The sequence below is a fragment of the Methylomicrobium agile genome, from assembly GCF_000733855.1.
GTDB lineage: Bacteria > Pseudomonadota > Gammaproteobacteria > Methylococcales > Methylomonadaceae > Methylomicrobium > Methylomicrobium agile.
This window is the reverse complement of sequence record NZ_JPOJ01000001.1, coordinates 4,220,461-4,335,803: the sequence shown is the minus strand read 5'-3', so window position 1 is coordinate 4,335,803 and position 115,343 is coordinate 4,220,461. Positions and strand designations below refer to the sequence as shown.

94 protein-coding genes and 4 pseudogenes (2 of these 98 only partly in view) are annotated in these 115,343 nt (G+C 56.1%); 45 read left to right on the top strand and 53 right to left on the bottom strand.

Annotated elements, in window-relative coordinates; all coding sequences use genetic code 11:
* Nucleotides 1–292 carry the beginning of an LPS export ABC transporter permease LptF gene (gene lptF / locus CC94_RS0120035; RefSeq protein WP_005372760.1) on the bottom strand. It extends 866 nt beyond the left edge of the window, so only the first 292 of its 1,158 coding nucleotides appear in the window; its start codon is at nt 290–292; its stop codon lies off the left edge, out of view.
* Between the two features lie 105 nt (nt 293–397).
* Here lptF and CC94_RS0120030 point away from each other — a divergent pair, with 105 nt between their 5' ends.
* The 7 genes from CC94_RS0120030 to CC94_RS0120000 all read left to right on the top strand — a co-directional run bounded on the left by CC94_RS0120030 (nt 398) and on the right by CC94_RS0120000 (nt 9,375).
* A complete protein-coding gene (locus CC94_RS0120030) occupies nt 398–1,885 on the top strand; it encodes a leucyl aminopeptidase (RefSeq protein WP_005372759.1) in 1,488 nt (495 codons plus the stop codon).
* 18 nt (nt 1,886–1,903) lie between these two features.
* Nucleotides 1,904–2,356: a DNA polymerase III subunit chi gene (locus CC94_RS0120025; protein WP_005372757.1), complete on the top strand. Its 453-nt coding sequence runs from the start codon at nt 1,904–1,906 to the stop codon at nt 2,354–2,356.
* A 270-nt stretch (nt 2,357–2,626) separates the two neighbouring features.
* On the top strand, nt 2,627–2,950 hold the full coding sequence (locus CC94_RS0120020) for a hypothetical protein (protein ID WP_425357669.1): 324 nt from the start codon (nt 2,627–2,629) through the stop codon (nt 2,948–2,950).
* A 3-nt stretch (nt 2,951–2,953) separates the two neighbouring features.
* The gene (locus CC94_RS0120015; protein ID WP_005372753.1) at nt 2,954–3,439 is read left to right on the top strand and encodes a PIN domain-containing protein; all 486 of its coding nucleotides are present in this window, start codon (nt 2,954–2,956) and stop codon (nt 3,437–3,439) included.
* Between the two features lie 90 nt (nt 3,440–3,529).
* A complete protein-coding gene (locus tag CC94_RS0120010) occupies nt 3,530–6,325 on the top strand; it encodes a valine--tRNA ligase (protein WP_005372752.1) in 2,796 nt (931 codons plus the stop codon).
* Between the two features lie 111 nt (nt 6,326–6,436).
* Nucleotides 6,437–8,149, top strand: a complete 1,713-nt coding sequence (gene pilB, locus CC94_RS0120005) for a type IV-A pilus assembly ATPase PilB (RefSeq protein ID WP_031431933.1) — start codon at nt 6,437–6,439, stop codon at nt 8,147–8,149.
* Nucleotides 8,150–8,154: 5 nt separating this feature from the next.
* The gene (locus CC94_RS0120000; protein WP_005372748.1) at nt 8,155–9,375 is read left to right on the top strand and encodes a type II secretion system F family protein; all 1,221 of its coding nucleotides are present in this window, start codon (nt 8,155–8,157) and stop codon (nt 9,373–9,375) included.
* Between the two features lie 249 nt (nt 9,376–9,624).
* Here CC94_RS0120000 and CC94_RS24170 read toward each other — a convergent pair whose 3' ends face one another.
* Nucleotides 9,625–9,837 (bottom strand): transposase, encoded by a 213-nt coding sequence (locus tag CC94_RS24170; RefSeq protein WP_051040375.1) that lies wholly within the window; start codon nt 9,835–9,837, stop codon nt 9,625–9,627.
* A gap of 88 nt (nt 9,838–9,925) precedes the next feature.
* Here CC94_RS24170 and CC94_RS0119990 point away from each other — a divergent pair, with 88 nt between their 5' ends.
* The 5 genes from CC94_RS0119990 (at nt 9,926) to yacG (ending at nt 14,749) form a co-directional block, all read left to right on the top strand.
* The gene (locus CC94_RS0119990) at nt 9,926–11,596 is read left to right on the top strand and encodes a calcium-binding protein (protein WP_005372746.1); all 1,671 of its coding nucleotides are present in this window, start codon (nt 9,926–9,928) and stop codon (nt 11,594–11,596) included.
* Between the two features lie 666 nt (nt 11,597–12,262).
* Nucleotides 12,263–13,153: a prepilin peptidase gene (locus CC94_RS0119985; RefSeq protein WP_031431931.1), complete on the top strand. Its 891-nt coding sequence runs from the start codon at nt 12,263–12,265 to the stop codon at nt 13,151–13,153.
* Between the two features lie 12 nt (nt 13,154–13,165).
* Nucleotides 13,166–13,798: a dephospho-CoA kinase gene (coaE, locus tag CC94_RS0119980; RefSeq protein WP_005372734.1), complete on the top strand. Its 633-nt coding sequence runs from the start codon at nt 13,166–13,168 to the stop codon at nt 13,796–13,798.
* Nucleotides 13,776–14,546 (top strand): cell division protein ZapD, encoded by a 771-nt coding sequence (gene zapD / locus CC94_RS0119975; RefSeq protein WP_005372732.1) that lies wholly within the window; start codon nt 13,776–13,778, stop codon nt 14,544–14,546. The genes coaE and zapD overlap by 23 nt, the downstream gene beginning before the upstream one ends.
* Nucleotides 14,546–14,749 carry a DNA gyrase inhibitor YacG gene (gene yacG / locus CC94_RS0119970; protein ID WP_005372730.1) on the top strand — a complete coding sequence of 68 codons (204 nt, stop codon included), beginning with the start codon at nt 14,546–14,548 and terminating at the stop codon, nt 14,747–14,749. Before zapD ends, yacG begins: the two co-directional genes overlap by 1 nt.
* 233 nt (nt 14,750–14,982) lie before the next feature.
* Here the strand turns inward: yacG and CC94_RS25335 are convergent.
* From CC94_RS25335 to CC94_RS0119935, 6 genes and pseudogenes are all read right to left on the bottom strand, one after another.
* A pseudogene (locus CC94_RS25335) lies at nt 14,983–15,381 on the bottom strand (IS5 family transposase); the annotation flags it as partial.
* Nucleotides 15,273–15,749, bottom strand: coding sequence for an IS5 family transposase (locus CC94_RS25330; protein WP_031429487.1), 477 nt, complete (start codon nt 15,747–15,749; stop codon nt 15,273–15,275). The gene CC94_RS25330 and the pseudogene CC94_RS25335, both read right to left, overlap by 109 nt.
* Before the next feature lie 73 nt (nt 15,750–15,822).
* The gene (locus CC94_RS0119955; RefSeq protein WP_005372728.1) at nt 15,823–16,773 is read right to left on the bottom strand and encodes a Nudix family hydrolase; all 951 of its coding nucleotides are present in this window, start codon (nt 16,771–16,773) and stop codon (nt 15,823–15,825) included.
* An 18-nt stretch (nt 16,774–16,791) separates the two neighbouring features.
* Complete coding sequence (gene argJ, locus CC94_RS0119950; RefSeq protein WP_031431929.1) at nt 16,792–18,006, bottom strand: bifunctional glutamate N-acetyltransferase/amino-acid acetyltransferase ArgJ; 1,215 nt, start codon at nt 18,004–18,006, stop codon at nt 16,792–16,794.
* Between the two features lie 431 nt (nt 18,007–18,437).
* Nucleotides 18,438–18,671, bottom strand: coding sequence for a sulfurtransferase TusA family protein (locus CC94_RS0119940; RefSeq protein WP_005372724.1), 234 nt, complete (start codon nt 18,669–18,671; stop codon nt 18,438–18,440).
* Complete coding sequence (locus CC94_RS0119935; RefSeq protein WP_031431928.1) at nt 18,668–19,708, bottom strand: tRNA (5-methylaminomethyl-2-thiouridylate)-methyltransferase; 1,041 nt, start codon at nt 19,706–19,708, stop codon at nt 18,668–18,670. Before CC94_RS0119935 ends, CC94_RS0119940 begins: the two co-directional genes overlap by 4 nt.
* Nucleotides 19,709–19,828: 120 nt before the next feature.
* Here CC94_RS0119935 and CC94_RS21905 point away from each other — a divergent pair.
* Nucleotides 19,829–20,997, top strand: a pseudogene (locus CC94_RS21905) (PilT/PilU family type 4a pilus ATPase).
* Here the strand turns inward: CC94_RS21905 and putA are convergent.
* Nucleotides 20,994–24,074 carry a bifunctional proline dehydrogenase/L-glutamate gamma-semialdehyde dehydrogenase PutA gene (putA, locus tag CC94_RS0119925; RefSeq protein ID WP_031431927.1) on the bottom strand — a complete coding sequence of 1,027 codons (3,081 nt, stop codon included), beginning with the start codon at nt 24,072–24,074 and terminating at the stop codon, nt 20,994–20,996. The pseudogene CC94_RS21905 and the gene putA overlap by 4 nt on opposite strands.
* 112 nt (nt 24,075–24,186) lie before the next feature.
* On the opposite strand from putA, the gene CC94_RS0119920 reads away from it, so the two are divergent.
* Nucleotides 24,187–24,522 carry an ASCH domain-containing protein gene (locus CC94_RS0119920; RefSeq protein ID WP_031431926.1) on the top strand — a complete coding sequence of 112 codons (336 nt, stop codon included), beginning with the start codon at nt 24,187–24,189 and terminating at the stop codon, nt 24,520–24,522.
* 29 nt (nt 24,523–24,551) lie between these two features.
* Here CC94_RS0119920 and CC94_RS0119915 read toward each other — a convergent pair whose 3' ends face one another.
* Both CC94_RS0119915 and hemF read right to left on the bottom strand, forming a co-directional pair.
* Nucleotides 24,552–25,604, bottom strand: a complete 1,053-nt coding sequence (locus tag CC94_RS0119915) for a GGDEF domain-containing protein (protein WP_031431925.1) — start codon at nt 25,602–25,604, stop codon at nt 24,552–24,554.
* 159 nt (nt 25,605–25,763) lie between these two features.
* Nucleotides 25,764–26,681: an oxygen-dependent coproporphyrinogen oxidase gene (gene hemF / locus CC94_RS0119905; protein WP_005372712.1), complete on the bottom strand. Its 918-nt coding sequence runs from the start codon at nt 26,679–26,681 to the stop codon at nt 25,764–25,766.
* 120 nt (nt 26,682–26,801) lie between these two features.
* Here hemF and CC94_RS0119900 point away from each other — a divergent pair, with 120 nt between their 5' ends.
* The gene (locus CC94_RS0119900; RefSeq protein ID WP_005372711.1) at nt 26,802–27,308 is read left to right on the top strand and encodes a transcriptional repressor; all 507 of its coding nucleotides are present in this window, start codon (nt 26,802–26,804) and stop codon (nt 27,306–27,308) included.
* Nucleotides 27,309–27,397: 89 nt separating this feature from the next.
* The gene (locus tag CC94_RS0119895; protein WP_157203564.1) at nt 27,398–28,066 is read left to right on the top strand and encodes an alpha/beta fold hydrolase; all 669 of its coding nucleotides are present in this window, start codon (nt 27,398–27,400) and stop codon (nt 28,064–28,066) included.
* A gap of 8 nt (nt 28,067–28,074) precedes the next feature.
* On the opposite strand, the gene CC94_RS0119890 is transcribed toward CC94_RS0119895, so the two are convergent.
* Entirely contained in the window at nt 28,075–28,737 is a 663-nt protein-coding gene (locus CC94_RS0119890) for a lytic transglycosylase domain-containing protein (protein ID WP_005372709.1), read from the bottom strand.
* Nucleotides 28,738–29,074: 337 nt separating this feature from the next.
* Nucleotides 29,075–31,390, bottom strand: a complete 2,316-nt coding sequence (locus tag CC94_RS22635) for a M20/M25/M40 family metallo-hydrolase (protein ID WP_084675403.1) — start codon at nt 31,388–31,390, stop codon at nt 29,075–29,077.
* A gap of 180 nt (nt 31,391–31,570) precedes the next feature.
* Here CC94_RS22635 and smbP point away from each other — a divergent pair, with 180 nt between their 5' ends.
* Nucleotides 31,571–31,918 (top strand): small metal-binding protein SmbP, encoded by a 348-nt coding sequence (gene smbP / locus CC94_RS0119880; RefSeq protein ID WP_005372705.1) that lies wholly within the window; start codon nt 31,571–31,573, stop codon nt 31,916–31,918.
* A 52-nt stretch (nt 31,919–31,970) separates the two neighbouring features.
* On the opposite strand, the gene CC94_RS0119875 is transcribed toward smbP, so the two are convergent.
* Together CC94_RS0119875 and argH are read right to left on the bottom strand one after the other, a co-directional pair.
* Nucleotides 31,971–34,787: a class I adenylate cyclase gene (locus CC94_RS0119875; protein WP_051911556.1), complete on the bottom strand. Its 2,817-nt coding sequence runs from the start codon at nt 34,785–34,787 to the stop codon at nt 31,971–31,973.
* A 117-nt stretch (nt 34,788–34,904) separates the two neighbouring features.
* Nucleotides 34,905–36,302: an argininosuccinate lyase gene (gene argH, locus CC94_RS0119870; RefSeq protein ID WP_031431921.1), complete on the bottom strand. Its 1,398-nt coding sequence runs from the start codon at nt 36,300–36,302 to the stop codon at nt 34,905–34,907.
* A 191-nt stretch (nt 36,303–36,493) separates the two neighbouring features.
* Here argH and CC94_RS0119860 point away from each other — a divergent pair, with 191 nt between their 5' ends.
* Nucleotides 36,494–37,012: a PepSY domain-containing protein gene (locus tag CC94_RS0119860; protein WP_031431920.1), complete on the top strand. Its 519-nt coding sequence runs from the start codon at nt 36,494–36,496 to the stop codon at nt 37,010–37,012.
* A gap of 160 nt (nt 37,013–37,172) precedes the next feature.
* Here CC94_RS0119860 and CC94_RS0119855 read toward each other — a convergent pair whose 3' ends face one another.
* The 3 genes from CC94_RS0119855 to CC94_RS0119845 form a co-directional block, all read right to left on the bottom strand.
* Nucleotides 37,173–38,129, bottom strand: coding sequence for a PQQ-dependent catabolism-associated beta-propeller protein (locus tag CC94_RS0119855; protein WP_031431919.1), 957 nt, complete (start codon nt 38,127–38,129; stop codon nt 37,173–37,175).
* 67 nt (nt 38,130–38,196) lie between these two features.
* Nucleotides 38,197–38,880: a response regulator gene (locus tag CC94_RS0119850; protein ID WP_036304167.1), complete on the bottom strand. Its 684-nt coding sequence runs from the start codon at nt 38,878–38,880 to the stop codon at nt 38,197–38,199.
* 753 nt (nt 38,881–39,633) lie between these two features.
* A complete protein-coding gene (locus CC94_RS0119845; protein WP_031431917.1) occupies nt 39,634–40,491 on the bottom strand; it encodes a hypothetical protein in 858 nt (285 codons plus the stop codon).
* A gap of 274 nt (nt 40,492–40,765) precedes the next feature.
* Here CC94_RS0119845 and CC94_RS0119840 point away from each other — a divergent pair, with 274 nt between their 5' ends.
* Nucleotides 40,766–43,843, top strand: coding sequence for a TonB-dependent receptor (locus CC94_RS0119840; protein WP_245619792.1), 3,078 nt, complete (start codon nt 40,766–40,768; stop codon nt 43,841–43,843).
* Here CC94_RS0119840 and CC94_RS0119835 read toward each other — a convergent pair.
* The 12 genes from CC94_RS0119835 to CC94_RS0119780 all read right to left on the bottom strand — a co-directional run bounded on the left by CC94_RS0119835 (nt 43,825) and on the right by CC94_RS0119780 (nt 55,599).
* Nucleotides 43,825–44,382 carry a hypothetical protein gene (locus tag CC94_RS0119835; RefSeq protein ID WP_005372690.1) on the bottom strand — a complete coding sequence of 186 codons (558 nt, stop codon included), beginning with the start codon at nt 44,380–44,382 and terminating at the stop codon, nt 43,825–43,827. The two genes, CC94_RS0119840 and CC94_RS0119835, sit on opposite strands and share 19 nt — an antisense overlap.
* A gap of 109 nt (nt 44,383–44,491) precedes the next feature.
* Complete coding sequence (locus CC94_RS0119830; protein WP_005372688.1) at nt 44,492–45,496, bottom strand: vWA domain-containing protein; 1,005 nt, start codon at nt 45,494–45,496, stop codon at nt 44,492–44,494.
* Between the two features lie 420 nt (nt 45,497–45,916).
* The gene (locus CC94_RS0119825; protein ID WP_005372686.1) at nt 45,917–46,483 is read right to left on the bottom strand and encodes a hypothetical protein; all 567 of its coding nucleotides are present in this window, start codon (nt 46,481–46,483) and stop codon (nt 45,917–45,919) included.
* A complete protein-coding gene (locus CC94_RS0119820) occupies nt 46,480–47,478 on the bottom strand; it encodes a vWA domain-containing protein (RefSeq protein WP_005372683.1) in 999 nt (332 codons plus the stop codon). The genes CC94_RS0119825 and CC94_RS0119820 overlap by 4 nt, the downstream gene beginning before the upstream one ends.
* Entirely contained in the window at nt 47,475–48,353 is an 879-nt protein-coding gene (locus CC94_RS0119815; protein WP_005372681.1) for a hypothetical protein, read from the bottom strand. The genes CC94_RS0119820 and CC94_RS0119815 overlap by 4 nt, the downstream gene beginning before the upstream one ends.
* Nucleotides 48,350–49,189, bottom strand: a complete 840-nt coding sequence (locus CC94_RS0119810) for a DUF58 domain-containing protein (RefSeq protein ID WP_005372679.1) — start codon at nt 49,187–49,189, stop codon at nt 48,350–48,352. Before CC94_RS0119810 ends, CC94_RS0119815 begins: the two co-directional genes overlap by 4 nt.
* Before the next feature lie 218 nt (nt 49,190–49,407).
* Nucleotides 49,408–50,427: an AAA family ATPase gene (locus tag CC94_RS0119805; protein ID WP_005372677.1), complete on the bottom strand. Its 1,020-nt coding sequence runs from the start codon at nt 50,425–50,427 to the stop codon at nt 49,408–49,410.
* Between the two features lie 449 nt (nt 50,428–50,876).
* Complete coding sequence (locus CC94_RS0119800; protein WP_005372675.1) at nt 50,877–51,158, bottom strand: methanol dehydrogenase [cytochrome c] subunit; 282 nt, start codon at nt 51,156–51,158, stop codon at nt 50,877–50,879.
* A gap of 14 nt (nt 51,159–51,172) precedes the next feature.
* Nucleotides 51,173–51,649 (bottom strand): cytochrome c(L), periplasmic, encoded by a 477-nt coding sequence (gene moxG, locus CC94_RS0119795; protein WP_005372673.1) that lies wholly within the window; start codon nt 51,647–51,649, stop codon nt 51,173–51,175.
* Between the two features lie 21 nt (nt 51,650–51,670).
* Nucleotides 51,671–52,504, bottom strand: a complete 834-nt coding sequence (gene moxJ / locus CC94_RS0119790; protein WP_157203503.1) for a methanol oxidation system protein MoxJ — start codon at nt 52,502–52,504, stop codon at nt 51,671–51,673.
* Between the two features lie 222 nt (nt 52,505–52,726).
* On the bottom strand, nt 52,727–54,538 hold the full coding sequence (locus CC94_RS0119785; protein ID WP_005372670.1) for a methanol/ethanol family PQQ-dependent dehydrogenase: 1,812 nt from the start codon (nt 54,536–54,538) through the stop codon (nt 52,727–52,729).
* A 530-nt stretch (nt 54,539–55,068) separates the two neighbouring features.
* On the bottom strand, nt 55,069–55,599 hold the full coding sequence (locus CC94_RS0119780; RefSeq protein WP_005372667.1) for an SRPBCC family protein: 531 nt from the start codon (nt 55,597–55,599) through the stop codon (nt 55,069–55,071).
* A gap of 197 nt (nt 55,600–55,796) precedes the next feature.
* Here CC94_RS0119780 and CC94_RS0119775 point away from each other — a divergent pair, with 197 nt between their 5' ends.
* A complete protein-coding gene (locus CC94_RS0119775; protein WP_031431913.1) occupies nt 55,797–57,125 on the top strand; it encodes a LapD/MoxY N-terminal periplasmic domain-containing protein in 1,329 nt (442 codons plus the stop codon).
* A 526-nt stretch (nt 57,126–57,651) separates the two neighbouring features.
* Here CC94_RS0119775 and CC94_RS0119765 read toward each other — a convergent pair.
* Nucleotides 57,652–58,053 carry a hypothetical protein gene (locus CC94_RS0119765; RefSeq protein ID WP_005372662.1) on the bottom strand — a complete coding sequence of 134 codons (402 nt, stop codon included), beginning with the start codon at nt 58,051–58,053 and terminating at the stop codon, nt 57,652–57,654.
* A gap of 165 nt (nt 58,054–58,218) precedes the next feature.
* On the opposite strand from CC94_RS0119765, the gene CC94_RS22630 reads away from it, so the two are divergent.
* The 9 genes from CC94_RS22630 (at nt 58,219) to CC94_RS0119720 (ending at nt 66,324) form a co-directional block, all read left to right on the top strand.
* Nucleotides 58,219–58,938 (top strand): beta-ketoacyl synthase chain length factor, encoded by a 720-nt coding sequence (locus CC94_RS22630; protein ID WP_005372660.1) that lies wholly within the window; start codon nt 58,219–58,221, stop codon nt 58,936–58,938.
* Nucleotides 58,923–59,720: a lysophospholipid acyltransferase family protein gene (locus tag CC94_RS0119755; protein WP_031431912.1), complete on the top strand. Its 798-nt coding sequence runs from the start codon at nt 58,923–58,925 to the stop codon at nt 59,718–59,720. The genes CC94_RS22630 and CC94_RS0119755 overlap by 16 nt, the downstream gene beginning before the upstream one ends.
* On the top strand, nt 59,710–59,958 hold the full coding sequence (locus tag CC94_RS0119750) for a phosphopantetheine-binding protein (protein ID WP_005372655.1): 249 nt from the start codon (nt 59,710–59,712) through the stop codon (nt 59,956–59,958). The genes CC94_RS0119755 and CC94_RS0119750 overlap by 11 nt, the downstream gene beginning before the upstream one ends.
* Nucleotides 59,959–59,965: 7 nt before the next feature.
* On the top strand, nt 59,966–60,220 hold the full coding sequence (locus CC94_RS0119745; protein ID WP_031431911.1) for an acyl carrier protein: 255 nt from the start codon (nt 59,966–59,968) through the stop codon (nt 60,218–60,220).
* A 440-nt stretch (nt 60,221–60,660) separates the two neighbouring features.
* Nucleotides 60,661–61,212, top strand: a complete 552-nt coding sequence (locus CC94_RS0119740) for a COG4648 family protein (protein ID WP_031431910.1) — start codon at nt 60,661–60,663, stop codon at nt 61,210–61,212.
* Nucleotides 61,202–62,911: an ApeI family dehydratase gene (locus tag CC94_RS21895; protein WP_005372652.1), complete on the top strand. Its 1,710-nt coding sequence runs from the start codon at nt 61,202–61,204 to the stop codon at nt 62,909–62,911. The genes CC94_RS0119740 and CC94_RS21895 overlap by 11 nt, the downstream gene beginning before the upstream one ends.
* Nucleotides 62,908–63,642, top strand: a complete 735-nt coding sequence (locus CC94_RS0119730) for a glycosyltransferase family 2 protein (protein WP_031431908.1) — start codon at nt 62,908–62,910, stop codon at nt 63,640–63,642. Before CC94_RS21895 ends, CC94_RS0119730 begins: the two co-directional genes overlap by 4 nt.
* The gene (locus tag CC94_RS0119725) at nt 63,639–64,550 is read left to right on the top strand and encodes a lysophospholipid acyltransferase family protein (RefSeq protein ID WP_031431907.1); all 912 of its coding nucleotides are present in this window, start codon (nt 63,639–63,641) and stop codon (nt 64,548–64,550) included. Before CC94_RS0119730 ends, CC94_RS0119725 begins: the two co-directional genes overlap by 4 nt.
* Before the next feature lie 232 nt (nt 64,551–64,782).
* On the top strand, nt 64,783–66,324 hold the full coding sequence (locus CC94_RS0119720; RefSeq protein WP_031431906.1) for an HAL/PAL/TAL family ammonia-lyase: 1,542 nt from the start codon (nt 64,783–64,785) through the stop codon (nt 66,322–66,324).
* 367 nt (nt 66,325–66,691) lie between these two features.
* Here the strand turns inward: CC94_RS0119720 and CC94_RS0119715 are convergent, their stop codons facing one another.
* Nucleotides 66,692–68,308, bottom strand: a complete 1,617-nt coding sequence (locus tag CC94_RS0119715; protein WP_031431905.1) for a phosphoethanolamine transferase — start codon at nt 68,306–68,308, stop codon at nt 66,692–66,694.
* 424 nt (nt 68,309–68,732) lie between these two features.
* Here CC94_RS0119715 and CC94_RS0119710 point away from each other — a divergent pair, with 424 nt between their 5' ends.
* A complete protein-coding gene (locus CC94_RS0119710) occupies nt 68,733–69,404 on the top strand; it encodes a response regulator (protein ID WP_031431904.1) in 672 nt (223 codons plus the stop codon).
* Entirely contained in the window at nt 69,401–70,735 is a 1,335-nt protein-coding gene (locus tag CC94_RS0119705; RefSeq protein ID WP_005372641.1) for an ATP-binding protein, read from the top strand. The genes CC94_RS0119710 and CC94_RS0119705 overlap by 4 nt, the downstream gene beginning before the upstream one ends.
* A 208-nt stretch (nt 70,736–70,943) precedes the next feature.
* Here CC94_RS0119705 and CC94_RS0119700 read toward each other — a convergent pair whose 3' ends face one another.
* Nucleotides 70,944–71,285, bottom strand: coding sequence for a helix-turn-helix transcriptional regulator (locus CC94_RS0119700; protein WP_005372639.1), 342 nt, complete (start codon nt 71,283–71,285; stop codon nt 70,944–70,946).
* Between CC94_RS0119700 and CC94_RS0119695 the strand changes: the two genes are divergently transcribed.
* Nucleotides 71,286–71,798 (top strand): cytochrome b/b6 domain-containing protein, encoded by a 513-nt coding sequence (locus CC94_RS0119695; RefSeq protein ID WP_051040374.1) that lies wholly within the window; start codon nt 71,286–71,288, stop codon nt 71,796–71,798.
* A 157-nt stretch (nt 71,799–71,955) separates the two neighbouring features.
* Here the strand turns inward: CC94_RS0119695 and CC94_RS0119690 are convergent, their stop codons facing one another.
* A complete protein-coding gene (locus tag CC94_RS0119690; RefSeq protein WP_005372634.1) occupies nt 71,956–73,863 on the bottom strand; it encodes a CehA/McbA family metallohydrolase in 1,908 nt (635 codons plus the stop codon).
* Nucleotides 73,864–74,383: 520 nt separating this feature from the next.
* Here CC94_RS0119690 and CC94_RS0119685 point away from each other — a divergent pair.
* Complete coding sequence (locus tag CC94_RS0119685) at nt 74,384–78,661, top strand: RHS repeat-associated core domain-containing protein (RefSeq protein WP_084675401.1); 4,278 nt, start codon at nt 74,384–74,386, stop codon at nt 78,659–78,661.
* A gap of 19 nt (nt 78,662–78,680) precedes the next feature.
* The gene (locus CC94_RS0119680) at nt 78,681–79,268 is read left to right on the top strand and encodes a hypothetical protein (RefSeq protein WP_005372620.1); all 588 of its coding nucleotides are present in this window, start codon (nt 78,681–78,683) and stop codon (nt 79,266–79,268) included.
* Between the two features lie 917 nt (nt 79,269–80,185).
* Here CC94_RS0119680 and CC94_RS0119675 read toward each other — a convergent pair.
* From CC94_RS0119675 to fae, 6 genes are all read right to left on the bottom strand, one after another.
* Nucleotides 80,186–80,653, bottom strand: a complete 468-nt coding sequence (locus CC94_RS0119675) for a hypothetical protein (RefSeq protein WP_005372619.1) — start codon at nt 80,651–80,653, stop codon at nt 80,186–80,188.
* 364 nt (nt 80,654–81,017) lie between these two features.
* Nucleotides 81,018–81,629 carry a PqiC family protein gene (locus tag CC94_RS0119670; RefSeq protein WP_157203501.1) on the bottom strand — a complete coding sequence of 204 codons (612 nt, stop codon included), beginning with the start codon at nt 81,627–81,629 and terminating at the stop codon, nt 81,018–81,020.
* A gap of 1 nt (nt 81,630) precedes the next feature.
* Complete coding sequence (locus CC94_RS0119665) at nt 81,631–83,211, bottom strand: PqiB family protein (protein ID WP_031431898.1); 1,581 nt, start codon at nt 83,209–83,211, stop codon at nt 81,631–81,633.
* On the bottom strand, nt 83,208–83,825 hold the full coding sequence (locus tag CC94_RS0119660; protein WP_031431897.1) for a paraquat-inducible protein A: 618 nt from the start codon (nt 83,823–83,825) through the stop codon (nt 83,208–83,210). The genes CC94_RS0119665 and CC94_RS0119660 overlap by 4 nt, the downstream gene beginning before the upstream one ends.
* Nucleotides 83,822–84,451 carry a paraquat-inducible protein A gene (locus tag CC94_RS0119655; RefSeq protein ID WP_031431896.1) on the bottom strand — a complete coding sequence of 210 codons (630 nt, stop codon included), beginning with the start codon at nt 84,449–84,451 and terminating at the stop codon, nt 83,822–83,824. Before CC94_RS0119655 ends, CC94_RS0119660 begins: the two co-directional genes overlap by 4 nt.
* A 15-nt stretch (nt 84,452–84,466) precedes the next feature.
* Complete coding sequence (gene fae / locus CC94_RS0119650; protein WP_031431895.1) at nt 84,467–85,018, bottom strand: formaldehyde-activating enzyme; 552 nt, start codon at nt 85,016–85,018, stop codon at nt 84,467–84,469.
* A 245-nt stretch (nt 85,019–85,263) separates the two neighbouring features.
* On the opposite strand from fae, the gene CC94_RS0119645 reads away from it, so the two are divergent.
* The 6 genes from CC94_RS0119645 to CC94_RS0119620 all read left to right on the top strand — a co-directional run bounded on the left by CC94_RS0119645 (nt 85,264) and on the right by CC94_RS0119620 (nt 97,452).
* Nucleotides 85,264–87,087 (top strand): LTA synthase family protein, encoded by a 1,824-nt coding sequence (locus tag CC94_RS0119645; RefSeq protein WP_036304157.1) that lies wholly within the window; start codon nt 85,264–85,266, stop codon nt 87,085–87,087.
* Nucleotides 87,088–87,470: 383 nt separating this feature from the next.
* On the top strand, nt 87,471–90,149 hold the full coding sequence (gene aceE, locus CC94_RS0119640; protein WP_005372609.1) for a pyruvate dehydrogenase (acetyl-transferring), homodimeric type: 2,679 nt from the start codon (nt 87,471–87,473) through the stop codon (nt 90,147–90,149).
* A 14-nt stretch (nt 90,150–90,163) separates the two neighbouring features.
* A complete protein-coding gene (aceF, locus tag CC94_RS0119635) occupies nt 90,164–91,462 on the top strand; it encodes a dihydrolipoyllysine-residue acetyltransferase (protein ID WP_031431893.1) in 1,299 nt (432 codons plus the stop codon).
* An 18-nt stretch (nt 91,463–91,480) separates the two neighbouring features.
* Nucleotides 91,481–92,899, top strand: coding sequence for a dihydrolipoyl dehydrogenase (gene lpdA, locus CC94_RS0119630; protein WP_031431892.1), 1,419 nt, complete (start codon nt 91,481–91,483; stop codon nt 92,897–92,899).
* Between the two features lie 249 nt (nt 92,900–93,148).
* A complete protein-coding gene (locus tag CC94_RS0119625) occupies nt 93,149–95,782 on the top strand; it encodes a glycosyltransferase (RefSeq protein WP_031431891.1) in 2,634 nt (877 codons plus the stop codon).
* Between the two features lie 158 nt (nt 95,783–95,940).
* Nucleotides 95,941–97,452: a fumarate hydratase gene (locus tag CC94_RS0119620; RefSeq protein WP_031431890.1), complete on the top strand. Its 1,512-nt coding sequence runs from the start codon at nt 95,941–95,943 to the stop codon at nt 97,450–97,452.
* 178 nt (nt 97,453–97,630) lie between these two features.
* Here CC94_RS0119620 and CC94_RS25585 read toward each other — a convergent pair.
* The 11 genes and pseudogenes from CC94_RS25585 to CC94_RS23360 form a co-directional block, all read right to left on the bottom strand.
* Nucleotides 97,631–98,554 (bottom strand): annotated as a pseudogene (locus tag CC94_RS25585) (IS3 family transposase); the annotation flags it as partial.
* Nucleotides 98,555–99,723: 1,169 nt separating this feature from the next.
* Nucleotides 99,724–100,182, bottom strand: a complete 459-nt coding sequence (locus CC94_RS0119610; protein WP_031431889.1) for a hypothetical protein — start codon at nt 100,180–100,182, stop codon at nt 99,724–99,726.
* A 6-nt stretch (nt 100,183–100,188) separates the two neighbouring features.
* Entirely contained in the window at nt 100,189–100,566 is a 378-nt protein-coding gene (locus CC94_RS23970; RefSeq protein WP_157203499.1) for a hypothetical protein, read from the bottom strand.
* A 178-nt stretch (nt 100,567–100,744) separates the two neighbouring features.
* Nucleotides 100,745–101,056, bottom strand: a complete 312-nt coding sequence (locus CC94_RS23965) for a hypothetical protein (RefSeq protein ID WP_157203498.1) — start codon at nt 101,054–101,056, stop codon at nt 100,745–100,747.
* 523 nt (nt 101,057–101,579) lie between these two features.
* Complete coding sequence (locus tag CC94_RS23370) at nt 101,580–102,320, bottom strand: hypothetical protein (RefSeq protein ID WP_084675399.1); 741 nt, start codon at nt 102,318–102,320, stop codon at nt 101,580–101,582.
* Nucleotides 102,320–103,141 (bottom strand): RHS repeat-associated core domain-containing protein, encoded by an 822-nt coding sequence (locus tag CC94_RS23960; RefSeq protein WP_215731692.1) that lies wholly within the window; start codon nt 103,139–103,141, stop codon nt 102,320–102,322. The genes CC94_RS23370 and CC94_RS23960 overlap by 1 nt, the downstream gene beginning before the upstream one ends.
* A gap of 424 nt (nt 103,142–103,565) precedes the next feature.
* A complete protein-coding gene (locus tag CC94_RS0119595) occupies nt 103,566–103,862 on the bottom strand; it encodes a hypothetical protein (protein ID WP_031431886.1) in 297 nt (98 codons plus the stop codon).
* 639 nt (nt 103,863–104,501) lie between these two features.
* Nucleotides 104,502–104,822, bottom strand: coding sequence for a hypothetical protein (locus tag CC94_RS23950; protein WP_157203496.1), 321 nt, complete (start codon nt 104,820–104,822; stop codon nt 104,502–104,504).
* A 290-nt stretch (nt 104,823–105,112) separates the two neighbouring features.
* Nucleotides 105,113–105,403, bottom strand: a complete 291-nt coding sequence (locus tag CC94_RS0119590; RefSeq protein WP_031431885.1) for a DUF7716 domain-containing protein — start codon at nt 105,401–105,403, stop codon at nt 105,113–105,115.
* A gap of 13 nt (nt 105,404–105,416) precedes the next feature.
* Complete coding sequence (locus CC94_RS0119585; protein WP_051911555.1) at nt 105,417–108,368, bottom strand: RHS repeat-associated core domain-containing protein; 2,952 nt, start codon at nt 108,366–108,368, stop codon at nt 105,417–105,419.
* Between the two features lie 172 nt (nt 108,369–108,540).
* A pseudogene (locus CC94_RS23360) lies at nt 108,541–109,271 on the bottom strand (IS5 family transposase).
* Nucleotides 109,272–109,536: 265 nt separating this feature from the next.
* Between CC94_RS23360 and CC94_RS0119570 the strand changes: the two are divergent.
* The 3 genes from CC94_RS0119570 to CC94_RS0119560 all read left to right on the top strand — a co-directional run bounded on the left by CC94_RS0119570 (nt 109,537) and on the right by CC94_RS0119560 (nt 112,002).
* On the top strand, nt 109,537–109,953 hold the full coding sequence (locus tag CC94_RS0119570; RefSeq protein ID WP_005372592.1) for a DUF6567 family protein: 417 nt from the start codon (nt 109,537–109,539) through the stop codon (nt 109,951–109,953).
* A 90-nt stretch (nt 109,954–110,043) separates the two neighbouring features.
* The gene (locus tag CC94_RS0119565; protein ID WP_031431883.1) at nt 110,044–111,258 is read left to right on the top strand and encodes an argininosuccinate synthase; all 1,215 of its coding nucleotides are present in this window, start codon (nt 110,044–110,046) and stop codon (nt 111,256–111,258) included.
* A gap of 144 nt (nt 111,259–111,402) precedes the next feature.
* On the top strand, nt 111,403–112,002 hold the full coding sequence (locus CC94_RS0119560; RefSeq protein ID WP_031431882.1) for a hypothetical protein: 600 nt from the start codon (nt 111,403–111,405) through the stop codon (nt 112,000–112,002).
* 161 nt (nt 112,003–112,163) lie between these two features.
* Here the strand turns inward: CC94_RS0119560 and CC94_RS0119555 are convergent, their stop codons facing one another.
* The gene (locus CC94_RS0119555; RefSeq protein ID WP_005372583.1) at nt 112,164–112,502 is read right to left on the bottom strand and encodes a c-type cytochrome; all 339 of its coding nucleotides are present in this window, start codon (nt 112,500–112,502) and stop codon (nt 112,164–112,166) included.
* Between the two features lie 258 nt (nt 112,503–112,760).
* Nucleotides 112,761–114,146, bottom strand: coding sequence for a siroheme synthase CysG (gene cysG, locus CC94_RS0119550; protein ID WP_031431881.1), 1,386 nt, complete (start codon nt 114,144–114,146; stop codon nt 112,761–112,763).
* Nucleotides 114,147–114,229: 83 nt separating this feature from the next.
* Here cysG and CC94_RS0119545 point away from each other — a divergent pair, with 83 nt between their 5' ends.
* On the top strand, nt 114,230–114,460 hold the full coding sequence (locus CC94_RS0119545; RefSeq protein WP_005372581.1) for a sulfurtransferase TusA family protein: 231 nt from the start codon (nt 114,230–114,232) through the stop codon (nt 114,458–114,460).
* A 53-nt stretch (nt 114,461–114,513) separates the two neighbouring features.
* On the top strand, nt 114,514–115,343 hold the beginning of the coding sequence (locus CC94_RS0119540; RefSeq protein WP_005372580.1) for a zeta toxin family protein. 1,342 nt of this gene lie beyond the right edge of the window; only the first 830 of its 2,172 coding nucleotides appear in the window; the start codon lies at nt 114,514–114,516; the stop codon falls past the right edge of the window.

Genomic DNA, 115,343 nt, shown 5'->3' with positions numbered 1-115,343 from the left:
CCATCAGCACTGCCATGAAAGTGGCGGCCGGTAAAAACGTGACTCCGGCGATGATCGTCCTGAGGCCGAGAATCGTCAGCAGCACATCGTTCGATATCTCTCCCGCGATGGCCTGGTCGAGCACTTTGATGAATTTGCGGCTGACGATGATCACCACGATGACCGACCAGACCGACAGCATCGTTTTGAAAAGGTCCGACGCGATCATCCTATCCAGGACGCCGAACAGCGGCCTTTTTGCCGCATAAGTGCCTTGCGGCCAGTTTGCCTCCAAGCGCGTCTCCTCAATCATATTCGTAACAAGTGGTGTATAATCGCCGCAAATTGTTCATTCGCCCGGCCTAATTTCCGGTGCGGATGAATCTACCGAGAGCGATTAGACAGAAAGTAAAAAGCAATGGATTATTTTATAGAAAGTGCGCCCATAGAAAAACTGCAATCTGATTGCATCATCGTCGGCATTTACCAGGAAGGCCCGCTGACGCCTGCCGCGGCGGCACTCGACGGGCTGACCCGGGGGCTTGTCAAGAAAATCGTCGAACGCGGCGATTTGAGCGGCAAGAACGGCGAAACGGTGCTGGTCAATGCGCTGCCCGAGGGCGGCATCGAGCGCGCGCTGCTGGTCGGGCTCGGGAAAAAGGATGCTCTGAACGCCAAAACGTACCGTAAGGCTTTGGCTGCTTCCATCAATAGCCTCAAAAAGACGATCGTGAGGTCGGCCGTCTGCTGCCTCGGCGAGGCGGAGGTCAAAGACGCCGATTCGGCCTGGAAAACTCGCCAGATCGTGGAAGTCTTCAATGATGCGGTTTACCAGTTTACTCAGTTGAAAGCGGAAAAGGAGCCCGATTCCAAACTGCAAAGCGTTGCGATCGGCGCGCCGGAAAGCGAGCGGGCAGTTGTAGAGAAGGGGCTCGCGCAGGGCAAGGCGATCGCGGCGGCGATGGCGTTGACCAAGACGCTCGGCGATTTGCCCGGCAACATCTGCACTCCTTCCTATCTGGCCGAACAGGCTTTGGAGCTGGGGCGCTTCGATAAATTGACCGTGAACATTCTCGAAGAAGCCGAAATGGCGGCGCTCGGCATGGGGTCCTTGCTGTCCGTTTCGCGCGGCAGCCGCCAGCCGGCGAAACTGATCGCACTCGACTATCAGGGCGGCGAGCGCAACGACAAGCCGATCGTACTGATCGGCAAAGGCCTGACCTTCGATGCGGGCGGCATTTCGCTGAAGCCGGCGCAGGGTATGGACGAAATGAAATACGACATGTGCGGCGGCGCGACCGTGCTGGGCGTACTGCAGGCCGTCGCCGAAATGAATTTGCCGCTGAACGTGATCGGCCTGGTGCCGTCTTCCGAAAATCTGCCCGACGGCGATGCGAACAAGCCGGGCGACATCGTGACCAGTATGTCCGGCAAGACGATCGAAATCCTCAATACCGACGCGGAAGGGCGCCTGATCCTTTGCGATACGCTGACCTATGCCGAGCGCTACAATCCCGACGTGGTGATCGACATGGCGACCCTGACCGGCGCCTGCCTGGTTGCGCTGGGCCGCGTACCGAGCGGCTTGCTCGGCAATGACGACGCCCTGTGCAACGATCTCGTCGCGGCGAGCGAAACCGCGGTCGACAGCGTCTGGCGCTTGCCGCTCTGGGAAGAGTACCAGGAGCAGCTGAAATCGCCTTTTGCGGACATGGCCAACGTCGGCGGCAAGGACGCGGGCACGATTACCGCCGCCTGCTTCCTGGCTCGCTTTGCCGAAAACTTCCGCTGGGCGCATCTGGATATCGCCGGCACCGCCTGGCGCACCGGCTCCAACAAAGGCGCGACCGGCCGCCCGGTGCCGCTGTTGTGCCAGTACCTGATCAACCGCAGCCAAAAGGCTTAAGCCGCCGTTTCAGGATCGATGCCCGAGGTTGCGTTCTATGTCCTGGCTTCCGAAGACGAACAGCAGCGGCTGCTGTTCGTCTGCAAACTCGTCGAAAAGGCTTACCGGAGCGGCAGCTTTTGCTATGTGCTGGCCGATACCGACGAGCAGGCCCGAAAGCTCGACGATTTGCTCTGGACTTTCCGGCGCGGCAGTTTCATTCCCCATCAACTCTATACGGAATCCCTTCCGCCCTTAGAGCACGTCATTTTGATCGGCGCCTCGGAGCCGCCGGAATCCTGGCGAAAGGTGATCGTAAACTTGTCCTGCCAATGCCCTTCCAATATCGAACAAGCCGAGCGTATTCTGGAAGTCTTACATGACGATGAAGCAACGCTGACAGCAGGAAGGCTTCGTTATCGCCGTTATCAGCAGTTGGGCATAGCTATTAAAAAGCATAAACTAGATCAAAAAGGTAAGCTCTTGGAATAAAATCACGGTGAACCCGTGAATTAAAGCTCAGGATTATTGCTGCTGTCATACTCAAACTAGGTAGGATTGAAAACTCGACAGAGTTGATTTTTTTACCAATGAAGAAAATCCAACTCTGTTGGACCGGTTTAAAACCACATTATCTGATACCCAGTTATTTGATGTCCTGGTCGATTGTTTTAGATCAAGCGGCTTCTATCAACTGTACCCTTCCATTGAGCCGATAGCGAAAACAAGAATAAAGGCGGCAACAGCAAAAAATTGAAATTCATGCTTATCCGTCCAGAAACATCCATGCTACTGTTCTCCGGCAAAGACCCTGTTGCCAAAATATTTTACGCAGAGAATTTTATGCAAGTACAACTTCAACCCGAATTTGACGAGATACTACAGCCCTTGGGAAGTCATGCGCTGGAATTTTTCCTGGCCGCCAGCTTGTATCACGCTCGGAAAATCAGCTTTGCGAGTGCCGCGCATATGGCGGGGTTGGACTTTGAGGCGTTTAAAACCCGTTTATCCGAACACTTTGAACAAGGGTATATCATTGCGGATGAATGCGTTTTGGAAGATTTGCGCACAATAGAAAACCTCTGAGTCGTGAAAATCGTACTCAATACCAGTCCTATCATTTTTCTCGGTAAAATTGAGAGTCTTGGCTTATTGCAAGATTGCGTTGATGATATCTTTGCGCCAAAAGCGGTGATTGACGAACTGTGCGATTACACTTTGCCATATTTTATAAAAGTACGCCCTTTGTCCGACATTGGCGCTGCGTATGTTCAAGGCGCGCTTGGGCAATTACATCAAGGGGAGTTGGAAGCAATGGTTCTAGCTAAAGAATTATCCGCCGATTTTGTGGTTCTGGATGATTTGCTGGCAAGACGAAAAGCGCAACGTTTAGCGCTTAATGTTATCGGTACGCTGGGCCTTCTGCTTCTATTTGAAAAACGCAGTTTGTTATCCGCAGACCAGGTTTGGCAAAAAATAAATCTGTTGATACAGCAACATGGCTTCTATGTGTCCTCAAATATACTCAATCAAATTCAGATAAAAATTCTGGGCGACAGAACTGAAGAGTCTTGAAACGGCGATCATTTCTTCATTGCCTCGTCCTTAAATCAAAAGTTACAACCAATAGCAATTAATAAAGAACTAGAACAAGCACATAATTTCATGGATAAAACATACGCCCCGCACGCCATCGAACAACGCTGGTACAACACCTGGGAAGAAAACGGCTATTTTGCCGCCAAAGCCGAAGGCGACTCCTACTGCATCATGATTCCGCCGCCCAACGTGACCGGCAGCCTGCACATGGGGCATGCGTTCCAGGATACGGTCATGGACGCCTTGATCCGCTATCACCGGATGCAGGGACACAGCACGTTGTGGCAGGTCGGCACCGACCATGCCGGGATCGCGACGCAGATGGTCGTCGAGCGCCTGTGCAACGCCGAAGGCAAAACCCGCCACGATTACGGGCGCGAGAAATTCGTCGAACGGGTCTGGCAATGGAAGGAAGAGTCCGGCGGGATGATCACCAAGCAACTCAGGCGAATGGGGTCGTCGGTGGACTGGAGCCGCGAACGCTTTACGATGGATAAGGGCATGTCCGACGCGGTGCAGGAAGTCTTCGTCCGCCTCTATGAAGAAGGCCTGATCTACCGCGGCAAGCGGCTGGTCAACTGGGATCCGGTGCTGCATACCGCGGTTTCCGATCTCGAAGTGCTGTCCGAGGAAGAAAACGGCTCGATGTGGCACATCCGCTATCCGCTGTCGAACGGGCAGGGGCATCTGATCGTCGCGACCACGCGGCCCGAAACCCTGCTCGGCGACGCGGCGGTCGCGATTCATTCCGGCGACGAGCGCTACAGGCACCTGCTCGGCGAGTTTCTGGAACTGCCGTTGACCGGGCGCAAAATTCCGGTGATTGCGGACGATTACGTCGATCCGGAATTCGGCACCGGCTGCGTGAAGATCACCCCGGCGCATGATTTCAACGATTACGAGGTCTGGACTCGGCACCGTGCCAATGCGGTGATTCAGGATCTGCCGCACGGCGGCTTGATCAACATCTTTACCCGCGACGCGAGCGTGGCGGACGACGAACTGATTCCGGAACAATACCGCGGGCTCGACCGCTTCGAGGCGCGCAAACGGATCGTCGCCGATCTCGAAGCGGCGGGCCTGCTCGAAAAAATCGCCGACCACAAACTGATGGTGCCGCGCGGCGACCGCACCGGCGCGGTAATCGAACCGTTCCTGACCGATCAATGGTATGTGAAGGTGGCGCCGCTGGCCAAGCCCGCGATCGAGGCGGTCGAGAACGGCGACATCAAGTTCGTGCCGGACAATTGGAAAAACACTTATTTCGAATGGATGCGCAACATCCAGGATTGGTGCATTTCCCGGCAGATCTGGTGGGGGCACCGGATTCCGGCCTGGTACGACGAGGCCGGCAATACTTATGTCGGCCGTTCGGAACAGGCGGTCCGCGAGCGTCACCACCTGCCGGCGGATTATCCGCTGCGCCAGGACGAAGACGTGCTCGACACCTGGTTTTCGTCCGCGTTGTGGCCGTTTTCGACGCTCGGCTGGCCGGACCGGACGCCGGAGCTGGCTCGCCATTATCCGACCAGCGTGCTGGTGACCGGCTTCGACATCATCTTTTTCTGGGTGGCCCGGATGATTATGATGGGGCTGAAATTCCAGGGCGACGTGCCGTTTAAAGAGGTGTACATTCACGGCCTGGTGCGCGATGCGGAAGGCCAGAAAATGTCCAAGTCGAAAGGCAACGTGCTCGATCCGATCGACATCATCGACGGGATCGACCTCGAAAGTCTGGTCGCGAAACGGATTTCGGGGATGATGCAGCCGCATCTGGCGAAAAAAATCGAACAGGCGACCCGCAAACAGTTCCCAGACGGCATACCCTCGTTCGGGACCGATGCGTTGCGCTTCACCTTTGCCTCATTAGCTTCGACTGGGCGCGACATTCGCTTCGATCTGGCGCGCACCGAAGGCTACCGGAACTTCTGCAACAAGCTCTGGAATGCGGCGCGTTATGTATTGATGAATACCGAAGGCCATGATAATGGACTGTCGGGTGAGCCTATGACTTTAACCCAGGTCGACCGCTGGATCCTGGCGCGGTTGAATCAGGTGATCGGCTCGACCCGCCAGGCCATCGACCATTACCGTTTCGATCTGGCCGCCCAGTCGATCTACGAATTCATCTGGAACGAGTTTTGCGACTGGTATCTGGAACTTGCGAAAATTTCGCTGCAGGCCGACGGCGACGCTTTGCAGCGCGGCACCCGCAATACCCTGGTGACTGTGCTCGAAACCGCGCTGCGGCTCGCGCATCCGATCATTCCGTTCATCACCGAGGAAATCTGGCAGCGGGTGGCTCCCCTAGCGGGCATTCAGGGCGAAACGATCATGCTGCAACCGTATCCGGCGGCCGATCCTGCGCTGGACGATCCGGAGGCGGTCGCCGAAACCGAGTGGGTGATGAACTTCATTCTGGGCGTGCGCCGGATACGCGGCGAGATGAATATCGCGCCGGGCAAGCCGCTGTCGATATTACTGCAGAACGGCAGCGAGAAGGATCGTGTTTATTTCGAGAGCAGCCGGATGTATTTGTACCGGCTGGGCCGTCTGGAGTCGGCTACCTGGCTGGCCGACGAAGAGGCCGCGCCGGAATCGGCGATTGCCCTGGTCGGCGCATTGAAAATCCTGATCCCGATGGCGGGCTTGATCGACAAGGATGCCGAATTGGCCCGCCTGGACAAGGAAATCCAAAAGATTCGGAAGGAACTGCCGCGCGTCGAAGGCAAATTGAACAATTCCGACTTCGTGAACAAGGCGCCGCCCGAAGTGCTGAAGAAAGAAGAGCAAAAGCTGGCCGAATTGCGTTCGTCGCTGGATAATCTCGAACAGCAGCGCCGAAAAATCCAGAGTCTGTAACGGCAGGCGAAGCATGAGATAAATCCGCTTTCTTTTGTGGATCCGTCTTGTAGTTGCCGGCCGATCATCTATATTTAGTATCGAACTCTCTATCTGATGCTCAATATAGCGATGTCTACGCCAACGACCGAATTTCTTTTTAATGGTATTGCCAAGTGCCTCATTCAGAAAGGCTTTCTTTCTGAAAACGAGGTACGGACTCATTCGCAGGAAGCGGTAAAGAAAAACGTTTCTCTGGTGAGTTATCTTGTCGCCAATAAACTGGTTAGCGCCAGAACGATCGCGTCTGTCGCTTCGGCCGAGTTCGGAGTGCCTTTTCTCGAACTCGATGCGCTCGATTTAAAGTCGCTGCCGGTCAAATTGATCAACGAAAAATTGATCGTCAAGTATCAGATCTTGCCGCTGTTCGTGCGCGGCAAGACGATCTTTGTCGCAATGGCCGACCCGACGAACCATCAGCCGTTCGACGAAATCAAGTTTCAAACCCGCCTGCATCCCGAATGCATCATTGTCGAAGAAGATAAGTTGCACAAGGCGATTGAGGCCGCTCTCGAAGCGCCGGAGGCGTCGATCGCGACCTTACTCGACGAAGATCTCGGCAACCTCGCGGTTTCCAGCGCCGAAGAGGAGGCGGCCAAGAATGAAGTCAATTCGGACGTGGACGATGCGCCGATCGTCCGCTTCGTGAATAAAATCCTGCTCGACTCGGTCAAGAAAGGCGCTTCCGATATCCATTTTGAACCTTACGAAAAAAACTTCCGTATCCGTTTTCGTACCGATGGCATGCTGCACGAGGTCGCAAGTCCCCCATCGTCGGTCGCCACCCGAGTGATTTCCCGGATCAAGGTGATGGCCCGGCTGGACATCGCCGAACGCCGGGTGCCCCAGGACGGACGGATCAAGTTGATCGTTTCCAAAAACCGTACGCTGGATTTTCGGGTCAATACCTGCCCAACCCTGTTCGGCGAAAAAGTCGTCATGCGTTTGCTCGATCCGACCAGCGCGCAATTGGGCATCGAGAAACTGGGTTTCGAGCCTGACCAACAGAAACTTTTTCTGGATGCGATCAACCGGCCCTATGGTTTGGTGTTGGTCACGGGGCCGACCGGCAGCGGTAAAACCGTATCGCTTTATACCGGACTGAATATCCTGAACACGATCGAACGCAACATCTCGACGGCCGAAGATCCGGTCGAAATCACCGTGGAAGGCATCAATCAGGTCAACATGAACGTGAAGGCCGGCCTGACCTTCGCCGGCGCCTTGCGCGCTTTTTTACGGCAGGATCCGGATGTGATCATGGTCGGTGAAATTCGCGACCTCGAAACGGCCGAAATTGCGATCAAAGCCGCCCAAACCGGCCACTTGGTGCTTTCCACCCTGCATACGAACGATGCGCCGCAGACCTTGAACCGGCTGATGCAAATGGGCATTCCGGCCTTCAACATCGTCTCGTCGATCAATCTGATCATGGCCCAGCGTCTGGCGCGCCGTTTATGCCAGCATTGCAAGGAACCCGCCGACTATCCGGATAGTGTATTGATTTCGACCGGTTTTAAACCGGAAGAATTGAAAGAGCTGCGCATTTACAAGTCTGTCGGCTGCGAACATTGTACGAACGGATACAAAGGCCGGGTCGGCATTTATCAGGTGATGACGCTGAGCGAGGATATGCGCCGGCTCATTCTTGAAGGAGGCAACGCGATGCAGTTGGCCGATCAGGCGAAAGCCGAGGGGATCAACGATCTGCGCGCCTCCGGCCTGAACAAGGTGCGCCAGGGCGTGACGAGCATTGAAGAAATTGACAGGGTGACAAAGGAATAAGCGATATGGCACAACAAGCTGAACAAATCGATTTTATCTGGGACGGAGTCGACAAGGCCGGCAATAAAATCAAGAATCGCCCTATTTCGGCGCTCAGCGAGACAATCGCCAAAGCCGACCTGAAAAGGCAGGGATTCCGCGTCATCCGAATCAAGAAAAAACCGAAACCCTTATTTAAAAAGGTCCAGAAAATCACGGCCGGCGATATCGCGGTTTTTGCACGGCAACTGGCGACCATGCTTCAGGCCGGCGTTCCTTTGGTCCAGTCTTTCGATATTATCGGCAAGGGCCACGAGAATCCGAGCATGCAGACCATGCTGTTGTCGATCAAGGCCAGTATTGAAGGCGGCAACACGCTGGCGCAGTCTTTGCGCGAACATTCGATCTATTTCGACGAATTGTTTTGCAATCTGGTCGAGGCGGGCGAACAGGCAGGGGTCTTGGAGGCTTTGCTCGACAAAATTGCGACCTATAAGGAAAAGACCGAGTCGATCAAGAAGAAGATCAAAAAAGCGCTAACCTATCCTGTGGCGGTAATCATTGTCGCCGTGATCGTGACCGTGATTCTATTGATGTTCGTCGTACCGGTGTTCGAAGAGTTGTTTCAAAGCTTCGGCGCGGATTTGCCGGCTTTTACGCAAATGTTCATCAACATGTCAAAATGGATGAGAGACTGGTGGTGGATATTGTTCGGCTCGATCGGCGGCGCTGTTTATACCTTTTCTTATTTCAAGAAACGGTCCTATGAGTTCAATCACGCACTGGACAGAATCTTGCTGAAGGTGCCGGTGGTGGGGATGATTTTGAATAAATCCTCCATCGCGCGTTTTGCCAGAACCTTATCCACCATGTCGGCGGCCGGGGTGCCGCTGGTCGAAGCGCTGGAATCGGTCGCCGGCGCATGTGGTAACATAGTCTATGCCGAAGTGGTCCTGAAGATGCGTGAAGAGGTCGCCACCGGGCAAAGGCTGCAGTTTGCGATGCAGCAGAGTAATCTGTTTCCGCATATGGTTCAGCAAATGGTCGCGATCGGCGAAGAGTCCGGTTCGATGGACGCGATGCTCGCCAAGGTCGCGGACTTTTACGAGGAAGAGGTCGACAATTTGATCGACAATTTGAGCAGCCTAATGGAACCGATGATCATGGCTATCCTCGGCATTATGGTCGGCAGCCTGTTGATCGCGATGTATCTGCCTATTTTCAAACTCGGCGCGGCCGTAGGTTGATTTGAAATGTTGACAATCAAGGTGTGGCCTTGTAATGCTGGCAAGGCGACTGTGGTTCGACCTTGTCAGGACGAGTTTGTCTCTTACGTATGATCCTGTAAGCCGCAAAAAATTACTGTTTCGGAATGTGCGTCAATAAATTTGATGCGGGAATATGGAGAGAAGGTCTTGCGATGAGAGTTTGCTTTCGCAAAAGCGATGCTCACAAGTTTTTCCAACTTGGAGTTACAGTAATTTGGATGCAAAGGATTAAGCGCCTATCAAAAAGTCGGCCTGTATAGAGCCGAACCCTTCCCCGATTTCGTCGATGACCCGTTCCGGTTCGTCCGGCGTATATAGTTTGAATTTGAGCCATTCGTATTTCATCTTGCGCCAAAGCGGTTTAATCCGGTTCAATTCGGGGCTGTAAGGCGGCAGAAAATAAAACCGTATCCCTTTTTCTTCCAGGAGGCCCCGCCCCAATACGGTTTCAGTTTTTTGGCGGTGTGAATGGAAGCATCCAAAATCGCCCCACTTTCCAACACCATCTGGCAATTTTGCAGACGAATCATTGATTCGTCCGAATAATACCCATACACATGAGACAAGTGTTAACGGCAATCTTTTTATGCAAACGGGGCCGGGACGATTTGCTTTGCCTGTCCTATGGGATGTGGTAAATGAATTTTTTAATCTTAACAGAGGAATAAAAGCTGGTAATTATACAGAACAGCAGCTTAGAACTCTATTTGGAATAGATGCCCGGAATGATGCTACACAGGTTATTCAGCAATACAATTATGACGATGGTTTGGATAATTACGCTGAGCGAACATACATCTGGAATTCCGGTTCTTACGAAATTGATGATAGTGCTGTGTCTATTGTAGATGCCAATGGTAATCGCCATATTGAACATTTTGCTGTTAAGCCACTTGGAATACTCAATGGTCCCACAGGAGCTAATGGCGGCATCCTCGACAATTTTGATTTTGAAGGTGGTGGGTTAGCCCAAACTGGTAATGCCCCACTTGAAACTTGGGTAGATCCTTCTGGCATTGGAATTAAAGTCAATATTGAAATTACCAATATTACTAACTTTAGAAGTTATACAATCGCCAATTATGCTGCCGACGTGCAAAAATATAACGATTCATTCATTAATACTGCATTGGCAGGTGTTAGGCTATCAACCGAGATGCATGAATTGGCAGAGCGAATATTTGATAATGGGGTGACAAAGTTTCTAGATGCAGACAATAAACCTATCCTGTATGGAACGGATCAGGATGATAGTATTTTTGGAACGCTTTCACGTGCAGGAATTGATAGGAATACTGGTGGCACTAAGACAATCGTTGATATCGGGCGTTTTGATAACCCTGTAAGCGGATGGATACAAAATGGGATTCATTGCATCGGTGGTCCCGGTAATGACAATCTGACAGGAACCGATAACCCTGACAAATTGGTCGGCGGCACCGACGACGACACCCTGGATGGCAACGGCGGTGATGATTACCTCGAAGGCGGCGATGGCTTTGACCTCTACTTTGCCAATGATGGCGACCGTATTTTCGATAGCGATGGCCGAGGTGTGGTGTATTTCAATGGCCAAGAGCTGAAAACAGCGACCAAGCGGCTGATGACGAACGATGATTTTTACCAGGATGCTGCCGGAAATCGCTACTACCATCAGGGGGATGACCTGTTGGTTGTCAGTGGCGATCAAAGCGCTTCCCTCGTTATTGAAAATTTCCAGAACCAGAACCTGGGTATCAAACTCAAGGTGATGGGGGGTTCCTCTCGGGTGTCTTCCTGGCGCGAGGTCACCGAGACCCCGATAACGGACGATATCGACAATGTTTTCAACGTCGCCCAACGCACTCCACCGCCCGACCTTCGTGACCCGTTAACGCTTGATCTGGATGGCGACGGCCTGGAAACGACGGCATTCAGTACCCACCCCATCTACTTCGACCATGACGTCAACGGCATCAAAGAAGGCACCGGCTGGGTATTGCCGGATGATGGTCTGCTGGTATTGGATAGAAACGGCAACGGCGTGATCGATGACGGCACGGAACTGTTCGGCGATCATACGCCTTTGGCGGGTAGCGGCTTTGCGGTCGATGGTTTTGCGGCCATAGCCCAGGAAGATAGCCCTGTAGGTCGGGCAACCGCTTTATCGTTGCCCGAAGCCCATGTGGCGATCATGCTTCGGACTATGGCGCGGGCCTGAAATCTTGTCACCTTTCAATGCATTGGAAAGGTCGGGCACAAAAAGCGCGTGCCCGACCTACACGACTACGTCTTAGCATCCTGAGGTCGGTGATCGAGAGCCAGTGGCAGTTGCTTTAGGGGGTCAAGCATCGCCGCACCGGTTTTGCCTCGTGGAGAGTCTGCCGACTCGGCCGTTTGGCCCATTGAGACTGTCGTAATGACTTGAGCGTGCAGTATTTTGCGGATCGAGCCGGGTAGCCGAGCAGCCGTTACCCCTGAGCGGGACGGGATTTATAACCCCGTTCCCCACGTTTGAAGACCTACCGCCAGCATAAAATCATCGTCTGTATTTGCGCGGTGCTAAACGTTACGGATGGGATAACTATCCCGTCCGGCACCGGTATCTTACGGGTTCAACCCCGTAGGGTACGCTGTGCGTACCTCTCGACATAGAGGGTACGCACAGCGTACCCTACGGGGGGCTGGACTTAACGATGGCACCTTTCAGAAGGTGAGGAGCTTCCCTACACGCGATATGAAAATGCTCTAGCCAGCATTCTATGAGGTTATGAGAAACTGAATAAATGTTAAGGCCAACATATGAAACTACACTTTGGCGCAGGCGTAGGTTAAAATTCGACCGGATGCGTATCATTCCCATCAATTTAAGGGTATTTTTTATTACATGACTGTTCTGAGCGATTTTTTGCCTTACATCGTTTTTGTGGTCGGGTTGATGGTCGGCAGTTTTTTAAACGTGGTGATCTATCGCCTGCCGATCATGATGTACGGAGGCTGGCGCAAGGAATGCATCGAATTTTTGGAGCTGGCGCCGGAGGCCGTGCCGCTTCCGCAAAGCGGCCGCCCTATTTCTTTAACCGAAGAAGAGCCTTTCAATCTGGCGCTTCCCTTGTCGCGCTGTCCGTCCTGTAAGGCGCCGATCAAGCCTTATCAAAATATTCCGGTATTGAGCTACCTGTTTTTAAAAGGCAAATGCGCGCACTGCGGTGCCCGGATTTCCGGGCGTTATCCCGCGATCGAACTGTTGACCGCGGTGCTCTCCGCCGCAGTCGCCTGGCATTTCGGCTATACTCTGCAAACCTTGTTTGCACTGTTGTTGACCTGGTCGCTGATCGCCTTGACTTTTATCGACATCGACCATCACCTGCTGCCCGACTCGATTACCCTACCGATGCTGTGGAGCGGGCTGATCCTGAGTTTGGGCGGGGTTTTCACCGATGCGCATTCCAGCATTGTCGGCGCGGCAGCCGGCTATGGTTCGCTTTGGCTGGTATACCACTTGTTCAAGCTGGCTACCGGCAAGGAAGGGATGGGCTTTGGGGATTTCAAGCTGCTGGCGCTGTTCGGTGCCTGGCTCGGATGGCAGAGTCTGCCGTTGATCGTTTTGCTGTCCACGCTGACCGGAGCGGTTTTGGGCGTTGCCTCGATCGTTTTCGCCAAGCGCGACCATGCCGCACCGATTCCTTTCGGCCCTTATCTGGCGTTTGCCGGCTGGATTGCGCTGATCTGGGGGGAATCGATCAACCGGCTTTATCTTGCCTCGATCGGTTTTTGAGCGTTTTAACCGATGCTGAAAGTGGGTTTGACAGGGGGGATTGGCTGCGGCAAAACGACGGTTTCCAATCTGTTTGCGGAGATGGGCGTTCCGATCCTGGATGCCGACCAGACCGCCCGCGAACTGACCGAGAAAGGGCAGCCCGCGCTGGATCGGATTCGCGAGGCATTCGGCCAGCAGGTCTTTAACCCGGACGGTTCCCTGAACCGCCTGCAATTGAAAAAACTGATTTTTTCCGATGACCGCAAAAAACGGCAGCTCGAAGCGATCCTGCATCCGATGATTCTGGCCGCCTTGGCCGCGAAAGCCGAACGGCTCGACGTCCCGTATTGCATTCTGAGCATCCCGTTGTTGTTCGAATCCAAGCTGGAACCGCTCGTCGACCGGATCCTGGTGGTCGATTGCCCGCTCGAACTCCAGATCGAACGCATCAGCCGACGGGACAAGTTAGACTTCAAAGTCATCCGTTCGATCATCGGCAGCCAGGTTTCACGGGACTATCGGCGAAAGCATGCGGACGATCTTTTGGACAACTCACAGGCCGACAATCCACTTGCAGAACAAGTCAAAAAACTGCACAATTTATACATTTCTTTAAGTCCCTGTCAGCATAAACTTACCTGTGACCAACAAAATCACTTATGAATTTCCTCTCAACGAACGCATCCGGGTTTTCATCAGGCTGGAACAACTTTTCGAACAATTCAATCATTTTCTGAACGGCGCCTCCGTTTGGGACAAACGCGCCGCACTGAACGTATTGCTCGACATCATGACGATTTTCAGCCGCAACGATTTGAAATCGGAACTGCTTAAAGAACTGGACCGCAATGGCAAGGCCCTGAACAGGATTGCCCATAGTCAGGGCGTAGACGCGGAAAAACTGAACCAACTGCTCGGCGAGGTGAGCCAAACCAGCAAGAAACTTTACGCGTCAAGCGGCAAGATCGGAATTCATGTGCTGGAGAGCGATCTGTTTCAAAGCATCGCCCAGCGCAGTTCGATCCCCGGCGGTACCTGTTCTTTCGATCTGCCGGAGTTTCATTATTGGCTTGAACAGGAGGAACCGATCCGCCTGAGAGATCTCCAGCAATGGAGCAGTCCTTTCAACGATATCAGAAACGCGATCGACCTGATCCTGAATCTGATCCGCAACAGCAGCGACGAAACCCGGGAAATCGCCAAAGCCGGTTTTTTTCAAATTTCCCTGGACCGCAGCCAGCCTTACCAGCTGATAAAAGTCAGCCTGGACAAATCGTTGCGCTATTTTGCCGAAATCAGCGGCGGCAAGCACCGCTGCACCGTGCGTTTCATGGTGCCTTCCCACGACGAAAAACGCCCCCTGCAAAGCAGCGACGACGTATCTTTCACTTTATCCTGTTGCCAATTTTAATGCCGGAGAAACAGGTTGCATTGAAAGTCAAATGCCCCGTCTGCCAGCGTCCGCTGGAATGGACGGCGGACTATCCGTTCCGGCCGTTCTGTTCCGAACGCTGCAAATTGATCGATCTCGGCGCCTGGGCGGCCGAAGAAAACCGGATTTCCGAAGAGCTTCCCGATTCGGGCGACACGGAAGACGGTCTTCCGTATCACTGATCCGTTGCCGAGCCGCTAGAGTATTCGAAGACCTACCGCCAGCATAAAATCATCGTCTGTGTTCGCTCGATGCTAAACGTTACGGACGGGATAAATATTCCGTCCGGCATCGGTATCTTACGGGTTCAGCCCGTAGGGTACGCACGGCGTACCCTACGGGGGTAACGGCAGGGCACCCTTCAGATTGGTGAGGACTTCCCTCACGCGATATAAAAATGCTCTAGATAGTGTCGTCATAAGATAGCTGTCCACAGGGTGATGCACCGGATCTGCACAGCGGCCAGGAACGATGCGGTGTTCTTGGCATAGCGTGTGGCAATACCTCGCCAGCGCTTGAGGTGCAAGAACGCGTTTTCTACTAAATGCCGCAGTTTGTACAGGTCGCGATCGTAGTCGCGGGGTTGTTTTCGATTGCGGCGTGGCGGAATGACCACCGTCATCTGATTTGCTTCGGCTTGGGCTACGATAGCATCGCTATCGTAGCCTTTGTCCGCCAATAAGTACTGAGCATCCACGCCTTCGATCAAGGCTGAAGCCTGCGAACAATCTGCTGTGGTACCTGCTGTAATAAGGATTCTGACCGGCATACCATGCGCATCCACGGCCAGATGTATCTTACTGTTGAGCCCCCTTTTGTGACCGCCATGCCCTGATTGCCGCCTTGCGCGCCGGTCGCATGCGGATGGACTTTGATGTGGCTGGCATCAATCATCAACCATTCATAGTCGGGTTCGGTGACCAACTGTTCCAACAGGGCTTCCCAGACGCCGTGATCTCGCCAACGGCAAAACCGGCGATGGGTGTTCTTCCAATCGCCATAGTCAGGTGGCAGGTCGCGCCATGGCGCACCGGTACGCAAAATCCAGAAGACCGCATTGATAAACAAGCGGTTGTCTCGCGCTTTTCCGCCCCAGGCCCCGGCACGGCCGGGCAGATGGGGTTCCAGTAAGCTCCAAACCGTATCGGAAATGTCATGGCGGCGGTGGGCAGGTTGGGACATGGCTCTTTAATCTCATCAGCAACGACAATCTCCGTATTATACCTGACAAAGACTTATCTTGTGACGACACTATCTAGCCTAGAAACGCGCTGATGCCGGCAATGCCCTGCGCGCCGGCATCGCGGGCGGCGCTTAAATCTTTTTTCGTCAAACCGCCCAGCGCATACACGGGGATATTGCTCCCTTCGGCGAGCGCGGCAAACCGCTTCCATCCCAATGCAGCCGTTTCGGGGTGGGTAAGGGTCGGCAGCACGGGGGCCAGAACCGCGAAGTCGGCGCCGATCTTTTGGGCATGTTCGAGTTCTTGCAGGTTATGGCACGAGGCGCCGATCCAGCGGTAACCGGAAGGCCGTTCGCTTAAAGCGAGCAAGTCGCGGGCGGTCAGGTGCAGGCCGTGAGTGCGATGCTGCCCGAAATCCACGGCGGAATTGATCAGCAGCGCGGCGCCATGCTTCGAGCATAGCGGAGACGCGATTGCCAGGAATTCGTCAATCCGGTCGTGCGGCGAAGTTTTCAGGCGCGCCTGGATCAGATCGATCCCTTGCGCCAGTAGTTTATGCAGATCCTCCATCGGATTGCTGCTGACCTGATCGTCGAGGATGGCATAAAAAGGCGGGAGCTGGGCGGCGGCGATGATCGGCCGGTTGGCGGCCGGAAAGGCGAACCGATTCAATTCGTTCGGTTCGACCCAGCGGATCGGCTGCTCCTGGCATCCTTTCGCCGTGCCGGAAAATCGGTCGACCAGAAACACCCGCAAGGTCACGTCCCGGTCGGGATAACGGTGATGGATCGTGATCAGCGGTGCTGCAGAAAGGGTGTCGATATCCAGTTCTTCCTTGAGTTCTCTGAATAGCGCCTGTTCCGGCGTTTCTCCGGCTTCGATCTTGCCGCCCGGAAATTCCCACAGCCCGCCCTGATGCAACGATTCGTCGCGGCGGGCGATCAATATCCTGCCGTCCGCGTTTTTGATTACGCCGGCCGCGACCTGCAGGAACTTTTGCGCTGTCGTTCGAAAATGATTCACCTGGGTTTCCGCTCCGGATCAGGTCCGATATTCCGCATTGATCTTGACGTAGTCGTAGGAAAAATCGCAGGTCAAGACTTCCTGACGGGCATCGCCCCGGCCGAGTTTGACCGTTACGCGGATTTCCTCGCGGTCCATCACTGCCTGTCCCGCTTCTTCGGTATAATCGTCGGCGCGCCCGCCTTCCCGCACGATGCAGACGTCGTTCAGGAAAATCCGGATGTTTTCCAGCACCATGTTGTCCACGCCGGCGCGCCCGACCGCCGCCAGGATGCGCCCCCAGTTCGGATCGCTCGCGAAAAAAGCGGTCTTGACCAACGGCGAATGCGCGATCGTTTTCGCAACGCGGACCGCTTCTTCGTCGCTTTGCGCTTCTTCGACCACGATCCGCATCAGTTTGGTGGCGCCTTCGCCGTCGCGGACGATCGCTTCGGCCAGACTTTTGCAGACCTCCAGCAGCGCCTCGGCGAAGCCGGTGTAATGTTCGGAGTCCGGCAGGATTTCCGGCGCCTCCGAAAGCCCGCTGGCCATCACGACCAGCGCGTCGTTGGTCGAGGTGTCGCCGTCGACGGTGATCCGGTTGAAGGACAGTTCGGCGGCGCGTGCCAGGCATTGCTGCAATAAGTCTCGGCCGATTTTCGCATCGGTCGCGATGAACGACAGCATTGTCGCCATGTTCGGCTGGATCATGCCCGCGCCTTTGGCGATACCGTTGAAAGTGATCGTCCGGCCATCGAGTTCGAGCGTTTTCGTGACGCCTTTCGGAAAGGTGTCGGTCGTCATGATCGCGCGGGCGGCCTTGTCCCAGTGGCCGGAATGCAGATTGCGCACAGCCTCGGGGAGCGCGGCGGCGATCTTGTCGATCGGCAGCGGCATGCCGATCACCCCGGTCGAAAAGGGCAGCACCCGTTCGGTCGAGCCGCCGGTCAGCCGTGCCAACTCTTCGCATGTCGCGAACGCATCCTGAAGCCCTTGTTTGCCGGTGCCCGCGTTCGCGTTGCCCGAATTGATCAGCAGCCAGCGCGGCGCGGCCGTCAAATGTTGTCTGGCGATCAGCACCGGGGCGGCGCAGAAGGCGTTCTGCGTAAAAACGGCCGCGCAGCTGCCGTGTTCGGCCATTTCGAATACCAAAAGATCGTCCCGGACGTTTTGCTTGATGCCGGCACACGCGGTGCCCAAACGAATGCCCGGAATTTCCGGCATGATCGGAAAATCGCAGCGACCTACCGCCATCGTGGATTCCTCATAAATTCAACGTGAAAAAGTGGGATAAAAAGTGAGTGTAGGGCGGTTTCGCGTCAGCAAACCGCCTAGAACATTTTCGTTTCGGGTTTACGTTCATAAGCCATGCCGCTAAGTTAAGGGAAACTCGTCATTCCGGCAAGGATTGCCGGACGACTGCAGGGATGCAGGAGATAGAGCAACGCAGGGAGCGGTTGCCGAATCCAGAAGCCAAGGATGGCGGGTTCTCATACATCCCTGTCATCTGGATCTCGGCACAAATCTGTCTGGAACAGATTTGCATTGACCCGAAGGGGGCCAGGCAGGAAAGCCTGGCATGAATCCCTGCCGAGATGACGGCTTGACTTAACGGTATTGTGCCCCTACACGCGAGATGAAAATGCTCTAGTCGGATTGGCGGATTGCCTGACGGCGAATCCGCCCTACACCGCTCCGCCGACTTCGATCACGATCACATATTCGTGATCGCCGCTGCGCGTTTCGAGCACGGTATGGCCGTGAATCCGGCACCAAGCCGGAATGTCCTGCATGACGCCGGGGTCGGTGCAGATGACTTCCAAACGGGCGCCGGGGCGCATTTCTTTGATCTTGTTCTGGGTGCGGATCACCGGCAGCGGGCATAACAGCCGCCGCGCGTTCAGGATTTCCCGAGTCATAGGTACCATTCCTGCGGCAGTTCTTTCGCAAACGGTTTGACCTGGATCGTCCGCTCCGCGCCGTCCTTGTCTGTGATCTTCACGTCGACCTGTTCGGCTTTGCGGCCCTGGCCGTAGCGTGCGGTAATGCCGGCCGCGAGATACAAATCCTCGGCGGACGGCGTGCCGTCGATCAACACCAGCGGGCCGTTATGGCTGGTGGCTGCCATGCTGACGAATTCTTTCCGGTAGCCCTGCAGGAAGCGGCCTTCGCCTTCCTCGCGCGCGACGATCAGTTTGAAATGCGGAGCAGGACGGATATGGCGGCCGACTTTCAGCAGCATCACGTCGTCGAGCTCGTAATCCTTGTGCCCGTGCGCCTGCCACAAATCGGTCAGTTTCGCCGAATAGTTCTTGTCGGTCAAAAAGCAGCAGCCGCCGGCCGGCTGCGAATACTCGCGAAAACCATAGCGTGCGGCCATTTCCATTTGCGGCTTGCGTGAGCGGCCGCTAAAGTCGTGCAGTTTTTCACGGTCGACCCAGCCTTCGCGCTCGGGCAGCGTCGGCGCCAGGTTTTTTGCGCACAGGGGCCGGAGCAGCAAATCATCGGCGCCCGATTCGCGGGCCACCACCGGCATCGTATCCTTGCGCTGCGACATTGGCCGTTGGCCGATCACTTCGCCGGTGATGATGAAGTCGAAACCGTTTTCGGCGATCCATTGCCTGGCCTTGTTGACCATGAAGATCTTGCAGTCCAGGCAGGGGTTCAGATGCGCGCCGTAGCCGTGCTTCGGGTTGATCAGCACGTTCTTGTATTCTTCGATCACGTCGACGATGTGCAGCTTGATGCCGAGCTGTTCGGCCACCCAGAGCGAATTGTTGCGCTTCGGTTTGGCGCGGTCTTTTTCGCGGATCGCATGGGTATGGCCTTCCACGCAAAAACCGGTGAAGAAATTGATGCCTTCGACATGGATGCCTTGATCCATCACCGTTTTCGCGGCCAGCATCGAATCCAGGCCGCCGGAAATCAGCGCGACGGCTTTGCGTTGTATGTTCATCTCGGGTAAATCAAAAAAGCGGCTATTATAACCGGTAATTTTTCAAGTTGGCTTCACTTCTCTACGGGTTGACCTAAACTGAATGCGAATCAGAACCCAACTTGTGATCGATAGAAGACGATGGAATTCAATGATTATTTAAGAATACTGGTGCAGCACGACGGTTCCGATCTTTACCTGACGACCGATGCGCCGCCTGCCGCGAAATTCCAGGGTGCGTTGAAGCCTCTGGAGAATATCAAACTGACCAAGGAGCGGATCAGGGAAATCGCTTACGGTTTGATGGACGAAGACCAGCAGAAAGCCTTCGAACATCAGCCCGAGCTGAATCTGGCGCTGTCGGAGCCCGGCATCGGCCGTTTCCGGGTCAATATTTTCAAGCAGCGCAACTGCTTCGCGCTGGTGATCCGCAACATCAAGGTCGACATTCCGAATGCGGATAAACTGGGGCTGCCGGAAGTCCTGAAAAAAGTGATCATGGAAAAGCGCGGCCTGATTCTGTTCGTCGGCGGCACCGGTTCCGGCAAATCGACTTCGCTGGCCGCGTTGATCGACCACCGCAACGCCAATTCGTCGGGCCATATCATCACGATCGAGGACCCGATCGAATACATCCATCCGCATAAAAAATCGCTGGTCAACCAGCGCGAGGTCGGCGTCGATACGCTGAGCTATGAAGATGCGCTGAAAAACACGCTGCGCCAGGCGCCTGACGTAATTCTGATCGGCGAAATCCGTAGCCAGGAAACGATGGAGCACGCGCTGGCTTTCGCCGAAACCGGCCATCTGTGTCTGTCCACGCTGCATGCGAACAACGCGAATCAGGCATTGGACCGGATCATCAATTTCTTCCCGAAGAACGCCGGAACCAGTTGCTGCTCGACCTGTCGCTGAATCTGAAAGCCTTCGTTTCGCAGCGCCTGGTGCCGACCGTCGACGGCAAACGCACCGCCGCGATCGAGATTCTGCTGGGGACGCAACTGGTTCGCGACCTGATTCAAAAAGGCGATATCCACAGCATCAAGGAAGCGATGGAAAAATCCGAAAATGTCGGGATGCAGACTTTCGATAGCCATTTGCTGCGCCTTTACAAATCGGGGGTGATCTCGCTGGAGGAGGCGCTGCAGAATTCCGATTCGCCTAACAATCTGAAACTGAAGATCAACCTGAGCGAAGGCAAGGGCTCGGCGACGGCCAAAACCGGCGATACGGCGAAACAAGGCGGCGGGCTTGGCTCCCTGTCGCTGCAGGAGATCAAGAAAGAGGACGAAGAGGAAGAGGGCACCTAAAACAAGGCTTCGGACAACAGCGCCGCGTTGCCCCCGATCGCCGCGCTGTTGATCGTGACCGTCTGTTCGGAAGCCAGTCGGCGCAGATAATCCGGGCCGCCGGCTTTCGGGCCGGTTCCGGACAATCCCATCCCGCCGAACGGCTGTACACCGACCACCGCGCCGATCATGTTTCGATTGATATAGATATTGCCGACCCGCGCCCTTTCGACGATGAACCGGATATGGCTCTGGATCCGGCTTTGGATGCCCAGGGTCAGGCCGTAGCCGGTTCCGTTGATTTGCTCGATGACTTCGGCTAATTTGTTCGCGCGATAGCGTACCAAATGGAGGACAGGGCCGAACACTTCCTGTTCGAGCCGGCCGATATGGTCGATTTCGATCAGCGTCGGCGGAAAGAAGCTGCCATGTTTCAATTCGGGGGATAAGGGCGTCTGATACAGAACGTTCGCCTGGCGCCGCATCTTTTCGACATGACTTGCCAGTTGATTTGCGGCCTGGGCATTGATCACCGGCCCGATGTCGGTCGCCAGAAGCCCCGGATCGCCGACGTTCAACTCTTGCATCGCGCCGGTCAAAAGCCCGATCACCCGATCCGCGATTTCTTCCTGCATATACAGGACCCGCAGCGCGGAACACCGCTGCCCCGCGCTGTTGAAGGCTGACAGGAGCGCGTCCATCACCAGTTGCTCTATATGGGCCGAACTGTCCGCTATCATCGCGTTTTGGCCGCCGGTTTCGGCGATCAGCGGCACGATCGCAGGCTGATGCTGTGCAAGCGTCCGGTTGATCGAGCGTGCGGTGGCGGTGGAGCCGGTAAAGACGACGCCGCCGAGGCCCGGAACGGTCAATAAATGGCTGCCGATCAGGCCGCCCTCGGCCGGCAGGAATTGCAGGACTTCGGCCGGGATGCCGGCCTGATGCATAAGCCGGATGCAGCGCATCGCGGTCAAGGAAGTCTGCGCGGCGGGCTTGGCGATCACCGTATTGCCGGCGGCCAGCGCCCCGGCGATCTGGCCGAGAAAAATCGCGATCGGGAAATTCCACGGACTGATGCAGACCACCGCGCCGCGCCCGGTTTGCGACAGGTAATTTTCTTCGCCGGTGGGGCCCGGCATCCGCGCCGGCTTTCCGAACAGTTGATCGGCCTCGGCCGCATAATAGCGGCAGAAATCGACCGCTTCGCGCACTTCGTCCAGCGCGTCCCGGATCGAGCGGCCGCCTTCTCGGACGCACAGCGAAACCAGTTCGAGCCGGTGCGCTTCCAATAGCCCGGCCGCTCGGTTCAGATAGGCGATCCGTTCGGCGACCGGAACCTGCCGCCATTCTGGAAAAGCCTGCAAGGCGGAGGCGCCGGCCTTGCCGATTGTTTCCGGGCCTGCGTAAGTTACTTCGCCGATTTGCAGGCGTCGATCGCAGGGATTGAATACCGGCTGTTTGGAGCCATGGCCGGGCCTGCCGTCGATCAGCGGATGCGCTTCCCATACTCGTTCGGCCAGCGCATCGAACTCGACTTGAAGCTGCTCGGCGATCCGGGAATCGCTGAGATTGATTCCGGCCGAATTCAGGCGTTCCGGTCCGAAAAGGCCGGCCGGCCGAGCTATCCGTAGGGTCGCCTCCCGCAATTTAACGAGCGGATCCTCGACGATCTGTTCCAGGCCGATGGCGGGGTTTTCGACCCGGTTCAGGAACGAGGTGTTGGCCCCGTTTTCGAGCAGGCGCCGGACCAGATACGGCAGCAGATCGTCGAAATTGCCGACCGGCGCGTAAATCCTGCAGGGTCGTGGATAATGTTTCGCCAGTTCCGCATAAAACGCTTCGCCCATCCCATGCAGCCGCTGAAATTCGAAATCCGCATCCGGTTTCGCCATCGTCAGAATCGCGGCGGCGGTCTGGGCGTTATGGGTGGCGAATTGCGGGTAAAACGCTTCGGGACGAGCGAGCATCGCTTCCGCGCAGGCCAGGTAAGAGACATCGGTCGCGCTTTTGCGGGTAAACACCGGATAGCCTTCAAGGCCGAGTTCCTGCGCGCGTTTGATTTCGCCGTCCCAGTAGGCGCCCTTGACCAGTCTGAGCGGAATCCGGCGCCGCTGCCTGCCTGCCAGCGCGGCCAGCCAGCGAATCACGGGCAGCGCGCGTTTTTGATACGCCTGCACGGCCAGCCCGAAGCCCTCCCATCCTTCAAGGCCGGGTTGGGCGAATACCCACGCGAAAATATCCAGCGACATGTCCAGCCGTTCCGATTCTTCCGCATCGACGGTCAGGCCGATATTCGCGGCGCGCGCCAGCCGGCTCAAATCGAGCAGCTTGCGGTTCAGTTCGCCGACCGCACGTTGTTCTTGTAGGGGTTCGTAGCGGGGGCAGAGCGCCGACAATTTGACCGATATGCCGGAATTTACGAGAGGATCGTTAAACGCTGCAATTTCGGCCAGCTGTTCGATCGCCTGCCGGTAGGACTCAAAGTAGCGCTCGGCATCCGCCGCCGTCAATGCCGCCTCCCCAAGCATGTCGAACGAATAGCGCGCACCGGGCTCTGCAGCCAACTTTTCCACGGCACCTTCGATCGTTTCATCGAACACGAACTGGTCTGCGAGAAACTGCATCCCTTGTTTGACCGCAGTGCGGATCAACGGCGCGCTCAGTTTTCCCAGCCAGTCGCCGCCGTCCTCCGGACTTTCGATCCTTCCGGTTATCGACAGGGCGCCATTCAGCAATTTGACCAGCAGCGTATCGTGCGTTGCCCGGTGCCGGCCCCAATCCACCGAGCTTAATTTGTCCCGCAGGAAGGTGTCCTGGGTGGCGGAATCGGGGATACGCAGCAAGGCTTCGGCAATCTCCATTAGCACGATGCCCTCTTGAGTGTTCAATTGATATTCATGCAGCAGCGTATTGACCAGGGATGGGCGGCCGCTTCTTTCGGTTCGGACCGCGGCGACGAGCTCGCCCGCCAATCGGGCGGAGACGGATGGATCATAGTTTTTTAAACTTTCGGCAAGCGACGCCGCTAGCCGCTCTTCATCGGCCAGATAAGCTTCGTCAATGGCGGCGCGCAGGGTAGGTAAAGGATCGGCGTTCATTTTGAGTTGAATCGGACGGGCATGAATTTTGGAAGCTGTGGGAATGAAAAATTTCTGATTCGGACTATCATGTACACCTTTCCCACAACTTGCAACCGTTAGAGTAAAGCTCATGGAAATGTATCCGAAAAAAACTTGTTCGATCGATCGGCTGGTGACCCATCCGAAACTTGTCGAGGCCGCTAAAACCGGCATCAAAACCCAGCAGCGGCGGGACGGCGTGTACGGCTGGCCGGGAGAAACTTTTACCCTGGACGGCCGGGAGTTCGTGATGACCGATCTGGTCCGTCAACGCCTGGGCGATCTGACCGATCAGGACGCCCGGGCGGAAGGTTTTCCGGACCTGGAAACTTATAAAGGGTTGCTCATCCGAATGCATCCCGGCATGGAGTGGAACCCGGACAGCTTGATTTGGGTACACAGTTTCGCCGCACTGGCAGACGCTTGAGGAGTGCGTATTATCAGCTTTGCTGACGATCAGGAATAACACATTACCCGGTTGCGCCCGGCCTGCTTTCCCCGATAGAGCGCAATATCCGCCAATTTGATGCTTTTCTCTATCGGGTGTTCCGTTCGATGTTCGCAAAGACCGATCGTCAGGGTCACCGAATAGTCTTTACTGTCTATCTGGAAAACGTGTTCGGCCACTGTTCCGCAGATTTTTTCGGCCAGCACCCGTGCTCCGTCGAGGTCCGTGTGCGGCAACAACAGCAGGAATTCCTCTCCGCCCCAGCGGGCAAGCGTATCGCCCTTGCGCAACTGCCGTTTGACGAATTCGGCAACTTCTCTGAGAACCTGGTCGCCCGTCCCATGCCCATAGTTATCGTTGATTTTTTTGAAATGGTCGATGTCGACGAACGCGACCGACAGCGCGGTCTGTTCTCTCTCCGCCAATTTTCCTTGTTGAAGCAGAAAATCGAGCATTCGGCGCCGATTGTACAGACCGGTCAACGGATCGGTATGAGCCTGCTTTTCGAGCTCCTGCTCCAGGTAAATCGATGCCAGGCGGAAGTAGTAGCTGATCACGCCCTGCGCGGTAAACGCAATCACGATATTGGCGCGGCCGAACAGTTTGACCAGATTGTCCGGAAGGGAGGGATTGGGCGGATGATCGGAGGTATAGATGCTGAGCAGCAGAAATTCCATGCAAAACGCGATCGAAATGAATATGATCGCTTTTCCCTCGAATCGGTTATTGAACAAGGTGAACGGGACGGCGGCGAACAGGTAATACTGAAAACCTGCTTGCCAGCCTACCGTTGGCACGACAAGCAGGGTATGCGAAATCACTTCGACCGTCATCAGCAGGATGGCCGTATTGTAACGGCCTTGGTGATTCACTGACCACGCGCCGATCCAAAGGACCGAACCGGCGATGTTCAAAAAAGCCAATCCGGGGAAGCCGAGGCAGTAAAACACCGGTATGAGGGCCAGATGAACCAGAATGCCGATATAGCCGACCGAATTGATCACCATAAAAATACGGTAATTATGCCGGCTATGGCTACCGTTTCCCGCAATCCTGTTCATGCCGCCTCTACCTTTATGCCCGAAAAGCTTCGCCGATGACAAACGCGAAGCTCTCATCCAGCAGATTGATTTCGAATGACGGGGTTAATGTGGGGTTATCTTAAGTTGCCTATAATCCTTGTGCAAGTTTAAAATGTAATAACCATTAAATAGTTAAGGTTAATTTTCTAGCCAGTCTTGCGGCTTCAAATACTGGTCGTAAAGTACCGCTTCCTGGCTGCCGGGTTCGGGCCGCCAATTGTAGCGCCAGTGCGCCACCGGAGGCATCGACATCAAAATCGATTCGGTCCGTCCGCCCGACTGCAGGCCGAACAGCGTGCCCCGGTCGTAGACCAGGTTGAATTCGACATAGCGCCCGCGCCGGTAGAGTTGGAATTCGCGCTCCCGCTCGCCGTAAGGTGTTGACTTGCGCTTCTGCACGATCGGCAGATAGGCCGGAAGATAATGGTTGCCGACGCTTTGCATGAATGCGAACGAACGATCGAAACCCCCTTCGTTCAGATCGTCGAAAAACAGCCCTCCGGCGCCACGGGTTTCGTTGCGGTGCTTCAGGTAGAAATACTCGTCGCACCATTTCTTATAAGCGGGATACACCGTTTCTCCGAACGGCTCGCAAGCGGCTTTGGCTGTTTGGTGCCAATGGATCACGTCTTCCCGGAACGGATAAAAAGGCGTCAGATCGAAGCCGCCGCCGAACCACCACACGTCCGGTTCTCCAGCCTTTTCGGCAATCAAAAAACGCACGTTCGCATGCGAGGTCGGTACATAAGGATTGTTCGGATGAATGACCAAGGAGACGCCCATTGCTTGAAACTGCCGATCGGCCAGTTCCGGGCGCTTGGCCGTGGCCGACGGCGGCAGCTTGAAGCCGGAGACATGCGAGAAATTGACGCCGCCCTGTTCGAAAACGGAACCGCCTGCCAGGACCCTCGTTCTGCCTCCGCCGCCTTCGGCACGCTCCCAAAGATCCTCGGCAAAGTGCGCGGCGCCATCCTCTTCCTGCTCAAGCGCGGCGCAGATTCGATCCTGGAGGTTTAGCAAATAGTCTTTTACGGCTTCAATTCGGCGAATTTTCATGCTTATTTTTAGGGTAGGACGAGGTGAATTACGGCTGACAGGTTATCGTACTCAGAAAACGGACACTATCTAGTGAATATGTTATATTATCACAATTTTGTTAAGTCCATTCGCCCTCTCATGCGCTCGTCTTCTTCCTCATCCGCCCATGCCTCGGCAAAACACGATCATACTCAATGCGTCAGCGCCGCCCTGGACACCGCCGAGCAGCTTTGCGTGGTGCGCGGCGTGCAATTGACGCCGATCCGCCTGCAGGTTTTGAAACTGATCTGGGAAAGCCACCAAGCGGTCAAAGCGTATGAGCTGCTGGACCGCCTGAAGCCTTTGAAGCAGGAAGCCAAACCGGCGACGATTTACCGGGCGCTCGATTTTTTGATCGAACAGGGACTGATCCACCGGATCGAAAGCCTGAATGCGTTTATCGGCTGTCATTATTCCGGCCAGCAGCACGAGCAATTATTGCTGATCTGCAAAGAGTGCCACGAAGTCGAAGAGCGCTCCGCGCCCGCGGTGATGGACGCGCTGTCGTCCGAAATCGATCAGGCCGGCTTCATCGCCCACAGCAAAGCGATCGAAATTCACGGAATCTGCGCCAAGTGCTCTAAAGAGACGGAGGCGCAGGGATAGATTACAGACTCGCTTCCGCTTCTTTCGCGATGAACCGGAACTTGTGGGACCGATTGATGGAATCATTCGGGCGGAAGCCAAAGAAAGACATGTTTTTGACGGCGATTGAAAAAGATTCCGAAGCGATTATATTGCTGCACGGACTGAAACGCACCCGCCGCAGCATGGAAAAGGCGGGCAGGCTGCTGGCGGATTTCGGTTACAAAATCGTCAATCTCGACTATCCGTCCACCCGGCAGGCCGTGGAGCCGCTGGCGCTGGCGTGTATCGGGCGGGCGGTGCGGGAATGCGAGGCCGCCGGAGTCGGCAAGATTCATTTCCTGACCCATTCGATGGGCGGGATATTGGTTCGCTACTACCTGTCGGTCGAGCCGATCGAGAAGCTGGGGCGGGTAGTGATGCTGGCGCCGCCGAACGGGGGCAGCGAGATTGTCGATAAACTGGGCGGCTGGCGGCTGTTCTATCTGCTCAATGGTCCGGCCGGGCTACAGCTCGGCACGGGGTATGACAGCCTGCCGAACCGGCTCGGCAGAGTCGATTTCGAAGTCGGCGTGATCGCCGGCGACAGAACGGTCAATCCTTTGCTGTCGCTGCTGTTTCGGGATTCGAACGACGGCAAGGTGGCGGTCGGCCGGACGCAGGTCGAAGGAATGCGCGATTTTATCGTGCTGCCTTATTCCCACACCTTCATCATGTGGCGCGACCCGGTTATCCGCCAGGCGTTGCATTTCATACAGCATGGGCGCTTTGTCAAATAAGCCGCTTGTTAATGAACGGTAATCCGGCTGGCTTGCGCCAACTGGAGTTGTTCTGTCAGGCGGGCCGTCGTTTTCATCTGCTTGTAGATGCGCATTACCTTGTCGGGATAGCGCGAGCCTTTGCTCAGGCTTCCGTTATAACGCAGCAAGGTACGCCGGATATTGCCGTTGCTGACGTCTTTGTACTGCGCCAGGATATGGCTGCCGAGCGAAATATTTTTACGCGGATCGTACAAAGCGGGCAGGCCGCCGAGCCTTTTGACTTTTTTCGGATGAGCCTTGGCCAGAACCTGCATCAGGCCGCGCGCACCGGCCGGACTGACCGCCTTTTCCTTGAATTTCGACTCGACCGCGATTACGGCCAGGATCAACTCGGGCTGCAGCCCTTGTTTCAAACCGTTCCGGAACGCTTCGGAAACGATCGTTGCCGCCTTGTTTTCGGAAATTTTGAAGCGTTCCTTGATGTATCCTGACAATGCCTTGATTTTTAAATTATTCGGATCGATGTTGATCGCTTCTTTCGGAAATTCATGAGCGTCGTTCGCGTCGATTTTTAGGGTTGGTGCAACGATCCGCGAAGGTTGTTGAGTAAGACCTGCGCCGATCAGAAACAGCATCGGGATGGTAACGGTATCGTGGTAAGCGCGCTTCAGCAAGATTTGAGTTCGCATATTCGGCCTCTTGGTTTTAAGGATGCCGTCTCAGCGCCACACCGCTGGACAGCCTCCGGATTGAACGGCAATATCAAGCAAAAGAGTCATGACAATTACTTGAAAAATAAGAAAAAAATAAGTTTCGATAACAGGCTCGCCGGGTTCTCAGGACGAGGCAGCTTATCGCATTACGGTGGCCGGTGCAAACTTCCGAGCCCTGTTCGTGCGGTGAGAAAGAGCAGGGTCGGATTCAATCACGGTATAGAATTGGCATAAAAATTGTCTGTCAAATTATTAAATTTTAAGTACTTATTTTTTAACCGGGCGATACGAATAGGTGTTGGCGAGCCTCTATTCAAAGGGGATAAAATCGGCGCAAAATCACCGCATCCACCGGCAACGACGACCATGCACGTCTCGGAATCGTGCTTTCCGGGCGCGTTTTCCAGTTTTTTTGCCAGATTTCGTCCAGATCGCGACGAATTTCGATAATTTCCAGCATTTTCATTCGCTCATCGGCCGGCAGCACAAATCCAAACTCGGCCTCTTCGGAGCCAAGCCCGTGGAATTCGATAAATTCAAGCGGCGAACCGGAAGCATCTTTTTGATAAATCAATTGACTGTCGGCATAAATTTGAACCGCCTCGTCAAGATTTGGGGACTTTAAGCGGATCAGCGGAGCATCGCGCCGCGACCGAATACGGACGTCCAGATAGTTTTTTTCCTTCAGGAGACGTTCTTCCGCGATGCTGACATCGGGCGCGGCCAGCCGGACGGGAGCGGTTTCCCGGACGAGCAGGCGTTCGGCATGAACGAAATCTTCGAAAATGCCCGTGCGGCTGACTTCAGGCTTCGAACCCAGAAATTGCCGGGTCCAGTCGTCGGGTTCGGCGTCGTAACTGAGCCAGCGCGCCGTGTTCGAGGCGCTGTCCCACGCATAAACGATGCTGTCGGGCTGCGGCCGGTCCGGGCTGAAACCGGCAAGACGGTCCGCCCGGATCAATAAAATCAATGACGCGGCCAGGAATAGGGCCGGCAGTTTCCGGCCGAATGCATGATAAAGCGGCTCCAGGGCGGGGGAAACCAATGCCAGCGTCGCTGCAACGATCGCCATCAGCAGCGGATCGGCGTGGAAGCCGAGCGCATGATGGGCCAGATAAAGCGTCGGTGCGACCATGATCCAGACGGCAGCCGAACACAGGCCGGCGATGAGGGTTATACCCATGCCGGTCAGAAACAGGCCGAACGTCCAGGCGACGGCCATCATAAATCCGGGAACCCCGGTAAAAAACACGCCGCCCGGAAATGCCAGCGCCAGATAAATGCCGGCGGCGAGCCAGATGCACAGCACGGCCGCCGCATATTCGCGCAGCTCGATCCACCGGCGCAGGCCCGCATGCAGCAGCATGAATGAAGCGGTGGTGAGGCCGCAGGCCGCAAAAAAATAGCATTCCGCATTGTACGGTTCCGGCAGCCGGCGATAATTTCCGTAGACCTGCATCAGGCCGGCATGGAAGGCATAATTGATGAGCGCGATCAAACCGATCTGCAGCAGAAAAATGCCCGGCTGCAGAAAATAATGTCCGATCCTGCGCCGGCGATGGACGGCTTCGGCGATGGCGAGCAGTAAAAACGACACCAGGAGCACGACAGTTGCCAGCAACGGAAAATGATCGTCCAGCGAAAAGAGGAATAATTTGCCGAAAGGCAGGTTGAAATAACCGAGGCTGCCTTCTCGGCCCGGAACGGAAAGATCGGCATCGGCGAAATGCCGGGCCAGTTGCAGCATGTTGCGGCCTTGCAGAGCCAAGGTGCGCACGTCCAGGCGTTCCGGATTGTCGAGCCGGGTATGGTAATCGGTCCCGCCTTCGATGAACGCGAAATTCATTCCGGAAATGCCGGCTTCCCGGAACACGCTGAAGTCGGTGTCGTTGTGCAGCAGCTTTTTATAGAACGAAAACATCAGCGACGAGGCGAACGGTTGCACCGCGGCCTCTGCATAGTGTTCGACCAGCCGGGCGTTGGGTTCGCTGGTCTCGAACATCAAAAGCATCCCTTTGTTGCCGCGCGCTTCGAAATTGAGCGCGATCCGGCAATCCTTCGCCCACGGATGCCGTTCGACAAACGCCCGGCTGCCTAAAAGCCCCAATTCTTCGGCATCGGAAAATAAAAAGATCAGGTCGTTTTGGAGAGGAGCGCTCTGCTTCAGGATCCGCAGGACTTCCAGCATCGAGGCGACCGCCGCGCCGTCGTCAGCGGCGCCCGGCGCGCTTTCGGCCGAATCGTAATGTCCCGCGATCAGCACGGCGTCTTGATGGGTTTTTCCGGCTACGCGCACCAGAATGTTTTTGATCCGCGCTGCTTTGACGAATGATTCTGGGCGGTAGAATCGTGCCGAAGCGAGCGTTTCCTGTATCTCGGCCCGATAACCGAGGGCGGCGATTTGTTCGAGCAGATAGCCGGCGACCGCCGCATGCGCCGGGGAGCCGACCGGATGCGGTTCGGCGGCGATATGCCGCACATGCGAAAGCGCACGTTCGGCCGAATAAGCGAAAGCTTCCGGTTCCTGTACGATGTCCGGCGGGGTCAGCATTCGGCTGCATGCCCAAAACGCTAGCGTCCAGGCCAGAACGATAGCAAAAGCTTGTTGTAGGGCAAGTCGTTGGTACATGTCGGATCAGGAGAAGCATGGACGGAGAGTCAAGTTTAAACGGCTGCTTCGGAACTGACAATTTATGAAATTGTCGAACCCGTACGCTTCAGAAGCGTTTGAACGTGTACCAACGAGGTTTTTCCGGCCGTTTTTGACGGAGGCCGGCAGACGGATTGTTTTTACTTTGGGAGGTAAAAAATGAACAGAATAAAGTTGTTGGGCCTTGGGCTATTGATGCTGCTGGGATCTGCCTCGTTCGCAGTTGCCGAGGAGCACGCCGCCGCGGCATTGGATCACGCTCAACAGGCCGTGACTCATGGCAAGGCCGGACATGCATCCGTGTTGGTGGAGCATGCGACAGAGGCCTTGAAACACGCCCGCGCCGCTTCGGAGGTCGCCAAAGGCGAATCCAAGACCCATATCGATGCCGGGGTCAAATCGCTGGAATCGGCGATCGAACACGGAAAGATGGGCGCGGAACATGAGTCGCAAGCCACGAAAGCGGCCGAGGAAGCGGTCGAACACCTGAAACAGGGCAATAAATAAGCGTCTCTATTGAGACAGGGCGGCTGAGGATGCGGCCGCCCTTGAAAAGAGGCTATCGTTTACCGTTAAGCTGCGCCTCGATTTTTTCCTTGTATTCGAGAAAATGCAGCGTTTGTAAGGCATCGCTTCCAGCCAGCCCGAACGCGGAAGGGGACAGGTTGAGCTCGGTAATATAAACAGGATAAGTTTGGCCGTTTTTCCTGAACTCGATGATCCGTTCGCTGACGGTTTGAAACAGGCGGTTGCCGTATTGCCGGGAGTTGAATTCTTCTCCGTTCCAACGTACGGTGACGAGGTCGTCGCTGCCCAGACAGGTGCCGGAAATGCTCAAAGGATTCCGGTCATGGCCCATCGGCAAATGGAACGGTACCGTATGGCATTGCCAGCCGGTCTCATGCCGTTTGTCGATTTGATAAAACTGCATCGCGGCGGCTTCGGTGGTTTTCCTGGAGAGAAGGGAATGCAGGAAGCGGGCGTACTGGTTGACCAGTTGGAGCGTATCCGCATCCGAATGCTTGCGAATATACAGCGAGCCTTTCTCATCCAGTACGTATATCCGGGCGCCGTTGTTTTCCTGCAAGATGAAACATTGCACCGTGTGAGGCAGATTTTCCCGGTAAATGGCCGGAATGGGCGTTTTCTCCAGCACCTCCGCATCGAACGTCACCGACCCGTAAAGCTTTCTCGGACCGTTCAGTATTTCAATGAGCCGGGCTTCATCGTCGGCCTGCTGATACTGCAAAAGACCGTTTTGGCGTGAAAACACGAAATAGCGGTCGCTGCCCGCCATCAGATAACGGGGGGCGGGATTTTCCGGACCGCTGCAATGGAGTTCGCGCAGATCCTCAAACAGCTTTTCGATACGCCGGATGATGCGTCGCCCATGCCGGGGCGTTTCGCAAACGACCGTCAGCCGGTTGCCGGCTCCCGATTGCAGCGTTTCGTTCACAATCTCGATCAGACAATTGCACAATCCTTCAATCCCCTGTTCGTGGCGGGTCAGGATTTCATTCCAGTGGCTGATAGATATCCGGTCGACCGTTTCTACCAAGCATTCGCGCGATGCGCCGCAGCTCAACGGATTGCCTCGGACCGGCGCGGCAAATCGGCCCGTTTCGGTTTGCGGCGTTTGACCGATATTGATGATCAGCAGCGAATGCGTCAGGCTGTTGTGGGCGGCATAATTGCCGAGCGAATCGGAGAAGTCGAAATAGTTTTTGAAAAAACGGCCCAGATGTTCAAGGATTGCGCTTAGTTCGCCGTGGGTTGGACGAATCGATTCGGCGTTGCAGCGGACAGGCGCATCCTGGCGGTAAAATCTGTTTACGCTAATCCAGCATAAGAGCTCGATCAAGGTCGGCCGGTGGTAAAGCGGGACCCGCAAGGCGGCATCCTGCCGGTTTTTTCTTTCGCAGAACAGGCGCCATTCGGGATTTGTCGGGTCGGACCGGTCCTCGACGATCGTCAGATCGGGTTTGGCCGGGAGCTCGTTTCCTGAGCCGGTGACGATCTCTATTTTGCCTTGCTTGGGCTCGAAAAATGCGCTCAGTTTTCTCGCCAGCAGCTTGATGTCGTTTTTTTGCGGGATTTCTGATTGGATATGTTCGTAGATTAATTGAATGATTTTGTTGTAACAAAGCGTCAATTGGCTGATGATCCGGGTATTTTCGGCCAAGAGATCTTCAATGCCCCACGCGCCCGGTTCGATCGGTGCGACAGGCGGCGGATCCTGCAAATGCCAGCTCGGGGAGAGCTCGCGAAAATAGTCCTCCCATGCGGACAGAGCGCCGCTCTGCCCGAGATTTCCGCTGGCCGTATTGACCTTGCGGTAAAAAAACTGCCGTATCAGGGCCAGTCTCGTAGGGCTCTGCGATTTGAGCAGATAGTCTTCCAGCCGTAGGTAAAGCAGCACATAGGGATCGGTTCGCGGACCGGTCAATTCGCCTTCGTACACGGCGCGCTTGATTTCCGAGCACAGCCAGTTGATACGCGGGTATTCGCTTGCATAGCACTCCATCAGCGACAATTTCAATAAAGACTTGTAAGGCGAATGCAGCGCCTTGTAAACGTGCCATTGCGTAGCGCCGAGAAACTCGTTGGCGGGAACGGCAGCCAGACCGCCCAGGTCGAGAATCCGGTTCGCGTCGATCATGCCGCGTTCCGCCAACTGGGCCAGATAATGCGGGTAATCGTGTTCGCGCCAGGGCGGCACCAGCCACCAGGCCAGATCCTTGCCGGCGATATAAACCGAAGTGCGGTAGAACTCTTCAAGCAGTAAATAATGCTGTGTTTCGCCGCTGCTGTCGGCGGAAACCGGTTTTTTCCGGGCAAGCAGGAACTGCTCGCTGTTGATCAGGAAAAAGTGCACTTCCAGGCGCAGCGAGGCGGCCCAATTCTCGAGCGCCTGCGCCTTTTTTTGCAGTTCCTCGAATTCCGGCGCGGTCAAATCGTTCCGGTGGCATAACCATATGTCCATATCGCTGGTTAGCGTGAAAGCGATGCTGCCGACGCTGCCCATCAGAAACAGGCCGTCTATCGCCGCCTTGCCGTTATCGTGCTTTTGCGGACGGTAATTGAAGTCCGAACCGATTTGCCGGGCGGCTTCGAGCGCACGTTTGCCGGGCCGGTAACCGTAAATGCCGGCCGGCGTCGCCGGCGAGACAAACCCCGGCAAGGCCGGATCGTTGATATCGAGGACCAGCGGCAGCGCATCCAGAAATTGCCGCTGAGAAGGAGTCAGAACGTGGCGGATGCTTTCGCGTTTGAAATGGTGGAATTTTCTAAACCGGTCTGCAATGGCTTGAAGATCGTCGAAACTGATTTGATCTTCGGAAGAGTCTGATTGTAGGATTGAACGTCGGTCTGACACGAAGCCGTCTTCAGGAAGTTTTTTCCTTAAGTATAGTACATGAAAGGCTTCCGTTGCGTATGGACGAAGGTGCGCGGATTTGGGTCCGGCTGAAGCCCGTCCGTCGTTTCGATTATTTCAGGAACCGGCCGCCATGGTTTGCCGTGCGGTCCGTATCGCTTCCCGGACCGTTTCCGGCGCGGCGCCGCCGATATGCTGGCGGGATGCGACCGAGCCTTCCAAAGTCAGGGACTCGAACACATCGGCGTCGATTAGCGGCGAAAACTGCCGCAGTTCGGCCAGCGTCAGCTCGGACAGGTCGCGCCCCGTAGTCAGGCCCAGCCGCACGGCCAGACCGACGACTTCATGCGCATCGCGGAACGCCATGCCTCTGCGGACCAGATAATCGGCCAGATCGGTCGCGGTCGCGAAGCCCTGTTTTGCCGATTGGTACATGTTGTCCTTCTTGGCCCGGATGTGCGGCACCATGTCGGCATAGGCGCGCAGGCAATTGATCACCGTATCGACCGTGTCGAACAGCGGTTCCTTGTCTTCCTGATTGTCCTTGTTGTAGGCGAGCGGCTGGCTTTTCATCAGCATCAGCAAAGACACCAGGTGCCCGGTCACCCGGCCGGACTTGCCGCGCACCAGTTCCGGCACATCGGGATTTTTCTTTTGCGGCATGATCGACGAGCCGGTGCAGAAAGCATCCGGAATTTCGATGAAGTTGAATTGGGCGCTGGACCAAAGGATCAGTTCCTCGGAGAAGCGCGACAGATGCATCATCAGCAGGCTGGCGGCCGCCGTGAATTCGATCGCGAAATCGCGGTCGCTGACCGAATCGAGCGAGTTGGCCGACGGCCGGCTGAAGCCGAGCAGTTCGGCGGTCAAGGCGCGGTCGATCGGGTAACTGGTGCCGGCCAGGGCGGCCGCGCCGAGCGGCATCACGTTGATCCGCTTCAGGCAGTCCCGGAAGCGTTCCCGGTCGCGCTGCAGCATTTCGAACCAGGCCATCAGATGATGGCCGAAGGTGATCGGCTGCGCGACCTGCAAATGCGTGAAGCCGGGCATGATCGTGCCGGCGTTTGGTTCGGCCAGGTCCAGGATCGCGGTTTGCAGGCGGTTCAGCTGGTTTTCGATCTGGCCGATCTCGCTGCGCAGATACAGGCGGATGTCGGTGGCGACCTGATCGTTGCGCGAACGGCCGGTATGCAGCTTCTTGCCGGCGATGCCGATCAGGTCGGTCAGCCGCGCCTCGATGTTCATGTGCACGTCTTCCTGTTTGATCGACCAGCTAAACTCGCCGCGTTCGATTTCACCGGCGATCTGCGTGAGCCCTTGTTCGATCGCCGCGCATTCGTCATCGGTCAGGATGCCGGTCTTGGCGAGCATCTTCGCGTGTGCGATCGAGCCTTGAATGTCCTGCGCGGCCATCCGTTTGTCGAAATCGACAGAAGCGGTGAAAACTTCGACGAAGGCATCGGTCGCCTCGGCAAAACGGGCGCTGGAAAGTTTTTCGGTGTTAACGTTGGTCATGAAGTAAACGGAGTCAAGTCAAGGGCGGATGAGGAAGCATCATGCCCGGAGCGGTCAAAAAATGCGCCGAATTATAGCAGGTTTGCATACCTTTAGTTCGTCTCCAAAGTTCGCAATTTGGCTAAAACGGATTGCTTGGCAGGCCCCGGATGGGTTACAGTCCGAAGTCTGGAAATTTCAGGAGAAATGAAATGAAAAAATTCATGTTTAGTACCATCCTGCTATCTTCTGCCGCGGCGTTCAATGCCCAGGCTGTCGACACGGGACTGGAGAAGTGCATTGCCGCCGCGCAAGGCATCAAGAAAGGCGATATGTTGAAGCTCGAAAAACTGAAGGTTGACGGCAAGCCGCTGTACGAACTTGAAATCCGGGATGCCGAAGGCAAGGAATGGGAATTCATGTGCGATGCGGACAGCGGCCATATTACCGAACAGGAAAGCGAAGTCGACAAAGCGCACGACAAACCATTTAAGAGCAAAATGAAGGTCGGCGAGAAGGAAGCGGCCGACATCGCATTGAAAGCGCATCCCGGCAAGATTGAGGAAGTCGAGTACGAAATCGAAGACAACGGCGATCCATCGTACGAGTTCGATATCGTCGATGACAAAGGCGTCGAAACCAAGGTCGAGGTTGATGCGGTAACCGGCAAGATCATCGAAACCTCGACCGAAGACTGGGAAATCGGCGAGGAAAAGGAAGAAAGAAGATAAAGCTCGCCTCCCTAAAAAAGGACCATTCGTGCGGCTTATTGAAGTACGAACGGCCAGAGAGGGACTGAATCGGCTGGGATTTCTCAAAGTCCCGCTCTTTTTCTTGCTTGAGTGTCGGGATTGAGCGGGATCCCGAAAGGCTTGAAAAAAACTGCCAGGTTTAAGGTTTGACCGCCACGCCCCACGGGTAATGGCCGACTCCGATCGATTGGCGGACGCTCATCGTTTCGAGGTCGATGATCGAAATGTCGTTGCTGACGCCGTTGGTCGTGTACAGCCGTTTCTGATCCGGCGAAAAGGCCAAATTCCAGACCCGCTGGCCGACCAGAAAATAATTCTTGACTTCGAACGTCTCCGCATCGACCTGTGCGACCCGGTTCGCAGGACCCAAAGCGATATAGGCCCATTTGCGGTTCCGGTCGATCGCGGCGCCGACCGGCTGGATATTGTCCGGCGTCACGCCCGGAATCTCAAACTTGACCGTCTTGACGATCCGGCGCGTCTCGGTATCGATCACGGTCGCCGTGCCTCCCAGTTCCGAGGTGACCCATAGCTGTTTGCTGTCGGGAGTAAACGCCAATCCCCGCGGGCGCGTATCGACCAGCGTGTTGTCGACGATTTCCAGGCTTTTCTGGTCGATCCAGTGCACCATGTTGGTCGCTTCGGAGGCGTTTACAACCCATTTCGAATCCGGGCTGACGGCGACCGGTTCCGGTTCGACTCCGACTTTGATCTTTTTGACGGCTTTTTTCGAAGCGATATCGATCGCGGTGACCAGGCTATCGTCTTCGTTCGAGACATAGAGCCGGCTGCCTTCGGGATTCATCGCGAAAGTTTCCGGATCGTCGCCGGAGGGCAGGGTGCCGATCACCTTCAGCGTCTCCGTATCGACGATCTGCAGCGTGTCGTCGTCGCCGGCGGCGATGTAAAGATGCCGCTGGTCCTTGCCGAGTACGATTCCGCGCGGGCGCTGGCCGACCGGTACGGTTTTCAGCAGTTTGCCTTCGACGGGATCGACCACCGCCAGCGTGTTGTCTTTTTCCAGAGTCACGAACAGGGTTTCAGCGTACGCCGGGCCTCCGGCCAGAAGCAGAATCGTATAAACAAGGCGTTTCATAAAATTTCCGACAGGGGGGAATAACGTATTTTTCGGGAACAGTCCCGGTGCGCAAAGAAAATTCGCGTCATCTGGCTTCGAAAGGTCCCGCGGCGCCGGCATAGGGCGACTGGATCAAACCGTGGCGGCTGGCCAGCAGAGTCATTTCCGCCATCGTCTTGACTTCGAGTTTGTCTTTGATCGCGGTGCTGTGATTGCATACGGTCTTGTAGCTCAGGCAAAGCCTTTCGGCGATCTCGCGCGGAGTCAGGCCGTTCACCAGCAGGCGGAAAATATCGAACTCGCGCGGCGAAAGCCGTTTGATGCTGTCGGCTTTGTCCTGTTCGTTTACCATCGAGATCGCCACCCTTTGCGCCAATTCCGGCGCGATGAAAATGCCGCCTTGCGCAATCGTGCAGACGGCGGTAATCAGCGTGTCCGGCACGCTGGATTTGATGATGTAGCCTTTTGCCCCGGCCTTCAATGCCCGGGAGGCATAGATCGGCTCGTCGTGAATGCTGAATACCAGGATTTTACAGCGCGGATCGCGCTGCATGAGCCGGCGGATCGATTCGAAGCCGCCGATGCCGGGCATCGAAATATCCAGCACCACCACGTCCGGATGATGCCGGTCGTATGACTGGCAAGCGCTCTCGCCGCGGTCGGCTTCATAGATCATGCCGATGCTGTCGCACAGGGAGAGATAGGTTTTGTAGCCGGCTCTTACCACCGCATGATCGTCCACCAATAAGACGCTGATTTTTTCAGGCATGCTCGTCCCCTTAAAAATAAGCAAGCATGATCCCTGTTATCGGCGACAAAATCCATAGGAAAAATTCCTTAATTTCTGGCTTGCGTCAATGCAGAGAACCTGTCGTGAGCGGCTGAATCTTCAATACAGGTGCACTGGAAAAATTCCTTAATCATTAAAGGAAAAATTCCCTAACCGGATTTCGGGAAATTTTTTAAAATCACTCTCCCCAGGACTTATTGAGGGGCTGTCGGCCTTATGGTTGCGCCGTCATAAACCTTGAAATGCTGGGTAATTCCTCATGAGCGGTCGTACGGAGATAAGATGTTCCCCCCGGCAAGGAAGTGAGCGATGCGCGACAGGCCGTTTGTTACTCGATTGCCTGTCCTCATCGCTCCGGCTTCCATCCGTGTTTGTGCCGACATGGCGGGGCAGGCCGTGAAATCAGGGTCAGTAATCGTCTTCTTCTCATTCGGTCCGCAGGCGCCTGCGGGCTTTTTTGTTGGGACAAAAATAACCGCTTGGCCGCAAGAAAGGCATTCAAGAAGATACAAGATTAAGCGATAGTCTTCCGGCGGCAAATGGATGGGTAGCCACTCAGCCCGGTAGTTTTCCGATTTCCGGCTTGTACGCGATAGGGAAGCGCGATCCGTCGGTCGAGCGGAGCCGAAGTCAAAAATTCTGCCGTTGCGTGCGCTATGAAAACGCTCTAAAACCCGATGGGCCGGCGTCGGCCGGCCCGTATGAAAAAATTTAGGGTTATGCCGGGCGGCCTTACGGCGCTGCCGTTTCGGCAGTGGCGCCGGCAGGCGCAAAGCCTTTGGCTTCGATTGTGAGGAGCGGCTGGCCTTCTTGTCCCATTTGGCGGAATTTCAAGGCGCCGGGGAGAACGACGGGATTTTCGTCGGCAGCACAGGCGGTTTTAACCAGCAGCCAGGGAGAATCCCGGAAAGATGAGCCGTCGTCGTCGCGATAATTCAAATCGCTCGAGAAATCGACCCAGTTTTCGTCGATGGGGGCGTCGTCGAGCAGAGGTTGCGCTTCGCTCTCGTTTTCCGGCTCGAAAACCAGCGAGGTGTTGGTCAGCCCTGCGCGGTAGACGACTTCGTCGGCGTTCGAGGTGAACCAGTAAGCGATTTCGGGGGACCGGCCTTCGACTCCGCCGCGCAGAATGTCGTTGATTTCAAAGAACTGCTTGCCCGGTGTGATGCGATCGGCATCGACATTGTTCAGGCGGATTTTGGCGCCGTAAATGCAGCGGCCTTCTTCCGTATTGCGCCAAACCCGGTCGGTCACGAAGCCGATAGTGATCTTGACGCGCCTGAATATTCTGTTGAATCCGTTCAGGACAATGGGACGCCTGGCATTCTTGATCTGCTTGTAGCCGTCGGGAATTTTCGGAATGGCGCAGGTATTGTTGGCTCCGCCATTGGGCGCGAACGTAGGAGGGATGGAGCCTTCCTCGTCGGCGCCGAACTCGCCCGTTAGATTGCAAAGCGTGTAGGCCGAAAGTCCCCCTTCCTCGACTTCGAATCCTTCTTCGGATAAGGCGACGAAACCGGTGGCCATCGCGGAGGTGGAGCCGAACCATAGCGCGCCGACCAAGGCGCTGTGCAGTATGTGTTTGTTCATGATTTTCTCTGTTGTTATTGAACGTTTACCCTCTACGGCCGGGCCTCGCTTTCACCCGTCCGCAGAGCCCATCGATCCGTCCCTGTACAAGGCGGTCGATCATACGCGCTGACCCGTTCGTAACGAAGGGAAAAAGTCACTGAATAAACAGGGAAAATTTCCCGTGATGAATGGCTTGCCACTTTTTATCATAGCCGGCCGCTTTCCGAGATTATTTACACGCCGTCCTATGTTGCCTTCAAAATCCGCCCTTTTTTCACCGTATGGACGGCGTTTGCGCCGGTTATGCCTGTTTGCGTTCGCTACGTGGGCCGGCCCTGTTTTTTCCGAAAACGTCGACGAACCCGGTCCCGACGAACTCGAAACCGTGACCGTCGAGGACGAGAAATTAACCCGAATCGGGCCGTGGGAAGGTCTGCAATTAACCAGGGAAGAAATCCCGGCGAACGTGCAGTCGCTGAGCGGCAAAGACATCAAGTCGTCCTTGGCGACCAGTCTGGGCGATTTGATGAACGGCAAGCTCCAGTCGGTCAACGTGAACGATTATGCGGGCAATCCGTTTCAGATGGACATTACCTTCCGCGGCTTTTCCGCCTCGCCGCAGCTCGGTACGCCGCAAGGGCTTTCGGTCTTTCTGGACGGGGTCAGGGTCAACGAACCGTTCGGCGATGTCGTCAACTGGGACCTCATCCCGATGAACGCTTTGGCCGGGCTCGACGTGTTTCCGGGCTCCAATCCCCTGTTCGGCTTGAATACGCTGGGCGGCGCATTGGCTTTGCGCACGAAAAACGGATTCGACGATGCCGGGGTGGATGTCAGTTTTCAAGGCGGCTCCTGGGACCGCAAAAAAGGCGAACTGACCGCCGGCTGGAACAAAGGGAAACTCGGCGCTTTTGTCGCGTTTACCGGTTTCGACGAGGCGGGCTGGCGGATCAATTCTCCCTCGCAGGTCAATCAAGGTTTTGCCCGGTTCGATTGGCGTGACGATCATTTTTCGCTGCGTTTCAGTACCCTGGCGGTCGGCAACAAGCTGCTCGGCAACGGCCTGATACCGAAGGATATGTATAATCAAAATCCGGCATCGGTGTTCACTTCGCCGGACCGTACCGAAAACGAGCTGCAGCAATATAATCTGGGCGGCGAGCTCTTTTTCAGCGACAATCTGAGCCTGACCGGCCAGATCTATCGCCGGGACAGCCGCCGCACCGCGCTGGCCGGGGATATTTACGAAGATTTCGACGAGATGGACGAAGGCCGGGGCGCAAACAAGCTGGAGGCGGTTCCGGAGCAGCCGACGGCCAATGGCCAGCCCGTGCCCGTTTGCCGATACCAGGACGTCAATCGCGACAATATTCCGGATTATTACCTCGTTAAAGATCTTAACGGAGACGATTATCTCGACGACGACGAATACGAGGTCATCGACCCCAGCACCATTAACGCCCCGCTGAATTGGAAACTCGCGGAAGACAATGTCGAGTTGTTGCCGCCGCTAAACGCAAACGAAGGATGCGGGCGCCTTCGCTACAACAATCCGGGCGGCCCGGGTTCGCCGGTGCGTCCGCGCAACGGGAAGGCATGGCCCGCAAGCTCCGCCGCTTCCAAGGGCTGGGTCGAAGGCACGCCGATCGGCGTGTTGAGCAATACGGAGATCGGGCAGCAGACGGATGGCGCTTCCCTGCAATTGAACTGGAACAGCGATCGGCATAAATTCATGTTCGGCGCATCGATCGATGCGGCCGATACCGACTTCGAAACCAGCCAGCGCTTGGGATTGATCGACGCGGAGCATCGCGTCTACAGCGATCCGGCAAACATCGACCCCATTTATCTGGCCGCCCGCGAAGATATCCGCAACAATTCGTTTACCGGAAAATCCACGACATTCAGCGGCTATTTCAGCGAAACGTATTCCCCCAAGGAAAATCTGCATCTCAGCGTTTCCGGGCGCTTCAACCAGACGCGCGTGAAAAACCGCGTTCGGGCCCGGACGCGCACCGGTTTCGAAGCGCTGCACCAAATTCTCGACATCCATAAGGTCAGGCCCAATGTCATCCTTTGCAGCGGGACTGATCCGGATACCTGTCCGGCCGAGGCGAACTACAATATCGGCGAGTTCGATCAGGATGTCAGGCAGCCGCTCGATCCGACGCTGGGATTGGGCCGGTACAGCGAAACGCCGACTGCGGAAACGTTCGACTATACCTCGTTCAATCCTTCGGTCGGGATCAGTTACCTGCCTTTTAAGGACAAGGCGGTTTTTTATAAGGATTTGAATCTGTTTTTCAACTGGAGCCAGGGGACGCGTACGCCGTCGAGCGTCGAACTGGGCTGCGCCTATGACGGAACCCTGGTCCCGGAGAACCCCGGCGACCCTGAATCGCCCTTGGCGCCGAAAAGCTTTGCCACGGTGGGCGGCGCCTGTACGCTGCCTACCGCGCTTTCCGGCGATCCTTTCCTGCCGCAGATTTTTTCCAACAGCTTCGAATTCGGCATGCGCGGCAAGCTTTTTGGGGATTTGGAGTGGAACGCCGCCGTTTACCGTACCGATCTCGAAGACGACATTTATCTGGTCGGCCTGACCCCGGACCGCAGCTTCTTCGATACCATCGGCAATACCCGCCGGCAGGGGATCGAATTCGGTTTTTCCGGAAAAGCCGGCATCGTCGACTTCAGCCTGAATTACGGCTATACCGATGCGACCTTCCAGTCGCCCCTGGTCATGGTCAGCCCGCACAATAGCAGCGCGGCGGTGATCGCGCCCGACGATTACGATTATTTGAGCCAGGTGCAATACGACAGCAAGGGACGGCCTTTGAACGCGCTGGACGACATGATCGAAATCAAGCCGGGCGACCGCATGCCGGGCATTCCCCTTCACAATATCAATGCGTCGTTGAATTTTCACCTGACCCCGAAATGGGAGTTCGGCATCAATATGATCGCCCATTCCTCGTCCTTCGTAAGAGGCAACGAAAACAACGCGCATAGCCAGGGAACTTACGATTACTATTACGGATATGACACCAGTATCAGCCGGAATCGGTTGCTGCTGCGGGGGCAACCGTTCAACGATGCGGGCAGCGTTTCCGGCTACGCCATTTTCAATTTGAAAACCCGCTACCAGATCACTCAAGGCTTGTCGGTATTCGGTATGGTCAATAATTTGTTTGACCGCCGGTACGCGACGGCGGGGCGCCTCGGCATCAATCCGTTCTCGCCTTCGGAGCGGGGTGCGATCGGCTCCAGCGGCTGGAATTACAATTCCCGTGACTGGCAGAACAGCACTTTCATCGGTCCGGGCGCGCCCCGCGCCTTCTGGGTGGGGCTCGATTACAAGTTCGAACTTTGACCGGCCGTGCCGTTTTGGCCGGGTTGTTCGTCGGCCATCTCGCCGTCGGAGTGTTGCTCCAACGCTTTTCCGTCGAGGTAACTCCATGTGCCGGCCGCGCCCGCAGCGATCGTCAGCGGTCCCAGATAAGCATCGACATACGCCGCCGAAAGCGCGATCAGGCCCAGAAAAACGCCGAGCACCGTGAAGCGCCGGCCGCTTTTCAATCCGTCGGTATAAGCGCCCATTGCCAGGACCAGTAGAATCAGCAGGCCGGTTTCCTCATGATAGAGCCTGCCGGCATTGTGGTAGGCATAAATGACGACCGTCGCGAATACGCAGCCGGCCCAGTGCAGCAGGCGGGGCTGGAGGCTTTTCCGGTCGTTCCGGTTGTCCAGGTAAGCCGGCGCGGTTGCGGCCAGTCCCAGGACGAACAGCATGAGCAGCCAATAATAATGGCAATGGTCCTGGGCAGTGCGGGTGATGTAAGCGCCCAATAAAGACAGCGCCAGTAATCCGACGAACACACGGTGCGGGGTCAATTGGATGTTTTTGATCATGTCGGCATTCCAAAATTGGGTTGAAAGTTTGTTTATCGGCTTCGTGTCTACCCAACGCGCCCGCAGGCATGATGAGCCTAATTGTAGGGTACGCTGCGCGTACCTTTATTCATAAGGTACGCGCAGCGTACCCCACGACTTTTCGCCGAATGGAGAGCAAAGCATTTTTTGACCGCCTCAGGCCGAACGGCCAGTACACGATTACCGTCATCAAAAGGGCAAACAGGGCCGGTTGCCGGCGTACGTCAACGGCAACTTTTTTGGTCAGCGCGAATTCGGGGCGCTGTACCGCCTCGGCCAGCGCTTCCGCATCGCTCAGCCGTACATAGCGAAGTCCCGCAGCGAGCGCCAGCTCTTCCAGGTAAGTTTCGTGCAGCGCGCTCAGATGCTCGCTGCCGGTCACCTTGGCGCTGCCGAACGGGGCGTTACGGGCGTTGTAGCCTTCGATCTGCGACGGATCCAGATTCGATTCGCCGAACGAGGAGCGGTGCGGCACGTCGCCGGCCGTGTAATAACCGGCGGGTTCGCCGCGGCTGTCGAACTTCGGAATCGGCACGGCGGTCAGGCCGCCGGCACCGACGATCATGCCTTTGACCTTGCCTTTCAGATCGGAAAAGGCGGGCCGATAGCGCGGATTCGGCGGCGGCGCTTCATGGCCGTCGGTGATGAAGATGACTGACCCGTCCCGGTTTTGCAGCATGTCCAGCGTATTCATCAGACCCTGGGCGATGTTGCTGTCGGCGGCCCAGGCCATGCGCCAGTCGATCTGGGCGATCGCGGCGTCGATTTCCGCATAGGAACCGCACACCTCGATCGGTTCGAACAGCAGCGTCGAGCGCCGCTCGGTGAACAGCCCCAGTCCGACTTTGGACTGGCAGGGCAGTTTGACCAGCAGGTCGCGCAAGGTCCGCTTGACGAATTCGAGCCGGCTGACCGGGCGGCCGTCCTGCGTAAAGTCGGCCGCATTCATGCTGCGGGTGATGTCGACGATGAAGGTCAGGTTGTAAACCGGCCGTTCCTGCTCCTCGGCAGGGCGCGCAAACAGCACGCCCATTGCCAGAACCGCCAGCAGCAGGCACACCGTTCGGTAATCTTTCAACGAAAAATGCATCATTTGAATGGACCTAAGGTAAATTTCTCGCCGGACGGGGCATATTGCCCCGTCCGTAGGATTTTTTGCATGCTTTGATTTATCGGCATCTGCAGAATGTAAGGGACGGGATTAAAAACCAATGTCGTTAAGTTAAGGCCAAAACGTCATTCCGGCAGGGATTGCCGGACGACTGCATGGATGCAGGAAGTAGGGCAACGCAGGGAGCAGTTGCCGAATCCAGAAGCCACGGATGGCAAGCGTGAATACCTCCCTGTAACCTGGATCTCGGCAATCCCTGCCGAGATGACGGCTTAACTTAACGGCATTGGGTTAAACACTCCGTCCCGCTGGGACAATTTTCATGATGGGTTTCGGCTGTCGCCTCTCGGCAATTGCTCCCTGCGTTGCTCTATCTCCTGCATCCATGCAGTCGTACCCATCCTACGGCAAACCGCGCGGAAATCCCGGCACGGTCGTCCACAATTGGGTTTTCTGCTGCACGGTTTCGTCCTCGTCGTCCGGCGAAATCCGGTCCATTTCCGGCAGCAGCCGCATCGCGGCTTCGAGATTGTACTTGGCGTCCCATTGCCGGCTGTCCAGCGCCAGCGATTGCCGGTAGGCTTGCTTGGCCAGGCCCGCGAGCGGCAGGGCGGCATTGATGTCCATTGCTTCGGCCTGGGCGATCGCCTGTTCGAGGTACAGATTGCCGAGGTTGTAGCGGCTTCTGGCTCGCTGCGCGGCATCGCCGTGGTCGATGACCAGGCTCAGCGTCGCCAGTGCCTCATCGTAGCGGTGTTTGTTTTTCAGATAATAGGCTCTGGCCAGCCTCAGCTCGAAGGGACCGCCGATGACGGATTCGACCTCGACGTCGCGGCCCGATACGAGGCGCGAGATCAGCGCATTGTTCGCATGAATCCGGTACAGATCGGCCGCGCCGTAGAGCAGGGCAAGAAGGCCTGCGACCAGCATCAGCCAGAGCAGGGGATGGAGTAACGGTCTCGTGTTCATGGTTTCGCTTCCGTTTTGACTTCGGCACCCTTGACCGCCAGCAGCAAGAGCAGCAGGATAAAGGAGGCCAGATAGCAGAGTCCGCTCAGATCCTGCCGGGGTATCCGTTCGAAATAATGGATCGGCAGATTTTCGAGCCGGCTGATGTCGGCGATGGCCTGTTTCATCGCATCCGGGCTTTCCGCCTGGTAAGCCTGGTAAGGAATGTTCAGGCTGGTGAAAAACTGGTGCAGATAGCGTTCGGGCATCGCCTGCGCGTTGTCGTCGCGCGGATCGGCAGGCGGGTCGTAGATGCCGGGACTGTTGGCCGTGCGCAGGAACAGCCAGTACAGGCGGACCTGTTTTTCCTTGAACCATTGCCGGAGCTTCTGTTCGCTGTCGTGGTCGATCGCGGCCGCGCCGTCGGATACCAGGACGATCAGCCGCGATCCGGAGACGATAGGCCGTTCGAAAAACGACAGCGCCATCCCCAGGCCCTTGCTGACATGGGTATAGGCCAGCGCCGGCGTCGCCGTCGCCGCGATCGCGGCCTTGACCGCCTCCTTATTTTCGGTCATCGGCATTACGAACAGCGGCGCGGTGCTGTATTCGGCCACCCCGATCAGATCGTGTTCGCGCCGGTTCACGAAATCGGTCAGCAAACGCCGGGCGGCGGCGGATTTGGATTCTTCGCCCTCGTTACCGTTCGGCGCGCGGCCGGCGAAGCTGTTGTCCATACTGTTGCTGCGGTCCAGAAGCAGCACGATTTCGGCGCCGTGGCCGATGCGTTCGACGCTCTGGCCGCGGCGGTGCAGCCCGGCCATGCCGAGCACCAAGCCGGCCATCGCCAGCATCGCGAACAGCCGGATCAGCCAGGCCAGAAGCTCGGACAGCGGGTCGGGCGGCAGCAGCATCAGGCCCGGATGGGTATGTTCGCGCATACCCTTGCCGACCAGCGGCAGCAACGCCAACGGTAGCGCGGCCAGCAGCCACGGCGATTCCACGCCCAGACTCATCGGCTGCCCCGTTCGATTTGCCGGCAGGCCTGGCACAGCGCGGTCAGTTTTTGCCGGTCCAGCACCGTCGCGGAAACATTGCGGCTGAAAAAATAATGGTTGGAATAATTGAAAAACCAGTTCAATTGGCTATCCAAACGGCGATACTCGGGATGGGACTCGTAAAAGCCGGCCAGCTGATGCTGATACAACGGCTGCCGGTTCAGTGCGTTCAGTGCCCGATGCACGATGCGCAGGGCTTCGGCCATGTCTTTTTCCGGGATACGGGACAGCCGTTTCAACGCCTGCTTGAACAGGGTGCGCCGCCGCAAAGCGGGGAAATAACCGTACAGGTAAGCGAGCACAGCGGCGGCGACCGCCGCGGCGCCCGAACCGGCCGTAATCAGGGTCATTGCCTGCCGCGTGTCCAGTCGCGGCGGCGGGCTGTCGGGCCTGATCGAAGCTCCGCCTTCGGCGCTTTTGACCGCCAGATCGCGCAACGGCGACATCGTAAAACGCCAGGGCGGAACCTCTTTGCCGAAAGCGCTGTCGCCGCTGCCGAATTGCAGGGTGAAACCGGGCAAATTCAGGGTTTTGACCGTTAGCGGCGCGTAAAATACCTGGTAGCGGAGGTCGAGCCGGTAGCGTTGGCCGTCCTGTTCGACCTCCAGCCGGTTCAGGTTCAGCCAGCGATTGATGGGGCCTTCGGCCGGCAGGCTGGCGGTGTTCAAGGTGATGCCGGGACGGGTTTCGATCAGGATCTGCTCCCGAATTTCGTCGCCGATCACATAGCCGAAAGGCCTTGGCGTTTCGACCTCGAAGCGGATCAGCGCTTCGTCGGACGCGCCGGAGCAGCCTAACAGCAGTAAGGGAGTCAGGATCAATAAGCGTTTCATGCCGCTCTCTGGTGTAAATAGCGATTGATGGCGGGAATGTCGCAGTGTTCGATGAACAGCGGCTCGCTGCCGAAGGCGCGAAAGGCCCCGATCAGGCGCTGCCGGCGCTCTGCGTAGGCGTCGACGATCCGCTCCCGAAGGGACGGGCGCATGACCAGAGTGCGGGAGGCGCCGCTTTCGATGTCGCGGACGGACAACAAGCCCCAGGAAGGCAACTGCCGGTATTCGCCCGGATCCCACAGTATCAAAGGAACGATGTCGTGCATTTGCAGGGAGGCCAGCAGGTCGCGCAGGTGCGCAAGCGGAAAATGGGCATCGGTTAGCAGAAACAGCAGCGTCCGTTCGGCGGGCAGATAGGCGGCGGCATTCCTGAGTCCGGATGCGCTGCCCGACAGCTGCGCGTCTTCAAGCCGGCAGGCGAGGCCGGATACCGCGGCCTCATGAAGGCCGGCGGGCAGCAGCCAGCGCGGCTCGATGTCGTCGGCCGCGCCGATGAAGCCGAAGCGGTCGCCGTAGCCGAATGCCGAGCGCGCGAGCGTGCGCAGCAGGGTCGCCAGGATCTTCCGCTTGCCGGCATGACCCATCGACCCGGACAGGTCGGCGAGCAGATACACGTCGATCCGGCTCGGCTGCTGGTAGGCGCGTACGCGAAAATGCTCGAAAGGATCGAGCACGCTGGCCCGGAGGTCGAGGCGGCGGGGATCGTTGCTCGCGGCCAGCGGCTGGTGCTGTTTGAACAGCAGGCCGGCGCCGGTCATGCGGCCCGGATGCGCACCGGGGTACACCGCGCCGGACAGCCAGTGCAAGCGGTAATGAAGAAGATCGGCTTCAGGCATGGATTGGCGTTATATCGTCATTTCGGGAGCCCTGTGCGGAAAGTTCGAACTTCCCGGGATGGTAGGGTACGCTGCGCGTACCTTTTGGGGTGTTTGCCGTCCGAATACGTACAGAAGGTACGCGCAGCGTACCCTACACCGTTCATGGCGGTCGAGTGCGCCATTTATGGCGATCGAGTGTCGGGTGGATAATTCATGATTCATCGCAATGCCGGGAATTAAGGCGCGGCGACATGCTGCAGGATCGCGGAGGCCAATTGCGGTACCAGCTGTTCCTTGCGGTAACCGTACATCGGATTGATGAAGAGGCGGTGCCGGGTGCACACCTCGAATATCGCCTGCACGTCTTCCGGCAGTACGTAGTCGCGCGCTTCCAGCCAGGCGCGGGTTTTGGCAGCGCGGATCAGGTAACTCATGCCGCGCGGGCTGGCGCCGCTCAGCAGCAGCTGTTTCATTTCCACGTCAGCTAGGTGAATGCCGTAGCGCCCGGGATCGTGGGTCGCCTGCCAGAGGTCCAGCGCATAACGGCGCAGTTTCGGGCTGGTCTGTATTTTTTCCTGCAGCGTTTCTGCCAGATCGTTCAGTCGGTCGTAGGCGATTCCACCGGGATCGATGCCGGCGATCAGGCGGTCGACATCGTGAAAACGGGGATCGAACATCAACTGTTCGAGCAGGTTCTCGTCTTCGGGACGCTCGATGCGGATTTCCATCATGAAGCGGTCTTTCGCGGCGGCGGGCAGTTCGAAGGTTTCTTCCCTTTCGACCCGGTTGCGGTCCGCGAATACCTGAAAGTGGGGCATCGCATGCTCGCGGTTGAAGGCATTGACGCTGCGTTCGGCCATCGCCCGGAGCAGCAGCGAATGCACCTGGGGGCGGGCGCGGTTGATTTCGTTGAAGAAAAACGTGCTGAGCCTTTCGCCCTGTTTGAGCAGGGGGCCCGGATCGACGCGCGGCCGGCCGTTTTCGTCGAGATAGGTGTAATAAACCAGATCGGCGGGCATTAGATCGATGGTGCCCTCGATGCGTTCGAAATGACCGCCGAGTCCTTGTGCAACGGCGCGCAGCAGGGTTGTCTTGCCGACGCCGACATGGCCTTCGAGCAGCACGTGGCCGCGCGCGAAAACCGCAATCACGATCTGCCTGACGGCCGGCTGCATGCCGATCAGGGTTTGATTGATCTGGTGTTCAAACCGCAGCGCCCGTTCGCGCCATTGGATTAATTCCGCATCGTTCATCATGGAGATTCGAAAAAAAACTCCGGCAGACACAAGCCGGAGTATTGAGTGGTATATTAGTCAAAAACGAGCTGGAACCGGTCTTGCCGTTCGCGGCTGGTCACCGCGAACGGCAAGGCTCGCCGCCGGTTCCGGATGACGCAGGCAGCGATATCAAGGGATCTGGAGAGATATCAATGATATCGGTAAAAATCGCCAGCTGGATTTTCACTTCTTTTCCGTTAGCTTCATGAATACTTGCGTAGGGTACGCTCGACTGCATGGATGCAGGGCAATGCAGGAGCAATTGCCGACGACTTGCAGGGATGCAGGAGGTAGGGCAATGCAGGAGCAATTGTCGAGTGCGTACCTTTTCGGCGTCCATAGCCACACACGGAATATTTAAAGGTACGCACAGCGTACCCTACGGAATTCTTCGGGTTCCCGCGCAGCGCGCGGGAACCCGACATGCCTCAGATTTCGTCCACGTCGTAAACGAACTTGCCGGTCTTGTTGAAATGTTCCCAGCGCTTCTGATTGCGCGCTTCCATTTCGGCGATCGACTGCGATTGTTTGTTCAGTTCGTTGGGGTCGTGTTTCGGGTCGTATTTGCTGCCTTCGACCTTGTCGGGATAGCCCGGCTTCGGCTCCCAGCACACGCCGGGCTCCTTGCAGTTGGTACCGTCGTAGGCTGCCGCGGTGAAGGTCGTTACCGCGAAGATTGCGGCTGCGCTGCATAAGAAAAGCTTTTTCATTTCAGATCTCCTCGTCATTGTTGTAACCATTTGGCTTTTTTCGGATCGCCTTTGTAGATGTCGCGGATCCAGGCCATGATCAGCAGCATTTCGTCGGTGTTCAAGTTGACGTACTGCGGCCCCATCATGCCGTTCGCGCCGCCGAACAGCAGCTCGAACAAGCCTTTGTCGGTCGCGTTGGCCGGATAAGTCCAGTAGTCGTCGGCCAGGCCCGGCCCCAGTTTGCCTTCGGCTTCGTGGCCGTGGCAGCCCGAGCAGGCGGTCATGAACAGGTCGTGGCCTTTTTTGACCGCTTCCGGATTGCCGTTGTAGGGGTTTTTTCCCGTTTCCTTGAACTGTTTGAAGGCTTCGGTATCCCCGCCTTTTTTGGCGACGCTCAAATCCAGCTGCTCGCCGGTGATCGCGTTGTGGAAAGTGATTTCCGCGATCGCGACCGAGCTCAACAGGGCGAGGCTCAGCGATGCGGCGGCAAAAATGTGTGTCGTTTTCATAATTTTCCTGATTGTTTTTAATTAGCCGGTCGATTCGGGTTCATCCAGCAAAGGCATGCCTTCTTCTTCCAGGACATCCTCGATATCGTCCTCGGCTTTTTCCAGCGCCCGGTTCAAATCGGCCAGCAAGGCCGGTTTGTCCTTGCGTACGCCGATCGAAGTGCTGTAATGATGGCCGACCTTCTGGCCGTCCGCGCGCTTATTGTCGTCGGGAATCACGGTCATGGTCAGCGGCGTCTGCGACGCTTTCACATAGCGCGCCGCCGCCGGTCCCCACAGCACCGCGATCTCGGCGTTGCCGGAAGCGACTTCGGACACCAGCTTCGCGTTGTCGTATTTCACATACTGGTTGCGCTTCGATCTAAAGCCGACCAGTTCCTGCGAATAATTGAACATGTCGTTGTAGCGTCCGATTGCCCGCAGCATTGTTTCGGCCGGCGTTCCCGGTACGAAGGCGATCTTCTTGGCCTTGCGCAACGCTTCGCTGTTCCAGTTTTCGACGTCAAGATCGTCCTTTTCGCGGGTAATGAACACGTAGCCCGAACGGTAATAAGGCCGGGTCGTCAGGACTCTCGGGTCGCCGGTGTCGACGCCCATCGTGATGTCGCACAGGCCTTTGTCGAGGTAGTCCCGCACGTAATAGCGCGGGTCGGTCCAATAGACCATCTCGACCGGCCTGTTCAGGGTTTTGCCGAGCAGGGACGCGATCTTGTTTTCGAAGCCTTCGCCCTTTTTGTTCGAATACGGCATTTCGTCTTCGGCCGCGCAGACTTTTAACGGTTCTTCGGCCACTGCCGGCGCATTGACGGCGAGTAAGCTTGCCGTCAGGCTGAAAGCGGCCGATAACAGTTTCATTTGATCCATTTGTGTAATTCTCTATTGGTGCATATTGATCCGTGCGGATTCGTAGGATGGGTAACGACTACAAGGATGTAGGAGCTAGAGCAATGCAGGAGCTATTGCCGAGAGCGAAGAGAAACCCATCAGTAGGCCGCAATGGATTCTGAACGATGGGTTTCGGCTATTGCTTCTACCCATCCTACCGCCTCTACCCATCCTACGCTGTTAACGCATCGATCAATTATCCAGTGCGAAGACCATCACGCCGCCGCCCTGTTGGGTGTAGTGCGCGAGTTCCTTGAAGGCGCCCACCGCGCCCAGACCGGCGGTCGGATCCTGAAGGTCGAACACCAGGCCGACGCCAGGCCAGCCGCCGACGCCGTAATAGATTGCGACGTACTGCTTGCCGTCATGCCCGTAGGTGATCGGATGGCCGATGACGCCGGAAGGCAGCTTGAATTTCCACAGTTCCTTGCCGTTGCGCGAATCCAGCGCCTTGATGTAGCCGTCGAGCGTGCCGTAGAACACCAAGTCGCCCGCAGTGGCCATCGTGCCGCCCCAGACCGCGAATTTTTCCTGCACTTCCCAGTCGAATTTGCCGGTCACCGAGTTCATCGCCTTGACCTGGCCGAGCGTGCCTTTCGGGCCCGGATACATGTTCAGCGTCGCGCCGACAAAGAACTGGCCGGCCCGGTAAGGCAGCATGAACGGTTCCCAGTCCATGCAGATGTGGTTGATGCCCATGAAGAACAGTTGTTTTTCCGGGTCGTAGGACTCGATGCCCTGATTGTGGTAACCCATCGCAGAAGGGCAGATGCCTTTGGCCTGATGGTCCATGTGTGTGGAGTATTCCGGATCGCGGACCGGCAAGCCGGTTTTCAGATCGACTTTCTTGACCCAGTTGACCGTATCGTCAATCTTGAACGCGTTGACCAGATCGCCGTTTTCGCGGTTCAGGGTATAGACCAGGCCGTTACGGTCCGGGTGCGTCAGCAATTTGGTCATCTTGCCGTCGACCATCTGCTCGGACAGCCCCATGTAGTTGACGCCCGCGTAATCCCATTCGTCATGCGGTGTTTTCTGATAGCCGAATTTAGCCTCGCCGGTGTCGATGTCACGGCCCCAGATGGTCATTGTCCACTTGTTGTCGCCAGGACGCATTGTTTCGTTCCACGGCGCGGGGTTGCCCGATCCGTAATAGAGCATGTCCAGATCGGGGTCGAACGCATACCAGCCCCAGTTGGTGCCGCCGCCGATCTTCCAGGCGTCGCCTTCCCAGGTTTTCAGGCCCAGGCCGAACTGGCCGTAGTGGGGATTGTGGCTGTTGAAGTCTTTGGCCAGCTTGATGTCTTCGTCGGGCCCTGTCGCATAGACGCGCCAGGCCTGTTTGCCGTCCTTGATGTAATAGGCGGTCGCATAGCCGCGGACGCCCAGTTCGGCGCCTGAGGAGCCGACGATGACTTTATCCTTGGCAACGAACGGCGCGATGGTCAACGTCGAACCCATCGCGATGTCGGAGTTTTCCATTTTCCAGAGCAGCTCGCCGGTTTTTGCGTGCAGCGCAACCACGTTGCCGTCCAGTTGGTTCAGGAAGATCGTTGCCGGATAATCGGGACCTGCCGGCGCATAGGCGACGCCGCGGTTGACCACGTCGCAGCAGGCGACCGCGCGCGCGGCCGGATTTTGCTTCGGCTTGTACTGCCACAAAATCTTGTCGGGGTTGTTCAAATCGATCGCATAGACGTTGTTCGGATACGGGGTATGTACGTACATGATGCCATCGACGACCAGCGGTCCGCCTTCATGGCCGTTCAATACGCCGGTCGAAAACGACCATACCGGTTTCAGGTGATGCACGTTGCGCGTATTGATCTGCGTCATCTTGCTGAAATGGGTCGCGCCGTAGTCCTTGGTCTGCATGACCCAGTTGGTGTCTTCTTTCGACAGCCTGTCCAGTTCTTTGTTGGCCTCTGCCGGCAGCGCGGCCGCCAGAAACGCGCCGCCGCAAGCGAGCGACACGGCGGTGCGGGTGATTTTGGAAATCCGCATAATTCCCCCTCCAAGGGTTGTCTTTATTGAGCTGAATTTGAAAAGCCTGGATCCGGCGCCTCGGTAAAATCGGATTCGGCCTTCTTGATCAAAACGTTCACAGGGGTACCGAAGCGCGGATCCGAGCAAGCGACATGGTAGCCGAGCGGGAGAGGCGGGCGTTACGGAATAAACCTGTAATTCGGCTAGGAAAAAATCCGAAAAATCGAAAAGAAAAATTCCTGTATGTGGTTTTTCCGTGTGAGTCGGGAAAAGCTCCTTTTTTTTACTGTAGGGTACGCTGTGCGTACCATCGGGGGTTGAAAAGGTACGCACAGCGTACCCTACAGCGGCGAGGGGTAACCCAAGCAGGGCCAAAAGTATCTCAGGATGAGCGCCCGGCGGGGGAACCAAGGGGGAGAGATGATCGGCCTCATCCTTAACGGCATTTTTTTGGGGCAAGCCGGCGCGGTCCGCTTCATGCGCTCGACCGGTGTCGGTCAAGGCGGCGCCTGCCGCCGCACGGAAAGCCCGGCGGCAGGCGCGGGAGTTTATTTTTCGAGCTTGCTTTTCAGGCCGTCCAGCCCGTTTTTCAGGAAGGCGGTGACTGCTTTGACCGCGGCCTCGTCGTTCAGTTTTTCCGGGGGCGTATTGCCGGTATCGCCGCGGTAAAAGCGGCTCTTCATGGTCACGATCGAAGTGCCTTCGGTCTCGCCCGGCTTGACCTGGATTTCCATCGAGTAGGAACTGGCCGGAAACGCCTCGACGTTTTCTTTCTTGAGCCGGTAGCTGTATTCATGGTCCTTGTCGCTGTAATAATCCAGTTCCTCGGTCAGCTGGCCGCCGTTGTGCAGGGTCAGGGTACGGATACCGCCCGACTCGTGCTTGCCGTCGCCGGTGCTCTCCTTCACGTCCGGATGCCAGTCGGCAATCGCGCCGAACGCTTTGACCGCGTCCCAGACCTTTTCGACGGGCGCATTGATCGTAATACTTTCCAACCCTTTTTGCGGCGTGGGGCCATGCGCTTTCGCGGCGAGAGGAAAGAGTAGGATGCCCAATAAAATGACGAATGATCGTTTCATGATGTCGTGTCCGTAATGAAATGGGCCATTATCGAAAGCTTTGCCGAAATCATGGAGGGGGATTTTCCTGAAATGAAGTGGGGAGATTTCCTTTTTGCGGTTGCGGCGGAAAGCGGTTGACATGCGGTGCGCGTTACGGAACACTCCCGGCTTTTTGAAAACTGCTGTTTCCGTTTTTACGCATGCGTCCACGAACGATGAGTCTACGCTATCAAATCAATGTCAGAATTCTGTTGTCCTCGTTATGCATCCTGCTGCTCGGCGGCAGTATCGCGGTCTGGCAGGCGCGGCAGGCGGTCAACGAAGAAATCGACGCCTCGGTCAACATGGCGGCGCAACTGATCCGGCTGGGTTTTTCGCAGACCTTGTTCAACGAAGCCGAGTGGCTAAAGCGAATCAATTCGCTGAAGGAAACGCGCCATCTGGAGATCCAACTGCAGGCGCCCTCGGGGCAAGTGTTGAGCGTGACGCAAAAAGAAATGGGAAAATCCGACGTGGAACGGCCGCCACAGTGGTTCATCGCGCTGGTCGGCGGCAAACACAGCAAAACCGAACAGCCGATCATCACCGCGGACGGCAAGCAATTCACCTTGCTGATACGGGCCAATCCGCTCGACGAGATTACCGAAGTCTGGGGCGAGAGCGTCGCGTTTTTCATTTCGCTCTCGGTATTGACGCTGCTGACTTTTCTGGCGGTGCATCTGGCTTTCGACAAGGCGTTGAAGTCGATCGCCATCATCGTGAATGCGCTGGAGAACATCGAAAAAGGCGACTATCGGCAGAAACTGCCCGAATTTTCGACGCTGGAATACGACAGCATCGCGAAGGCGATCAATCACATGACCGATGAATTGAACAAGGTGCAGCAGGAGAACCGCGCGTTGGCCCAGCATTCGCTGGAAATTCAGGAAGACGAGCGGCAGCGGCTGGCGCAGGAACTGCACGACGAATTGGGGCAGTCCCTGACCGCGATCAAGGTGATGGCGGCCACCGCCGCGCATCAGAAAGCCGACATCAGGCAGACTACCGAGGCGATCGTCAGCATTTCCAACCATTTGATGAGCGTGGTGCGTTCGATGATGCATCAGTTGCATCCTTTGGTGCTGACCGAACTGGGCCTGAAGGCGGCCATCGAGGATTTGCTGAGCCATTGGAGCGCAAGGCATCCGGAGCTGCACTTGAGTCTGGATTGCTCCGATCAGGTGGATGGCCTCAATCAAAAAATCACCATCCAGATTTTCAGGGTCGTTCAGGAATGCCTGACCAATATCGTGCGCCATGCGGAGGCCAGCGAGGCTTCGATCGCGATCCGGATCGACCATGAACCCGAGGCGCGGTTGCGGCTGGAAGTGCGCGACAACGGCCGGGGCTGCGAGGACGGTAACCTCAAGGCCGGTTTCGGGCTTTTGGGGATGAGAGAGCGCATCCAGAGCCTGGGCGGGGAGTTCAGCATCGATACCGAGTTGCAGCAGGGGATGCGGGTTGCCGCGAGTATTCCGCTGGCGAATCTGCGTAGGTCCGATTAGCGCAGCGTAATCGGATGTATGTTTTCGGGCAGAGGTATGATCTTCTCTTTCACAATCGGAAAACTCGTAAGGCGGAACTGGTTTGCCGGGTTCCGCCTCGGGATGGTGGGTCGCTTGGCAATGGTGGCGGATTGTCTGGCGGTGAAACCGCCCTAGTGTGCCCGGCATGGGGCTAAAACTTGTTATCTGACAAGGAGATAACCGGAAGGAGTAACGGCAACCGTGGCGAAACAATACTTCCGGCAACGCTGGCACAATCGGCACGGCCGACTGCACGCTTCGCGCAGGCTGAAGGCAAAGCCCGTACCCCTTGAAACAGGCCAGCGGTTCGGTTGGGACATGGCGATTGGCGCGCAGCCCCATGCTGCAAACCGTCTTGAACAACGCCCGATTACGACGTTGGGGCCTAGGGGGCCATCCGATTTTGCGACCACTTGAGTCGCCAGGTTCAACCACCGGATGCGGAAAACCGCATGTCCGGGTGGAGGTAACGGGCGTAATCCCGTTACCTCCACCCGACCAAACTTTATTTCACAAAGCACTGTTTCTCGGCATATTCATCGGCTTCCTTCAACAGCTTCCGCAAGTCTTTCGACTGCTGCGGATCGCGGAAGACGCCCCCCGCCTCGCCCGGCGTGCTGCGCAGATAAGAAAAGGTACTGGCCTCTTCATACTCGGTGAAAGTCATTTTTTCGGCGATCTTGTCGATTTTGCAGCCGCAGGCGTATTGAGTAACGTAGGTCAGGCCGCCGTGTTTGGCCACGCAGTTCAGCACGTATTCGATCCGGTCTCGGGTCGGAAAGTCGTTGACGCGCGCCGCGGGCGCGGCTTCCGCAGGCTGGGTTTCGGGCGCGGTGGCCGCGCAGCCGTTCAATAGCGCCAGCAGAACGGCGCCGGTACATGAAAAGAGTGTTTTAGTCAGGTTCATCGATCGCTTTCTCTAATACTCAAATATTGCGGTCTTTTAGTTTAACATTTAGAAGAATATTTTTGCCAAAATGCGTTCTGCGCGCATTTGTGGTATAAACGCGCCTTTTTAATCGAATTTGTCGGTCTGGTTTTTCGCCCTTCTTTCGTGCTTTTTTGATCCGTCATGCCCTCCGCCTTTAAAGTTGCCGATTTTGTATTGAATGACTGGGGCGTATGGGCGTCGGATTCGGTGGGCCGGGAGGCTTCGGGTATGCATTCCTGCCCGAATTGCGCCGAGATTCCCGGCTTTATTCCGAAGCTGCAGCAGCGCCGCCTGAGTCCCCTGGCGCGGGCGGTGTTCAATGCGATCGACCGGTGCATCGAGCCGGGAGAAAGCCTTCCGACCGTGTTCAGCTCCGCCCACGGTGAGGTCGGGAAGGCGTTGGAAATGCTCAAAACGATCCAGGCCGGGGAGGAACTGTCGCCGGCCGCATTCAGCTTGTCGGTGCATAATGCGATTGCCGGACTGTATTCGATCGCCTATCGTAATCAACAGGAAATCACCGTGATGGCGCCGGGCGGCGAAGCGATCGGGCCGGCTTTCGCCGAGGCGCTCGGGATGCTGCGGGAAGGCGTGGCCGAGGTGCTGGTGGTGCTCTACGACGAACCGATCGCCGGGTTCTATCCGGTCGCGCCGTTCGCCTTGAACGGCGAGTTTACCTGCGCTTTGGCGATGCGCCTGGCCTTGGCGGGCAAGGGAATACCGCTGCGCCTGAGCCGTGTGCCGAAGAACGGGAAGGCGGGCGAGCAGCCCGTGCAATTGCCGTTGTTTGTCGATTTTTTGCGCGGCGGCGGAGCGGCCGTTGATTTTTGGGGAGGCGGCTGGCGATGGGAAAAAATTTAGCGTACAAGCTGAATTACGTTTGGCGCCTTTTCGGGACCGCCGTCAGCTTCACGACCTTCGGAATCGGCGGTTTCTTGCTTTGGGTTCTGGTCTTTCCGGTCTTGTCGATCCTGCCCGGCAGCCGCAGGCAGAAAATCAAACGGGGCCAGCATGTGGTCCATTACAGTTTTTTCGCATTCATCGGCCTGATGCACCGGATCGGGATCATGACCTACGAGATCGTCGGGCTGGAAAAACTGAACCGGCCCGGCCAGTTGATTCTGGCGAACCATCCGACGCTGGTCGACATCGTGTTTCTGATCAGCCGGGTTCGGGAGGCGAGTTGCATCGTGAAAGCCTCGCTCTGGCGCAATCCCGCCATGCGCGGGCCGATTCTGAACGCGGGCTACATCAGCAACGGCGATCCGGAGCAGATGATCGAGGACTGCGTGGATTGGCTGCGTGCGGGCGGTTCGATGATTATTTTTCCGGAAGGCACCCGTTCGGTGCCGGGCAATCCCTACCGTTTCCAGCGCGGCGCCGCCGCGATCGCCCTGCAGGCCGGCGCGGTCGTCACGCCGGTGGCGGTGTCCTGCTATCCGAGCACGCTGACCAAGGCCGAACCGTGGTACAGCATTCCCTACCGGCGGCGTTTCCACCTGGCGATGCATGTCGGCGAGGATATTCCGCTGGCCGAATTTCAACGGATCGAGCCCAAATCGATTGCGGTACGGCGCCTGAACCGGTATTTACAGGATTATTTCACTCAGCAAAGAGAAATTTATCAGTACCATGGAAAATGAATTGAAGCAATTGATCATCGAGACGCTGGATCTGGAGGATATCGGCGTCGATGACATCGACAGCGGGGCGGCGCTGTTCAATGATGGATTGGGGCTCGATTCGATCGACGCGCTCGAATTGGGGCTTGCGATCCGGAAAAAATACAATGTCAAAATCAATGCCGAAAAAGAGGATGTGGCAAAGATCTTCGCTTCGGTTTCCGCTCTGGCGAACTATATCCAATCTGCCCGCACTTGAGAAAATAATGGAAAATCGCGAACAAATTCTGGCGGCCATCCGTGAACTGATGACCGAGATGTTTGAGCTGAACCCTGACGATATTACCCCGGAGGCACGGCTTTACGAAGACCTCGATTTCGACAGCATCGATGCAGTCGACATGATCGTCAGGCTGAAGGAAATGACCGGGAAGGCGGTCAATCCGGAGGATTTCAAATCGGCCCGCACGATCGGGGACGTGGTCGAGGCGGTTTACCGGATGATTCACTCCCCTCTTTGAAAAAGACGACTGCAGGGATGCAGGAGATACGACCCCAGGGATAGGGAAGATAGATCGCGTATGGAACAAGCGATCGAGGGCAACGCAGGGAGCAGTTACCGACGACTGCACGGATGCAGGAGGTAGGCAATGCAGGAGCTATATTGCCGAGGGGCCGGGGGAGATTTTTTAAATAAATCCCCCTCGATCCCCCTTTTTCAAAGGGGGAGGTGTGTTTGACGAAGTTCCCCTTAATTTTAAAGAGGGAAGTTATTTTTGACGAAACCCCTTAGGATTTGGCCGATATTAACTTCCTGGTATGGGTGGTAGACCTGCCAGGTTTTAAAAACCTGGCAGGTCTTAGGCCGGGAAGTGATTTGGAGCCAAATCCTTAGCCGAAGAAAACGACACCCTATCATGACCGGCAAGCTTTTTCGCCTTTGCCTTGAACCTTGAAATTCATGCGCCTATTCATCAACATTGTCCTCGGCCTCTTGATATTTGCCTATCCGTTCGCGGTTTATTTCGGGATTCGTTATTTTGAACCCTGGAAGATCGCCGCGCTGCTGATCGGCGTGCTGGCGCTCAGGCTGGCTTACGGAAGCGGCAGGGCGCTCGGCAACGGGCCCGCGGCCATCGCCGGGATACTGTTCTGCGGGCTGGCGGTCTGGCGCAACGACCTCTTGACCCTGCGGTTTTATCCGGTCGTCATGAATGGCGCGATGCTGATGCTGTTCGCCTGGAGCCTCATCCGGCCGCCGACCGTGATCGAACGCCTGGCCCGCTTGCGCCATCCCGATCTGCCGCCTGCGGGCGTCGCCTATACCCGGCGCGTGACGCAGGTCTGGTGCGGCTTTTTCGTCCTGAACGGCGGCATTGCGCTGGCGACCGCCTTATGGAGCAGCTTCGAGGTCTGGAGTTTGTACAACGGCCTGATCGCTTATCTGTTGATGGGCGTGTTGTTTGCGGGCGAATATGGGGTGCGGATCAGAACGCAAAAACATGCAGAATAATTTGATTTCCCTGGCCGGCTGCATCGTGGCCTGCGGACAGGACTCTTCGCCGGCCGCGCTGCATCGGGGGCGGTCGTATCGGCGCGATCAGTTCGCGGCCGCGGTCGGCCATTGGGCGACGGTGTGGCGCCGCGATTCCACCCGGCGTTATGCGCTCTATACCCAGGATGCCTACCCGTTCGCGGTTGGGCTGTTCGCCCTGCTGCATGCGGACAAAGAGATCTGGATTCCGGGCAATCATCTTCCGGAAACCGCGCGGCAGCTCGAACGGGAAGGCTGCCGGCTGCTGGGCGACTGGCCGGCAGCCGATCCTATCGATCCGGATGCGGCGTTTGCGGAAGCTTCGGGAATCTCGTCGGAGGCTCTCGACCCGAATGTTCCCCGTATCATGCTGTACACCTCCGGCTCCTCGGGACAGCCGAAAGCGGTGCCGAAAAACCTGCGCCAGTTGCAGGCCGAAATCGGAACGCTCGAAAATCTCTGGGGGAACGCGTTGGAGAACGCCTGCATCGCCGGTTCGGTTAGCCATCAGCATATCTACGGCCTGCTGTTCCGCGTGCTGTGGCCGCTGGCGGCGAGGCGCTGTTTTCGGAGCGCGATGGCGTTGAGCCCGGAGATGCTGCTGGCGGGCGGCGAGCCCGCGCGGTTATGCTGGATCGCCAGCCCGGGACATTTGAAACGGCTCGACGAAAGGTCGCCCTGGCGCGAAATCGCCGATCTGGCAGCGATTTTCAGTTCCGGAGGCCCTTTGCCCGCCGCGGCGGCCGCGCAAATCCTCAGTTTTACGGGACGATCCGTCATCGAAGTCTACGGCAGCACCGAAACCGGCGGTATCGCCTGGCGGCGGGCTGACGGCCGGAACGATGCGCCCTGGCAGCCCTTTGCCGGGATCGAGATCGACTGGCGCGGCGGCCGGCCGCATTTGTATTCGCCTTATTTGAACGATCGGGAAGGGCTGGCGCTGGACGACCGTCTGACTCCGCTGGAAGGCGGCCGCCTGCTGCTGCACGGGCGGCAGGACCGGATCGTCAAGATCGAGGAGAAAAGGCTGTCGTTGACTGCGCTGGAGCGGTGCCTTCAGGAGACGTTCTGGATTTCCGAAGCCCATGCGCTGGTGTTGGCGCGCCACCGCGACGTGATCGGTATTGCGGCCGTGTTGAGCGAGCGCGGTGCGGCGCAACTGAAAGCGCAGGGCCGGAACGCTTTCATCCGGCAACTCAGGAGCTTGCTTGCCGGCAGCTTCGACGCGGTCGCGCTGCCCCGAAAATGGCTGTTCGTGAACGCGTTTCCGCTGACCGCGCAGGGCAAGGTAAACCGGGAGCTTTTGATATCGATTATGAATACCGATACCCGCCTGTTGCCGAGAATGTTGGCCGCCGAAACGGATGCGGGCGGCGTGCGCCTGCAGCTCAGGGTGCCCAAGGAGCTCGCTTATTTCGGCGATCATTTTCCGGATTTCCCGTTGCTGCCCGGCGTGGTGCAGATCGGCTGGGCCGAATATTTCAGCAAGCTTTTCTTTCCGATCCGGCTGCCTTTTTCGCATCTGGAAATGGTCAAGTTCAGCCAGATGATCCGCCCGGATGACGAACTTCTTTTGAGTCTCGAATGGCGGGAAACCCAGCGCAAACTGCATTTTCAATACAGCGCGGGCGCGCATTCCTGCAGTTCCGGGCGCCTCGTCTACGGAGCCGAGTCTTGAAAACCTGCCTCATCATCCCCGTTTACAACCACGAACAGGCGCTGCCGCAGATGCTGGCCGCGCTCAGGCCTCTCGGTCTGCACGGCTTTCTGGTCGACGACGGCAGTTCCGCCGCCTGCCGGCGGGTGCTCGAAGCTTGCGCCCGTGACGGGGCCGGCTGGCTGACGTTGATCGTTCGCGCCGAAAACGGCGGCAAAGGGGCGGCGATGCTCGACGGTTTCCGGGCGGCGATCGCCGAGGGTTTCACGCACGCCCTGCAGATCGATGCGGACGGGCAGCATCGGACCGACGACATTCCGCTTTTTCTGGCGGCAAGCCGGGAGCATCCCGAAGCATTGATCGCCGGCCGGCCCGTCTTCGGCGCGGACGCGCCGAAAAGCCGCCAGTACGGCCGCCAGTTCACCAACCTGTGGGTCTGGATCAACACCCTGTCGTTCGCGATCGGCGATGCGATGTGCGGTTTCCGGCTGTATCCGCTGGCGGCGGTCGAGCATGTTTGCGCCCATGCACGGATCGGCCGGCGCATGGATTTCGACATCGACATCATCGTCAGGTTGTACTGGCAGGGCGTGCGGGTGATCAATCTGCCGACGCAGGTCACTTATCCGCTGGACGGCATTTCGCATTTCCGGCTATGGCGCGACAACCTGATGATCTCGAAGATTCACGCCCGGCTGTTCTTCGGGATGCTGGCGCGTTTTCCCGCCTTGATCCGGCGGCATTGGCAATGAAAAAAACGCACTGGGCGGAAATGGGCGAATACAGCCTGATCTGGGGCATGCGGGCGTTGCTCGGGATTTACCGCCTCGGCGGCCGGCCGATCGTGCAGCTTGTTTTATACCCGGTGGTCGCTTATTACTGGCTGGTCAACCGGCAGGGCCGGGCGGCGAGCCGCGATTACCTGCGCCGCCTTGCGGCGCTTCGCCCACAAGGCGGCACGCTGAACAGTTTTCGGCATTTCATGGCGTTCGCGGAAGCGATACTCGATAAGCTGGCGGCCTGGGCCGGGATGATTTCGCTGGCCGACGTCGAATACCGGGGACGCGAAGCGTTGCTGGAATGCCTGAGGCAGGGGCAAGGCACCCTACTGCTCGGTTCGCATCTGGGCAATCTGGAAGTCTGCCGGGTGATTGCAAGCCTCGAACAAAACATCCACGTCAACGTGCTGGTTCATACCCGGCATGCGGAGAAATTCAACGAATTGCTGAGCCGCTACGACAGCGCGAGCCGGATGAACCTGATCCAGGTCACCGAAATCACCGCGGAAACTTCGATGCGGCTGGCGGACAAAATCGACCGGGGCGAGATCGTGATCATGACCGCGGACCGGACGCCGGTCAGCAATCTGCTGCATGTCGCGGCCGCCGATTTTCTCGGCGGCAAGGCGCTGTTTCCGGAAGGGCCGTTTATTCTGGCTTCGCTGCTGAAATGCCCGGTCTTTACGGTGTTTTGCCTGAAACGGCAGGGAAAGTACGTCGTGTATTTCGATCGGTTCAGCGACGGCCTCAAATTTCCGCGAAAGGAACGGAGGCAGACGCTGCAGGAGACGGTTCAGTGCTATGCGGACATTTTGCAGGCTTATTGCCTGAAAGAGCCTTTACAATGGTTCAATTTTTATCCCTTTTGGCGATCGGAATGACCAATCCCTTATCTATGAATTTTTTGCCGCGAACTTTTCTGAAGGTTCCGGCCTTTAAATTTATGCCGGCCATGTCCGGTAGGGTACGCTGTGCGTACCTTTCCTGCCGCCCGAAAAGGCCACCGCCAAAAAGATTACCGGCTCGGGAAATGGTACGCGCAGCGTACCCTACCTCCTGGATATCGTCGATGCCGTTTCTTGTGTTGGGTTTGCTCGGGGGGAATGCCGGGCGATGAAAAACCCTTCTGAAACGAGTCGAACCATTGTTTTCGACGGCTGCCCACTGCGCATCGAAGACATCGGACTGATCGCCGCCGAGCAAGCGCAGGCCGAATTGAGCCGCGATTCCGCCTTTATCGAACGCATCGACAAGGGCGCGCGATTCATCGACAAGCTGCTCAGCGAGCAAGGCTTCGTCTACGGCGTGACGACCGGTTTCGGCGATTCCTGTACCGTGCCGATTCCGCTCGATCGGGTCAACGAACTGTCGAGGCATCTCTACACCTTTCACGGCTGCGGCCTCGGCGAGTATTTCAATGCCGAGGAAACCCGCGCAATATTGGCAACGCGCTTGAACAGCCTCGCGCAAGGCTATTCGGGCGTGCGCTACCTGCTGCTGGAACGTCTGGCCGGCTTGCTGGAACACGACATTCTGCCGCTGATCCCGAAGGAAGGCTCGGTCGGCGCGAGCGGAGACCTGACGCCGCTGTCGTATGTCGCGGCGGTGCTGGCCGGCGAACGCGAGGTGCTGTATCGGGGAGAGCACCTTGTCGCTGCGGCGGTATTCGCCAGACTCGGGATCGAGCCCTTGACGCTGAAACCCAAGGAAGGCCTGGCGATCATGAACGGCACCGCCGCGATGACCGGCGTGGCCTGCCTGGCCTTTCAACGGGCCGAATACCTGTCCCGGCTGGCGACCCGGATCACCAGCCTGGCCTCGATCGCGCTGCACGGCAATGCCTATCATTACGACGAAAAGCTGTTCACGGTCAAGCCGCATCCGGGGCAAAGCCGCGTCGCCGGCCGCATCCGTTCCGACCTGCAACTGACCGAGGCCGCGCCGCGCAACGACACCCGCCTGCAGGACCGCTATTCGCTACGCTGCGCGCCGCATGTGATCGGCGTACTCGAAGATTCCTTGCCCTGGCTGCGGCAGTTCATCGAAAACGAACTGAACAGCGCCAACGACAACCCAATCATCGACGCGGAAGGCGAGCACGTGCTGCACGGTGGCCATTTTTACGGCGGCCATATCGCGTTCGCGATGGACAGCCTGAAGACGGCGGTCGCGAATCTGGCCGACCTGATGGACCGGCAAATGGCGCAGCTGATGGACCCGAAGTTCAATTTCGGCCTGCGCGCCAACCTGTCCGGCGTCACGGGTCCCGCCTCCGGCCTGAATCACGGTTTCAAGGCCGTGCAGATCGCGGCCTCGGCCTGGACCGCCGAAGCGCTGAAACTGACCCTACCCGCCAGCGTCTTTTCCCGCTCGACCGAATGCCACAACCAGGACAAGGTCAGCATGGGCACGATCGCGGCCCGGGACGCGATCCGGGTGATCGAGCTGACCGAGCAGGTTGCCGCCGCGGCGCTGCTGGCGGCGGTGCAGGGGGTGGAGCTTAGGAGAGGACACGATGCCTTGAGTCCCGCTCTCGTCCGGACGATACGGCAGGTGCGCGAGCAGAGCGCGTTTTTAAGCGAGGACAGAGGGTTGGACAAGGAGCTGCGGGCGATAGTGAATCGGATTGGCGAGCGGCATTGGGACTTGTATTAGGCAGGCGCAATCGATTCGTTCATTGTGCCCCTGGCGGCTAGAGCATTTTCGTTTTGGGTGTACGATCATAATCAATGCTGCAAAGTGAGGGGAAACGCGTCATTCCGGCAGGGATTGCCGGAATCCAGAAGCCACGGATGGCAAGCTTTAATGCATCCCTACAGTCTGGATCTCGGCACAAATCTGTCTGGAACAGATTTGCATTGACCCGAAGGGGGCCAGGCAGGAAAGCCTGGCATGAATCCCTGCCGAGATGACGGTTTGACTTAATCTCCCTATAGGCGATATGAAAATGCTCTAAAATCGGCATTGATCGGCGCCTTCAGGGACAATCGGTATTTCCCGTCAAATTCCCACTGCCGACATACTAAGCTTTGCAAGTCGCAAAAATATCGAGTTTGGCATTATAAACGTTTGTTTTGACGTTCATGAGTCCTAACAGCGAATGAAACAGATTCTCGTGGCTGTATGAAGTGTCCTTATGCCGGTGTAAACAATCGCTATCGATTTTATTGTGTGCGATGAAATCCTTTGAGAACCAAGTGATCAATGGCACATGCTTTTGCGCGTCGGGGGCGACGAAATACGGCAACCCGTGCAGATAAACATTGTTTTCTCCCAAGGACTCGCCATGATCGGAAACATACAATAAGGCCGTGTCATAGTGAGCCGCGTTTTTCTTTAAAAACTGAATCACTTTTTCCAGAAAAAAGTCCGTATAAACGATCGTATTGTCGTAGGCATTGATCACTTCCTGCGCAGTGCAATCATTCAGATCGGCTTGATGACATTCGGGGCTGAAAACTTTGAATCCGGGCGGATGCCGCAAATGATAACCGGGGCCATGGCTGCCTTTTTGATGTAACACAATCACGCCGTTGCCGGTCAACGCATCGACATAAGCTTGCAGGCGATACAGCAGCACCTCATCGTAACATTCCTCGGCTCCGCACAGATCCGCCAGTTTCAAATGCGACAAGTCTTCACTGTTAACCCGCTTACACACGTTTTTACAGCCGTCATTGTTATTGCGCCATAACACCTTAACGCCGGCATGGCTCAATACGTCCAACACGTTTTCCGTATATTCGGCTTTGGCCGGATCGTAGTTTTCCCGGCTAAAACCCGAGAACATGCAAGGCACAGAAGCCGCGGTAGCCGTGCCGCAGGAGTGTACATTCGTAAAGCTGAACACCGGTTCCCGGCTCAAATAAGGATTGGTGGGACGAGAATAACCATCCAAGGCAAAGTTGGCCGCTCTGGCGGTTTCCCCCAGCACCAGGACCGTCAAGCGTTTTTTGCCGGCATGCTTCGGATCGCCAGCCAGCCTGGCATCCGTGCCGATCGGAATCAGGGGGTGCCGACCCCTTAATTGGTGTTTGAGAATGGAAACCGAAGCATCGACCAGATTGACCGGGTTGATCAAGTAACGCAGTTGCCGATTGTTTCTGTAAATCGAGGTGTAGTCGCCATAAAAAAAATAACACAAGCCGATAATAAGCCCGCCGCATATCAGCAAGGTGCCGAAATTACTGAATGATTGCCGAAGCGCCGGTTTATGGATCAGGCGCATGCGGGCAATAAGAACGGCCGGAATGCCGCCGAAAATCAACAGATGAAAAAACATCCGCCAGGTCAGCAGCTCGGTCACTTCTCTGGCATTGGTTTCCAGCGCGTTTTGTATCATGCCCTTGTCAATAAGAACACCATAAGTCAGCGTGAAATAGTCAATGGCTGCAGCGGCCAATAGAAACAAGACAAGAATGGTTTTAAGCAGATATTTGAAGCGGAATAAACTGAAAAACAGCGTCAAAAGCAGTATCAGCACCAGAAAAAAAGGGGTGTAGAACACGAGGCTGTCAACCGAGACACCGCCTTTGATTTTGAACAACTCCCGCCACAGTGCCGTATTGTCGAACAGAATTAAAAATAGGGAGCCGGAGAGGATAGGGTCGGGCAGGGCCAAGCGTTTGAGTTGTTGCATGAACTATGAATATGCGATTGAAAAAACTGCGTTTATTTAATATTTACTCTCTTTATGGAAAGTATTGATGGGTCCGTGAAATCGTGGCGGCAAAGCTCCGGTTTATTTCTCTATAAAATGTGATCTATGATGGGATGTGAAGTTAAATTCAACCTTAAAAACATGAAACCGGTTTTCATCGGCAAGCAGATGTAAAACTGCGGTTCGGGCTCCGGCTTTTGGCCGTAGAGAATGCTTAGGCGCGCCGACCGCTATGGGCTGTTTATGGTTCCCACGCTCTGCGTGGGAACCCACTGCTCAAGGACGCTCCGCGTCCTGAACCGCAGGAGCGGTTCAGGCTGCATTCCCACGCAGAGCGTGGGAACGATGATTTTCTCACTCATGGTAAACTTTGGCTCGGCATTAACCCTGGAAAGACCTATTTATGCGCCTCTTGTTGGTGGAAGATGATCGGGACTTGGCCCGGCTTCTCAAAAAAAATCTGGAAAAAGCCGGTTACGCCGTCGATGTGTCCCACGACGGGATCGAGGGCGAATATCTCGGCAATGAAGGCGTTTACGAGCTGGCCATCCTCGATCTCGGCCTGCCGCAGCGCAACGGCATGACCGTTCTGAAAAACTGGCGCGCGCAACAAAATGGCCTGCCCGTGCTGATCCTGACCGCGCGCGACGCTTGGTACGAAAAGGTGGACGGATTCAAAGCCGGCGCCGACGATTATCTGGCCAAACCCTTTCATGTCAAAGAACTGCTGGTCCGTATAAACGCGCTGCTGCATCGTTTTCATCAACTGCCCGGCGGCGATAACGTGCAGGTCGGCGGCTTGATACTGGATCAGGACCATCAGCAAGTGGTGACCGAAAACGGCAAACGGATCGATCTAACCGGCGCCGAATTCAAACTGCTGCGCTATTTTCTGCTCCACCGCGGCCAAGTGATCAGCAAATCGACGCTGAATGAACAGCTTTACGATTTCGATTCGGACAAGGACAGCAATGTGATCGAGGTTTATGTGAATCACCTGCGCCGCAAACTTGGAAAGGAACGTTTCGAAACTCGCCGCGGACAGGGCTATATTTTTAAAGATGAATCATCATGAAATCACTGCAATTACGCCTGGCGATCGCGTTGCTGATCAGTCTGCTCTGCGCAGTCTCTCTGCTAGGATGGCAAACCAAACGCCTGATTCGGCAACTGGCCGAAAATACGGTCGTCGAACATCTCGAGCACGATGCGGAAGCGATTTATAGCGCGGTTTATGCAGACAGTCCGACGACGATCGCGTTGACCCATTCCGACATCGAACCGGTCTATAGCAGACTGTATTCCGGCCATTACTACTGGGTCGCAAGCCGCGGGCAGATCATCAAATCGCCCTCTTTCGGCGACAACCGTTTGACCCTGCCGACGGTCGTATCCGGAACGCGGCAGTGGCTTTACCTGGCCGGCCCGCAGCACCAACCGCTTTTGGGCATGGCCTTTGGCTATCGGAAAGACGGCCGCGCGATGACGGTCGCTATTGCCGAAGACCTGTCGCCAACCTTGGTCTTGATCGCAGAATTTGAAAAACGCTTTTCTGTGATCGCGGCCGTCTTTCTGTTGGTTTTAATGCTGATACAAATCGCCATTTTGCGTAAGGGCTTTCGCCCTCTGGCCCGCCTTCAAAAACAGATGAAAGCGCTGGAGCGCGGCGAACGCAGCCAGATCGATACGGATGTGCCGCAGGAAATTTCCGCGCTGGTCGGCGAATTCAACCACCTATTGACCGTGCTCGATCAGCGCATGTTGCGCATGCGCAATTCACTCGCCGATCTCGCGCATGCGCTCAAAACGCCGTTGACGGTACTCCAGCAACTGTCCCGAGAAGATGCCATGCGGAAATATCCGGAGTTCGGCGAGATTTTGAATACGCAAACAGCCCACATGCTGCGCTTGATGGAGCGAGTGCTGAAACGCGCGCGCCTGGCCGGTTCCGGCCCGGCCGTGGCAAAATTCGATATACATCAGGAAATTCCGGCATTGATCCAGGTGATGAAAAACATATATCGGGAAAAAAACCTGGCCATCCGCTTTTCCGCCCCTCCTCCCTACATGCTGCCGATCGACCGCGAAGATATGCTGGAACTGGCAGGCAATCTGCTCGACAACGCCTGCAAATGGGCCAAACTCTCGGTTGACATTAAGGTGGAATGCAACGAGTCGGTACACTTGATTATCGAAGACGACGGACCGGGCGTTGAATCGTCGGAGATTGAAAAATTGATGCAGCGCGGTTCCCGGCTGGATGAATCGGTCAACGGTCATGGTTTGGGGTTATCAATCGCCAAACTTATCGTCGAACAATACGGGGGGCGGCTTGTGTTGGGCCGTTCTAACCACCTGGGCGGATTCTACGCGGAAGCTATCATTCATATGTCGAATTTGGGGTAAAACAAATAAGTCTCTATTCTCGACAGAGAATAGGAGAAAACTTCCGGTTTGACAGGCATTTGCCGTTTCCGTTTCGGATTGAACTAGGGGCCCTTATCCGGCTAGGGTTTGGAGGGTCGTTTCAGTTCAGCCGGCAAGCGAGAATAAGAAAGCGTTCGACGGATACGGGCAAACGAAACATCCGCTTGCCGGGTTTCGCGACATACCGTTAGTGCCGCAGGTTTGGGTTTGCCTGGGGTTCCTGCCGTGGAAGCAGCAAATCCTCAAGAAAAAATGCGGAAAGCTCCGAACGTCCGGCCGTGCCGGACTTTCGGTAAACCGCGCGTGCCTGGTCGCGAATGGTGCGCTCGCTGGCATGGCGCAAAGACACAATTTCGGCATGGCTCAGTCCTTTTAAGATCAGAAAACCGACTTTCGCTTCGGCAGGGGTCAGTTGCCAGTCATCAAATTGTTTTTGAATTTGCACCGCCAAGCCTGCAATCAGCTCACGGTTTGCCTCGCGCCATTGTTGGGCCTGTTGGGTCGCCAACGCCAAATCTCGTTCGAGCAAATGAATTCTGGATTGCGCGGATTGATGATACAACCTGGGAGTTTTCTGTACTCGCCGGCGAAGGTCTTCGGGTATCTCAGAAATCTGCTTGCAGGAAAACCCCAGCATGACATCGGGCACAACCCGGCGGGCGGCGCCATGGTTGCCGCTCTCTTGATCTGTTTGGCAGGGACTGCCGTTACCGGCATGAAACTGTATGCGATGGAAGAAAATGCAGGACCTTTCGCCGTGGCGGCGCAGCAAATTCCGCTTTCTGCCGTCAGCCTCATGGATGAGGCCAATGCAGAGGATGAGGGTGAAGATAAAGTCCCCAAAGACCTAAATTTCGACCACAAAGTGGATAAGCACGCGGAAAAATTTTGGGAAGAGTGGCATGAAGCATTCGCCAACCTCACCCTCGTACTGGTGTTTCTGCACATTCTTGGCGTCATCGTCTCCAGTGTCATCGATAAAGAGAAACTGGTGAAAGCCATGTGGACGGGTAAGAAAGAAATCGATGACTCTTATCAATAAGATTGCACTCTTAAAAAAGGAGCTTAATGGTATACCAACAAGTTGGCGTAACTAAACTCACAGAGTACGGTTCAGGTGCAATACGAGGGCATCGAAGGTTGCAGGCTTCGATTGCCCTCGATAAGGCCGCTGTTGCACCCGGGATAGGGGCCGATATTTACTGCACTGCCGTAATTTTTACCTTGACATTGTCCGGCCGGCTATCCCCAGAGCCATCGTTAACCGTCAAACCGAACACATAGGTTCCGGGCACCGTGGGCGTAAAGTCGGGTGAAACCGTATCCGCGCCGTTCAGTACGATGCTTGGGCCGCGCTGTTGCGTCCAATGGTAAGTGATGGGCGAAGGACCCATATCGGGATCGTAACTTGTCCCTCCATTCAATGCGACTTGCGTTCCGGCAACGGCCTTCTGCTTTGTTCCGGCCTCCGCGATCGGCGCTTGATTGATGGTAAACACCGCATCACTCGTGTCACAGATCGGCATCGATTGTTTGATGCAAATCTTGATCAACGCCTGCTTGCTGGCATAGCGTTTTGGGGGAATTTTCCAGGTTTTGAATCCGGCCTCGTTCATTGCTCCTCTTAACATTTTCCAGTTCAAGCCGTTGTCCGTGGATAGATAAAGCTGCAAACGCTTGCCGGCGTCGATGTTCTGTGAAATCCACGTGATCGTTTGGTCGCTGCCGCCGTTCCAAATTTCGCCGCCATTGGGCGATTGAAGGGTCAGGGGCGATTGAGAGGAAGGTGGTGGTGTTGCAGCCGCTTCCGAGGCAATTTGTTGATAGACCGCCTTCGCGGCCTGGTAACGCGTTTGCGCTGCGTCCCGGCTGGTGACGAAATACGAACTCCACTCGCCTCCCGGCGACGTCTTCGCTAACAGGCTGTCTATCCACTGCACATAAAACTGGGCATCCGCCGCGCTCACCCGTACAGGCTGATCATTTACCGTGACAAACACGGCGCCCGTGTGCAACTGGTGCCCGTCGCCGTCCATTCTGCGTGCGGCCAGCCAGCCGCTCTGAGTGAAATCAACCGTCGTCGTCAAGTTTACAGGCGTACTTGGCGTAACCGAGGCTTGCTGGCTGGCCACGACCACACCGTTCTGCACGAGCTCGATCGCTCCGCTCAGATCCTGATTCGCCGTCCACTCAAGCGTCACCGGAATGCTGCTGCCATTCGTTAACTTGATCTCGTCTCCGGGTGCCGCGGTGCCGTTCACCGTTAAATTCAGAAACTCGTTATGGCCATTTCGCGAGACCACCGTCCTGCCGTGCCTAATGCCCTCGATCCAGTCGCGGTAATTCATTTGAGCCGGGGGAGGCACCTGCACATAGGTCAATAAAGAACCTAACTCCGACACGTCGCAGGGATAATCGGTACCGGCGGCGAAACCCGGCCGAAAACCGTTGTTAAGCAGGCGGTAATAGGCTTGAATGGCGGAATCGCCACCGGTTACATCCTCCGAGATAAAGTCGGCCGAACCCAATGCCACTTCGACGGGATATTCGATCGGGATACAACAGTTCAGGCTCTGCGGAATGCCATCGTCCAAATATTGCATATGGGCAAACCCGGCGATGCCGTTTTGCTGATGCGCCCAATTGAAAATCGGATAGGTGTACTCCTCCCAGATCTGATTCGCCTCGCTGAGCCCAAGCGCGACCACATGCCCTCCCAGGGCTTGGTGTTCGTACTGCCCATACGTGGCATCCCAGTGCCATTCCGTATCCCAATGCACGATCCTGTCGGGTGTCGAAACGGAGGCATCCTGTCCGTTCACCAGGGGCAGATCGGTGGCGGGGTCTTGAACCTCGCCATTGCCCATGTCCGCCAGCAACGAAATGGCAGCCAGGTTGTGGGTAGCCATCTTGTCGTATAGGCTCGCTATCGCTTCGGGAGGGCCCCCACAACTGCGATGCACATGCATATCACCCGCGTACCATCCGATGGGTTCCGGATTCTCAGCCCGGACAGGGCGTCCATATCCACTCATCAGCCCCGTTACTCCCACCAGCATCAGAAACCCTAATTGCGTTTTCCATTCAGATATATTTATATTTTTCATGATGTTACATTCCATTGTCGGTGTATTGTCTGCATCGTCCCTCCGTCCGGAGAAAAATCGCGCTTTGTAGACGATGTATTCAATGAGACCGAGGGATTCGCGTACGGTTCAGCCCTGTAGGTCGGGCAACCGCTTTATCGTTGCCCGACGTTCGGGTGGCGATCACGCTTCGGACTATGGCTTGGGTTTGAAACCCCGCCACCTTTCAAGGCATGGGAAATGTCGGGCACCCAAAGCGCGTGCCCGACCTACACGACTTAACGACGTGGCCGACAAACCACCGTTACCCAATATCAAGCCCTGATCCCAAAACCCGTCCGACACAAGGCGCGTCACTTTATTTAACGGGCCGGATGGGGGAAATCCCCCGCTTGAACGTCTTCCCGTTAAATTGAGCCGATAGGGGCAGCAACCTAGCGTTTGCCCACCTGTTCAGCCCATCGAATTTTTCCCACCCTGAGGACGAGCATGTATTTATTTCCCCCCAGCGCGACTGATCTGGCGAGCTAATCTCTGGCTGGTGCTCTGTTTCGGTACGGCGTTGGCCGATCCGGGCCTACCCTATGAGCAACTGCCCGGCCAGCTGCAATTGGAACAGAACGACAGCGCGCGCGTGCCGCAGGTCGAGTTTCGGTCGGAACCGTTTTTCGGCGCGACGCTGCTGAAAGAGACCGACTACCGCGGCGAAGGCCAGTTCCCGTTGGCCTTTACCCGCCTCAACGCCTCGCCGCGGTCTATCATGGAGGCGGAAGATTGCGATTCTCTCGCCGCGATGGGCAACGGCTGGACGCACAGTTATGCCAGTTGCCTGATCCGCTATTTTACAGGCGGATCGAAGGTCTGTACGCTGGGCATATGTACGGGATTCGGCTCAGACATGAAGCCGACATCAAAAGACGTGCGCGACACCTTGGTGGCGAACGGCGTAATCAACGGCACCCCTTACCGCTGGGTCTATACCCATTTCAAATCCGGCATCCGCGAAGCCTACAATGGCCTGGGGAATCTGGTGGCGCGCTTCGACCGGTCCGGCATCGAGCACCGGGTGGGCCATCAACTCATAAACGGTACCAACCGGATCAGCACGGTGACCCACATACCAAGCGGGCGCACCTTACGCTTCCAATATAACCAAGGACTGCTGGTTTCGATGACCGAGCCGGCCGGTCAAGTTTATTCCTACAACTTCTCCGCCAGTCAAAGCACCAACACCGTCACGTTCCCGGCAGCAACAGCGGGAGCGGCATCGCTGGTCAGGACTTCTCTTCAAGGACAGTTAACAGATTGTAATTACACAGGCAGCGGGTTTCCCAACACGTATGCCTACTTGAAAACCGTATCGGAAGGCGCACTAACTTTGTTAAAGGCGACTTTCGATTGGCCGTGCGGAACCCTTTTTCCCACTTATTCACGCATTAAGCAGGCCGGGCACAACGCTAAAAACCGTATTCAGCAACGATCGTTGCCCTCCAAAATCCAGCTGACCGAACAGTTTGCCGGCAGCGATACTGCCAGTTACCGGTCGCTGGTCTACAATCGAACTTTTACTCAAACGAACGCTACCGATATAAGAAGCCCGATTTACCGTCCAAAAGGTGTCAGCCTGCGGTGCGCCGATTGCGACGGCGATTTTAAAACCGCTACCTATAACGCCAAAGGCGACCTGTTGAGCCGCACCGATTATCTGGGCCGGGTCACCACGTTCACCCGCGACCCTCGCGGCCTGCCGCTGACCGAAGTGGAAGCCGCCGGCACCCCGGAAGCGCGCGCCACCACCCGCACCTGGGACAGCCGCTTTCCGCTCAAAACCGCGGAAGTGCGCGGCGCGGTGGCCAAAGACTGGCGCTACAACGACCGCGGCCACTTGATCAAGGAAATCGTCCGGCCGGCCACGGAAACCCTGGCCTACGACAGTTGCCGCACCGGCTCCACGACCTGCCACCAGACCGTGTATAGCCACACTTACGATCCCACGACTCAAGTCATCGTGCGGACGGTCAAAACCGGCCCGCGTCCGGAAAACGGCAGCACCGTCACCGACTACCGAAATAACGGCGACCTGTGGAAAACCACCGACGCCCTGGGGCGTGTCGGGGAAGTGGTCGGCGTCGATGCGCACGGCCATGTCACCGATCAGGTCGACATCACCGGCGTGCATACGGTCACGACTTACAATGCCCTGGGCCAGCCGTTGTCGGTCGCGGTCGGTGAGGACGTGACCCGCTACGCCTACGCCACGGACGGCCGCCTGCAAACGCTGACCCGCCCCGACGGCAGTCAATTGAACTACACCTACACGCCGGCCGGCTCGGTAAAAACAGTCAGCCTGAGCGCGAACGGCCGCACCGATACGGTGGCGTATCAACGCGACAGCCGCGGCAAGATTCTGCAGACGCTCGCCAGCCAAACCGGGCAGGCGGCGCAGCGTTGGGAACAAGGTTTCGATGAGCGGGGCCGTTTGATCTCGGAACGCGACGGCTCCGGCAGTTGGTCTTCCGTGTCGGTCTATAATGACAACAACCTCGAAACCCGCACCTGTTTGAGCCTGGAAATCTGCGACTTGACCGGCTATACGGCCCTGGATCAAATCAACGAAAAAACGCGGGCGCCGATGGCGGACGACCATTCGCTCGCCCTTTCCATTCCGTTGTTCGATCTCTGGTACGACCCGGCCGGCCGGGTCAACCGGGTGGTCGATCCGAACGGCGTCGAAACCCGCTTGAGCCACACCGAGCTGGACCGCCACGACCGCGAGGACTCGGCCGACTTCGGCCTCCGCCAGGCCGACTTCGATCTGGCCGGCAATGAAACCTACCGCGAGGACCCGGACGGCTACGCCAGCGATAAAACCTACGACCCGCTGGATCGGCTGCAACGCGCCGCGTACAGCGATAACGGCGTGCTGGCACAGACCTGGGACGTGCCGACGTTGGCCGGCGAACCGGCCGCCTCTGCGCTTGGCCGCCTGACCGGACGCAGCCGGCTGAATGCCGCCGCCGAAGGGAACCTCACCGTCAACGAGGCGTTCCGTTATAATGCCCGCGGCGACGTGACCGGCTACCGACAATCCTTGAGCGGCCGCCCGGATTTGACCTTCACCACTGCCTACACCGCCGGCGCCGACGCCGCCGGCAAGCCGACGCGGATCGACTATCCGGGCGGCTTGACAATAACTTACCGCTACGGCACCGACGGCCGCGCCACCGAGGTCCTCGCCACGCTCGGCGCGACGACCTTGACGCTGGCCACCGACATCCGCTGGCAGCCGTTGATCCATCGCTTGTCTCGACTGACTTTCGGCAACGGCCTGACCTATACCCGCGAACGCGATGCCGGCGGCCGGCTGTCTGCTGTCACGTTAACGCAGGGCGCCTCGGCCTTGTACCGCTTCCCGGTCGGCTACGATGCCCGCAACCGCGTCACCGTCTACGGCCCTACCACTTTCGCCTACGACGACCTCGACCATTTGGCCGAACACCGCGACACGACACGCACCCTGCTGCGCCACGACGCCAACGGCAACCTGGAGCAAGTTCAACAGTTGAACGCGAGCGGTGTGCCGCTTGCCAACAATCATTTGGTCTACATCGGCAACCGCCTGATCCAGGAAACGCAAATGCCCGCCCCGGCCGAAGGCGGCCTGGACGGCTCCAACGGCCCGTACCGCTACGACCTATCCGGCTACGTGACCGGCCACGGCAAAGCCGTGCAATTCGGCTACGACGCGGCGCGTAACCTGACCCGCTACACGCGCAATGGCCTGACCACCCGCTACGTCTACGACGGCCACCGCCGCCGTGCGCTCAAGCTCGCCAGCGGCAGCGAGACGCGCTATGTCTACGACGGCCAGGATCACCTCCTCTACGAACTGGCCGCCAACGGCAGCCGCTGCAACTACGTCTGGCTCGGCGACATCCCGCTGGCGGTGATCGACCAGAACGCCGCCGGCGCGCTGACCGCCGCCTATGCGATCGAAACCGACTTCGCCAATACCCCGCGCTACCTACGCTCCGCCTTGCCGAACGTCAACCTGAGCCAACCGGTCTGGGCCTGGCCGCTGGCCCCCTATGGCAATGCCCCGGCGCAGCAAGATCCGGACAATAACGGCAGTCAAGTCGTCTTCAACCTGCGCTACCCCGGCCAGTACTACGATGCCGAGTCGGGCCTGCATTACAACCACACCCGCTATTTCTCGCCCCGCACCGGCCGCTATCTGCAACCGGACCTCATCAAGCTGGAGGGCGGAGTCAATGTGTACACCTATGCCAATGGCAATCCGGTACACTTTACCGATCCGACCGGGACTGTTGCGGAAGCGGGGTTCTTTTCATTTTTTGAGTCGTTCAGCTTCAGTTCGATGTTTAGTTCAATGACTGGATTTTTTGAAGGATTCGCCAGTGGGTCAACAGGAATAATAGGCGGTATGCTTTATCCGTCGTCACTTGGAAATAGTGATTTGCCATCGAACATGCTCAGAAGCAATAGCAATGTTTTGACTAAAAATATTGCCGATGCGCGTCAGGAGGTTAAGCAAAAAGGAGAAAGCGCCCATCATATTGTGGCGGCGGGCGATTTTCGTGCAGAGGGATCACGCCAGATTTTAGAAAATGCGGGGATGGACATCAATGATGCTAATAACGGCCTTCTTATGCATACGATGTATCACGAACGTATACATACTAATGAATATTATAGGGCGGTAGATGAATCTCTTAGGGGTGCATCCACTTATAATGAGGTCGCTTCGCGATTATCCAATATAAGAGCAGAAATTCAGGCTGGAACTTTTCCTTTTTAATAATTAAGCATTGAAAATTATGAAATTATTTAAAATAAGATGTGATAACAAATATCGAGTACCGCTCCTGGATAATCGGGAAGAGAACAATCGTTACCTGGTAGGCAAAGAGTGGCATTCGTTGCGTGAAGGCTGGCATCCCTTGCCTTTTAGTTTTTATGCCGATCCCAAGGATATTAAGAAAGGCTGGAATAAGCAGCCGGATATTTGTATATATCATGAAGGCTTATTCATTCGAGTGGATTTGATTAGTGTCATTTTTCCAGAAAAGCCGGTTGAATTGGAGCTTTTACCGATATTAATTGATGGAGAACATTGGATGTTACTTAATTGCCTGAAAACCACCAAGGATTATGACCCCGAACAATCCAAGTTTTATCGCAGCGGCGAGAATCAACAAATTTATATGATTAAACACCTTGTGTTATATGACAGCTCGGTAGAGCCTATCGGATTGTTCACTCTCGAAGATTCTAATAGAGCTGGCATATTCGTCACAGAATCCTTTGTCGAACGGATTAATAAGCTCGGTTTGAAAGGGGTAGAATTTAATGAGATTGGCGTTCTTGAGCCTCGTCAATGCGATAAGGGTCGTACGTCCGATTAAGGCCATAGGGCCGTAGGTCCGATTAGTGAAACGTAAGGCGGAACCGGCTTTGCCGGGTTCCGCCACTCGGAACGACCACGATGCCGAACGAGCCCTGCAACTTTGATGCGATGCTCCAAACTTTATTTTATCTGTCGGCCTAGGGTTGGCGGATCGCCTGCCGGCATATCAAGCGACCCGGCATTCCAAGCTCATTCGGCGGAACCCGGCAAAACCGGTTCCGCCTTTAATAAAATGGAGACTTGACATGTCTATAACAGGTCGGGCAACCGCTTTAGCGTTGCCCGATGTCCATATGGTGATCCTACTTCGGAATATTGCGAGGGTCTGAAACCCTGTCACCTTTCAAGGTCTTGGAAATGTCGGGCACAAAAAGCGCGTGCCCGACCTACACGACTGTTAAATTTCACGTTATCAGAAATGGTGAAACATGGCTTGAAAATAACCTTGAAAAATACGATGAGGCAGTTTTATTTTCAGATTCAACATATGATGTATAACTAATAAACCCGTAACCCGTAACCCGTAACCCGTAACCCGTAACCCGTAACCCGTAACCCGTAAGGCGGAACCGGCTTTGCCGGGTTCCGCCATTCGGAACGACCACGATGCCGAACGAGCCCTGTAGCCCGCGTAGGTCCGAATAGCGGAGCGTATTCGGACGCACGTGGCTAATGTCGCCTGACCGTTACCACGGCGGGCGGCAAACCCGGTAAGGCGGATTCGCCGATAGGCAATCCGCCATGGCTTTGAAGCATGTTGTGGCGTTTTGCTATCGCGAAAACGCCCTACGGGCTTTATCATTGCCCGACATCCATGTGCCGATCATGCTTCGGACTATGGTGCGGGTCTGAAACCCTGTCACCTTTCAAAGCCTTGGAAATGTTGGGCACAAAAAGCGCGTGCCCGACCTACTGTCAAGCCAATCCGGATAATATTTTCTGCCAGAGGGTCAAACGGATCAAACAATCGGCGCGGTTGATTTCGAACATCACGTCGTTATAGGCAATATCGCGAAGCGACTCGATTTCAGGTGCGTCGCCCATTTGCGCTTCATGGATCGCAATCACCAGCGCATCCATGTCGAGCGCCGGCGCTTTGGCCATGAGCGTCTGGTAGCGGCGATGATCGTTTTCGTTGGCGGCGGCTTTGTCTGCCGGGCGAATGGCGATGAGCGCGGCGCCGGCAACGGCCAATAAGGCGCCGCCCGCTAACGATATCCAGTGCGGCAGGCTGTTCGACAAGGTGGCGAGCGTTGCGCTGCCGCCGAGAATGGCTAAAAAAGTGCCCAGGCTTTGGATGTGTCGATAAAACCGGGCCGTTCTTTGGGTTAAACGAATGGCATACCGGATTTCGGCAATCAATTGATCTTTAGATTTTTCCATACGCTCCTCACTTTGGCGGGGGTACCGGATTCGGCGGCGGAATGGGCCGAGGCGGAACATGGGATTTGGCGATTTGCAATTTTGACATTCGCATAGGCTATTCTCTCCTATGAGGGTTTTTTTCACAATCCGATCTTACCAAGCGCACAGGATGCGGTAAACAACGTGCACCCCATCGTTCGCGATGGGTGCGGCTCGTAAACTCGCCACACCTTACGCCTGCTTGCGGCCGGACAGTTGCCGTCGGCAATTTCTTTTCGTCTGCCGACTTTTTTGGCTACTGCCGGGAACCGGTCCGTTTTAGTAAAAGGCAGGCGTCCGGTAGTGCGACGTCGAATTGCCGGGGAGGCAAAGGCAGTCAGTCTTACTTCATTTTTTCCAGGTCGTTATTTTTTAGCAAGGCATCGGCCAATTGCCGGCCGAATTCCTGCAAGGTTTCGCTTAGTGCCTTGACCGCTTCGGTGTGGCCGGAGCCTGCCTGGGGGCGGGCGATTCTGGCTTGGCCATGTTTGACGAGACGTAGCGTTTTGTCGTCCATGAGCGACCAGTTTGCCGCCAGCTCGGCGGTCTGTGCGGCGGTCGATTCGAAGCGGACGATGTCGATGACGATATGGGCATCCATCTCGCCGTAGGCGCTCCACGGATAGGCCTTCACGATGTCGTTCGGCAGCAGGGCGGACAGGTTTTGCGCCAGCGTTTCGGTAATCGCTTCCTTCAGGGGCGCGGCCCATTGGTGAAATTCGCTGGATGCGATGCTGTTGTCGCCGGTGCGGGTCACGATCTGTCGGCGTTCGAGCAGCGCGGAGACTGTCACCGGGCCGACGCCGATCAGCCGTTCAGGGGCCTCGGCCTTCGCGGCTTGCGGCGGAGCACTCAGCGGGTTCAACACATAAAAATGTGTTTCCGGTGTCGTTGCGCAGGCAGCCAGCAGGCAGGCGGCGAAGATGTTTAAACGGTATAGGTATCGTAACCTCATCTTATTCATCGTCTTTACCTCGCAGCAACGCTTCGGGATGCTGTTCCAGATAGTCGGTCAGTTGCCTGATCGACGCGGCCGACTGATTCAATTCCAGCAGCAGCATGTCGAATTCGTGGCGCGTCGTCGAACCGGGCTCCAGGAGGCGCAGCAGATGGTCGGCCGATTGCAACGTCTTGTCGGCATTGCGCATCGTTCGCTCCGTACCCGAGAGCATGCCGTTCGCCGCTTTGGCGGTGGCCTGGAGCGATTTCAGCGTGTCGTTCGTTTCGGCGGTCAATTCCTCCAGCGGAAGTTTTGAGATCTTGTCCATAATCGTCTGCGCCGAATTCGTAAACTGGTCGAGCGAGCTGGGAATGGTCGGGAATTCCTGGTAGGGCCCGCGGTGGGCGTGCAGGGTGATTTTGTTGTTCGGATGGAAATCGAGATCGACCAGCAGCTGGCCGGTCAACAGGCTGCCGGTCCGCAGCTGCGCGCGCAGGCCCTTGTTGATCAGGCGGGCGATCATGTCCTCATTGCTGACGTTCGGCTGCTTGTTGATTTCCTTGATCCGTTCGGGTTCCAGGTCTACCGTGACCGGAATCCGGATGTCCGCGGTTTTGGCGTCCAGCTCCAGGCTGATGCTGGTCACCGTGCCGATCGGTATGCCGCGCAGCTGCACCGGCGCGCCCTCGGTCAGGCCGCGCACCGAGCCGTTGAAATACATCACGTACTTGAGCGTGTTGTGGTATTCGATCCGGGTGGACTGCTCGTAGTTGTCGTAGAGGTGGAACATCGCATATTCCGGCTGGATGTCCTCGACCTTGTCTTCCGGCGGCGTCCGGAAGGCGATGCCGCCGCTCAGCATCGAAACCAGCGGGCCGGTCCGGACCTTGAAGCCGTCCGCGCCGGCGGACAGGTCGATGCCGCTGTCCTTCCAGAAGCGGGTGTCTTTGCGGACGAATTGATCGTACGGCGCCTTGATGAAGACAACCAGCCGGATCGAGTCGGCGTTGACCGAGAGTTCGTGGCTCAGCACCTCGCCGACCGGAATGCCGTGAAAATTGATTTGCGTGAGCGGGCCGAGCGATCCCAGGTTGGTCGTTTCGAGCACGAACTGCCTGCCTTTGGCTTCGGTCTTCAGCACGGGCGCAGTGGGAAGGCCGGTAAAATGGTGCACGCGCGGGCCGTCGCCGGGTTTGACTTCGATGTACGCTCCGGAAAGCAGCGTATTCAGTCCCGAGATGCCGGCCAGACCGACCTGGGGACGCACGACCCAGAAGCTGGTGTTTCGATTCAGGTAGTTCTCGGCGGTCCTGTGCATCTGCGCGGTGACCTTGATCGTTTTCGAATCGTCGTTGATGCCGATGTCGGTCACCTTGCCGATTTCGACGTCCAGATAGCGGATTTTAGTCTTGTCGACTTCCAGACCTTCCGCGGTCGGAAAATCGATCGTTATTTCCGGGCCTTTTTCGGATGCCGCTTTGTAGATCAGCCAGCCGCTGACGATGAACGCGCAGATCGGCAGCAGCCAGACCAGCGGCAGTTCGGGCTTCTTGTTCAGTGCGGCGTCGTGGGTTTCGTAGGCGAATTCGTCGTTCATCGAGCTTTTTGGTTATCCCAGATCAGGCGGGGATCGAAATTTTTGGCGGCAAATAGCGTAATCACGACGACCGCGGCGAACGCGGTCGCGGCGGGACCGGCCAGAACGCGGGCGACGCCGCCCAGATCGACCAGCGAAATCAGAATCGAGATCATGAAAATATCCAGCATCGACCAGCGGCCGACAAAAGCGATGATCCGGTACATCAGCGTCCAGCGGCGCGCGTTGACCTGCCAGCGGTAAAACACGCACAGCCACAACAGGGTCAGACCGAACAGTTTCAGCAGCGGTACCAGGATGCTGGCGATGAATACCAGGGCCGCGATCGGCAGCATGCCGCTGTCGATCAGGGCCAGAATGCCGCCGAGGATCGTGTGCGGTTCGCCGACGCCGAATTGGGTCACGGTCATGATCGGGAACAGGTTCGCCGGCACGTAGAGGGCATAGCCGCAGAGCAGAAACGCCATCGTCCGCCGCAGGCTGTTCGGAATGCGGGCATGCAGCGGGTTGCCGCAGACCGGGCAGGGCCGTATCGCCGCCGCGCGGTTCGCGAGCGCGCCGCAATCGCCGCAGCGGATCAGGCCTTGCCGAAGCGCGCCGGGCAGGGCGTTCATGCCGGCTTCCGGCCGAGGGCGCCGATGCGCCGCCAGAACAGCGCCCGGTCGAGGGTGGCGGCCAGGGTCACCGTGACCAGCAGCAGGCCGATGAATGCAAATAGCCCCAGGCCGAAGCGCAAGTCGGCCATCGACGACAGCTTGACGCAGGCGACGATGATGCCGAGCGTATAAACTTCCAGCATGGCCCATTCGTCCAGATGCTGCAGCCAACGCATCCAGTGCGTCAGGAAACGGTTGGGCCGCTTCAGGTGAAGATGCGCGCTGATGGCGAGGCTCAGCAGGAGATTGGCGAGCGGAAACAGGATGCTGGACAAAAAGACCAGCGTCGCGACGGCCCACATGCCTTCCTCATACAGCGCCGCGACGCCGGAGAGCAGGATGCCGTCCTTCGCATTGCCCAGAACTTTGATGCCGAGCAACGGCAGGCAATTGGCGGGAATGAACAGCAGCAGGCCGGTAACCGACAGGGCCAGGCTGCGTTCGATGCTGTTTCTTTGGGCGCGCTGTAACAGAAATCCGCAGCGCGGACAGTGCGCTTTGTCGCCGTCAACGAGCGCTGCCGGTCTCAGCAGCGCATCGCATTCGGGACAGGCCTCCAGCTGCCGTTCAGGCCGGGCGCGCATGGCCGGGAGGTGCGGTTACCATTGCGATTCGCCGGTTTCCGGGTCGTACATTTCATGGAAAACCTTGTGGCGGTTCGCGATCAATTCGTCGATCGTCGGCGAATGGCTCATCGCGCGCGAAATCGCCAGCTTCATCGCCTCGTAATTGGTCCGGTACAGGTCTTTGCGGTCCAGGTCGGGATTGGCCGCGCATTCCGGCGCGATCCAGATCATCGCGATGATGCACAGGTCGTTGACCTGATCGCGCGGCAGCACGCCGTCGATCACGCTGTCCAGCACCGCGTCGGCCACCGCCGACTGCACCGGGCCGCCGAGCAGGTTCACGTAGGCGGACGACTTGATCGTGACTTTTGGCACCATCAGGGTAGCGGGGCGTACCTGTTGATTGCAGGCACGGATCGCGAACATCCGGGTATGGCCCTCGGTCTGTCCCATCAGATTCGCAAACGCATGGCCGGCCGGCCCTTCTACATGGCCGATCAGAATTTCGGGCATCGCGTCGGTGCCTTGTCCTTCGCTGGAAAAAACGGTCGCTTCGCCGGTTCTGAACCAAATTTTATCTGACATAAAAAATTCGCAGGTGTAGGTGAACTGATAAAGCCGGCATTCTATGACGGATGGGCGAGGGGGGCAACTGTTATCGGTCCGGAGTCCGGCTGGGAATTCGCGGATTATCGAAGCGATATGCCGCCTTCGCCGCTGTTTGCAAACGGCGGAGGATTGGCGGGCCTGTGATAAGATGGGCCGCTCATTTACCCTTACCTTTCGGTTTCTCGATTCGATACTTTCACCTCAGCCGTTTTTGCCCGACCATGCCTTATAAATATCTCGCGCCGCTTTTTTCGACCGCTTTGCTCTACCTGGTGTTTTACCTGATCAGTACGTTCAAGTTCGATGTGCAGATCAAGGCGGTGGCGATTCCTTACGACTTTTTTTTACAGCTGGTTGTGGCTTACATGCTGTTCGCCTGGTCGCGGCGGATTTGGATATTTTTAGTGCTGCAGACTTTGCTGGCGGGTGTCTTGTATATCGGCAATGCGGTCAAGATTTCGTTTTTCGGCGGCCCGATCATGCCGGACGACGTCCATGCGCTGCGTTCGCTGCTGTTGATCCTGGACGGCTGGCGTTTTTTCGCGGCGGCGGTCCCGCTGGCGGCGATCGCCAGTCTGTTCCTGTTCAATTTCACGATGCGGCACTGGAGCGCTTATCTGGCCAGCATGATGGCGATTCTGCTCGGGATGACGATCGTTTATCAGCCGGATATGATCGTCGGTCCGCTTGACAAACATTTCGGCAATTCGGTCTGGGATCAGCGTTCGAATTATCTTTGGCACGGGGCGACGATGTACAGCCTGCAGGAAGGTTCGCGCTATTTCCTTTTGGCCGACGTGGCGCCCGATGTCAACGAGGCGCAGGAGGCGGCCTATAATCTGCTGCCCGCTCAGCCGCCGGAGGACCGGTCCGTGAAACCGTTCACGCCGCGAAATGTGCATCTGGTGCTGCTCGAATCGTTTTGGGATCCGAATGGGCTGAAAAAAGCGCATTACAAGCAGAATCCTTTGGCGTCCGAGTTTCGAAAGCTCTGGAAAGGCGCCAATTATGCGCATGCGATGGCGCCGGTGTTTGGCGGCTACACCGCCAATTCGGAGTTTGAAGTGCTGTGCGGTTTTCCGGTGGTGAAGGACAATGTCAAATTCGAACGCCAGTTGTTAAATCATGTTCCGTGCCTGCCGCGTGTTCTGGCCGACAAAGGTTACAAGACCACCGCTTCGCACCCAAACGTGCCGGTGTTCTGGAACCGGGTTAACGCTTATGAAAGGATGGGCTTTCAGACTTATTGGTCGCTCGACGATTTCGTGCAGGACGATATGAACCGGGAGTTTTTGTCCGACGTTTCGCTCTACCGGCAGGTGTTGGACAAGATCAAGCCCGCTCTCGAAGCCAAACAGCCGATCTTCGATTATATCGTGACTTATTTCGGCCATTGGAATTATCCGCTCAGCGAAAGCCGGCCGCCCAAGATCTCGTCGCCGTCTCCGGTCGAGGAAGTCACCACCTATGCGAACACCGTGTATTACAAATCGCGGGAATTGATGGGCTTCATCGCCGAAATGCAGAAACGCGACCCGGACGGCATCATCATCCTGTTCGGCGATCATTTGCCGTTTCTGGGCGAAAATTTCGCGGGCTACGTCGATTCGGGCGTGCTGGCGTCGAGCCGCAGCGAATTTACGCCGGAGATGTTCAAGTTTTACGTCAGTACGCCGATGCTGGTCCTGAACGGCCGCCAGGGACCGGTCAAGGTCGGCAGCCTGCCGCTGTACCAGGTGCCGGCGCTGGTTCTAAAACTGTTGAATTACGATGAGCCATCCATCATGGATTATACGCACCCGGTTCAGGGCATGCGCATCCGGCCGTTGCCGGGTTTGCATTTCGATCTGCTCGACGACGGCAGGATCGAAGTCTGCAAGGAACCGCCTTATAACGAAGTCTGTCAAAAATCCGCAGAATGGCTGCGCAATGTGAATACCGTCAGCAATGATTTGTTCATCGGCCGGCAGGAGACGCGCCCTCAGTATTCGTCTCCTCTGCTTGTTCAGGATGTGGATTTCGTCGGTCCGCCCGAGAAACCCTAAAGTTTCCGAGTGAATCCCAGCGTCCGGCAGCTCCGAAATATTTGGTGGCTCGCCTTCCGGGGTTCATCCCGTTTTACATTCTGTTTCGGCCGTTCTTGTGGATAGGCAGTGTTTGGGAAGCCACCGGCATTTTGGGAAACTTCGACCATTTCTTCCGGATTCTCGCCCATTGTTCCGTCCGCGGCGTTCGGATTGCTAAAACAGGTTCTATGCGTCCACGCATTTGATTTATACTATGTGCCCTTTAAAGACGAGGGCTGCCGGCTCCGCTATCTGTTGAGGCGATTTTGCAAATAGGACGGAACCTTGGGAGAGTCTCCCCGAAATGCGCCAATTTCACTCGCAAAGAATTCAAATACTACTCGCTAGAACAGGAACATAGAATGGCCAACAATTTGATTTCAGAAATTACCGGACAGAACGACATCGATCCGGCCGAAACGCGGGAATGGGTTGAAGCCTTGCAGGCCGTTCTGGAAAAGGACGGCAACGAGCGGGCGCATTTCTTGATCGAGCAGTTGGTCGCGGTGGCGCGCCATTCCGGATTCGACGTGCCTTTTAGCGCCAATACCGCCTATCTGAATACGATTCCGGTTTCGCGGCAGGCCAAATACCCCGGCGACCAGGACATCGAGCAAAAAATTCGCGCCTATGTGCGCTGGAATGCCATGATGATGGTGCTCCGGGCGAACAAACATACCAATGTCGGTGGTCATATCGCGAGTTTTTCGTCGGCGGCGACCTTATATGAGGTCGGTTACAACCATTTCTGGCGCGCCCCGTCCGATCAGCACGACGGCGATCTGATGTTTACCCAGGGCCATTTGGCGCCGGGCGATTATGCGCGCGCGTTTCTGCTTGGCCGCCTGACCGAAGCGCAACTGGACAGTTTTCGCCAGGAAGTCGGCGGCAAAGGACTTTCTTCTTACCCGCATCCGTGGCTGATGCCGGAATTCTGGCAATTTCCGACCGTGTCGATGGGCCTTGGCCCGATCATGGCGATCTATCAGGCGCGCTTCATGCGCTACCTGCAGGATCGCGGCCTGGCCGATACGGCGAGCCGCAAGGTCTGGAGTTTCCTGGGCGACGGCGAGACCGACGAGCCTGAATCGCTCGGCGCGATCGGCCTGGCCGGGCGCGAAAAACTCGACAACCTGATCTTCGTGGTCAACTGCAACCTGCAGCGGCTGGACGGTCCGGTGCGCGGCAACGGTAAGATCATTCAGGAGCTCGAAAGCGAATTCCGCGGCGCCGGCTGGAACGTGATCAAGGTCGTCTGGGGGCAGCGCTGGGATACGCTGCTGGCGCGCGATGCCGAAGGTCTGCTCGCCAAACGGATGATGGAATGCGTCGACGGCGATTATCAGACTTTCAAGGCGAAGGATGGCGCCTATGTGCGCGAGTATTTCTTCAACACCCCCGAATTGAAGGCGATGGTCGCCGACTGGTCCGACCGCGACATCTGGGAATTGAATCGCGGCGGCCATGATTCGGTCAAGGTGTTTGCGGCGTTCCAGGCGGCGGTCAGCCATCAGGGCCAGCCGACCGTGATTCTGGCGAAGACGATCAAGGGCTACGGCATGGGCGAGTCGGGCCAGGCGCAAAATATCACTCACCAGCAAAAGAAGATGAGCGAGAGCTCATTGAGCAAGTTCCGCGACCGCTACGGCCTGCCGGTCACCGACGAGCAACTGCACGACCTGCCGTACATCAAATTCCCCGAAGGCTCGAAAGAGCTTGAATATATGCAGCAGCGCCGTGCCGAGCTGGGCGGGCATTTGCCGGCTCGAAGGACCAAGTCCTATGCGCTGGACGTGCCGGTACTGAGCGACTTCAAGGCGCTGCTGGAAGCGACCGGCGAAGGCCGCGAGATTTCGACCACGATGGCGTTCGTCAGGCTGCTGAATATTCTGACCAAAGACAAGAACATCGGCAAACGGGTCGTGCCGATCGTTCCGGACGAATCCCGGACTTTCGGGATGGAGGGCATGTTCCGGCAGCTGGGTATCTGGTCGCAGGTCGGCCAGCTCTACACGCCGCAGGATGCCGACCAACTGATGTTCTACAAGGAAGACAAGCACGGCCAGGTGTTGCAGGAAGGCATCAACGAAGCGGGCGGCATCTGCGACTGGATCGCGGCGGGCACCTCGTACTCGACGCACAACGTGCCGATGATCCCGTTCTTCATCTATTATTCGATGTTCGGTTTCCAGCGCGTCGGCGACCTGATCTGGGCGGCCGCGGACCAGCGCACTCGCGGCTTCCTGATGGGCGGCACCGCCGGCCGGACCACGCTGAACGGCGAAGGCCTCCAGCACGAAGACGGCCACAGCCATCTGCTCGCCGCGACGGTGCCGAACTGTATCAGCTACGATCCGACCTATGCTTACGAACTGGCGGTAATCATCCAGGACGGCCTGCGCCGGATGTACGTGAATCAGGAAGACATCTTCTATTACATCACCGTGATGAACGAGAATTACGAGCATCCGGCGATGCCGAAAGGGATCGAGCTGGATATCCTGAAGGGGATGTATCTGTTCCGTCAGGGCGCGAAGAAGAAAGGCCCGCGCGTGCAATTGCTCGGTTCCGGGTCGATCTTCCGGGAAGTCGAGGCGGCCGCCGAACTGTTGCGCAGCGACTGGGGCGTCGAGTCCGATCTGTGGAGCTGCCCGAGCTTTACCGAGCTGGCGCGCGACGGCCGCGACGCCGAGCGCTGGAGCCGGCTGCATCCGACCGAACCGGCCCGAGTGCCGCACGTGGCCAATTGCCTGGCGAATCAGCAAGGACCGGTCATCGCGGCCTCCGATTATATCCGCGCTTTTGCCGATCAGATTCGGCCTTATGTCAGTGCGCCGTATACCGTACTGGGCACCGATGGCTTCGGACGTTCGGATACCCGTGAAAAACTGCGCCGATTCTTCGAGGTCGACCGTTATCATGTGACGGTCGCGGCATTGAAAAGCCTGGCCGATAGGGGACAGTTCGATGCAGGCAAGGTTGAAGTCGCGATCGCCAAATACGGCATCGACCCCGAGGTCAAAGCGCCCTGGTTAGTTTAAGCGGAAGGAACAAAATGACGAATTTGGTTGAAATTAGAGTGCCGGACGTCGGCAATGTGACCGATATCGACGTGGTCGAGGTGCTGATCAAGCCGGGCGACGTGGTCGAGCTGGAGCAGACGGTCGCCTCGCTCGAAACCGACAAGGCGGGCATGGATTTGCCGTCCAGCGCGGCGGGCACGGTCAAGGAAGTTTTCATCAAGCGCGGCGACAAAGTGTCCCAAGGTACGCTGATTGCAACTGTCGCCGCGGAAGAGGGAAAAGCGGAAGCCAAGCCGAAGGAAGCGAAAGCGCAGCCGGCTCCCGCGCCGGCGGAAGCGCCGAAGGCGGAAAAAGCCCCGGAACCGGTATCGGCCCCGGCGCCTGCTCCCGTGAGAGAAGCTGCCGCTCCCCTAGCCGCAGCTGCTCCCGGCGTGATCGCGCATGCCTCTCCGTCGGTGCGTCTGTTCGCGCGCGAACTGGGCGTCGATATCGCCAAAGTTACCGCCGGCTCGGGGCGCAAAGGCCGCATTCTGAAAGAGGACGTGAAAGCTTATGTCAAGAAAGCGCTGACCGAGCAGACGGTCGCGGCCGGCGGCGGCATTCCGCCGATTCCGGCGGTCGATTTTTCGGTGTTCGGCGAAACCGAGACGGTCAAACTGAGCAAGATCAAACGCCTGACCGGGCAGAATCTGAGCCGCGTTTGGTTGAATCTGCCGATGGTGACCTACCATGAGGAAGCCGATATCACCGAACTGGAAGCATTCCGCAATCGGATCAATGCCGAAAAGAAGAACGGCGAGGTCAAGATCACCGGCCTGATGTTCATCATCAAGGCGGTGGTGGCGGCGATGCGGCAGTTTCCGAGTTTCAACGCCTCGTTGTCGAGCGACGGCGAGAGCCTGATTCTGAAGAAGTATTACAACATCGGCATCGCGGTCGATACGCCGAACGGCTTGGTCGTGCCGGTCTTGCGCGACGCCGATGCCAAAAGCATCAACCAGTTGGCGGCCGAACTCGCCGAAAAAAGCGAGAAGGCGCGCCAGGGCAAGCTGATGCCGGGCGACATGCAGGGCGGCTGCTTCAGCATTTCGAGTCTGGGCGGGATCGGTGGCACCGCGTTTACCCCGATCGTGAATGCACCCGAGGTCGCCATTCTCGGCGTGACCCGCGCCAAGATGCAGCCGGTCTGGAATGGCAAGGAATTCGAACCGCGGCTGATGCTGCCGCTGGATCTGACTTACGATCACCGCGTGATCGACGGCGCCGAAGGCGCCCGCTTCATGACCGCGATCAAGACCTATCTGGGCGATCTTCGCCGCCTGTTACTTTAATCTCCGGAGACATCGGAAATGAGCGACGCAACGTTACATACGGAAGTTTTGGTGTTGGGCGGCGGTCCCGGCGGTTATACGGCAGCGTTTCGCGCGGCCGATCTGGGCAAACGGGTCACCTTGATCGAACGCTATCCGGTGTTGGGCGGAGTCTGCCTGAACGTCGGCTGCATTCCGTCGAAGGCGCTTTTGCACATGGCGCAGCTGATCCACGAAGCGGAAGACGTGCAGGATCATGGTTTGAGGTTCGGCAAACCCGAGATCGACATCGACAAGGTCCGGGCCTGGAAAGAGAGCGTCAGCAAATCGCTGAATACCGGTCTGGCAGGACTGGCCAAACAGCGTAAAGTCACCGTCGTGCAAGGCGCCGGCCGATTTACCGCACCGAATGCGGTCGAGGTGGAAACTCCCGAAGGCGCCAAAACGATCACGTTCGAGCAGGCGATCATCGCGGCGGGTTCGTCTCCGACCCAAATTCCGAGCTTTCCGAATGACGATCGGCGTTTGTGGAATTCGACCGATGCGCTGGAACTGAAACAGATTCCGAAAAAGCTGCTGATCGTCGGCGGCGGGATTATCGGCCTCGAAATGGCGACCGTCTATCATGCGTTCGGCTCCGAAATTCATGTCGTCGAATTGATGGACCAGATCATTCCGGGCTGCGACAAGGATCTGGTGACGCCGCTGCTCAGACGGATCAAGAAGCAATACAAAAATATCTGGCTCGAAACCCGGGTAACCGCGATCGAGCCGCAAAACGACGGCCTGAAGGTGTCGTTCGAAGGCAAGGGCGCGCCTGAATCGGAGTTGTTCGATGCGGTGCTGGTCGCGGTCGGCCGTCGGCCGAACGGTAAGCTGATCGGCGCGGAAGCGGCCGGCATTGCGGTCGACGAGCAGGGTTTCATCCCGGTCGACAAACAGCAGCGGACGAATGTGCCGCATATTTTCGCGATCGGCGACATCGTCGGCAATCCGATGCTGGCCCATAAAGCGACCCACGAAGGGAAGGTGGCGGCCGAAGTCGCGGCCGGCCACAAAGCCGGGTTCGACGCGCTGACGATTCCGTCGGTCGCCTACACCGATCCCGAGATCGCCTGGATGGGGCTGAGCGAGAATCAGGCCAAACAGCAGGGCATCGATTATGACAAAGCGGTATTCCCTTGGGCCGCGAGTGGCCGCTCGCTGAGCCTCGGCCGCAAGGAAGGCGTGACCAAGATCCTTTGCGACAAGGCGACAGGGCGGATTCTCGGCGCGGGCATGGTCGGCCCGAATGCAGGCGAGCTGATTGCGGAAGCGGTATTGGCGCTCGAAATGGGTGCCGATGCGGACGACATCGGTCTGACCATTCATCCGCATCCGACGCTCTCCGAAACTTTCGGATTTGCCGCCGAAATGATCAACGGAACGATTACCGATCTTTACGTCAAAAAAGGTTGATTTCCCCGGCACGAGCCGCATTCCGGCAATGGCCGGGATGCGGCTGTCGAAGCATCCCCCGAGCGCGATGCTTGAAGCATTCCCGATACGAATGATTTAAAATTATCATTTGCCGCAGGCAATTTGCACTATAATTTTGCCGATCGAAGCGGCCTGTCGGCGCCGGTATCCTCTTATCGGCGTACCGTTCGGATTCTTTCAGTGTTTTCAAAAAAGCCGCACGCCAATTAAATCCTTTCAAGTATCTTAATGAAAAGAACACTAACGATTTTGTTAACGTTGACCGTGCTTGTCCTGGTCAATTTCAGCATTTGGAGTTACATCAACAACCCGCTGCAATTGAGATCCTGGACCAAAACGACCATGGGGGTGACTTTCGATCCGCGCCGGAAAGAATATACCCAGAAAAACGGTCAATTCCCTACCGAAGCGGAAATCGATGCCGATCTGACCGTGCTCGAAAACAAGGTCCATGCGGTCCGTACTTACAGTGTTTTGAAAGGTTTGCACAAGGTGCCGGAACTGGCCGCCAAGCATGGCTTGAATACCACGATCGGTGCCTGGATCGACGGCGATTTGGAAAAGAACCGCCAGGAAATCGAAACCCTATTGCAGGTCAGCAACCAAAATAATAATAAAATCGTCCGGGTGATGGTCGGCAACGAAGTGCTGTTCCGGAACGATATTCCGGTGCAGCAGCTGATCGATTATATTCGCGAAGTCAAGAAGCGTACCTGGCGTCCGGTCAGTACCTCGGAAACCTTCGATATCTGGCTCAAGCATCCCGAATTGGTCGCCGAAGTCGATTTCATCGGCGCGCATATCCTGCCTTACTGGAACGGGATTGCGGTCGAGGATGCGGTCGATTTCGTGTTCGAGAAATACGAGGAATTGAAGAAAGCTTATCCCGACAAGCCGATCGTGATTACCGAGGTCGGCTGGCCGTCGGATGGGCAGCCGTCCCGCCATGCGACCGCCTCGCGCACGAATCAGGCGTTTTTTCTGCGGGAATTTCTGAACCGGGCCGCCGAGCAGAAGATCCCTTATTATATTGTCGAAGCGTTCGACCAACCCTGGAAGATGGAAATCGAAGGTTCGGCCGGCGCTTACTGGGGCATTTTCAATGCCGACCGGCAGCCGAAGTATCCGATGGACGGCGCGGTATTGGCGTTGCCGAGCTGGCGGGATTGGGCGACCGGCGCGGCCGCGGCCAGCGCGGTGCTGATGGGGCTTTTTCTGTTTACGCGCCGGACGATGGCCTTGCCGGGCATCGTCTTTTTCGGCGTGATTACCAACTTGGCCGCCTCGTTCATTTTCTGGACCGTATCGATCGGCGCGCAGCAGTACCAGACCGAATTGACGATCGTGTTCTGGGTGCTGCTGATTGTGATGCAATTACTGGCGTTGACCATTCTGCTGATAGAAACGATGGAAATCGTCGAAGTGGTCTGGCACCGGCGCACCACGCGGACTTTCCAGCCGCTGGCGCCGTCGCCGGATTTCCGCTATCCGAAGGTATCGATTCATCTGCCGATTCATAACGAACCGCCGATGATGGTGCGGAAGACGCTCGAAGCGCTGGCCAAGCTCGATTATCCGCACTACGAAGTGATGGTGATGGACAACAACACCAAGGACCCCGCGGTTTGGGAACCGGTACGCGACGACTGCGAACGCCTGGGCGAGAAGTTCCGTTTTTTCCATCTCGAAAATTGGCCCGGCTTCAAGGCCGGGGCGATCAACCATGCGCTCGAACAGACCGCGCCCGATGCCGAAATCATCGCAGTGATCGACAGCGACTATATTCTGTCGCCGGACTGGCTGAAGCGCATGGTGCCTTATTTCGATAACGAGAACATCGGTTTCGTGCAGTCGCCGCAGGATTACCGCGACGGCCACGTGAACCTGTTCAAGCGCTTCTGCTATTGGGAATACGCCGGCTTTTTCAATATCGGCATGGTGCAGCGGAACGAATACAATGCGATCATCCAGCACGGCACGATGACGATGATCCGCAAGTCGGCGCTGTTCGAAGTCGGCAAATGGTCCGAGTGGTGCATTTGCGAGGACAGCGAATTGGGCCTGCGCCTCTACGAAGCCGGCTACGATTCGGTCTACGTCAAGGATTCGTTCGGCCGGGGGCTGATGCCGGACACGATGTCAGGTTACATGACGCAGCGTTTCCGCTGGGTTTACGGCGCGATGCAGATCATCAAGGCGCACTGGAAGAGTTTCAAGCCGACTAAAAAATCTCCGCTGACCTCGGCCCAGCGCTACTATTTCGTGGCCGGCTGGCTGCCCTGGTTTTCGGATGCGCTGGCGCTGGTGTTCACGGTCGCGAGTTTGGTGTTGACCGGTGTGATTTTCCTGGATCCGATCCATACCGAATTGCCGGTCAATGCGTTCCTGCTGCCGACGATCGGTTTGTTTACGTTCAAAATTCTGCGCAGTTTATGGCTATATCAAGCTAAAGTGCCGTGCAGATTGTGGGAATCGGTCGGCGCCTCGCTGTCCGGTTTGGCGTTGACGCATACGGTGGCGCGCGGCGTCTGGCAGGGGCTGTTCGTTCCGGGCAAACCGTTCATGCGCACGCCGAAGTATGAAAAACAGGGACCGCTGTTTGCCGGCCTGATGGTGATCCGGCAGGAGTTGTTCCTGCTCATTTTGCTGATGGCGGGCGTGTTCGGCGTGAACTCGCTGGAACATTTCGACAATCTGAGCGGCAAGCTCTGGATGGGGGTGCTGTCGGTGCAGGCAGTGCCGTATCTGGCAACGACGATCACTTTGTTGATGAGCATATTGCCGTATTACCGGAAAGGCTCGGCGTTGACGATCGACGAGATTGACGACGAAATCGTCGCGTCGTCAGGCAAACCCGAGTAAGAGTTAAATCCCGGCAAAGCGGATCAGGTCAATCCCGGGTCCGCTTTGCCGATTCCTGCGTTAGTTTTCGATGAGTCAAAGTTGTGCGTTCGGCTCTCCAAGACCGTTAGAGCATCCAGATCCTACCCATCTACCGCTGCTTCACCCGTTATCCCTTTATGACGCCGATCAGACAAGAAGATTTTATCCGAAGCATCGCCGATGCCTTGCAGTACATTTCCTATTATCATCCGCTGGACTTCATCCGGGCGCTCGATGCGGCTTACCGGAAGGAGCAAAACCCGGCCGCGAAGGACGCGATAGCGCAAATCCTGATCAATTCCAGGATGTGCGCGGAAGGCCGGCGGCCGATTTGCCAGGATACCGGCATCGTGACGGTATTTTTGAAAATCGGGATGCAGGTCCAATGGGATGCGATGCTCAGTGTCGCCGAGATGGTCAACGAAGGCGTCCGCCGTGCTTATCTGCACCCGGATAACATCCTGCGCGCCTCGGTGCTGCGCGACCCGGCCGGCAAACGGATCAATACGAAGGACAACACGCCGGCCGTGATTCACATGGAAGTCGTGCCGGGCGACAAAGTCGAGGTAAACGTCGCGGCGAAAGGCGGCGGTTCCGAAGCGAAGGCCAAGTTCGCGATGCTGAATCCGTCCGACAGCATCGCCGACTGGGTGCTGAAAACGGTTCCGGCGATGGGAGCGGGCTGGTGCCCGCCGGGTATTCTCGGTATCGGCATCGGCGGCACGGCCGAAAAAGCGATGCTTCTGGCTAAACAAGCCTGCATGGAATCGATCGACATCCAGGAACTGATCGCGCGCGGTCCTTGCAATGCGCTGGAAGAACTGCGGCTCGACCTGTATCAAAAAGTCAACGCACTGGGAATCGGCGCGCAGGGCTTGGGCGGACTGACCACCGTGCTCGACGTCAAAATTCTCGATTATCCGACGCATGCGGCGAACCTGCCGGTCGCGATCATCCCGAATTGTGCCGCAACCCGGCACGCGCATTTCGTGCTGGACGGCACCGGACCGGCTGAATTGATTCCACCTCGCCTGGACGACTGGCCGGAAATCAGCCGGGAAGGACAGGGGGCGAAGCGCGTCAATCTCGACACGGTTACACGCGAGGAAGCCGCCGCCTGGCAGCCCGGCGAGACATTATTGATCAGCGGAACCCTGCTGACCGGCCGCGATGCGGCGCATAAGCGTCTGACCGATCTGATCCGGCGCGGCGAGCTGCTGCCGGCCGGCGTCGATTTCAAGGACAAATTCATTTATTACGTCGGCCCCGTCGATCCGGTGCGCGATGAAGTGGTGGGTCCCGCCGGCCCCACGACCGCCACGCGGATGGACAAATTCACCGAAACGATGCTGGCCCATACCGGCCTGCTCGGGATGATCGGCAAGGCCGAGCGTGGTTCCGAGGCGGCCGCAGCCATCAAGCGGCATCGGGCGGTCTATCTGATGGCGGTCGGCGGCGCGGCCTACTTGGTCTCGAAGGCGATCCGAAAATCCCGCATGATTGCGTTCGAAGATCTGGGCATGGAAGCGATCCATGAGTTCGTCGTCGAAGACATGCCGGTCACCGTCGCGGTCGACAGCCGGGGTGTTTCGGTGCACGAGGCCGCGCCGCTTGTCTGGCGGGAAAAGATTGCGCAAGCGGAGGCTTAAAGAATTTAGGGTGCGCAGTTCCCGTAACATCATTCTTCGCTTAAACCAAAGAATTCACACATCGCCCAAGAAGGATTGGCTCGATCATAAATTCCCCCTCCGAGCGCTTATCGTGATACCCCCTTTGCCGGCTTGGGCTATCCCCCAAAGAGTGATGTGTCAATATCTGGACACAAAGTTAAGCAGTTTTTAGCTGCAGTTCGTAATCTACGGGCGACATATAACCGTTGGCGGAATGGAGCCGCTCGCGATTGTAAAAGACCTCAATATACTCAAATATCGCCTGTTTAGCCTCAGCTCGGGTTTGATAGGTCTGCTGATGCGCCCGTTCGGTTTTCAAGGTATGGAAGAAGCTTTCCGAAACACTATTATCCCAACAGTTGCCTTTACGGCTCATGCTCTGGCGGATGCCATGCTGTTTTAACAGCGCCCGGTGGCTTTCCGACGCATACGGGCTGCCGCGATCGCTGTGCCACAACAGACCTTTATCCGGCTTTGCGCTTCCAGAGAGCCATCAATAGCGCGTCGTTGACCCGCTGAGTGCGCCTATGCTCGGCCATCGACCAACCGAACACCTGCCGAGAGCATAAATCAATGACCACCGCCAGGTACAGCCAGCCTTCCTGCGTGGCGATAGAGGTGATGTCGCCGGCATAAACCCGGTTGGGCTGCATGACCTTGAATTGACGGTCCAATACATTGTCCGCTACCGGTAGATCATGCTGGGAATGCGTGGTCGCTTTGAATTTCCGTTTCGTTTTACACGTTAAGTCCGCCTGTCGCATCAAGCGGCCGATCCGGCGCCGGCTGACGGTTTGCTTCCGCTGAAACAACGCCACTTTAAGGCGGCGCGTCCCATAAGTCGCCCGACTCTTGGCAAAAGCGGTTTTAATCGGTTCGGTCAATTCAGCATCCTCTTTTTCACCGGCGTTTTCAGGGCGTTGCAGCCAAGCATAGTAAGCGCTCCGGGACACCCTCATAAACCGGCACATCGTCTCCACCGCAAACGCGCTGCTATGCTGTTGGATCCAGGCGTACTTCACCGTTGTTTCCTGGCAAAGTACGCGGCCGCCTTTTTTAATAAATCACGCTCCTCGGTCAGGCCGGGGTTCAATGGGGTAGCGACTTCAAGCTGTCGCCATAGCGAAGCAAGGTTGCCACCTGACGTCGGGCAACGATGAAGAGGTTGCCCGACCTACCCGGCTTTCATTAAAATATCCAAGATTCTTGGTCCAATCATAAACCACAGCCGCGTAGGTCGGGCACGCGCTTTTTGTGCCCGACATTTTCCATGCCTTGAAAGATGACAGGGTTTCAGATCCGCGCAACATTCCGAAGCAGGATCGCCACATGATCGTCGAGCAACGATAAAACGATTGCCTGACCTACAGAGCTCGTTCGGCATCGTCATTGTTCCGAATGGCGGAACCCGGCAAAGCCGGTTCCGCCTTACGGGTTACGGGTTTTATCCAAACTTTCCTCACAGAATAGCTCAAATAAATCAAAGAATTTATCCAAAGCATCTTCTTCATCATTACAAAAGAAAAGTATAATTTTATCCCAACCCTGAGATGTTTCTATATAATACTTACTAGAAAAAACAATTGGAATTTATTCCATAAATCTTCGTCACCATTAATACCATTGACAAGCAAGGCATAGTAATAGCCATCCAAAAAACTTTTCAGTTTTCCAATAGAACGCCCGCTTAAATATAAACCTGGACGTAGTTTTATATTAGTCAATAGGTCGAAAATATTCATATAGTTAAAATTTTGTTTCCGTAACATTGAAAGAACTAAAATCGCCGTATATTGATTGAAGCTGAGATTCCCATTCAGTCCGCGTAGCTCCGATTAGCGTTAGCGTAATCGGAGGCATTTTACTTTCAAGTCGGGCGATTACACTTCGTTAATCGTCCCTACGGCCCTTCGGGGGCCGTTGCGGTAGCCGGTCCAGTCCGCGTAGGAGGCATTTTGCCTTCGAATCAGGCGATATACCGTTAATCGCCCCTACGGCCCTCGTCAATGCTCGGCGGTAACAGCGCCGTTTGGGTGCGATTGTGGCCAACCTTGTAATTTCGACCTGCCATTTTTATTCTTTATCAATGAGTTAATTGAGTATAGTTTACTAAAAATGGGCGCCGAATTCTTTCACAGTCTCGTTAGCGTAATCGGAGTCATTTTACCTTCAAGTCGGGCGATTACACTTCGTTAATCGCCCCTACGGCCCTAGTCGGACGGCATCAGCTACGCGTCCGAATACGCTCCGCTATTCGGACCTACGCGAGCTACATCCTCTTAAGCAATTAGCAAAATCCTTACGGAATTGTTTAACATCAAAATTAGGAAATTTTTCGTGATTACTTTCTAAGACCTCGGTCGATTCGAATAGAAGCTCTGCTAGGTAATTTTGTGCATCATCTAGAGTCATTTGAGAGAATCGTTCAAAATCCGGTTTAACATCATAGGACGCCGCATTTTTTATATTTACTCGTTTATTTGTGAAGATGTCTTTATATGACGACTCTTTTTCATATTTAAAGGAGCGAATCGGGTGAAACTTTTCAGTCCCAGGTCCAGTAAGAATGAGGCCTATAGCTAAATCTTGTAGATCTTTACCATAGTCTCTCTTATAAAAATATATTTTTAACTCTGTATAAAGTTTTTCCATTATTGGTAAAAATCTTTCTACAGTTTCATTGCTTTCAATCGCTAATCCTACATTCATTTTTTATTACCTAAAGATCTTGTTTCCAGGAGGTAATGTACCGTTATCTATTACATAACTGTATATCTTCAATTTTTCTTGAATTAACGCCTGGACTTGCCCTCCTTGAAATTCAGTCACGTACCGTAATCCAGCTTGAGCTAACTCCTTTTGTGAATATCTACTTTCTGGATTGGATGTTTGTCCGTATTTCCAAACATCGCCAGCATTTAAATATACCGTTCCACCTCTGACATTGGGGTAATCACCGGAATAAGTCGCTCTTAGAGAATACTGTTCAGTATCTGGCCCTGATGGTCGCTGTGAAATTCTTTCAATCTCATCAGACATTTTATTTATTAATCCCCAAGCACCTATTCCAACAGCTGCGACACCGACGGCCACTTCTCCAATAGGCGTTGGTTTACCTTCAAGTTGGGCGATTACACTTCGTTAATCGCTCCTACGGCCCTGTTGCCCGACATTTCCAATGCCTTGAAAGGTGACAGGTTTCAGGCCCGCGCAACATTCCGAAGCATGATCACCACATGATCGTCGGGCAACGATAAAGCGGTTACCCGACCTACACGGCTATAATTTCTCCTTCTCCAATCTTTCTGCTTTCCCAAAGATCGAATTTTGTTCCCTTTTTAATATGAGAAAAAATACCATCTGGTGATAAGAAAGCAATCTGAATTTCTTCCACTATTTCACCAGGATAAATTTCTCTTCCATATTGTTGGACTAGAAGACGGCAGTCATACCCATGCTCTGCCAATTCAGGAATATTTTTAAAAAAAACCGGACAACTAAAATCTCTAAGATGAACAATGGGCAAACTTCTTCCCCCTTGAGCGGTAGATAACAATGACAATCTTACTATAGCAGTTTTCATCTTTAAGCCTATCGAACAGATGAATAATTTAAAATTTCTGGCTTCAGCCCTAAAAGGAATTCATTAGGTACTTGATATGCTTTAATTCCCTTCTCAATCGTTGCAGAAATACCGGGAGTCTCAAGAATACTTTTGGGTACCTGAGTTTTAACAATTGTGTAGGGAGCATTACCAAAGGCATTTACCGCCTCCCGTGCATAAGTAGACGCTTGTTTGCCAGATATTGTAAAATATTTTCCTTCTAATCCATATAAACTCTTAAATGCGCCAGTTTTCTGAATATCTATTAGTCGCGTAGGTCGGGCACGCGCTTTTTGTGCCCGACATTTCCAATGTCTTGAAAGGTGACAGGGTTTCAGACCCGCGCCACATCCCGAAGCAGGATCGCCACATGATCGTCGGGCAACGATAAAGCGGTTGCCCGACCTACACAACTATTCGGACCTACGCGGCTTTTATGCTATTCCGGTCGCAGCCAAATAGTCAAAATCATCGGTTTATTGATTGACTTTGAACAGAGTATCTACACGGCTACGGCCCTTGGAAACAAAAGCCCTCTTAGCATAAGTTGGATAGCATCTGATCCCTCGCTAGCTGTAGAAAATAAGGTATTTCCAACTTGAATACGCAACAAACCATTCGGTATTTCTCTCGACTTTAGCCAACTTTGCTTTAGAAGATCGTTTTTATTGGCACCAGTTAAGCTCCAGAAATCATCTCCTAACCACATTACAGCCCCAATTGCCTCAAGGTAACCCATACAAAATCGTCGGTGTCCCGGATTATTTGAGGTATCAATAATTTGTTTCTCAAGGGGAGGAGGCAATCCATTTGATCTTTTTGGCAAATGTTCCCACGGGCGACCATGAGATATGTATTGAAGAGAATCTTCGGCATTCTGCCAATAGTCATAATCGGCATCAACTAACCAAGCTTGAACAACTTTTACTTGTTCACTGATAGAAGTAATCCAATCATCCCAAAACATATTTTTTCCATTTTCGGCACTAATACTCAATATATCAACCTGATACCGTAACACCGAAGCCAAGTGTATTTCAAAGCCATTCCCATTTAATAGAAAAGTATGGCGTGATTTTTTTTTAAGGATAGAAGCAACTTCTTCTAAATGAACCTCATCTCCATAGAGTGTATAACTAGAAGCAGATATGTCTCGCTTTTTAAAAAAATCTAATATTAAGTTCAATATCAGATCGGCATTTAACATACCTAGTCTACTTATTACATATATTTTTTCAACCATTAAGGAAACTCTTTAATCATTACTGAAACACCTTGGGACTGTCCATATCCAATTAAAGACTGAGCGGCATTAGATCCTCCTGGTTGAACTCGTAAATCCAAAATCATATTAGCAGGAACACCATCTACTGTTGCTCCTCTGGCCGCTAAATCGTCTATATGAGACTGCATATTTCCCAGCCAACTGAAACCATTAGTATTCACTGTCTTCAAACTAACCAAATTATTTTCAAGTTGAAAGTCAACCAAAGGAAATTTACCGTTGTTCAATTGACCAATTCTAAACCAATCTTTGTATTCTGTACTAGCGAGCGAGTTTTCAATTGCTTGTCCACGAGCCAGTGGTTTTAATCCCCAAACACCACCAACCGGCATCTCCCCGGAAGCCAGATTCTCCAATTCAAAAGATGATAATGTTACCGCTGTGGCAACCGGATAAGTCGTAGCAAGCCCTAAACCCGTGCCGAGTGCAGAACCGAGGGCAAAGGATTGCAACGCGGGCCTGCTGGCGATAGCACTGCCAAATGCACTCGCCGTCGCTCCGAACTCGTTGCTGAAGTTGCCGGCCAGTAGCTTCATATCGGCCGCAATCAACCCGCTGGGATCGTTCCGGTTAAGCGGATTATTGCCGACGTAGGCATAGCGGTTCAAGCCATCCCGATAGCCCACCGGATCGGTCTGCAGGAAGCGGCCGAGGGCGGGCGAGTAGAACCGGGCCTTGTAGTAATACAGGTTCAGCGGCCCCAGCAACTGCTGACCGGTGTAGCGGAAGCGTAGGCCAGCGGTGGTGTTCGGCTCGCCGTAGCCTGGTAGGTCGGGCACGCGCTTTTTGTGCCCGACATTTCCCATGCCTTGAAAGGTGACAGGGTTTCAGACCCGTGCAATATTCCGAAGCAGGATCGTCGGGCAACGATAAAGCAGTTGCCCGACCTACATGGCTGGGTGATACGGTTGCCGCCGTCGGCCGCGGGCACCCCGCGTAGATCCGATTAGCGTTAGCGTAATCGGAGGCATTTTACCTTCAAGTCGGGCGATTACACTTCGTTAATCACCCCTACGGCTCTGGTCGAGTCGGTGACATGCGTCCGAATACGCTCCGCTATTCGGACCTACGCGGGCTAGGCCGACAGATAAAATAAAGTTTGGCGCATCGCATCAAAGGTGCAGGATTCGTTCGGCATCGTGATTGTTCCGAATGGCGGAACCCGGCAAAGCCGGTTCCGCCTTACGGGTTACGGGTTACGGGTTACGGGTTGATCTCATCAAGACAACGCTGAATTCCTTCAATCGCCTCAGCAACAAAGCGTTGGCCTTGTTCATCAACTTCTGTATGGCCTAGATCAAGCGCCATAGCATAAACCTCTTCCAAGGTAACAACGAACTCGTGAACTCGTTGCTTCCACTCTAGCGGAATTGCTTCCATAGCATTCAACAAGAAATCCACGTCACCAATGACGCCTGCAAGGCTCAACTCACCATGCTGAAACGCGGCGAGTTGAAGCTTCATCTTCCGTAGCTGGCGAGCATCATACTCGGAAATCATTTGACCCCCGGAATGGCTGTGACTACTCGCCCAGTCTCAGAATTAACTATGACGCGGATATTATTGACGGTATCCAGATACTGCGTAGAACCAGAGTACTTTCTGGTGCTGGCAACGCCGTTTTGAATAGCATTTTCAACTACCGATGGCATAAAACCGCGATTCTGCATCTGATCAAGAGCATGAGCGCTGTAGTCACGCCCGCTAATAGTAGTAGGGTCATTGCGGACTTGCTGGTACGGTGCGTTTTGAAGCCTGGTAGGTCGGGCACGCGCTTTTTGTGCCCGACATTCCCATGCCTTGAAAGGTGACAGGGTTTCAGACCCGTGCAATATTCCGAAGCAGGATCGTCGGGCAACGATAAAGCAGTTGCCCGACCTACACGGCTACGCGGGCTAGGCCGACAGATAAAATAAAGTTTGGCGCATCGCATCAAAGGTGCAGGATTCGTTCGGCATCGTGATTGTTCCGAATGGCGGAACCCGGCAAAGCCGGTTCCGCCTTACGGGTTACGGGTTAATTGAGGGTGTAAGACCGTAAGGCGTAATTTGTAGGGCGTCAATAGGCGAAACCGTATTGCGCCGTATGTTGAGTTTAACCCTTCGGCGCAATACCCGGGGGTTATTGCGCTTTACGGTCTTAATCCTCAGATAAAAGTCCTCCTCTAATTGCACGGTTTCGTAACTCAATTATCCATTCATTTTCTAAATTAACTAAACAGTCTTTTAATGGCCATCCGGGGGCTGTTTCTATTAAGTGAACGAGAGATGAAGCAAACCCAAAGCATCCATCAACACCAAATAATTTAACTAATATACGAGCCTCGTCATTAGTAATAGGTCTTGTTATAGACCTATAAAGTACTTCATATTTTTTAAGAATTTCTACACTGGCTTCATCTTCTGAGGGTAATGGTCCCAGTTCATTTAAGGCATATATTTCTTGTCTTATGCTATCCATAATTATTGTTTATTTATAAGTTCAGGAAAATTTTGGCGATAATATTGAATGACATTCTGCAATCCTTCGTTGTAAGCACTGCCCACAATACTACGAACATCACGTATATCTTTAGCTAACACATCCCGAAATGATAAGCCGCGTAGGTCGGGCACGCGCTTTTTGTGCCCGACATTTCCAATGCCTTGGTTGCCCGACCTACACGGCTCGTTCGGCATCGTGATTGTTCCGAATGGCGGAACCCGGCAAAGCCGGTTCCGCCTTACGGGTTACGGGTTACGGGTTACGGGTTACCAATAAACCCATTGAGGATAAGCATCATTCTCCGCGTAGAACACTAGAAGCTCCCGTACTTGCTCTAGAGTCGGATTTCGATTTCCGAAGACCTCCAAAACTTCTTTTGCAACACTTACTTCTAGAAAATACTCTAATCCCTCATTAATTAGAACATCTGGTACACGAAGATTTTCATCAAGCATTCCAATATAGGCATCAGTATCAAGCGTCCATGGTCTACGTGCGAATATAACCTCTTCATCTCGTAGTTGAGTTATTTGATCGATTGCATCTCGAAGTTTCATTACTTACCTCTTTCTAGTATTCGGATCCCCAAATCTTGAATCCTCCGATTTGACCAGGGTGGAATAACGATTGCCAAGGTCCACCCTGATGCTGAGCTCTGGGAACTAACTGCATTACGCCTGGCTGATCAGGAACATGGTGCCAACTCCAATTAGCAGGACTTCTGTCAAGTCGGCCAATACTGATCCCAAGATCATCGATCGATTTTGCAAATACAGAGTCTTCTTTAATAGCGGCTAGCAAGGCTTCATTTGCTTGGGTAAAGTGCGAAGCCCTCGTACCTACATTTTGTTTAGCTATGGTTGTTTCAAAAGCAACTGAGTAAGCAAATGCATTGTCCGCCTTATTAGCAAACTTCCCAATAGTCGCTCCCCATCCTGCGAAAGGAATGGCGGCACCATAGGAGAACCCGGCATTGACGTAGTCCCCCCGAGCGGCATAGAGGGTTCCATTGAGCAAATCAACCGGCTCGCCTAATCCAGGCACCAAGCCCACGACATCCAAACCGCTCTGGAAGGTATCCATGCTTCCCCCCAGCTTGCCCGACAGCATCGCCATATCGGCCGCCAGCAACCCGCTGGGATCGTTCCGGTTAAAGGGATTATTGCCCACATAGGCATAGCGGTTCAAGCCGTCTTGATAGCCCACCGGATCGGTCTGCAGGAAGCGGCCGAGGGCGGGCGAGTAGAACCGGGCCTTGTAGTAATACAGGTTCAGCGGCCCCAGCAACTGCTGACCGGTGTAGCGGAAGCGTAGGCCAGCGGTGGTGTTCGGCTCGCCGTAGGGGCCGTAGTTATAGAGCGCGGTGCCGGTCCCAGCGCTATTGGCGCTGGCGACAATGCTGCCCTGGTGGTCGCTATACAACCAGCTTTTGTTGGCGGTGCCGCTGCCTTCGTAGCCGACCAGCGGCTGGTCGACGCCGGGGCCGTGCACGTAGCGGCGCAGCAAGGTGCCGGCGCTGTCGTATTCGGCCACCAGGTCGACGCCGTCGTAGGCCAGGTTCGTGACGGCGCCGGCCAGGGTGGTCTGCCGCAGGCGTCCGGCCCCATCGTAGGCCAAGCTGTGGCTGGAACCGGCTTGGCTGGCGGCGGTCAGCTGGTTGTCGAGGTTGTAGGCGTAGGTCCAGACGCCGTCGCCGGTCAGGTTGCCGTTGGCGTCGTAGCTCAGGGTCGCGCCCTGGGCGGTGGCGTATTGGTTCAGGCCGTTGGCGGTGTAGCTGCGGGTGCCGTTGCTATAGCCGGTCCAGGCGTAGCTGTCGTTGCTCCAGCTTTGGGTTTTGATGTCTTGGATTTGGTTGCGGGTGTAGCTCCAGGTGGTGTCCTGGGCGGTGCCGGCCAGGTTGTGGGCCAGGCTGGCCAGGCCGCTTTGGGCGTCGTAGCCGTAAGTGGTGGTGGTGCCGTTGCCCAGGGTGACGGTGGTGCGCCGCGACAGGTCATCGTAGGCGTAGCCGGCCAGGCTGACGCTGCCGTTCTCCAGCAAGGCGGTGGGCCGGTTGAGGGCGTCGTAGGTGGTCGTCACGTAGAAGGCGGCGGCTTCCGGCCAGGTCAGGCGGGTGCGGTTGCCGGCCGGGTCGTACTGGTAGCTCAGGGTTTTGCCGCCGGCGGTGGTGCTGGTCAGCCGGCCGGCGTTGTCGTAGCTGTAGCTGATCGCGTAGCCGGATTGGTTGGCGGCGGTCTGGCGGCCTACCAGGTCGTAGCTGAAGCTGATGTTGTCGGCGGTAGTCGGATAGGTCCGGCTGACGAGGCGGTTGAGGTTGTCGTAGGCCAGGGTAAGACTTTGGCCGTTGCGCTGGCGCAGGCTGACGATATTGCCGTTGGCGTCGTAGGCGGCCTGTTCGTAGTCGCTGGCCGAGGAGACGCCGGCGGTGGTTTTGTCCGGATAGAAGGTTTTCAGTTGGCGGTCGTGGCCGTCGTATTGGTAGGTGGTGAGGTTGTTTTTGGCGTCTTTGACGGTCAGCGGCAGGCCGTTGTCGCTGTAGGTGTAGGTCGCCTCGCTCTGCGCCAGGCCGGTGCCCACCGCTTTGTTGACGCGCTGGACGCTGTCGTCGGCGTTGTAGACGGTCTGGGTGATACGGTTGCCGCCGTCAGCGGCCGGCAGATTTTCGGTCCGGGTACTGAGCCGGTCCAGGTCGTCGTAGGCGTAGTCGGTGACGCTGACCGGGGCGGCGGCCGCGGGGCAGGCGGTGCCGGCCCCCGTCGTCCCGGGCCCCCAGGCTTTGAGCACTTTGCCGCTCGGGGTGTAGGTGTTACAGGTGACCAACCATTGCGTGCCGAGCTGCGCGGCGGTGCGGATCAGCCGGCCGTCGGCGTCGTAGGCCTGCTTGGTGAGTTTGCCCAGGGCATTAGTGATCTGGGTCGGCCGCCGTTCGTTGTCGTAGGCGGTGGTGACGGTGTCGGTCACGTCGGTGCGGGGGCCGTTGACCTGGGTCAGGTTGCCGACCGCATTATAGGTGTAGGTGGTGGTCAGGTTGAGTTTGCCGGTGCCGGCGTCGACGACGACGGTTTGCGGCACGTATTTGTTGGCGGCGTTGTAGGCGGTGGTCCGGGTGGTGCTGGTGGCGGCGGTGATTTTTTCGGTGACCGCGGTGGGCAGGTAGAAGGTGGGAAAGCCGCTCGGGGTATAGCCGGTGTAGGCATAGGTGGTCACCGGGGACACGCCGCCGGCATCGGCCGGCCGGGTCACGGTTGCCGGCAGGCCTTGGGCGGTGTAGGTGGTGTTGGTCACCTGGCCTTTGGGATCGGTGACGCTGGCCAGGCGGTTGAAGGCACTCTCGTAGGTGTAGCCGGTCACAAGGTTGGCCAATCCGGAGCCGCTCTTGGCAAGGCGGGTTTCGGTCTTGACGTGGTGGGTGCAACGTTTTTGTGCCGCACAGGGGGCATCGTCGTAGGTGTAGACGATGGCGTTGCCTTCCGGCAGCACCGATTGGATCAGCCGTTCCTGGCCGTCATAGGTGTGGGTCGTCACTTTGCCCAGCGGGTTGATGGACCGGAGTTCTTTGCCGAAACCGTCATAGTAGGAAATCTTACGGCCGCCCGCCGGGTCGACTTCTTCCGACCGGCTGCCGGCAAAGTAGTAGGCGTAGACGGCGCCGTGGCTATATTCCTGTTACATTACTCACCCAAACTAGATAGTGTCGTCATAAGATAGCCGTCCACAGGGCGATACATCGGATTTGCACCGCGGCCAGGAACGAAGCGGTGTTCTTGGCATCGCGTGTGGCAATACTTCCCCAGCGCTTGAGGTGCAAGAACGCGTTTTCCACCCAATGCCGAAGTTTATACAGGTCTCGGTCGTAGTCGCGGGGTTTCTTGCGATTTCGACGCGGCGGAATGACCACCGTCATCTGATTCGCTTCGGCTTGGGCTACGATAGCCTCGCTATCGTAGCCTTTGTCCGCTAATCAGTGCCGAGCGTCCACGCCTTCGATCAAGGTTGAAGCTTGTGAACAATCCGCTGTGGTACCTGCTGTAATAAGGATTCTGACCGGCATACCCTGCGCATCCACAGCCAGAGGGTTCTTACTGTTGAGCCCCCTTGGGTGACCGCCATGTCCTGATTGCCGCCTTTCGCACCGGCGGCGTGTGGATGGACCTTGATGTGGCTGGTATTGATCATCAGCCATTCATAGTCGGGTTCGGTCACCCGTTGTTCCAGCAATCCTTCCCAGACGCCGTGGTCTCGCCAACGGCAAAATCGGCGATGGGTGTTTTTCCAATCGCCCTAGTCGGGTGGCAGCTTGCGCCACGGCGTGCCGGTGCGTAAAATCCAGAAGACCGCATTGATGAACATATCACGAGCCTTGCCACCCCAGGCCCCGGCACGGCCAGGCAGATGGGGCTCCAGCAGATTCCAAACCGGATCGGCAATGTCGTGGCGGCGGTGGGCAGGTCGGGATAGGGTTCTTTCATCTCATCAGCAACTATAATCTCTGCATTACACCTGACAAGGACTTATCTTGTGACGACAGTATCTAAACGGTTTGCAACGAATTTATGATGAGAGTTCGCGTAAGTCGGAATACGACGGTGTTTCGCCGGATGATGACTGCTATCATGCTCCGATGGCGTTTTATCGGGTCCCCTGTGTCCCAGTAAAGTCATCGCTTTCTAATCTTGTTGGGAGGCCGAATATCATGACGAAATGGTTGAAAATGACGCCGATCCTGGGGTTGCTTAGCGGTTGCGCCGCAATACCGGCCCTTCCTGCATTATCCGGACTGGTTCCTGCGCCTGGCGGTACTCCGCTTTTAACGACGACTACAGTCCGTTTATCCAGACAGAATTACAAAATTGTAAAAGCCAATGCGATTGGCAGTAGTGTCGGTTTTAGTTTCCTGGGCCTCTTTACTTTTATATCCCCTCACTACGATGAGGCGATGACCAAACTTTACCATAATGCGGCGGTTACCGAAGGTAAACCCCAGGCCATCGTGAATGTGGTATATGAAAATAGCTCTTCCTATTTCATTTTGTTCGCTCTGCCCAGGATTACCGTGCGCGCAGACCTCATCGAATTTACAGGCGACCGGGATAATCCGCCGGCAGACTGAGGCGGCGGCCGGTCGGGATATCCGCTTTTTACGTCAAGTTGATTTCCGGTATAATCATCACCATTTTTTAACCAATAAAATTAAGGCGCTATGTCGGAAATCAAAAAAGTGGTATTGGCTTATTCCGGGGGCTTGGACACCTCCGTGATTCTCAAGTGGCTGCAGGAAGTTTACAACTGCGAGGTCGTCACCTTCACGGCCGATTTGGGGCAGGGCGAGGAGGTCGAGCCCGCGCGCGCGAAGGCGCAGTCTTTGGGTATCAAGGAAATTTACATCGATGATTTGCGGGAAGAGTTCGCCCGCGATTTCGTATTCCCGATGTTCCGCGCCAATGCGGTTTACGAAGGCGAATACCTGCTAGGGACTTCGATCGCGCGGCCGTTGATCGCGAAGCGGCTGATCGAAATCGCGAACGAAACCGGCGCGGATGCGATTTCGCACGGCGCGACCGGCAAAGGCAACGACCAAGTGCGTTTTGAGCTGGGGGCCTATGCGTTGCGTCCCGGTATTCACATCATCGCGCCGTGGCGCGAATGGGAGCTGACTTCGCGCCAAACCCTGCTCGACTATGCCGAAAAGCACGGTATTCCGGTCGAAATGAAAAAAGGCAAGGCGTCACCTTATTCGATGGATGCCAACCTACTGCACATTTCTTACGAAGGCCGTGTTCTGGAGGATCCGTGGTCGGAACCCGAAGAAGATATGTGGCGCTGGACCGTCTCCCCGGAAGCCGCACCTGACCAACCGACCTATATCGAGCTGACCTATCAGCAGGGCGATATCGTGGCGATCGACGACGTGCCGCATTCGCCGGCGCAAGTGATGGAAAAGCTGAACAAGATTGCGGGCGAGAACGGCATCGGCCGCCTGGATATCGTCGAAAACCGCTATGTCGGGATGAAGTCGAGAGGCTGCTACGAAACGCCGGCCGGCACCGTAATGCTGAAGGCGCACCGGGCGATCGAATCGTTGACGCTGGACCGGGAAGTGGCGCATCTGAAGGACGAATTGATGCCGCGTTATGCCTCGCTGATCTACAACGGCTACTGGTGGAGCCCGGAGCGCCGGATGCTGCAAACGATGATCGACGCTTCGCAGGTCAACGTCAACGGCAAGGTCAGGGTCAAGCTGTATAAAGGCAATGTGATCGTGGTCGGCCGCCGCTCCGATTCGGATAGCTTGTTCGACGAAAGCATCGCGACTTTCGAAGACGACGGCGGTGCTTACAATCAAAAGGATGCCGAAGGCTTCATCAAGCTGAATGCGCTCAGAATGCGGATTGCGGCGGCAAAACATTCGCGCTGATTCGTAAAAATAAAATGCGGCAATGACCGATTAGCTTGTATAATTCGTCCCGATCATAGCAGGCGATCTTGTGATAACTATAAAAATGATTGGGCCGGACGTTCAGGGGGAAGCTGTATTGTCGGGTCCGAGAGGCGTTAATTGATGAACGAGAATCAAGAGTTTCATTCCCAGATTATCGAGGTCCGGGGCAGGCTGCAAAGTATTCCTTCGACTCAGGCGTTGATCAAGGCTAATCGGTTTTTGTTGCTGACAGTTTGTTTGTTGACGGTACTGGTCGCTGTGCTCGGTTATTTTGTCGTTCCTCCGTATCAAGCCGGAGCCTATCTGAAAAAACAGCCGGGTGCGGGTAATCTCGGCGAGGGCAATTCGGTGCTGAGTTCCGAAGTGAATGCGCTCAAAGGGCAGGTGATCGGGCTGGTCAGCGGTTCGATCGAGAGCAAGCTCAGGATGCTTGAGGACAGTATCAGGATGGGCGCCGCAGCCGCCTCGCTCGGTACGATCGAAGATCTGAAAAACGATGTCAAAGTGCTGCGTTCCTATTCGGATCCAAAGCCGAAAGTCGACCAGTCCGCCGGTACGAGCGAGCAGGTGTTGAGGGAAGTGTCCCAATTGAAAAAACTGATCTATGTCAGTTTGGGAGCCTGTGGGCTGTTGCTGGCGGCAGTGGCCGGTATCTGGTTTAAAAACCTGAATATTTTGACGTACAAGCAAACGATCAGGAATTATTTGCATAAGCAATAATTGTTCTTCCTGAACAAAAAAACCGCGCCTACCGAAGGGTGGGCGCGGTTTTTTTGTTTATTATTCTGTTTTTAGAGTCGGTTTTCGTAAAAATGGATATTTACGAAAACTGACTGCTGCGATCGGCAGGGTGCCGCTAACACCCTGCCATGCATTAATGATTATTTTGTTTTCAGATATTCGTACAAATCATCAATGGCCAGTTCTTCGGTCAGGCCGGCTTTTTTGACGGCTGCGTTTTTCATGATTTCATCAAGCGCTTTCGGCATGCCGCCTTTGCCATCACGCAGAACCTGTTCGAATTTCGCTCTGTCCAGGGTGCCTGCTTTGATCAGTTCGGGTAATTGCGGGTTTGAAGCGATGTCGTGGCAAGTGCCGCAACCGCGGCCGAAGGCGCGATCATAGATTTTTTTGCCGATATCGGTAGCTTCGCTGGAAAAAGCTTGTCCGCTCAGCGCGACCAAAGCAATACCCGCGAACGCGGCTAATGATTTTTTCATGTTAACCTCTCTTGATGTTGAAAAAGAACTGCAAAACAGTCCGATTAAAAAGTTAAACTCGCTGAGAACTAAGGAGTTTAACGGGAAATTTCAATTTTTATTGTTTTAGATTGGGCCGACAATCCGTTGCGGTTCATTATTGATGCCAACGATGAACGCAGACTGAATTATTCCCGTAATATTATCGCAAGGATTAGCGGTTAGAGCCAGTGTTCAAGCGAAAGAAAGCACGCCGGACGCCGTTTCGGCCGGGCTTTCCTAAGTCGTTTTGAACCATTCCAGCTTACTGTGCAGGTTGACCACGGTGCCGATGATGATCAGCGTCGGGGCCTTGATCTGTTCGTGGGCAACCTGCGCAGGGAGCGTTTCGAGCGTGCCGGTAATCACCTTTTGATGGTCCGTGGTGCCTTGCTGAATGAGCGCGACCGGCAAATCCTTCGGACTGCCGTGCGCGATCAGCGCCGAACAGATCTGTTCCAGGCCGACCAATCCCATGTAAATCACGACGGTCTGGTTCGGGGCGGCCAGTTGCGTCCAGTTCAAATTGACCGTGCCGTCTTTCAGGTGGCCGGTCACGAAGGTGCATGACTGCGCATGGTCGCGGTGCGTCAGCGGAATGCCAGCGTAGGTCGCGCAGCCGGAAGCGGCGGTAATGCCGGGTACGACCTGAAACGGGATACCTTGCTGCATCAGGGTTTCGATTTCTTCGCCGCCGCGGCCGAAGATGAACGGGTCGCCGCCTTTCAGGCGTGCGACGCGCTTGCTGGCTTTCGCCAGATCGGCCAGCAGCTCATTGATCGATTCCTGCGGCAGCACATGGTCGTCGCGTTGTTTGCCGACATAAATCCTTTCCGCATCGCGCCGCGCAAGATCGAGAATTTCCGGCGTGACCAGCCGGTCGTAGACGACCACGTCGGCTTGCTGCATCAGCCGCAACGCGCGAAAGGTCAATAAATCGGGGGCGCCGGGACCCGCCCCGATCAGATAGACTTCGCCCGTCCTTTGATTCGAGTCGATGTTTTCCAGGCTCTCCCGAAGGTGCTGCTCGGCTTCTTCATCCTTGCCCGTATAGACCAGTTCGGCGGTTCGCCCCTGAAATTGGTTTTCCCAGAAGATTCGTCGCTGTGCGGGCTGCCGGATGACTTGTTTGACTTGGTTCCGGTATTTTTCGGCAAGCTGCGCGAGGCGCCCGTAACTCGGCGGCACGACGCTTTCGATTTTGGCTCTGAGCAGACGCGCCAGCACCGGCGAGGCTCCGCCCGAGGAGATCGCCGCCACGACCGGCGACCGATCGATGATGGCGGGAAAGATGAAACTGCACAGGGCGGGATTGTCGACCACGTTCACCGGAATGTTCCGTTCCTGCGCCAGGCCGGAAACCCAGCGATTGGTTTCACCGTCGTCGGTCGCCGAGACCACGAGCCGAAAATCGCCCAGATCCTCGGCCTCGAATCGTTTTTTCAGCACGTTCAACGGAGATTTGGCGGCGAGCGCCGCGAGGCTGTCGCCGATCTCTTCGGCAATTACGGTAATGCGGGCGCCGGCCCGGGACAACAGTTCGATCTTTCTGGCGGCCACCTCGCCGCCGCCGACAACCAGGCAAGGCTGGTCCTTGAGGTTTATGAAAAGGGGGAAATAATCCATTTCGGTGCGAGCGTTCTCGGAGAGTTGGGAGAGTGGTATTATAGGGGGTCTTTTCCGCGTCATTGCAATTTTAAAAACAAACGATGGTTGAATTTGATATCGAAGTCGATGCCAGCGGCCTGCATTGTCCGCTGCCGCTTTTGCGCCTGAAAAAAGCCCTGATGGAGATGGACAGCGGCAGCATAGTCAAAATTATCGCCACCGATCCGGCGGCGCATCTGGATATCGGCGTTTATTCGGACCAGTCCGGGCACAAGATCATCGATTTCGTCCGCCACGCGGGACAGCAAATCTTTTATATCCGCAAAAAATAAACGGCCGCCGGCCGTTTAGAGAGCGATCCTGCCGTTTTTCGCCTTTCCCGATCATGACTGATACCCTTATTCCCCGCATCGCCGGATACAAGGCATTGAAGAAATTGCGCACGGTATTGGCGATCGCGCGCGGCTGCGTGCTGCTGTCGGTGCTGCGCCAGGAAAACGAGGCGACGATTTCGCACGACCAGACCAAGCGCGTGACCTACCTGACCGAGCTGTTTTCGCACATTCACCGCGAAATGTACCACGACTGGAAGGAGCAACTGACGGTCAAGCACCGCCCGGGGTCGATGGTCGATCCGGACAAGCGCCAGAAATTCCGCAAGGCTGTGGCAGGGCTCGTGCTTGATGATGAAAAAAGCCGCGATACGGCCATATTCGATAATAACGGCTTCGTGATCCGTACGGACGACATTGCGGAACGTCTCGCCGGTTTTTATCTGAAGATGCGCCGGATACGGCCGTTCTCGTACGGCAACCGGATCACGCTCGATTTTTTCATGACCGTGCTCGGCAAGCTGCCGGCCTTTAAAAGCGTTTATGAGGCGGGCATCGATTTTCGGCGCTTGACCGCCGATGATGCGAAGGCTTTGCACGACCCGCAAAGTTCGCTCGAGGAGCTGACGCTCGCGTTCGTGCACGCGCTCGATCCTTCGCGTACGCAAAGCCTGCAGAATCAGCCGAATGCTTTCGGCAAATGGCCGGAGCACAAGGCCTTCGTCGGCGGCATTCCGTTTTTGTCGCATCGGGCCGAAAACGGCGTGGATTGCCTGGTCCGGATCGATGGCGGTCTGGTGCCGCTCGCCAGCGTGAATGAAGGCGATTTCGTCGCGGGCAAGCATTTCGCGGATTTTCCCGGCCGGGTTTCCGAGCAGGTAAT

Coding starts and splice junctions, on each gene's coding strand:
- CC94_RS0120030 (WP_005372759.1), top strand. CDS start 398: ATGGATTATTTTATAGAAAGTGCGCCCATAGAAAAACTGCAATCTGAT.
- CC94_RS0120025 (WP_005372757.1), top strand. CDS start 1,904: ATGCCCGAGGTTGCGTTCTATGTCCTGGCTTCCGAAGACGAACAGCAG.
- CC94_RS0120020 (WP_425357669.1), top strand. CDS start 2,627: ATGCTTATCCGTCCAGAAACATCCATGCTACTGTTCTCCGGCAAAGAC.
- CC94_RS0120010 (WP_005372752.1), top strand. CDS start 3,530: ATGGATAAAACATACGCCCCGCACGCCATCGAACAACGCTGGTACAAC.
- pilB (WP_031431933.1), top strand. CDS start 6,437: ATGTCTACGCCAACGACCGAATTTCTTTTTAATGGTATTGCCAAGTGC.
- CC94_RS0120000 (WP_005372748.1), top strand. CDS start 8,155: ATGGCACAACAAGCTGAACAAATCGATTTTATCTGGGACGGAGTCGAC.
- CC94_RS0119985 (WP_031431931.1), top strand. CDS start 12,263: ATGACTGTTCTGAGCGATTTTTTGCCTTACATCGTTTTTGTGGTCGGG.
- coaE (WP_005372734.1), top strand. CDS start 13,166: ATGCTGAAAGTGGGTTTGACAGGGGGGATTGGCTGCGGCAAAACGACG.
- yacG (WP_005372730.1), top strand. CDS start 14,546: ATGCCGGAGAAACAGGTTGCATTGAAAGTCAAATGCCCCGTCTGCCAG.
- CC94_RS25330 (WP_031429487.1), bottom strand. CDS start 15,749: ATGTCCCAACCTGCCCACCGCCGCCATGACATTTCCGATACGGTTTGG.
- argJ (WP_031431929.1), bottom strand. CDS start 18,006: ATGGCGGTAGGTCGCTGCGATTTTCCGATCATGCCGGAAATTCCGGGC.
- CC94_RS0119940 (WP_005372724.1), bottom strand. CDS start 18,671: ATGACTCGGGAAATCCTGAACGCGCGGCGGCTGTTATGCCCGCTGCCG.
- CC94_RS0119935 (WP_031431928.1), bottom strand. CDS start 19,708: ATGAACATACAACGCAAAGCCGTCGCGCTGATTTCCGGCGGCCTGGAT.
- putA (WP_031431927.1), bottom strand. CDS start 24,074: ATGAACGCCGATCCTTTACCTACCCTGCGCGCCGCCATTGACGAAGCT.
- CC94_RS0119920 (WP_031431926.1), top strand. CDS start 24,187: ATGGAAATGTATCCGAAAAAAACTTGTTCGATCGATCGGCTGGTGACC.
- CC94_RS0119915 (WP_031431925.1), bottom strand. CDS start 25,604: ATGAACAGGATTGCGGGAAACGGTAGCCATAGCCGGCATAATTACCGT.
- hemF (WP_005372712.1), bottom strand. CDS start 26,681: ATGAAAATTCGCCGAATTGAAGCCGTAAAAGACTATTTGCTAAACCTC.
- CC94_RS0119900 (WP_005372711.1), top strand. CDS start 26,802: ATGCGCTCGTCTTCTTCCTCATCCGCCCATGCCTCGGCAAAACACGAT.
- CC94_RS0119895 (WP_157203564.1), top strand. CDS start 27,398: ATGTTTTTGACGGCGATTGAAAAAGATTCCGAAGCGATTATATTGCTG.
- CC94_RS0119890 (WP_005372709.1), bottom strand. CDS start 28,737: ATGCGAACTCAAATCTTGCTGAAGCGCGCTTACCACGATACCGTTACC.
- CC94_RS22635 (WP_084675403.1), bottom strand. CDS start 31,390: ATGTACCAACGACTTGCCCTACAACAAGCTTTTGCTATCGTTCTGGCC.
- smbP (WP_005372705.1), top strand. CDS start 31,571: ATGAACAGAATAAAGTTGTTGGGCCTTGGGCTATTGATGCTGCTGGGA.
- argH (WP_031431921.1), bottom strand. CDS start 36,302: ATGACCAACGTTAACACCGAAAAACTTTCCAGCGCCCGTTTTGCCGAG.
- CC94_RS0119860 (WP_031431920.1), top strand. CDS start 36,494: ATGAAAAAATTCATGTTTAGTACCATCCTGCTATCTTCTGCCGCGGCG.
- CC94_RS0119855 (WP_031431919.1), bottom strand. CDS start 38,129: ATGAAACGCCTTGTTTATACGATTCTGCTTCTGGCCGGAGGCCCGGCG.
- CC94_RS0119850 (WP_036304167.1), bottom strand. CDS start 38,880: ATGCCTGAAAAAATCAGCGTCTTATTGGTGGACGATCATGCGGTGGTA.
- CC94_RS0119845 (WP_031431917.1), bottom strand. CDS start 40,491: ATGAACAAACACATACTGCACAGCGCCTTGGTCGGCGCGCTATGGTTC.
- CC94_RS0119835 (WP_005372690.1), bottom strand. CDS start 44,382: ATGATCAAAAACATCCAATTGACCCCGCACCGTGTGTTCGTCGGATTA.
- CC94_RS0119830 (WP_005372688.1), bottom strand. CDS start 45,496: ATGATGCATTTTTCGTTGAAAGATTACCGAACGGTGTGCCTGCTGCTG.
- CC94_RS0119825 (WP_005372686.1), bottom strand. CDS start 46,483: ATGAACACGAGACCGTTACTCCATCCCCTGCTCTGGCTGATGCTGGTC.
- CC94_RS0119820 (WP_005372683.1), bottom strand. CDS start 47,478: ATGAGTCTGGGCGTGGAATCGCCGTGGCTGCTGGCCGCGCTACCGTTG.
- CC94_RS0119815 (WP_005372681.1), bottom strand. CDS start 48,353: ATGAAACGCTTATTGATCCTGACTCCCTTACTGCTGTTAGGCTGCTCC.
- CC94_RS0119810 (WP_005372679.1), bottom strand. CDS start 49,189: ATGCCTGAAGCCGATCTTCTTCATTACCGCTTGCACTGGCTGTCCGGC.
- CC94_RS0119805 (WP_005372677.1), bottom strand. CDS start 50,427: ATGATGAACGATGCGGAATTAATCCAATGGCGCGAACGGGCGCTGCGG.
- CC94_RS0119800 (WP_005372675.1), bottom strand. CDS start 51,158: ATGAAAAAGCTTTTCTTATGCAGCGCAGCCGCAATCTTCGCGGTAACG.
- moxG (WP_005372673.1), bottom strand. CDS start 51,649: ATGAAAACGACACACATTTTTGCCGCCGCATCGCTGAGCCTCGCCCTG.
- moxJ (WP_157203503.1), bottom strand. CDS start 52,504: ATGAAACTGTTATCGGCCGCTTTCAGCCTGACGGCAAGCTTACTCGCC.
- CC94_RS0119785 (WP_005372670.1), bottom strand. CDS start 54,538: ATGCGGATTTCCAAAATCACCCGCACCGCCGTGTCGCTCGCTTGCGGC.
- CC94_RS0119780 (WP_005372667.1), bottom strand. CDS start 55,599: ATGAAACGATCATTCGTCATTTTATTGGGCATCCTACTCTTTCCTCTC.
- CC94_RS0119775 (WP_031431913.1), top strand. CDS start 55,797: ATGAGTCTACGCTATCAAATCAATGTCAGAATTCTGTTGTCCTCGTTA.
- CC94_RS0119765 (WP_005372662.1), bottom strand. CDS start 58,053: ATGAACCTGACTAAAACACTCTTTTCATGTACCGGCGCCGTTCTGCTG.
- CC94_RS22630 (WP_005372660.1), top strand. CDS start 58,219: ATGCCCTCCGCCTTTAAAGTTGCCGATTTTGTATTGAATGACTGGGGC.
- CC94_RS0119755 (WP_031431912.1), top strand. CDS start 58,923: ATGGGAAAAAATTTAGCGTACAAGCTGAATTACGTTTGGCGCCTTTTC.
- CC94_RS0119750 (WP_005372655.1), top strand. CDS start 59,710: ATGGAAAATGAATTGAAGCAATTGATCATCGAGACGCTGGATCTGGAG.
- CC94_RS0119745 (WP_031431911.1), top strand. CDS start 59,966: ATGGAAAATCGCGAACAAATTCTGGCGGCCATCCGTGAACTGATGACC.
- CC94_RS0119740 (WP_031431910.1), top strand. CDS start 60,661: ATGCGCCTATTCATCAACATTGTCCTCGGCCTCTTGATATTTGCCTAT.
- CC94_RS21895 (WP_005372652.1), top strand. CDS start 61,202: ATGCAGAATAATTTGATTTCCCTGGCCGGCTGCATCGTGGCCTGCGGA.
- CC94_RS0119725 (WP_031431907.1), top strand. CDS start 63,639: ATGAAAAAAACGCACTGGGCGGAAATGGGCGAATACAGCCTGATCTGG.
- CC94_RS0119720 (WP_031431906.1), top strand. CDS start 64,783: ATGAAAAACCCTTCTGAAACGAGTCGAACCATTGTTTTCGACGGCTGC.
- CC94_RS0119715 (WP_031431905.1), bottom strand. CDS start 68,308: ATGCAACAACTCAAACGCTTGGCCCTGCCCGACCCTATCCTCTCCGGC.
- CC94_RS0119710 (WP_031431904.1), top strand. CDS start 68,733: ATGCGCCTCTTGTTGGTGGAAGATGATCGGGACTTGGCCCGGCTTCTC.
- CC94_RS0119705 (WP_005372641.1), top strand. CDS start 69,401: ATGAAATCACTGCAATTACGCCTGGCGATCGCGTTGCTGATCAGTCTG.
- CC94_RS0119695 (WP_051040374.1), top strand. CDS start 71,286: ATGAATTCTGGATTGCGCGGATTGATGATACAACCTGGGAGTTTTCTG.
- CC94_RS0119690 (WP_005372634.1), bottom strand. CDS start 73,863: ATGAAAAATATAAATATATCTGAATGGAAAACGCAATTAGGGTTTCTG.
- CC94_RS0119680 (WP_005372620.1), top strand. CDS start 78,681: ATGAAATTATTTAAAATAAGATGTGATAACAAATATCGAGTACCGCTC.
- CC94_RS0119675 (WP_005372619.1), bottom strand. CDS start 80,653: ATGGAAAAATCTAAAGATCAATTGATTGCCGAAATCCGGTATGCCATT.
- CC94_RS0119670 (WP_157203501.1), bottom strand. CDS start 81,629: ATGAGGTTACGATACCTATACCGTTTAAACATCTTCGCCGCCTGCCTG.
- CC94_RS0119665 (WP_031431898.1), bottom strand. CDS start 83,211: ATGAACGACGAATTCGCCTACGAAACCCACGACGCCGCACTGAACAAG.
- CC94_RS0119660 (WP_031431897.1), bottom strand. CDS start 83,825: ATGAACGCCCTGCCCGGCGCGCTTCGGCAAGGCCTGATCCGCTGCGGC.
- CC94_RS0119655 (WP_031431896.1), bottom strand. CDS start 84,451: ATGCGCGCCCGGCCTGAACGGCAGCTGGAGGCCTGTCCCGAATGCGAT.
- fae (WP_031431895.1), bottom strand. CDS start 85,018: ATGTCAGATAAAATTTGGTTCAGAACCGGCGAAGCGACCGTTTTTTCC.
- CC94_RS0119645 (WP_036304157.1), top strand. CDS start 85,264: ATGCCTTATAAATATCTCGCGCCGCTTTTTTCGACCGCTTTGCTCTAC.
- aceE (WP_005372609.1), top strand. CDS start 87,471: ATGGCCAACAATTTGATTTCAGAAATTACCGGACAGAACGACATCGAT.
- aceF (WP_031431893.1), top strand. CDS start 90,164: ATGACGAATTTGGTTGAAATTAGAGTGCCGGACGTCGGCAATGTGACC.
- lpdA (WP_031431892.1), top strand. CDS start 91,481: ATGAGCGACGCAACGTTACATACGGAAGTTTTGGTGTTGGGCGGCGGT.
- CC94_RS0119625 (WP_031431891.1), top strand. CDS start 93,149: ATGAAAAGAACACTAACGATTTTGTTAACGTTGACCGTGCTTGTCCTG.
- CC94_RS0119620 (WP_031431890.1), top strand. CDS start 95,941: ATGACGCCGATCAGACAAGAAGATTTTATCCGAAGCATCGCCGATGCC.
- CC94_RS0119610 (WP_031431889.1), bottom strand. CDS start 100,182: ATGAATGTAGGATTAGCGATTGAAAGCAATGAAACTGTAGAAAGATTT.
- CC94_RS23965 (WP_157203498.1), bottom strand. CDS start 101,056: ATGAAAACTGCTATAGTAAGATTGTCATTGTTATCTACCGCTCAAGGG.
- CC94_RS23370 (WP_084675399.1), bottom strand. CDS start 102,320: ATGGTTGAAAAAATATATGTAATAAGTAGACTAGGTATGTTAAATGCC.
- CC94_RS0119595 (WP_031431886.1), bottom strand. CDS start 103,862: ATGATTTCCGAGTATGATGCTCGCCAGCTACGGAAGATGAAGCTTCAA.
- CC94_RS23950 (WP_157203496.1), bottom strand. CDS start 104,822: ATGGATAGCATAAGACAAGAAATATATGCCTTAAATGAACTGGGACCA.
- CC94_RS0119590 (WP_031431885.1), bottom strand. CDS start 105,403: ATGAAACTTCGAGATGCAATCGATCAAATAACTCAACTACGAGATGAA.
- CC94_RS0119570 (WP_005372592.1), top strand. CDS start 109,537: ATGACGAAATGGTTGAAAATGACGCCGATCCTGGGGTTGCTTAGCGGT.
- CC94_RS0119565 (WP_031431883.1), top strand. CDS start 110,044: ATGTCGGAAATCAAAAAAGTGGTATTGGCTTATTCCGGGGGCTTGGAC.
- CC94_RS0119560 (WP_031431882.1), top strand. CDS start 111,403: ATGAACGAGAATCAAGAGTTTCATTCCCAGATTATCGAGGTCCGGGGC.
- CC94_RS0119555 (WP_005372583.1), bottom strand. CDS start 112,502: ATGAAAAAATCATTAGCCGCGTTCGCGGGTATTGCTTTGGTCGCGCTG.
- cysG (WP_031431881.1), bottom strand. CDS start 114,146: ATGGATTATTTCCCCCTTTTCATAAACCTCAAGGACCAGCCTTGCCTG.
- CC94_RS0119545 (WP_005372581.1), top strand. CDS start 114,230: ATGGTTGAATTTGATATCGAAGTCGATGCCAGCGGCCTGCATTGTCCG.